Source organism: Bradyrhizobium sp. USDA3010 (genome assembly GCF_056429065.1).
Genome location: NZ_JBWJZD010000020.1, coordinates 57,169 through 155,417, shown reverse-complemented (window position 1 = coordinate 155,417; position 98,249 = coordinate 57,169). Strand labels below are relative to the sequence as shown.

The window sequence follows — 98,249 nt, the reverse complement described above, 5'->3', positions numbered from 1 at the left end:
ACCCGCTGGACAAGCACCTCTATGCCCAGCGTCACCTCGTCGAATGCTGCTTCTCAAAGCTCAAGCAGTTCCGCCGCGTTGCAACCCGCTTCGAAAAGACCGCTCGAAATTATCGCGCCGTCGTCACTCTCGCAGCCATCGTCCTTTGGATGCGGTAAGTGTCCACACGACCTAGCGGGCCTCATCGTTGTCGTCCTGGCGAAAGCCAGGACCCATCACCAGCGCATTTGATTGTGAACGAGATCGTGGCCCCAGCGTCGCGCAACGATGCGCATTTGGGGCAATGGGTCCTGGCTTTCGCCAGGACGACGGCGAGTACGTGGCGCTACCCGTGGACCCACCTTCGCGTTCCCGCGACCTGATTAGTCCGAGCTTTTTGCATTCTCGTTCCGCCCTCTCTTGAACAGAGGGCACAGGGAAGCCAGGTGCCGATCAACGATCCCGGCGAGACGAGCGAAACTCCCTGGGACCGTCCAGCAGATCATGCTTGCGGGCAGACTGATCGATCCGGCTGGCCGAATGATCTGTCATGGCGTTGATCGCCGTGCCGGCGAGGTTCTGCGCCCGCTGCCGTCGCTTCTCATCCTGGGATCGAACATCCCGTTCTTCGGCTCGCCGACGACAGAGTTCGTCAGAGATGCGTTCCTGGAGACATCCATCGCCTCGATAAGGTCGCTGCTTCATCTTGCACGCTCCCTCCAACAGGATTGCGGTACGGAGGACTAACTCTCTCGGGGGCCGCTGGTTCGCGGTGCCAATTGACTTAGTGCCGGGAATTTCGGCGCCAGCAATCTGGGCTTCTTCGGCGGAGCCGCAATCAATCCGTCCCGTATCGCCTGCTTGCGGGCAAGCTTGCGGGCTCGCCGCGCGGCCTCGGCTTTCTCCCGAATCTTTCTTTCCGAAGGCTTTTCGAACGAGCGGCGGCGCTTCATCTCTCTGAAGACGCCTTCGCGCTGCATCTTCTTCTTTAGAACGCGCAGTGCCTGGTCGATATTGTTGTCCCTGACAAGAACCTGCAACGGATCACCTCTCGCGGTAGAAGACACGTCAAGCGCACAAATACGAACGCCCGCTCTATCGGTGACAGAGCGGGCCGCACTGCCATTCCAGTACATCCGTGAAACGGCAGCCGATCAACAAGGTGACGAAAGCTTCAGCCGCGGTGCTGATAGCACTGCGCCTTCCCTTTCATCCGACGATGTCTTTGGAAAAGGGTCCCCTGGGACCGATCTACAAGGCTCAAGGCCAGTCGATACAATACAAGTATACACTTATCTCAGCTATGCAAGGTGCAATTGCCAGTTCCGGGATTTATCTCTCGCGCTTCAAGCGTTCGAGATCGCAGCCGGAAGACGGTCGCGGGCGCGTGAGCGGTTCCTTGAATCGATATCATTGTTGAGTAGCAAATTCGGACCCGCTGACGCAGAGTGCGGCGCTGCCGGGTGAATTCAGCGCGCCGGCACTCGAGAGCCTGGGCAGCTCCCACCGCAAAGAGGGAGCCGCAATTGGCAACCCGCTATTATTTCGACATCCGCAACGGCGAGGAACTCTATGCCGACAGGCAGGGTATCGAGCTGCGCGACGAGGAGACTGCTGCCCACGAAGCGATGCAGTCATTGCTCAGCATGGCGAAGGACAACCCGCCGTTGGACAAACACAGTTTGTTGGCGTTCGAGGTCCGCACGGACCAAGGGCCGCTGTTTCAGGTCAGTCTCAATCGGGGCATAACGCGGCACTAGGGGCGTCGGCGCGCAACGGAACGTCAACGGCGAAGGCGCCACGCGAAGGCTGCGTCAAGCACGGGCCCGTCGTCATCCCGCACTTCGACTGCGATCTGATCGAGATTCTGACTAGTGACGGAATCGCGAACCATGTCAGCCAAAGCTCGCGCGGCCTCTTCCTGAACCGCCGCGAGGTCGGACATCTCCAGGCCCTCCTCGTCGATTGCCAAGCCATCGCCATCACGAAGATCGAAATAGTAGCGGGTCATCGCTGTGACTAAGAAACCCGACCATCGATCGTTCCTGCGGCGGCACAGGGCAGCGACCACGCCCTGCCGATGCGAAATGTCGTGACAGCCCACGGGGCGCCCCAAATGGCCGGTAAATGTTCCCGAGATGTCAACGCCCCTGTCCTATCGTGGCGGACTGCATGAAGCGATCGTCAAGATGGAGCCTGTGACGGCTCCCCTATCATCGTCGCCCCCGGGCGGGCAGAAAGTTGGATGAGATCCGGACACAAGGGGTTAACGGAGCCACGCAAAGCGTACGTGCCCGACCGAGACGCCTCAAGCATGCGTACGCGCGCGGCCTAGTGGTCGGACAGGCTGCCGACGATCGATGCGCGGCGGGACAGTTCGATCCAGTTGCCGTCCGGATCGAGGATCATGGAAATCCGCGCGACCTCGCCAAGCGTCACCGGCGCGAGGCCCTCGCGCACGCCCTTGGCGCGCAGTCCGTCATGCACGGCGTCGATATCGGTGACCTGCAGCGTGATGTAGCGCCAGCCGCGCGCGCCCCGCACCGGATCGACGGTCGCGGCACGATCTTCCCTGAGCAGGATCAGGCTCTCGCCGAGGCGAAACGCCGGGCCGCCCGACCAGGATTGCTCGGCGAAGCCGAGAATGTCGCCGTAGAATTTGCGATGCGCGGCGAGGTCGCGCACGGCCATGGAAACGGCGATCTGGGTGATGCCGTCATGTCCGGGTGCCACCAGGCAAACGCTGTTGCCGTCGGGATCGGCCATGCGCTGCGGCGCTCCAACGCCGTCGCGCGCAACGATCAGCTCGCGATAGCCGCTGCTCGGTGCCGCATCCGGCAGCGGCCCGACATGATGGTTGAGCTTGATGACCGAACCATGCGCGTCGTGCCGGTACTGCTTCTGTCCGCGCCGGATCGGTTGCACATGATCGAAGCGAAGCCCGGCGTCCTGCTGCCAGAACCGCAGCATCGGCTCCAGATTGTTGGTGGAAAGGCCGATGTCGATCACGTTCTTTGCGAGTTGCATGTCCGGTCTCCCCAGCCGCCGTGCGCGCTCGCTGGGCCGGCTCAGCCGGGAAAGCGATCGCCGAACATCGGCAGTCCGCTGCGCGATTGTTCGCGCGTCGCCTCGTCCTGGATGACGTCCCAGTGCTCGGCGAGCACGTCACCCTCCATGCGCATGCCGCCGGTAGGCCATGACCGCTGAACCGGCCGTGCAGAATGACGAAATCGCCGCTCGCCGCGCCGACATGGTTCTCATAGCGCAGCGTCGCGGGCAAGCCCTTGACGAGATCAAATAGCCCGTCCCGGCCCGGCGCGATATACGCTCTCTGCTTGATGTAGCGCTACGACCAGAGCCGTTCGGCCGCGGCGCCGGCCTGATCCCTTCAATCCAGTGAGGACCGAAATGCCCGCAGGCCTCGTTCAGACCTTTCGCGCCTTTGCTTACAACAACGCCTGGGCCAATCATCGCCTGCTCACGGCATGCGGCGGCCTCGGCCAGACGGAGTTCGCCGCCGCGCGGACCGGATTTTTCCCGAGCCTGCAGGCGACGCTGAACCATATCCATGTCATCGATCTGTTCTACGTCGACGCGCTCGAAGGTGGCTGGCTCGGGCCGAAGGCGTGGGCGAACGAGGTGCCCTATCCGGCGGTCGCGGCGCTGCAACCAGCGCAACGCGCGATCGACCAGCGCCTGATCGCTCACTGCGATGCGCTGACGCCTGAACGGCTCGATGAGGTGGTCAAGGTCAATCGCGACAGCTCGGTGCAGACCGAGCGGCGCGACCGCCTTCTGATGCATTTGTTTCAGCACCAGATCCATCATCGCGGCCAGGCCCACGCCATGCTCTCCGAAACCACCGTCAAGCCGCCGCAGCTCGACGAATTCTTCGCCGCCGGCGAGGCCCCGCTGCGGGCGGCCGAGTTCAAGGACCTTGGCTGGAGCGAAGCCACCGTGTGGGGCGGCTGAACGCCAGGTTTCCGCCACCGCTAGGTCCGCGCGATCGGGTTCCCGATCCGGAACAAGGTCTTGAATCCGGCCCCCTCCACGCTCACCTGTCGATGAAACGTGGGGAACTTTCGAATGCCTTTTGCCAATCATCGGGGCCAGCGCATCCATTATACCGTCGAAGGATCCGGACCGCTGATCGTGCTGCAGCACGGACTGCTGCTCGACGCCGCGAGCTGGAAGCAATGCGGCGTGGTCGACGCGCTTTCCGACCGCTTCCGCGTCGTCTGCGTCGATTCGCTCGGGCACGGCTTGAGCGACAAGCCGGCCGATCCCGCACTCTACGACCAGGCGCAGCGTGCCGGCGACATCGTCGCGGTAATCGACGATCTCGGCGGCGAGCGCGCGCATGTGGTGGGGCATTCGATGGGCGGCTGGGTCGCCGTCGGCGTCGCCAGATTTTTCCCGACGCGATTGGCGTCGCTGGCGATCGGCGGCTGGGATTTCCTTACCGGATTGCCGCGCGGCAACGCCGGCCCGCTGACCTATGGCGCCTTCATCACCTTCGCCCGCCGCACGGTGCCGCAGCTCGCCGAATGGGTGACGCCGGATCTCGAAGGCGGCGTGCGCGCCTGCTTCGATGCGCTCGGTCAGGTCGATGGCGCCAAGGACGCCGTGCTGTCCTCGCGGGTGCCGGTGCTACTCTGGAACGGCCAGGACGACGGCCCGCATGCACCGATGGAGCGCTTTGCCGCGGAGAACGGCCTCTATGCGATGTCGGTGCCCGGCGATCACCTCGGCGCGCTGCTCGAGCACGGCGCCGCGATCGGCCGCGGCATCCGCTCGTTCGTCGGACGTGCGTAGAGAGCCGAGACGAGGTCGACTGGCAGCTAGGCCGGCTCCGGCATCTGCGCGAGCAGCTTGTCCAGCGTGATCGGGTAGTCGCGCACGCGCACGCCGGTAGCGTTATAGACCGCATTGGCGACCGCGGCTGCGACGCCGCAGATGCCGAGCTCGGCAACGCCCTTGGCCTTCATCGGCGACGACATCGGATCGGTCTCGTCGAGGAAGACCATGTCCTGATGCGGAATGTCGGCATGCACCGGCACCTCATAGGTCGCGAGGTCGTGCGTAATGAAAAGGCCATGACGCTTGTCGACCACCAGATCCTCCATCAGCGCGGCGCCAACTCCCATCGTCATCGCGCCGATCACCTGGCTGCGCGCCGCCTTCGGATTGAGGATGCGGCCCGCCGCGCACACCGCGAGCATTCGCCGCACGCGGATCTCGGCGGTGTCGGCGTCGACGCCGACCTCGACGAAATGCGCGCCGAAGGTCGATTGCTGATAGGTCTTGGCGAGATCGCCATACTCGATGGCATCCTCCGCCACAAGATCGCCATCGCCGACCGCCTGCGCCAGCGGCACGCTGCGATTGCCGGAACGGACCAGGCCGTCGGCGAACACCGCCTCTTCGGAATTGAAGCCGAGCTTCTGCGCGATCGTCTCGCGCAGCTTGACGCAGGCCGCATAGACGCCGGCCGTGGAATTGTTGCCGCCCCATTGCCCGCCGGAGCCGCACGACACCGGAAAGTCGGAATCGCCGAGCCGCACGACAACCTTGTCCAGCGGCACGCCCATCATCTCCGCCGCAGTTTGCGCGATGATGGTGTAGGAGCCGGTCCCGATATCGGTCATGTCGGTCTCGACCGTCACCGTTCCCTGCTGGTCGAGACGGACGCGTGCCGCCGATTTGGTCACGAGGTTGTTGCGGAACGCCGCCGCAACGCCCATGCCGACCAGCCAGCGCCCGTCGCGGACCTGGCCGGGTCTCGGATTGCGCTTGCTCCAACCGAAGCGCGCCGCGCCTTCGTTCAGGCACTGCACCAATTGGCGCTGCGAGAAGTGCCGCTGCGGATGCTCCGGATCGACCTGCGTGTCGTTGGTGATCCGCAGCGCGACCGGATCGACACTGAGCTTTTCGGCAAGCTCGTCGATCGCGATCTCGAGCGCCATCATGCCGGAGGCTTCCCCGGGCGCACGCATCGCGTTGCCCTCGGGCAGATCGAGCGCCGCCAGCCGCGTCGCCGTCATCCGGTTGGCGCCGGCATAGAGCAGGCGGGTCTGGCTCACCGCCATCTCGGGCTCGCCGTCCTTGACGTTGCCGGACCAGCTCTCATGACCAATCGCGGTGATCCTGCCGTCACGCTCGGCACCGAGACGGATGCGCTGGATCGTCGCCGGACGGTGGGTGGTGTTGTTGAACATCAACGGCCGCTGCAGCGCCACCTTGACCGGACGGCCGGCCGCGCGCGCGCCGAGCACGGCAAGCAGCACGTCGGCGCGCAGGAACAGCTTGCCGCCGAAACCGCCGCCGATATAGGGCGACACCAGACGGATGTTCTCCCTGGGGATGCCAAGCGTCTTGGCCATATCCTCCGCGCCCCAGGCGATCATCTGGTTGGAGGTCCAGACCGTGAGCCTGTCGCCGTCCCAGGCCGCGACCGAGGCATGCGGCTCCATCATCGCGTGGCTCTGATCGGGCGTCGTGTAGGTGGCGTCGAGCTGCACCGGCGCCGCGGCAAAGGCGGCGGCAAAATCGCCGACGGCGGTATCGGCGGGGCCGCCGAACGACGGGTTCGGGGTGATGGCCTTGTCGCGCTCCGCAGCCAAAGCGAACCTTCCGTCGCCATTGACGTAATCGACGCGAACCAGCTGCGCTGCGGCACGCGCCTGCTCGAAGGTTCCGGCGACCACGACGGCGACGGCCTGGTGATAATGCGCGATCTCGGGCCCGCCGAGCAGCGGCGCGCCGTTGCGCTCGCCTTTGCCGAGCTTGCCGGCGTTGTCGGCAGTGACGATGGCGAGCACGCCGGGCGCAGCGTTTGCCGCCGCGAGGTCGATCGCGGCGATTCGTCCTTTGCCGATCGCCGAGCCGATAACGTAGCCATAGGCCTGGTTCGCCACGACGTCGTGCCGCTCATAGGCGTAGGGCGCAGTGCCGGTGGTCTTCAGCGGCCCTTCGATCCGGCTGGTCGGATGGCCGATTACCTTGAGCTGGTCGATCGGATTGAAGGTCGCGGGATGTTCGAAACGCATGATCTCAAGCCCTCGTTAAGCCCTCGCCTCGCGCAGCACCGCCGCCAAGGTTCGTTCGGCGAGCGGCAGCTTGTAGGCATTGTCCCTGGTCGGCTTCGCATCGGCGAATAGCCGTGCTGTGACCGCCTTTGCGCCATCAGGCAATTCCGTCTCCGCCGCCTCGACCCGCCACGGCTTGGGCGCGACGCCGCCGAGCGCGACGCGGCCGGTGCCGTCGCGCTGCACGATCGCGGCAACCGAGACCAGCGCGAACGCATAGGAGGCACGGTCGCGGACCTTGCGATAAGCCTGCGTGCCGCCGATCGGCTTTGGCAGCGTCACCGCCGTGATCAATTCGCCCGGCTGCAGGACGGTCTCGATGTCCGGGCTATCGCCGGGCAAACGATGCAGGTCGGCGATTGGAATGCTGCGCGTGGTGCCGTCGGGCCGCACGGTCTCGACCACAGCCTCGAGCGCGCGCATCGCCACCGCCATGTCGCTCGGATGGGTCGCGATGCAGGCTTCGCTGGCGCCGACCACCGCGTGCTGGCGGCTGAAGCCGCCGATCGCGGCGCAGCCGCTGCCGGGCTTGCGCTTGTTGCAGGGCAGATTGGTGTCGTAGAAATACGGACAGCGCGTCCGCTGCAGCAGATTGCCCGCCGTCGTCGCCTTGTTGCGCAACTGGCCGGAAGCGCCCGCGAGGAGCGCACGCGACAGCACGCCATAGTCGCGCCGCACGCGCCGGTCCGCCGCCAGATCGGTGTTGCGCACCAGGGCGCCGATCCGCAAACCGCCGTCAGCGGTTTGCTCGATGCGGTCGAGCGCAAGGCCGTTGACGTCGATCAGATGGGCCGGCGTCTCGATCTCGAGCTTCATCAGGTCGAGCAGATTGGTGCCGCCGGCGATGAACTTTGCGTTCGCGGTGCCGGCGGCGGCTGCAGCCGCAGCGCCCGGCGAGCTGGCACGCTCATAGCTGAATGATCTCATGCGCTCCTCCCGGCGACCTCGCTGATCGCCTCGGCGATGTTGGAATAGGCGCCGCAGCGACAGATGTTGCCGCTCATGCGCTCCCGGAGTTCGGCATTGGTCAACCGCACCGGCGCATTCAAGTCGGCCGTGACATGGCTCGGGATGCCGGCCTTGACTTCTGCCAGCACGGCGACCGCCGAGCAGATCTGGCCGGGCGTGCAGTAGCCGCATTGATAGCCGTCGTGCTCGACGAACGCCGCCTGCATTGGATGCAGTGCGTCCGGCGTGCCGAGGCCTTCGATCGTCGTGATCTCGTCGCCCTGATGCATCACGGCAAGCGTCAGGCATGAATTGATCCGCCGCCCATCGACGATCACCGTGCACGCACCGCATTGGCCGTGGTCGCAGCCCTTCTTGGTACCGGTCAGGTGCAGGTGCTCGCGCAGCGCGTCCAGCAGCGTGGTCCGGGTATCGAGCTCGAGCCGATGGGTTTCGCCGTTCACCTCAAACGATACTTTTGTCATTCCAGGCGCTCCGTTCGGGGCAGATTGGGCGGCCGCAGAGGGCGGCGTCGTGACCGACGACGCTGCCAGCGAGGCGGCTCCGACAATCAACAGATGGCGCCGGGATAGTTCCAAACGTCCTGATATCTGCATGCCGCTCTCCTCCAGTCGGCCGAACGTGGAACCACGACAACGACGTGTCGGCTCGGCCTGTCAGCTGAGGGGAATGCCGCGGGCGGCGGAATGTTTCTCGCGGGAGGTTAAACTGCTCGCGAGCACCACGGCGGCTGCGGACGGGCTACGTGCGGCATTATGGTGCGACCGCCCCGACCGGCGGCATCGTCGTGCGCCTACGACCAACGTCTCCTGCCTAGAATCGCGAAATTCCGGTTAACTGCATTGCGCCGTTCTCATGCTCCCCCACGGGGAAAAGCAGAGCAGAACACGCTGCAGGCCTTGGGGCCGGCACGGGATCATGTAGGATAGCGGTCGCGACCTCCGCCGGCGACCCTGCCGGCCGACACTCGGACCGCTTACTCTGGGACTGCTTGATGAGCGCGCATGTAATAGTCACCGACGAAGCCGCCACACGCGTGATCCGGCTGCGCAGGCCCGAGAAGAAGAACGCGATCACCCAGGAGATGTTTCGCGCGATCAGCGATGCGATCGACAAGGCGCAGAACAATCCGAAGATCCGCTGCCTGATCATCACCGGCGGCTCCGGCGTGTTCACCGCGGGCAACGACATCGAGGACCTGCTCGCGCAGGGCACCTCGACCGGCGAGACGCCGCCCGCCTCCGACCTGGTCAAGTTCCTGTATTCACTGGCCCACAATGTGAAGCCGATCATCGCCGCCGTCGACGGCGTCGCGATGGGCATCGGCACCACAATGCTGTTTCACTGCGACTATGTGCTGGCGAGCAAGGCCGCGCTGTTCTCGACGCCGTTCTCCAATTTCGGCCTGGTGCCGGAAGGCGCCTCCAGCCTGCTGATGCCGCGCACGATGGGCCATCAGCGCGCCTTCGCGATGCTGGTGATGGGCCGCACCATGTCGGCCGACGACGCCCGCGTCGCCGGCTTCGTCAACACCGTGGTGGCGCCGGGGCATGCCGAGGTCGAGGCGCACAAGGTGGCGCGCGAGATCTGCGCGCTGCCGGCCGAGGCGGTGGCGATCTCGCGCCGCTTGATCCGGCTGCCGCCCGAGGACGTCACCCGCCGCATCGAGCAGGAGAACCATCTGTTCAGCGAGCGGATGCGCTCCAACGAGGCGGTCAGCGCCTTCAAGGCCTTCATGGCGCGCACGAAGGATTGAAACGAAGCATCGCAAAATTGTAGTGCCGTCACGCCATGATCGTGTGTTCCATGATCGTGCACGCCATGGACAGGTCATGAGACAGCCCCGCCTTACGCCCCTCGCCGCGCTCTGCGCACTCGGACTGGCCGCGGCAGGTCCCTGTCTGGCGCAGACCGCAGCGCCGGTGAACCTGCGCATTCTCGCGATCAACGATTTCCACGGCTATCTGCGGCCGCCACCGGGCGGCATCCGCATCACCGATCCCGCTGATGCGACCAGGAAGATCATGGTGCCCGCCGGCGGCGCCGAACGACTATCTCGTCAAACAGCTGCGTGAAGGCCACAAGAACAACATCTTCGTCGCGGCCGGTGACCTGATCGGCGCGAGCCCGTTCTTGTCGGCGATGTTTCACGACGAGCCGACCATCGAGTCGCTGTCGATGATGGGGCTTGCGATCTCGTCGGTCGGCAACCACGAATTCGACGAGGGCAAGGACGAGCTCCTGCGGATGCAGAATGGCGGCTGCCACCCGGTCGACAAGTGCCAGGGGCCGCATCCCTTCGTGGGGGCCAAATTCCGCTATCTGGCCGCCTCCACGATCGACAAGGCCTCCGGCAAGCCGGCGTTTCCGCCCTACGAGATCAAGGAATTCGACGGCATACCGGTCGCGTTCATCGGGCTGACGCTGAAGAACACTCCGAACCTGGTGTCGCCGGCCGGCGTCGGCAGCCTCGACTTCCGCGACGAGGCCGAGACCGTCAATGCGCTGGTCCCCGAGCTGAAGGCGAAGGGCGTCGAGGCGATCGTGGTCTTGATCCACGAAGGCGGCTTTCCGACCGGCGATTATCATGAATGCCCAGGCATCTCGGGGCCGATCGTCGATATCGTCAAGAAGTTCGATCACGCGGTCGACGTCGTGATCTCCGGCCACACCCACCAGGCCTATGTCTGCGAGATCGACGGGCGGCTCGTCACATCCGGCGACAAATACGGCACGCTGGTCACCGCGATCGATCTTCAGCTAGATCCGAACAGCCATGACGTGATCAGCGCCAAGGCCGACAACACCATCGTGAAGATCGGCGGCACAGCCAAGGACCCGGAGCAGAGCGCGCTCCTGGAATCCTACGACCGGCTGGCCGCGCCGATCGCCAACCGCGCGGCGGGCTCGGTGACGGAAACGCTGTCGCGCACGCCGGCCGAGACCGGCGAAAGCCCGCTCGGCGATATCGTCGCCGACGCGCAGCTGCTTGCCACCAGCTCGGAGCCGAATGGCGGCGCGGTGATCGCCTTCACCAATCCCGGCGGCGTGCGCACCGACATCGTCAAGCGCGAGGACGGCGCCGTCACCTATGCCGACATCTTCGCGAGCCAGCCGTTCCGCAACCAGCTGGTGACGATGACGCTGACCGGCAAGCAGCTCAAGGACGTGCTGGAGCAGCAATGGGCCGACCCGAAACGGCCGCGCGCGCTACAGGTCTCGAAAGGCTTTGCCTATGCGTGGGATGCGAGCAAGGGCGACGGCGCGCGCATTATCGCCGCGCGGATGTCGCTCGACGGCAAGCCGATCGACCCGGCCGCGAGCTATCGCGTCACCGTGAACAATTATCTCGCCGAGGGCGGTGACGGCTTCACGGTGTTCAAGGAAGGAACGGCGCAGCAGTTCGGCATCTACGATGTCGATGCGCTCTATGCCTACTTCAAGGCCAACAGCCCGGTCGGCCCAGCGGCCGGAAAGCGGATCGAGCGGATCAATTGAAGTGCGGGCATGGAACATCGGTGGGGCGGAGACAGGCCTTTCCGGCGGGCCGGTAACGGCCTAAATTAGGCGCTCCTCGCACGCGCCCCAAATGCGCCGGGAATTTGCATGACACTGCTTCTGACGCACACCGCCTGCCTCGAACACCTGACCCCACCCGGACATCCCGAACGCCCCGACCGGCTGCGCGCGGTTGCCGAGGTGCTCGGCGAAGACCGCTTCAGGGCGCTGGTGCGCGACCTAGCGCCGGAAGGCGACCTCGACAGCGTGCTGCTCTGTCACGGCGAGCACTATGTCGGCGAGCTGCGTCACATCGCGCCGACCTCCGGTATGATCTATATCGACGGCGACACCTCGATGTCGCCGGGCACCTGGGAGGCCGTGATGCGCGGCGTCGGCGGCGCGGTGGCGGCGACCGATGCGGTGATGACGGGCGCGCACCAGAACGCCTTCGTCGCGGTGCGCCCGCCCGGGCATCACGCCGAGAAGTCGACGCCGATGGGCTTCTGCTTCTTCGATAATGTCGCGATCGCCGCGCGTCACGCGCAGCGCAAATACGGCATCAAGCGTGCCGCGATCATCGATTTCGACGTCCATCACGGCAACGGCACGCAGGATATCTTCTGGGCCGATCCGACCGTGATGTACTGCTCGACGCATCAGATGCCGCTGTTCCCCGGCACCGGCGCTTCAGGCGAGCGCGGCGAGCACGACACCGTCGTCAACGCGCCGCTGGCGCCCGGCGACGGCGGCGCCAAATTCCGCTCCGCCTTCGAGAACCTGATCCTGCCGCAGCTCGAGAAGTTCTCCCCCGAGCTGGTCGTGATCTCGGCGGGCTTCGACGCGCATCACCGCGATCCGCTGGCCTCGATCAACCTGACCGGCGAGGATTTCGGCTGGGTCACGCGCAGGCTGATGGACCTCGCCGACAACAGCGCCGGCGGCCGCGTCGTCTCGGTGCTGGAGGGCGGCTACGACCTCGAGGGCCTGAAAGAGTCGGTGGCATCTCACGTCACCGCATTGATGGGCGGGTAAATCCCCGCCACAATACCCCCGCAAAAATTCGATTGATTCTGCGCCGGTGCAAGCATGGCCTGCGACAGGTCATGTTTGGACGACAAGACCCGATCACGGTCTGATCGGCGCACCGGGAACACATAATGGCCGAAAACGCTCAAGCCGACGTCAAGAAGCTCTCCTTTGAACGCGCGATCGAGGAACTCGAATCGATCGTCAAGCGCCTCGAGGACGGCAAGGTCCCGCTTGAGGAATCGGTCGCGATCTATGAGCGCGGCGAGGCGCTGAAGCGGCGCTGCGAGGAATTGCTGCGCCAGGCCGAAGCCCGCGTCGACAAGATCACCACCGACGCCTCTGGCCAGCCGACCGGCACCGAGCCGCTCGACGTGCAGTAGCGCCGATACACCGCAATCACGCGACACGATGTCCGCCACCGGCGGGCGATTGTTGCTGTGCATTTCCGTTGGTCGACCACGCCGTGGGGCAACCGCCGCGATCGGGTGCGGCTGCGAATCAGGCCGATCCGGACCCTCCCGGCTCCCCTTAAATTAGCAAAAATGGAACCCGTCCCCTAGCCAGGCATTGAAAAGTCTAGGCTTTTCAGGACAGCGCATAGGAACCCTGCACCCCCTATCGGGTTGGCTTTGACTACGGCTTTGGTGTAATGCTTCCAGTTCTATGGGCATTTGGGGGTGGCCGGCGGCCCGAATTATTCGGGCGGCATGCATCTCAAATGGTTCGACAAAACTGAACCGGGACGGGTGAAGAGCGACCAAGGTGATGCATATCACGTGGTCCAATCCGGAGTGAATCTAGGCTTACAACCAGGCAGGGCCTGCCGGGACGGCACCCAGTGTCTGGAATTCGCTGCGCGGTGAGCGCGCCAACCCATCTCGCGTCGGGCCGTTCGTTCCGACAGGCAAAAATTGGAAATTCGCTGTGACCACATTTAGTAAAACGCCGCTTCTTGACACTATTCACACGCCGGATGACCTGCGCAAGCTGAAGGTCGAGCAGGTGCGGCAGGTTGCCGACGAGCTCCGCCAGGAAACCATCGACGCCGTGTCGGTGACCGGCGGCCATTTCGGCGCCGGCCTCGGCGTGGTCGAACTGACCACCGCCATCCACTACATCTTCGACACCCCGCGCGACCGCCTGATCTGGGACGTCGGCCACCAGGCCTATCCGCACAAGATCCTGACCGGTCGCCGCGACCGCATCCGCACCCTGCGCACCGGTGGCGGCCTCTCCGGCTTCACCAAGCGCACCGAGAGCGACTACGATCCGTTCGGCGCCGCGCACTCCTCGACCTCGATCTCGGCCGGCCTCGGCATGGCCGTGGCGCGCGACCTCTCCGGCGGCAAGAACAACGTTATCGCCGTGATCGGTGACGGCGCGATGTCGGCGGGCATGGCCTATGAGGCCATGAACAACGCCGGCGCGATGAACTCGCGCCTGATCGTGATCCTCAACGACAACGACATGTCGATCGCCCCGCCGGTCGGCGCGATGAGCGCCTACCTGTCGCGCCTCTACTCCGGCAAGACCTACCGCTCGCTGCGCGAGGCGGCCAAGCAGATCAACAAGCGCCTGCCGAAGATCCTCGCCAACCGCGCCAACCGCGTCGAGGAATATTCCCGCGGCTTCATGATGGACGGCGGCACGCTGTTCGAGGAGCTCGGCTTCTATTATGTCGGCCCGATCGACGGCCACAATCTCGACCATCTGCTGCCGGTGCTGAAGAACGTCCGCGACATGGAGACCGGGCCGATCCTGGTTCACGTCGTGACCCAGAAGGGCAAGGGCTACGGCCCGGCCGAGGCTTCCGCCGACAAGTACCACGCCGTCGTCAAGTTCGACGTCGCGACCGGCACTCAGGCCAAGGCCAAGCCGAATGCGCCGGCCTACCAGAACGTGTTTGGCCAGAGCCTCGTCAAGGAAGCCCAGAAGGACGACAAGATCGTCGCCATCACCGCGGCGATGCCGTCGGGCACCGGCGTCGACATCTTCAACAAGGCGTTCCCGGACCGCACCTTCGACGTCGGCATCGCCGAGCAGCACGCGGTGACGTTCGCCGCCGGCCTCGCCACCGAAGGCTACAAGCCGTTCTGCGCGATCTATTCGACATTCCTGCAGCGCGGCTATGACCAGGTGGTCCATGACGTCGCGATCCAGAGCCTTCCGGTCCGCTTCGCGATCGACCGCGCCGGCCTGGTCGGCGCCGACGGCGCGACGCACGCCGGTTCGTTCGACAACGCCTATCTCGGCTGCCTGCCGAACTTCGTGATCATGGCGGCCTCCGACGAGGCGGAAATGGTGCACATGGTGGCGACCCAGGTTGCGATCAACGATCGTCCGAGCGCGCTGCGCTATCCGCGTGGCGAGGGCCGCGGCGTCGAGATGCCGGAAGTCGGCATTCCCCTGGAGATCGGCAAGGGCCGCATCGTCCGCGAGGGCAAGCAGGTCGCGCTGCTGTCGTTCGGCACCCGCCTCGCCGAGTGCGAGAAGGCCGCCGACGAGCTCGCTGCCCACGGTCTCTCCGCCACAATCGCCGATGCGCGCTTCATGAAGCCGCTCGACGAGGAGATGATCATGAAGCTCGCCCGCGACCACGAGATCCTGATCACCATCGAGGAAGGCTCGATCGGCGGCTTCGGCTCGCATGTCATGCAGTTCCTGTCCGACAACGCGATGCTCGACAGCGGCATGCTCAAGTTCCGCTCGATGATCCTGCCCGACGTGTTCCTCGACCACGACACGCCGGCGGCGATGTATGCCCGCGCCGGTCTCGACGCCAAGAGCATCGTTGCCAAGGTGTTCGAGACCCTCGGCAAGGACTACAAGACCGAGACCGTCAAGCTCGCGTAATCGCTTTGGGCGGCGCTCCCGGGAGCGGCGGCAAGTCCATGAAAATCTATCTGGCAGGTCCTGACGTGTTCCTGCCGGATGCCGTGGAGATCGGCCGCCGCAAGGCGGAGGTTTGCGCCTATCACGGGCTGACCGGCCTGTATCCGCTCGACAACAGCATCAATCCCACGGTCGCCGGCGCCTCGCTTACCATCTTCAAAAGCAACGAGGCGATGATGGAGTCGGCCGACGCCGTCATCGCCAATTTGACGCCGTTCCGCGGCCCCAGTGCCGACGCAGGCACCGTCTACGAACTCGGCTACATGGCGGGACGCGGCAAGCTGTGCCTCGCCTATTCGAACGATCCCACGTCCTACGCCAATCGCGTGGCGCGGCTGCAGCAGGTCGTGCCGGCATCCGACGGACGCCTGATCGACGCGGAGGGACTGACGGTGGAAGAGTTTGGCTTGCCGGACAATCTGATGATGATGCATGCGCTCGAGCTGCACGGCAGTCCGCTGGTGACGCCGAGGCAGCCTGCGGCCGACCTCTGGCACGACCTCACCTCCTTCGAGACCTGCGTGCGGCTCGCCGCCGCGCAGCTCCGGCAGGGCGCCAAGTGACCAAGCACGTGACCAAGGCAGGCAACAACGACAACAACGCATCCGCCGGCAAGCGCATCGACGTGCTGCTGGTCGAGCGCGGCCTGTTTGAAAGCCGGGCGCGGGCGCGCGCCGCGATCGACGCCGGCCTCGTCACCGCCGACGGCAAGCCAATCGCGAAGGCATCCGAGCTCGTCGCACCCGGCGCCGCACTCACGGCCGAACCGGCGCATCCCTATGTCTCGCGCGGCGGCGTCAAGCTCGCCGGCGCGCTCGAGCACTATCCGATCGACGTCGAGGGCCATGTCTGCCTCGATGTCGGCGCCTCGACCGGCGGCTTCACCGAAGTGCTGCTCGCCAATGGCGCAAGCCTCGTCTTCGCCGTCGATGTCGGCCACGGCCAGCTGCATCCCTCGCTGAAGGGGCATCCGAAGATCGTCTCCATGGAGGAGACCGACATCAGGAGTTTCGAGGGCAAACGCCTGCCGGCGCGGCCCGACGTCGTCGTGATCGACGTCAGCTTCATCTCGCTGAAGCTGGTGCTGCCGGTGGCGCTGTCGCTGGCGGCGGCGCCGATGCATCTGCTGGCGCTGATCAAGCCGCAATTCGAGGCGGCGCGCAAGCACGCCAAGCGCGGCGTCATCCGCAATGCGATGGTGCACCAGCAGATCTGCGACGATATCGCCGCCTTTGCCGCCTCGCTCGGCTGCACCGACATTCAGGTGTTCCCGTCATCGATCACCGGCGGCGACGGCAACATCGAATTCTTCCTCGGCGCCCGCCGTGGCTGAGCTCCTCACCATCGACCATGTCGGCCATCGCGGCGACGGCGTCGCGATCGACGGCGCGCAGTCGATCTTCGTGCCCTACACGCTGGCCGGCGAAACGGTCGAGGTCGACGACGTTCCGGGCAATCATCCCGACCGGCGGCGGCTGGTGCGGGTGACGCAGGAAAGCCCCGAGCGGATCGCGCCGTTCTGCCCGCATTTCGGCGTCTGCGGCGGCTGCGCGATCCAGCACTGGGATGACGCGCCCTACCGCGCCTGGAAGCGCAACATCGTGGTCGAGACGCTGGCGCAGGCAAAGGTCGCGGCCGAAGTCGCGCCGCTGCTCGACGCCCATGGCGCGGGCCGCCGCCGCATCACGCTGCACGGACGCATGGGGACCCATGAGGTGCTGAAGGTCGGCTTCGCTGCGGCCGGTTCGCACGATATCATCCCGGTCGACCGCTGTCCGATCCTCGATCCGGCACTCGACGGCGCGCTCGAGGCGGCCTGGGCCACAGCCGAGCCGCTGATCTCGATCGGCAAGCCGCTCGACATCCAGGTGACCGCGACCCTCAACGGCCTCGACATCGATGTACGCGGCTCCGGCGCGCTGCCGACCAGCCTGATCACCACCCTGTCGCGGGTCGCCGAGAAACACCGGCTGACACGCCTGACACGGCATGGCGAGCTGGTGCTGCAGCGCGGCTCGCCCGAGATTGCGATCGGAAAGGTGAAGGTCGTGCTGCCGCCGGGCTCGTTCCTGCAGGCGACCGTCAAGGGCGAGGAGACGCTTGCGGCGCTGGTTCGCGAGCATTGTGGACGCGCCAAGCACATCGCCGATCTGTTTTGCGGCGTCGGCCCGTTTGCGCTCCGCCTCGCCGAGAAGGCGCGGGTCACCGCCTTCGACAGCGACGCCGGCGCGATCGCGGCGCTGCAAAAGGCTGCGCAATCGACGCCGGGGCTGAAGCCGCTCAAGGCCGAGGCGCGCGACCTGTTCCGCCGCCCCCTGATGCCGCAGGAATTGCGCGACTACGACGCCATCGTGTTCGATCCGCCCCGGCAAGGCGCGCAGGCGCTCGTCACCCAGCTTGCGGCGAGCAAGGTGCCGGTGGTCGTCGCGGTGTCCTGCAACGCCGCAACGTTTGCGCGCGACGCAAAAATCCTGATCGATGGCGGCTACAAGATCGCCAGCGTCACCCCGGTCGATCAGTTCCGCCACACCCCACATGTCGAGCTGGTGGCGCGCTTCGCACGCTGAGACAACGCTGCAACTATCGCAGCCCGCGGCGGTCTCGCTATAATCCGCGTCGCATGCCCCACGATCCGCTGCTCGCACGTATCATTCCCGTCCTTGCCGACGTGCCGGGCGTCGCCGCCATCGTGCTCGGCGGCTCGCGGGCGCGCGGCACGGCGCATGACGCCTCCGACACCGATCTCGGCCTCTACTATCGGGATAATGCCGCTCCGGATATCGATCGGCTGCGCGCGGTGGTGACCGGCCTGGTCGATGATCCCACCGCTGCCCATGTGACGGCGGTCGGCGAATGGGGCCGGTGGATCGTCGGCGGCGCCTGGCTTGCGATCGGCGGCCACAAGGTCGACCTGCTCTACCGCAGCGTCGACCAGGTCACTGACGTCATCGACGCCTGCCGGAACGGTGAGATCAGCATGCATTACCAGCCGGGCCATCCGCACTGCTTCTGCTCGGCGATCTGGATGGGCGAGGTGGCGCTGTGCCGTGCCCTGCATGATCCCGACGGCCTCGTCGCCGCATTGAAGGCAAAGACCGCGCCCTACCCGCCCGCCCTGCGCGATGCGCTGGTGCGGCGCTTTCAATGGGAAGTCCTGTTCGCGATCGAGAATGCCGAGCTTGCGCTGCCGCGCGGCGACAGCACGCATATCGCCGGCTGCGCCTATCGCGCGCTGGCGTGTATCGCGCAGGTGCTGTTTGCACTGAACGGGCAGTATCTGATCAACGAAAAGGGCGCGCTGGCGCAGGCGGCGAATCTTCCGGTGACGGTTCGTGGCCTCGCCGGGCGCCTTGCCGAGGTGTGGCGGCAGATCGGCGCCACCGAGCACACCGCTGCGATGCAGACGCTCCGCGAAATCGAGAGCGACGTTCGAGATATTTGCTCGGGGGTTAGCGAACCACCGTAGGACGGGTAGAGCGCAGCGAAACCCGTCACATCTCGCGGCACGACGATGGGCTTCGCTTCGCTCTACCCATCCTACAAACTGAAGAACGACGTCGGAAGATTTGTAGGGCGGGTTAGCGCAGCGTAACCCGCCATGTCTTGCGCAAGAAGCGGTGGATTACGCCTTCGGCTAATCCACCCTACAAAGCTACAAGGCGACGCAAGCGAATTCCTCACCGCCCCCAGCGATCCTGCCAGATCTTCTCGCCGATCGTGCAACTGACCCGCGGCTCCTTCTCGGCGGTCCGCATGATCGGGCGCTCGGGGGTGCGGCCGGCGACCTCGAGCAGCAGCTTGGTGCGGATCGCTTCCTTGAACTTCTCGCGATCCTTGATCGACACCACGAAGGAGCCGGGCCCGCCAATCACACAGTCCTCATAATAGTAGTCGAGATTTTCGATATCCATCGTCGAGTAGGACGGCTCCTTCACCATGATCGGCAGGCCGTTGATGACGATGCCCTTGTCGAGCGCCGCATCGCGCGCAGGCGTGATCGGCGTGCCGTTGTTGTTGGGGCCGTCGCCGGAAATATCGATCACGCGGCGCAGGCCGCGATGCGGATTCTCGTCGAACATCGGGATCGCGAAATAGATCGCGCCCGAGATCGAGGTGCGCGAGGCGCGGCGCACCGGCGTCTTCATGATCTCGGCGGAGACCGCATCGGCGGATTCGGGGCCGTCGATCACCCGCCAGGGAATGATGACCTTCTGGTCGTTGGAGGCGGCCCATTCGAAATAGGTGATCGAGATCTTGCCGTTCGGGCCGGCCTTCAGCGCCTGCAGGAACTCCTTGGAAACGATCGCTTGCGCATAACCCTCGCGCTGGATCGCGAGCTCGTCCATGTCCATCGAATAGGAGACGTCGACCGCGATGATCAACTCGATGTCGACGCTCGGCGTGGATTCCTTTTCGGCCAGCCGGCCTGTCTGTGTTCCCGGGCCGGGCGCGGCAACACCGGCCACATCGCCGCTGGCTAACATGCCCGCGACAAGCACCGCTCCGATCGAGACATACCAGCGCATTGCGGCCCTCCCGTCGTGTCCCGTCATGGTGACACGCAAATCGGGCGGCGAAAAGCGCAGATATCATCTGTCCTTCACATTCAAGTTAGAGGCCTGCAAGTTAGAGGCCTGCAGTTCGACGCTTGCAGGCTGGACATCACTGCCACGCATGAGGCAACGCGCCGTGCCGCTGCCGCAATGACGCCGTGCAAATCGAACGGTTCCAACATGTGCGGGAAGACGGTATTCTTACGGGGCAATCGCGAGGGAGTGCGATGCCCGATACCGTTGTCAAGCCGAGAACCAAGACGAGAACCAAGGTCGAGCGGCCGCGCCTGCACAAGGTGATCCTGGTCAACGACGACTACACGCCGCGTGAATTCGTCGTCACCGTGCTGAAGGGTGAATTCCGCATGACCGACGACCAGGCCTACAAGGTGATGCTGACCGCGCATCAGCGCGGCGTCTGCGTGGTTGCTGTGTTTACCAGGGATATCGCCGAGACCAAGGCGACGCGCGCCACCGATGCCGGCCGCGCCAAGGGTTATCCGCTACTGTTCACCACCGAGCCCGAAGAATAGCGGCCATCACCGATCCGCAGGCCGCGCGAGCTGCGCCTGCTGGCTCAGCGCAATGTCGGCGACGACCGCCCCCATCACCAGCACACCGCCGATCAGGGCGCGCGGCGACGGCACCTCGGCAAACGCCAGCCACACCCAGAACGGCATCAGCGGCGTTTCAAGCGTTGCGATCAGCGACGCCTGCGCGGACGGCAGCAATCTGGAGCCGACCGTAAACAGGGTGAGACCGAGACCGACCTGGCACGCGCCGAACATCGCGAGCACGCCGAGATCGGCACCGGTGACCGCGCCGATGCCGAGCCCCAACGGCAGGCTGATGGCGCGCCGCGGCGGCGATCATCGGCGTCCCCTTGTGCCGCCGGATCACCACCGTCATCAGCGAAATCGCCAGCACCATTACGCAGGCAAGACCGATGCCCCTGTAATCCATGATGCCGCCGGCGCCGCTGACGGTGATCGCCACCCCCGCGAGCGCGACAAGGCTCGCCAGCAATGTGCCGGGCCGCGCCCGCTCACCGAGCCAAAGCCGGGCGATCGCGGCCGCCGCGAACGGCTGCATCGCGATGAGAATGGCGACATTGGCGACGCTGGTCAGTTGCAGCGCCGGAATGAACGTCACCATGCCGAAGGTCGAGAGGCCGGCCACCAGCCATCCGCTCAAAGGCATCACGACGAGATCGCGCGCGCCGCGCCAGCCCTGCGTCGCGACCAGGAACAGCGCGATCGCGCCGCCGCCGAACAGCCCGCGCCAGAACAGGATGGTCCAGGAATCGAAGTGCAGCAGCCGGGTGAAGAACGGCGCAGTGCTCCACGCCGCGGCAGCCGCCACGACCAGCGCGATCCCGGTGCGATGCTGGGCGTTCGTGTCAGTCACGTCGCACCGACACTAGCTCGCAGCGGCGACCGGCGCCTCGTCGAACAGGCCGTAGACCCGTTCGGCCTTGGCAAATCCCGCGATCGGAAACTCGCCGAGATCGCTCCAGCCGCCGTCGTGAATGCCGGCGAAGCGCTCGGAGGCCACGACCGTGCGGCCGAGACGGCCGGCGATCTTCTCGAGCCGCGCGGCGAGATTGACCGCAGGGCCGATGCAGGTGAAGTCGAGCCGGTTGCCGCCGCCGATATTGCCGTAGAGCACTCGCCCGAGATGCAGCGCGACGCCGAAGCGGAAGCGCTCGACCGCGTCGCCATTGGGGAATTGCAGCGCCTCGACGCCGGCGCGCGACTCGCGCGCAGCCTCCAGCACGCGCGAGCAGACCTGCGCCTCGTCGCCGAGATACTCGTCGACCGGAAACACCGCGAGCAGGCCGTCGCCCATGAATTTGAGCACCTCGCCGCCATGGTCGCGGATCGCGGTGACCTGGCAATCGAAGTAGAGGTTGAGGATCTCCACGACCGTCTCGGACGGCAAGCGGTCGGACAGCGCGGTGAAGCCGCGCAGGTCGGACAGCCAGATCGCCGCATCCATGGTGTCGGCGCTGCCGCGCCTGATCTGGCCGCCCAGGATGCGCTCGCCGGCCCGGTTGCCGACGTAAGTGTCGAGCAGCAGCGTCGCGGTGCGGCGCAGCGTGACGATCTCGATGTAACGCGACAGCGGGATGGTGATCGAGCGGATCGCATCGAGCTGCTCGTCGGTGAAGCCGCCCGGCTGCCTGGTGGTCCAGCTCGAGGCGTTCGGGGGGCCGGCGGTGTTGATCAGCGGCACCGCGATGTAGTCGGTGACGCCCTCCGCCTGCAGATCCACGACGACCGGAAAGCGGGTGCTGGCGGGGTCGTCGAGCCGCGCGCGCACTTCAACGCCCTGCTTGAGGACGATCGCCAGCGGGCTGACGGCAAATTCCGGGGCGTCCAGGATGTTGTGATCGACCGTGCCGGTCTCGACCTCGGCGCCAAGCCTCCAGATGAAATGGCGGCCGTAGATCTCGGGATGCAGCGTGCGTACGAAAACGCCGACGCGCCACAACGGCAGGCCGGCCCGCATCAGGCGTTCGCAGCATTCCGCCATCATCTGCGCCGGAGTCGGTGCCGAGCGCGCGCCGCCGATCATCCATGCGATGATGTCCCGAAGCTCCGACGCGTTCATGGCATTCCCCAGGCGAGCACCCGATCCGGTGATCTCCACTATACAGGGGATCAGCGCCCGGTCTGCCCGCGGTCGCGCAGAAAATGATCGGCCAGAACGCAGGCCATCATGGCCTCGCCCACCGGCACCGCGCGGATGCCGACGCAGGGGTCGTGGCGGCCCTTGGTCAGGATGTCGGTATCGGCGCCCTTGCGGTCGACGGTCCGGCGCGTGGTCAGGATCGAGGACGTCGGCTTGACCGCAAAGCGCACCACCACCGGCTGGCCGGTCGAGATGCCGCCGAGCACGCCGCCGGCATGGTTGGACAGGAAACGCGTTCCGTTGTTGCCGGTCCGCATCTCGTCGGCGTTCTCCTCGCCGGTGAGTTCGGCGGCGCCGAAGCCGGCGCCGATCTCGACGCCCTTGACGGCGTTGATGCTCATCATCGCGGAAGCCAGATCGCTGTCGAGTTTGGCGTAGATCGGCGCGCCGAGCCCGGCCGGCACGCCCTCGGCGACGACCTCGATGACGGCGCCGATCGAGGAGCCGCTCTTCCTGATGCCGTCGAGATAGCTTTCGAAGAACGCCGCCTTGTCCTTGTCGGGACAGAAGAACGGATTGTTGGCGATCTCGTCCCAGTCCCACTTCTCGCGGTCGATCTTGTGCGGGCCCATCTGCACCAGCGCGCCGCGCACCTTCACCTCGGGCAGGACTTTTCGCGCGATTGCGCCGGCCGCGACGCGGGTCGCGGTCTCGCGCGCAGAGGAACGCCCGCCGCCGCGATAGTCGCGCAGGCCGTATTTCGCCTCATAGGTAAAGTCGGCATGGCCGGGGCGGAACTTGTCCTTGATCTCGGAATAATCCTTCGAGCGCTGGTCGGTGTTCTCGATCAACAGCGCGATCGGCGTCCCGGTCGTGACCTGCACGCCGCTCTCCGGATGCGCCATCACGCCGGACAGGATCTTCACCGCATCCGGCTCCTGGCGCTGGGTGGTGAAGCGCGACTGGCCGGGCCGGCGGCGGTCGAGGTCGTGCTGGATCTCCTCCACCGTCAGAGGGATCATCGGCGGGCAGCCGTCCACCACACAGCCGATCGCGACCCCATGGCTCTCGCCGAAGGTCGTGACGCGGAACATATGGCCGAAAGTATTGAAGGACATGGCGTGTCGTAACGCGCAGGGTCGGCAGCGTCAAACGGGTTCATGACTCAGGGACGTGGCTGGCCGGGCGCTCTTAACTATATTTCCGCAGGCCCGCCGCGCTGAACACGTAGACCGCCCCCTGCTCGATGGTGAGGTCGGCGGCCGAGGCCGGGGTCTCGAAGCCGAGCGCCACCATCAGCGCCCGCGCCGTGCCGCCATGGGCGACGGCGACGGTGTCCGACGTCACCGAGCCGTACCACTCGGTCATCCGCGCCTGCACGTCGACATAGCTCTCGCCGCCCTCCGGCGACACCGTCCACTTCTCAGCCAGGCGGCGGGCATAGACGACGGGGTCGGCGGCCTGCGCCTGCGCCAACGTCGAGCCTTCCCACGACCCGTAGGCGATCTCGCGCAGCCGCGCGTCGAGGGCGTAGTCGCCCGGCGGCAGGCCAAGCTCGGTGCGCACCAGCTCCATGGTCGCGCGCGCCCGGAGCAGCGGACTTGCGACGAACGGCAGCGTCGTCTTGTCACGGCCGTCGCGCGCCAGGAGATCGGCGAGAATGCGGCCGGCATGGGCCGCCTGGGCGCGGCCGCGCTCGTTGAGAGCAATATCCTGCACGCCCTGAAGCCGGCCTTCGGCGTTCCATGAGGTCTCGCCGTGGCGGATGTAGTAGATCGTTGGCACCGGCATTCGCTTCGAATTTTTCTGGCCCGGAGGTACACCAGCACTTTGGCTGGCGACAAGCCCAAATCGGCCGCAGCCGAGGCGCTATGCGCGCAGCTCGGCGCAAACCGGAATAGCCACGCCGCTAGGGTGTTATGTTTAGCAAGGCGGCTATCGCCGCAACCATCGAAGACTGGGATGCATGACCGCGTTTCGTCAAAGTGTCGAAGCCATGATTCCAGCGCTCCGCCGCTATGCGCGCGCGCTGGTGCGTGACTCGGATATCGCCGATGATTTGGTGCAGGACACGCTGGTGCGCGCGCTGCGCTCGGAGCGGCTGTTTCTCGGCGGCGACGTCAGGAGCTGGCTGTACACGATCCTGACCAATCTGAACAAGAACCGCAGGCGCTCGCTGTCGCGTCGGCCGGCCTTCATGCCGCTGCTCGACAACAATGCCGACGCCAGCGGCACCGAGGCGGAGGGACGCGACATCGAGCGCGCACTGTCGACGCTGGTCGAGGAGCAGCGCTCGGTGCTGCTGCTCGTGATGCTCGAGGGCATGAGCTACCGGGAGGTCGCCGACATCCAGGGCGTGCCGATCGGCACGGTGATGTCCCGCCTCGCCCGCGCGCGCGCCCATGTGCGGGCCTCGATCGAGGGCCAGCGCCCGGCGCTGAGGCGGGTGAAATGATAGTGTGCGCGATGACAGGTGTTACACATGAACTTTTTTCGAACAAGATTTGGCAGAGACCATTGATATGACCGACCCGAATATCCCCGTCACCGAAGACGAGCTGCACGCTTACGTCGACAACGAGCTGCCGGCCGAACGCCGCGGCGATGTCGAGGCGTGGCTCGCCGCGCATCCTGACGACGCGGCGCGGGTGCAGTCATGGCGCGCGATGGCCGAGACATTGCATGCGCGCTACGACACGGTGCTCGACGAGGCGGTGCCGAAGCGGCTCGAGCTCGAGCGGCTGGTGCGCCAGCCGCGCCGCTGGGTCTATGGCGCGGTGGCGGCGACGCTGATGGCCTTCATCGCCGGCGGCGGCGTCGGCTGGATCGCGCGCGGCGCCGCGGCGACGCCGTCGGCCTTCCAGAGCTTCACGCTCGATGCGCTGGATGCGCATCGGCTCTACGTGGTCGAGGTCCGTCATCCCGTCGAGGTGCCCGGCAGCGAGCGCGACCATCTGCAGCAATGGCTGACCAAGCGCTGCGGCTGGGACGTCCGCGCGCCCGACCTGACCGGGCTGAAGCTGGTCGGCGGCCGCCTGCTGCCGGGGCCGAGCGGGCCGGCGTCGTTCCTGATGTACGAGAGCACGTCCGGCGAGCGCTTCACGGTCTACACCGCCAAGGCGAAAACCGAAGCGACCCAGATGCGCTATGCCGTCCAGGGCAGCGACGGCGCGCTGTTCTGGGCCGATCGCGGCGTCGCCTATGTCGTCAGCGGCGGCACCGACCGCACGCGCCTGACCCAGGTCGCGCAGGCCGTCTACGATCAGATGGAGAAGAACGGCGGCTGATTTCCCGTAGATTTACGGGGAGATCAGCCGCCGCCATTGTGCCGTTTCGAGCAAGTGAATCCAGCCTCACTCGGCGTCCCAATTCCGACATTGAAAATTTCGATTCGCGTCATGGACGCGTCTCATTGTCGTACCGGATGCTCACGCGAAGATGATCCGCGCCCGATCCGCCGATCGGCGCACGCGGCCTCGATTGGGGTTTTGTGTACCGCGCTGGTCCCCCTCTCGAGGCCGCACTCTTTTTCCGCAGTCCGATCTGCACGCCGCAGATCGAGACCTCGGACGGCCGGTCATCCATTGACGCCCTCGCAACGGCTGCGTCTACCCCGATAGAGTCCGGGGTAGCGCAGTTTCGCGTCTCTTGCGTCTTTTGGGGCGCGCTCTCGGCGGTCAGCCGAGATCGCTGCGCGGATTGTAGGGATTTCGCTCCCGCCACGTCTGCATCAATGCCTCAAGCTCGGCATCGTTCCCGTCGGGAAGGATGATGCGGGTCGTGACATAGAGGTCGCCGACGGCGCCCGCCTTCGACAGCCCCTTGCCCTTGAGGCGGAAGGTACGGCCGCTCGAGGTGTTCTTCGGGATCGACAATTCGACCGCGCTGCCGAGCGTCGGCACCCGGACCTTGCCGCCCAGCACCGCCTCGTAGAGGGTAATCGGCAGATCGATCCGGAGATCGTTGCCGTCGACCTTGAAGAACGGATGCGGCGCGATCGAGATCGTGATCAGGAGGTCACCGGGCGGGTGGCCTTGCGCGGTGTCGCCCTGCCCCTTCAGGCGGATCTGCTGGCCGGCGGTGACGCCGGGCGGAATCTTGACGTTGAGCTCACGGCCGGTCGGCAGGCGGACGCGCTTGTCGCCGCCCCTGACCGATTCCTCCAGCGACACCGTCATGGCGACCGAAAGATCGAGGTCGATGCCGACCCCGCCGCCTTCGAATTCAAACGGGCTGGCCCGCCCGCGCGCGCCACCGCCGCCACGCGCGGCGTTGCCGAACATGCTGTTGAGGATGTCCTCGAAGCTGCCGCCGCCCATGCCGCCGGGGCCGGGGCCGCTGCGGAAGCTGTACTCGAAGCCGCCGGGACCGGCACGGCCGCTGGCGCCGCCGCCAGGGAATCCCTGGAAGCGCGGCTTGCCATCGGCATCGATCTCGCCGCGGTCGAACTGCTTGCGCTTGTCCTCGTCGCCGATGATCTCGTTGGCCGTGTTGATCTCCGCAAAGCGGGCGGCCGCCTTCGGATCGTTCTTGTTGTTATCAGGGTGATGCTTCTTGGCGAGCTTGCGGTAGGCGCTCTTGATCGTCGCAGCGCTGGCGCTCCGCTGCACCCCCAAGACCTCATAGGGGTCGCGCATCCGTCACGTCTCCTTCACGGGAAAATCAGTCCTGGGAACCCATCGGGCCCACTTTGACCTTATGTGGGGACCCAGTGGCATTTTTGCAACTAGCTCGACGCCGGCATCGGCCGGGACTTTCAGGACTTGCTCCAAGGCTTCAGGCTATGAATTTGCCACCGGCCTTGTCCAGACTTACAGGCGGCGCCCTGCAGCCAGGTCTCGGTGGTTCCATTGACATAGCTGGCGAGAAAATCCCGGCACGTCTTGCCGTCCTCGCCCGAATAGGCCTGGGCCAGCGGCGTCACCGAGCCGCGCGCGCCGGTCTGGGGATTTTCCCAGGGCTGGCTGGAATCCTTGTCGCCCTTGGTCAGCACGTCGGAGGCGGCGTTGCGGGCAAAGGCGAGATCGCTATCGGTCGGCATCACTGCGCTGACCTGGGTCGGGTTGATCGAGCCGGTCACATCCTTGTCGTCCATCCTGGCGAAAGCATCGGTGCGCGACAGGCTGCAGCCGCTGGCACCGACGCCGATCAGGATCAAGGTCACCACCGCGCCCGCAGGGTGGATCGCCGATAGGCCAACGCGCCCCCATGCCCTATATAGGGCTAGAAACGCGCTCTCGGACGCGGGCGAATGCAAATCGGGACTCCTGACATGACCGACACGACCTCCATCAAACACCCGACACCGTTAACATCGGGTGATTTCACCGCGGCGGAGGAGCCGTTCGCCCTGTTCGGCGAATGGTTTGCGGAAGCGGTCAAGTCCGAGCCGAACGATCCGAACGCGATGGCACTCGCAACCGTCGATGCCGACGGGCTGCCCGACGTGCGGATGGTGCTGATGAAGGGCTTCGATGCCGACGGCTTCGTGTTCTACAGCCACATTGCCAGCGCCAAGGGCCGCGAATTGGCCGCAAACCCCAAGGCCGCTTTACTGTTTCACTGGAAATCGCTGCGCCGTCAGGTGCGCATCCGCGGGGCGGTGACGCCGGTGACGGACGCCGAAGCCGACGCCTATTTCGCCACCCGGCCGAAGCAGGCGCAGATCGGCGCCTGGGCCAGCAAGCAATCGCAGCCGCTGGAGAGCCGCTTCGCCTTCGAGCAGGCGATCGCCAAGGCCGGTGCGAAATACGTCATCGGCGAGGTGCCGCGTCCGCCGGGATGGAGCGGCTGGCGGATCACGCCGCAGCGCTTCGAGTTCTGGCACGACCGCCCGTATCGCCTGCACGACCGCATCGAATTCCGCCGCGACGGCGCCGGCAGCGCATGGTCGAAGGTGCGGCTCTATCCGTGATGTCGACAACTTAAAAGACGCCAACCTGAAAGACACCATGTCCCCTCCTTCCAACGCGCCGCGCCGTACCCTGCTCCTGACCGGTGCCAGCCGCGGCATCGGTCACGCCACCGCGATCCGGTTTGCCTCCGCCGGCTGGCGTGTCATCACCTGCTCACGGCATGCATTTCCGGAAGTCTGCCCCTGGGGCGCTGGACCGGAAGATCACATCGAGGTCGATTTCGGCGACCATGACGACACGGTTCGCGCGATCAGCGAGATCCGCAAACGGTTGGTGAACGACGAGTTGCACGCGCTGGTCAACAACGCCGCGATCTCGCCGAAGGGTGCGGCCGGCGCCCGGCTCGGGACCATGGACACCGATATCGAGACCTGGCTGCACGTGTTCCGCGTCAACTTCTTCGCGCCCATCATGCTGGCCCGCGGGCTGATCGACGAGCTCAGGCACGCCAAGGGCGCGGTGGTGAATGTCACCTCGATCGCCGGCTCGCGCGTGCATCCGTTCGCCGGCGTTGCCTATGCGACCTCGAAAGCCGCGCTGGCGTCACTGACGCGGGAAATGGCATCCGACTTCGGCCGCGTCGGCGTGCGCGTCAATTCGATCGCACCGGGCGAGATCGATACCTCGATCCTGTCGCCGGGCACCGAGAAGATCGTCGACCAGCAAATCCCGATGCATCGCCTCGGCACTCCGGACGAGGTCGCCAAGATCATCTACGTGCTGTGCACGGAAACCAGCTCCTACGTGAACGGCGCCGAGATCCACATCAACGGTGGCCAGCACGTCTGAGCTGTGGCTTGGATGTTAGTTCGGGGAAGGAAGCGAGAGGTTCGAGGCGATCCCGGCCGCCGCCGCGGCCGTCACGTTGGGATTGCTTCGATTGCAGGCGTAACGACGCAGACGAGGCTTCTGCCTCCAAAAGGCCTTAGCCTCTAGTCCGCATAAAACCGGCGAGACTTCTTCTCAATCGGCTGCAGCGCGATGTCGTTCAACGCGCTGGAGCAATCGTCTTCGTCCTCGCCATCAAGCAACGCAGCGCCACAGTAGCGGCAAAGTCTCGGCGAGATCGCCTGCACCTTGCCTGCTGCGCGGTCGTGTTGATAGCGCGCAAAGTCGATGACGTTACGCCGTGGCGTTATGATCTTCTCAACCATTGCTGTCCTCCGGCTTCGAGGCGGGCGTTATCGCAGACAAGTTTCGCCCAAACGTTCAGCGCAACGCTCAAATTTTAGCAGAGGAAATAAGGCAGAAAGCGCGTCCCAAAACGCGACGTGTGGAACCGGCGCTACAGCCACTTCTTCCACTTGAAGATCCAGTACGGCACAACAGCCGCGACCAGCATCAGCACCAGCGCGAACGGATAGCCGTGCGTCCATTCGAGTTCCGGCATGATCTTGAAATTCATGCCGTAGATCGAGGCGATCAGCGTCGGCGGCATCAGCACCACCGCCATCACCGAGAACAGCTTGATGATGTTGTTCTGTTCCAGATTGACCACGCCGAGCATGGCGTCGAGCACGAAGGTGATCTTGTTGGAGAGATAGGAAGCGTGGTCGGTCAGTGAGGCCACGTCACGCTGCATGGTCTTGAGCTGCTCGCGCATGTCCTTGGACCATTTCACGCCCTCCACGATCGCCGAAAGGAACGTGACGAGGCGGCCGATCGAGACCAGGCTTTCGCGGACCTTCGAGGTCAGGTCGCCCTTGCGGCCGATCGCGATCAGGATCTGCGAATATTGCTTGGCGTGGCCATGGCGCTGGCTCTCCGGCTCGAAGATGTCGTGGGAGACCTGGTCGATGTCGGCCCCGCAGCGCTCCAGAATGTCGGCGCAGCGGTCGATCACCGCATCCAGCAGTTCCATCAGCACCTGCTCGCCGGTGATGCCGGGGGAACAGGCCCGAGCCAGCTTGTTCTCGACCAGCGCGAACGGCTTCGGCAGGTCGTAGCGCACCGTGACCAGCCGATGGCCGGTCAGGATGAAGGTGACCGCCGTGGTGCGCGGCATATCGGTGTCGGATTGGCACATCAGCGTCGCGGTCATGTAGCGGGCGCTGTTCTCGATATAGAGCCGGCTGGAGATCTCGATCTCCTGCATGTCTTCCCGGGTCGGAACCGCGATCCCCGCAAGCTTCTCGACGGCACGATCCTCCTCGACGGTCGGGTTCACCAGGTCGACCCAGACCGCGCCCTCCGGCAGCGCGCCGAGGTCGGTGGCGGCGGCCTTCTTGAGGGAGAAATCGGAGGGAACGAACACCGACAGCATCACGGACTCCACGAAACAGGGCTGGCAAGACCCGTCGATCTAGCGCGATTCTGGCTGGCGCTTCATGACCGGGCGATTAACCGGACATCCACCTTTGTGGCCGCCAGGCGGCAGTGAATGTGACGTTGAAGCAGCTTCGATTGAACAACCGTTGCCTGTTTGCACAAAAACTGGCCGCACACCAGAAGACTTGCGGCAAAAAAGCCACAGACGACGTCCCGCGATGCGGGAAAGGCATCTAAACTCTGGGAATAATGGCACGTTTCGGCAATAATGCCCTTCATGGAATCGTGGCGTTTTGGGGCGTAATGTTGGCGCTTTCGGGCGCGGATTTTCGATTGGAATGTAATCATGTCGTCGTTCAAAGTTACCTTCGGGATCTTGGCCGCGGGCCTGATGTTGTCGGGCTGCATGCAGGCCACGACCTATGAGGCAACCAACACGGCCGCCTTCAAGCCGCGTGACAAGGAACTCCTGGCCAAGACCACCTACGTCAAGACGCCGGTGGCTGAACCGTTCCGCCGCGCCATCGTCGAGTACCACCGCAAGGAAGCCCCCGGCTCGATCGTGGTCGATTCCGACAACCATTACCTCTACTACGTGCTGAACGACGGCAAGGCGATCCGCTACGGCATCACCGTCGGCGAAGAAGCCATGGCCTGGTCGGGCATCGCCAAGGTCGGCAGCATGACCGAATGGCCGGCTTGGCATCCCACCCCCGGCGAAATCTCGCGCCTCGGCGTTCCGACCTTCGTGGCACCCGGCCCGGACAATCCGATGGGCTCGCGCGCGATGTATCTCTACTCGGGCGGCAAGGACACCCTGTTCCGCATCCACGGCACCAACCAGCCGGAATACATCGGCTCGTCGATCTCCTCGGGCTGCATCCGCATGACCAACGAGGACGTCATCGACCTCTACAACCGCGTTAAGCTTGGCACCATCGTCGTGGTGCTGGAGCCGAAGCACGGCGATTCGCCCTATAAGCCGCAGATGGCACTGCAGGGCGGCGGCGGCACGACCTACTGATCCCAATCACGTCGCAGCAATCGCGATCAAAGGCGCCGGCTTTGCCGGCGCTTTTTTGTTGGCTGCGGCTTGGTCTCGGCAGCGCCGTCGGGCGCGGCCGCATCATCTGATTTCGCCGCATCCGGCTCATCGGCCTTGCCGCGGTCGGCTTCGGATCGGTCCGGCTTCGATGAGTCCGGCTTGGATGCGTCCGATTTGGCCGCGACCTCGCGCGGCGGCGCCTCTTCGGGGCGCTCGGCCGGCAACAGCGGCGCCACACGCGGCAGCGGATCGTACACGTTCCACTGGCAGATCCGGTAATTGTTGCGGCGCTCCGTCAGGTCGAGATGGATGTGGTCCTCGTGGTACCAATCCGAGCCCGGACCGAGCACGGTGGAGAAGCGGCCGCAGACCGAATGCAGCACGGTCTCGCGCAGATCGCGCGGCACGCTGCGGTCGGTCAGCGAGATCGACTTGCCGTTGGCGAGACCGAAGGCGCGCACGTCGAGCGCATTGGCGCGGCCATGTTCGGAGAGTTGCGCGCCGGCAACGCGGTTGCGGCCGCGACACTCGAACGAGTCGAAATTGTCGAGATTGCTGATCCCGCCCCCGAGGCTCTGCGCCAGCGGCGCGATATCGGTGCGGACCCAGTCGGCGACCGCACTTGCCATCTTGCAGCGGAGGATCGCCGCGGGCTTGACCGCGACCTTGCGCTTATCCGGCAGCACGATGGCCTCGAGCCGCACCAGATCCTCGCCGCCGCAGCCGCCGGCGCCGTGGATATCCGGAATGCTCGGCGCGATCGCGATTTCCTCGGTCAGCGCCTGCCGGCAGGCCGAAAGCTGCGGCCTCGGCGGCTCGGCTGGCTTGGCTGCTTCGGCTGGCGTGGCCGTCGCGCCGGGCCTGGCCGCCTCAGCAGGCGCGGCCGGTGGCGGCGCCGCAGCCGCCGGCGGCTCGGGCTCCGCGGCCGCAGGCGCGTCAGCCGCTGCCGGCGCCTCCGCGGGGCGCGGCTTCGGCAGTGGCACCGCTGAGCGGCGGACCGCCTTGTGCGCCCTGTGCGGCCGGGTGCCGAACAGCTCGTCCCAGGGAAAGCCAGGCGCGCCGCGGGCGGCCTGCGCGGATCCCGCTTGCATGCCAAGGCACAACAGCGCGGCGACAGCGGTAACCATTGCCGCGCCCCCGCGACGAAACGCGCCATCAGGCCATTTTCGGCTTGCTTTCTCCGCGCTACAGTTCATGTCAGTTCCATGATTTTACTGCCGGCCGTCCAAGATGCCGGCAGATCATGCGTGAGGATCGAGGAGGGATTTGCGTATGCTTGGCTTGATGCAAGACTGGCCCCTGCTGTGCCACAAGATTATTGAGCACGCCGCCAAATATCACGGCACGCAGGAAGTCGTGACCCGGTCGGTCGAAGGCCCCATTCATCGCACCACCTACGCCCAAATCCACGCCCGCGCGCTGAAGGTCTCGCAGAGCCTGGAACGCGACGACATCAAGCTCGGCGACCGCGTCGCCACCATCGCCTGGAACACCTGGCGCCACCTCGAAGTCTGGTACGGCATCATGGGGATCGGCGCGATCTGCCATACGGTCAATCCACGCCTGTTTCCGGAACAGATCGCCTGGATCGTCAACCACGCCCAGGACCGCATCGTCATCACCGACCTCACCTTCGTTCCGGTGCTGGAGAAGATCGCCGGCCAGCTGCCGAGCGTCGAGCGCTACGTGGTGCTGACCGACAAGGCGCACATGCCGCAGACCACGCTGAAGAACGCGGTCGCCTATGAGGACTGGATCGCGGCATCCGATGGCAAGTTCGCGTGGAAGACCTTCGACGAGAACACCGCCGCGGCGATGTGCTACACCTCCGGCACGACGGGCGATCCCAAGGGTGTCCTCTATTCGCACCGGTCCAACGTGTTGCACGCGCTGATGGCCAACTCGAAGGACGCGCTCGGCACCTCCGCGTCGGACACAATGCTTCCGGTCGTGCCCTTGTTCCATGCCAACAGCTGGGGCATCGCGTTCTCCGCGCCATCGATGGGCACCAAGCTGGTGATGCCCGGCCCGAAGCTCGACGGTGCCTCGGTGTACGAACTGCTGTCGACCGAGAAGGTCACCCATACCGCGGGTGTCCCGACGGTGTGGCTGATGCTGCTGCAATACATGGCCGCCAACAATCTCAAGCTGCCTGATCTGCAGATGGTGATCTGCGGCGGCTCGGCGATGCCGCGCTCGATGATCAAGGCGTTCCTCGACATGGGCAGCCAGGTGCGCCACGCCTGGGGCATGACCGAGATGAGCCCGCTCGGCACGCTGGCCACGCTGAAGCCGCCGTTCAACGCGCGCAGCGGCGAGGAACGGCTCGACATCCTGCAGACCCAGGGCTATCCGCCATTCGGCGTCGAGATGAAGATCACCGACGATGCCGGCAAGGAGCTGCCGTGGGACGGCAAGACCTTCGGCCGTCTCAAGGTCTCCGGCCCCGCGATCGCGAGGGCCTACTTCCGGGTCGATGCCAACATCCTCGACGACGCAGGCTTCTTCGACACCGGCGACGTCTCGACGATGGACGAGCACGGCTACATGCGGATCACCGACCGCTCCAAGGACGTGATCAAGTCCGGCGGCGAATGGATCTCCTCGATCGATCTCGAGAACCTCGCGGTCGGCCATCCGGCGGTGGCGGAAGCGGCCGTGATCGGCGTCCATCACCCCAAATGGGATGAGCGGCCGCTGCTGATCGTGCAGCTCAAGCAGGGCGAGAGCGCCACGCGCGAGGACATCCTGAAGTTCATGGACGGCAAGATCGCCAAATGGTGGATGCCCGACGACGTCGTCTTCGTCGACGGCATTCCCCACACCGCGACCGGCAAGATCCTGAAGACGGCGCTGCGCGACCAGTTCAAGGATTACGCCTTCCCCACTGCTGCGTAGGCGAGGTGTCATCCTCCCCTGGAAGGGGAGGATCGGTTCGCATGAAGCGCAGCGAAATGCGAACCGAGGTGGGGTGACAGTCGCTCCACTGAGACAGGTGCCCGTGCTGAGGGATCACCCCACCCCGCCGCTCATTTCATTCGCGTCGACCCTCCCCCTCCCTCCAGGGGAGGGTAATCAACCCAAATCCCTTGAATTCGCCGCAGGTCCGTGGTCTCACACGACTGATCGCGGCGGCCGAGGTCGCCTACGGACATCTCAACCGGCAGATTTTTCGACGATGGCGCGCAGGTTTTCCGCTCCCTACCAGCAGGAGCCCGTGTCCGGTCTCGCCACCTGGTCGCGCAACCTCGCCATCTTCTCCGTCGTCGCGGTGGTGGTCTCGATCATCATCGTCCGGTTCGGGTTCCTGGAGGTCAAGCCGGCGCTGGCGACCTTCTTCGGCGCGCTGGGCCTGGCCGGCCTGTCGATCCTGCTCGGGCTGGCCGCCTTCGCCGCGATCTGGCAGAACGGCACCCGCGGCATGGGCCGGATCCTGCTCGCGTTCCTGATCGACGCCGCAATCCTCGGCTACCCGGCCTATCTCACCTATCAGTACCGCAAGCTGCCGCGGATCTACGACGTCACCACCGACGCGATCGACCCGCCGAAATTCGAGGCGCTGGCGCGGCTGCGCACCGGCGAAGGCACCAACCCGGCCGCCTATGCCGGCCTCTATTCGGCCGAGAAGCAGCGCGCGGCCTATCCCGATATCGAAACCGTCGAATTGGAAACCCCGGTCGACCGTGCCTATGAGATGACCTTGCGGCTGGTGAACCGCCGCAAATGGCTCGTCATCGACGCACGCGCGCCGCAGCCGCCGCGCCGGATCGGTCGCATCGAGGCGGTGGCGCGCACGCCGATCATGGGTTTCCGCGAGGACGTCTCGATCCGGGTCACGCCCGACGACGAGGACTCGCGCGTCGATATCCGCTCCGCCTCGCGCTATTTCGACGCCGATCTCGGCAGCAATGCCGTGCGGGTCAAGAAGCTGATCGAGGACCTCAACACCGCCGCCGACAACGAAAACGCCAAGCCGGCGAAGAAGGCGGCGCCGGTCGCGCCGAAGGCGCCGCCGGCGAAGACCGTGAAGAAGTGACGCGCTAGCGTCATTCCGGGCTCTCGCTTCGCTCGCCCCGGATTGACGGCCGGCTAGGCCATCCGGTACGTGCCGCCGATCACGGGATCGCCATCCGTCGCCACGATGCCGCGCGCGACCAGATCCTCCAGATGCGCCAGCACCGAATAGCCGGCGGCATTGGCGAGGCGCGGGTCGAGCCCGATATAGATCGCCCGCACCATGGTCGGGATATCGGCCTCACCCTTGCCGAGGCGATGCAGGATCGACGCCTCGCGCGCCCGGCGATGCCGCGCCAGGAAACGGACATAGCGCGGGCCTTCCGGAATCTCCGGGCCGTGGCCGGAGAAATAGAGCTGCTCGGGGCGCTGCCCCAGCTGCTCGAGCGAGGCCATGTAGTCGATCATCGAACCGTCCGGCGGCGCCACGATCGAGGTCGACCAGCCCATCACATGGTCGCCGACGAAATTGATGCTGCGCTCGGCCCACGCGAAAGCCAGATGATTGGCGGTGTGGCCAGGGGTCGCGACCGCCTCCAGCGCGAAGCCACTGCCCTCGATCACGTCACCGTGCTTGACCTCGATGTCGGGCCGGAAATCGCGGTCGGCGCCGGATTCCGGATTGTGCTTCTCGCTCTCGAAGCGCGGGCGCGAGGCGCGGTGCGGCCCCTCGGCATAGACCGGCGCGCCGGTCGCAGCCTTGATCCGCGGCGTGTTCGGCGAATGATCGCGATGGGTATGGGTGACCAGGATATGCGTCACGGTCTCGCCCTTGACCGCATCGAGCAGCGCCTTCGCATGCGCCTCATCGTCGGGACCAGGATCGATGATCGCGACCTTGCCCTGACCTACGATGTAGCTGACCGTGCCGGTGAAGGTGAACGGGCTCGGATTGTTGCAGAGGACGCGGCGGACGCCGGGCCGGACCTGTTCGACTACGCCGGGCTTCAGCGGAAAATCGCGGTTGAACGGGATGTCGTCGTTGTCGGCCATGGGATCCGATTCCTTGTGAGCCGTCATCCCCGGATGAGCGCTTCGCGCTCACTCGGGAGGTGCGAACTCTTGCGAGCCTCGAAGGATGTCGGGCACCACCTCTCGTCATCCTTCGAGGCGCGCCGAAGGGGCGCGCACCTCAGGATGACGCCTCCGGGATTTACGAGAACGCCTGGATGCCGGTGATCGCGCGGCCGAGGATCAGCGCGTGGACGTCGTGCGTGCCCTCATAGGTGTTGACCGTCTCGAGGTTCGCGGCGTGACGCATCACATGATACTCGATCTGGATGCCGTTGCCGCCGTGCATGTCGCGCGCCATGCGGGCGATGTCGAGCGACTTGCCGCAATTGTTGCGCTTGACGATCGAGATCATCTCGGGCGCCATCTTGCCCTCGTCCATCAGGCGGCCGACGCGCAACGAGGCCTGCAGGCCGAGCGCGATCTCGGTCTCCATGTCGGCGAGCTTCTTCTGCACCAGCTGGGTGGCGGCGAGCGGCCGGCCAAACTGCTTGCGGTCGAGCGTGTACTGGCGCGCGCGGTGCATGCAGTCCTCGGCGGCGCCGAGCGCGCCCCAGGAGATGCCATAGCGGGCGCGGTTGAGGCAGCCGAACGGGCCCTTGAGGCCGGAGACGTTGGGCAGCAGTGCGCTTTCCGGCACCACGACGTTGTCGAGCACGATCTCGCCGGTGATCGAGGCGCGCAGCGAGAGCTTGCCGCCGATCTTCGGCGCCGACAGGCCCTTCATGCCCTTCTCCAGGATGAAGCCCCGGATCTGGTTGTCATGCGCGGCCGACTTGGCCCACACCACGAACACGTCGGCGATCGGCGCATTCGAGATCCACATCTTGGCGCCGTTGAGCTTGTAGCCGTCGGCGACCTTCTCGGCGCGGGTCTTCATGCCGCCGGGATCGGAACCGGCATCCGGCTCGGTCAGGCCGAAGCAGCCGACCCATTCGCCGGTCGCGAGCTTGGGGAGATATTTCTTGCGCTGGTTCTCGTCGCCATAGGCGTAGATCGGGTACATCACCAGCGACGACTGCACCGAGTTCATCGAGCGATAGCCGCTATCGACGCGCTCGATCTCGCGCGCCACCAGGCCATAGGCCACGTAGCTCGCATTGGCGCAGCCATATTCCTCTGGCAGCGTCACGCCGATCAGGCCGAGCTCGCCCATCTCGTTGAAGATCTCGCGGTCGGTCTTCTCTTCCAGATAGGCCTTGGTGACCCGCGGCAGCAGCTTGTCCTGCGCATAGGCCCGCGCGGTGTCGCGGATCAGGCGCTCGTCTTCGGTGAGCTGGTCGTCGAGCAGGAACGGATCATCCCACTGGAAGCTGGCGGCAGCCGGCTTGTCCTTGGCCTGGGGGCGCACGCTCATGAAACATCCTTTCGCATCGTCTCTCGGAAATTGGCGGATAAATTAAAGCGCTATGCTGCGAAGCGCAATTGAATTGGGATCATTGTCATTCCGGGGCACGCGATAGCGTGAACCTCAGGGGCGCCATTGCGCCCCGGGGAATTTCGAGATTCCGGGTCTGGTCCTTCGGACCATCCCGGAATCACAATGGTCAGCACTCCAGCCTTTCGTTCGACACGATCTCGATGCCAAAACCGGACAAACCCTTGTAGTCGTGCACCGAAGAGGTCAGGTGCCGGATCGAGGTGATCCCGAGATCGCGCAGGATCTGCGCGCCGACGCCGACCTCGCGCCATTGCTTGTTGCGATCGGCCTCCGCCGATTTCTGCTCGCTCACCGGCTGGACCGGAACTCCGGCGGCACCGTCGCGCAGATAGACCAGCACGCCGCGGCCGGCTTCCTTGAAATGCCGCAACACGGCTTCCATCCGCGCCGGACCGGTGAAGAGGTCCGTCACGATATTGGGCTTGTGCAGCCGGGTCAGCACGTCCCGGCCATCGCCGATGCCGTTGTAGACGAAGGCGGCATGCATGATCTCGTCGAAGGGCGAGCGATAGGCATAGCCTTGCAGGGGGCCGATCGGGCTTTCGGTGGTGAAGGTCGCGACCCGCTCGATCAGCTTCTCGCGCGCCTGGCGATAGGCGATCATGTCCGCGATCGTGACATGCTTGAGCTTGTGGGCAGCGGCGAATTTCGCGACCTGCTCGCCCTTCATCACGGTTCCATCGTCGTTCATCAGTTCGCTGATGACGCCGACCGGCGGCAGGCCGGAGAGCCGGCACAGATCGACCGCGGCTTCGGTGTGACCGGAGCGCAGCAGCACGCCGCCATCGCGCGCGATCAGCGGGAAGATGTGGCCGGGGCGCGCGAAATCGTTGGCGCCGGCATTGGGATTGGCGAGCGCGCGGCAGCAGGAGGCGCGCTCATCGGCCGAGATGCCGGTGCCGCCGTCGGGCTTGTAGTCGATCGAGACGGTGAAGGCGGTGGTGTGGTTGGACTCGTTATGCGCCACCATCGGGTCGAGCCGCAGCCGGCGGGCGTCCTCGGTGGTGATCGGCGCGCACACGATGCCGGAGGTGTGGCGGATGATGAAGGCCATCTTTTCCGCCGTGCAGAACGACGCCGCGACGATCAAATCGCCCTCGCCTTCCCGATCGTCATCGTCGGTGACGACGACGAGTTCACCCTTCGCAAAGGCTTGCAGCACTTCCTGGATCGTATCGGCCATTGTCCTGACATCTCGCTTTATGCAGGCAGTGGATTAGCCGGGTTCCGATGTCAGCGCCAGTATCATTATGCAACCCGCCATGCGTCCGGCAGGCATACCAGGAGGCTCCACCTCTCCCAAGGGGAGAGGTCGGATTGCATCGCCAGACGCAATCCGGGCGAGGGGCTGCGCTCTCTCGTGGGATCTGAGCCCTCTCACCCGCGCTTTCAGCGCGACCTCTCCCCGATGGGGAGAGGCAAGAGAGAGCTCTACGGCAGCACCTCGCGCCGGTCGCTGAGCTGGGCGTCCAGCTCGGCGCGCTTGTCGTCGAGCAGGCCGGCATCGGCCGCCTCGATCACCGAATAGAGCTCGCCGGCGTCGCTGAGCCGGGTCACCGTGACGTAGTCGGCGCCGGCGGCGTAGAGATCGTCGACGCCGGTCAGGAGATCGGCGGTAGCAACAACCTTCGCGGTCGGATTCAGGGCGCGGACGTGGCGCACCAGCTTCTCATTGTCGGCGCCGACCAAGAGGAAATCCGGCACGCTCAGGATGATGATCTCGGCCTTGCCAATCCCGGCATGAACCAGCGTATCGACATTGCTGATGTCGCCATAGATCACATGCATGCCGCGGTCGGTCAGCGTGCGGAACACCAGCGGGTTGAAGTCGATGACGCTGATCTGCTCGAGCAGCGACTGGTTCTGCCGCTCGATCTGGCTGATCAGCGCGCTCGCGGCACGGAAAAAGCCGAGGATGACGATGCGCCGAATTTCGCCATGTCCCTCCGCCTCCTGCCCGGACGCGCCGCCGCCCTCGCGTCGATGGTCGAGATCACGCAACCCGATCCGCTTCAACGGACCGATCAGGCCGCGCACGATCTGGTCGCTGCGGGCCATCGCGAAGGTCGAGAGCACTGCCAGCACCACGAAGGCGAACGAGACCGCATTCGCGGTTTCGGTCCCGATATGGTTGGCGGCAACGCCGGTCTGGATCACCACCAGCGAGAACTCGGAAATCTGCGCCAGATTGATCGCCGGCAGCAGGCTGGCGCGCAGGCCCTGCTTCATCAGATAGAGCGGCGTGAACGTCGTGACCAGGCGGCTCGCCACCGTGAAGGCCGCGACGACCAGCGCAAGCCAGATCACCTGTAAGCCCGGGATTGGGATCGTCATGCCGAGCGCGACGAAGAACAGCGTGATGAAGAAATCCCTGAGCGTCGTGACCTTGGCGGTGACGTCGAGGGCGTAGGGAAAGGTAGAGATCGAGACGCCGGCGACCAGCGAGCCCATCTCGCGCGACAGATGCAACCGCTCGGCGATCTCGCCGATCAGGAAGCACCAAGCGAGCGCTCCGAGCAGCACCAGCTCGGGCCGGCGCGCGATCTGGTGGAACAGCCGCGGCAGCACGTAGCGGCTCAGCACCAGCGCGCTGGCGACCAGCACCGCAACGCGGGCGATCGACAGCAGCACGACGCTGATCTGCAGATTGTCCAGGCTCGGCTGCACCGCCAGGAACAGGATCGCAAAGATGTCCTGCAGCACCAGCACGCCGAGCGTGATGCGGCCCGGCAGCGTGTCCAGCTCGCGCTTCTCGTAGAGCACCTTGACGATGATCACGGTCGAGGACAGCGCGCAGGCGACGCAGAGATAGACCGCATCGAACTTGCCGCCGCCGATCGCAAGCCCGATCCCGGCAAAGAACGCCACGCCGATCAGGCAGCCGCCGATCAGCTCGCCGGCGCCGGCGAACAGGATGACCTTGCCGGCGCGGATGATCTTCTTGAGGTCGATTTCCAGCCCGATCATGAACAGCATGAAGATCAGGCCGAGCTCGGAGATGACGCTGATCGATTCCTGGGACTTGACCCAGCCCATGCCGAATGGACCAATGAAAAAGCCGGCGATAAGGTAGGCCAGTATCAGCGGTTGCCGGGAGAAATGGGCGAGCAACCCAATTCCCCAGGCAAACAGGATACAGAGCGTGATATCGCGAATGAGTTCATGCATGCGTCAAAGACTTCCTGTTGCCGCAACCTAGAGGGCCGGGCGTGAGGATCAACCGAGCAATGTGTCACATCCGCGCAGGCGGCATTTTTCTGGCAGTTTTGCTCTGCCTGCTCACCGTGCGCACGACGGAGGCGCTAGCACAATCCTCGGCAAGTATTGAACAAAATTTTGCGAACTCGCTGACGGCGGTGCCGTCGGAAGGCCTCACGGCCTCCGGTGCATTCTACGTGCCGGTCTATTCCAGCGTGTCGATGAGCCAGGGCAAGCTCAGGGCCGATTTCTCGGTGACGCTCAGCGTGCACAACGCCTCGGAGACGAAGCCGCTGGTGCTGAAGCGGATCGCCTATTTCGACACATCAGGCAAGATGGTGGAGAGCTACCTCAAATCGCCGGTCGCGCTTAAACCGTTTGCGACCGTCGAGGTCTCGATCGCCACGACCGATACCCGCGGCGGCACCGGCGCGAATTTCGTGGTCGATTGGGCAGCCGCCGGCGAGATCGCGGAACCGGCGGTCGAGGCCCTGATGGTCGGCAGCGTCGGCGCCGGCCACTACGCCTTCATCAGCCAGGGCCGCCCGATCCGGCTGACCGGCAGGAATTGACTTCATGGAAGGCCGCTTCCGGCGGGCCTTCTCAACGACAACAACACGGAGCGAAACGTCCATGTCCATCTCAGCCCAGTTCGACTTTGCACCGCTGCTTCCGGCCGGCCTGCCCGCGCCGGCCGCGCGCTGGACCGGGCTCGCCAAATACAGCTTCGTCGGCGGCAACAACGATCCCGACCAGGTCCCGGTCGATGGGCTGATCGAGGCGGTCAATGCCGTGCTGAAGCGCGAGGGCAGGAATCTCGCGACCTACAACCTCGCGCACGGGCCGCAGGGTTATCTGCCGCTGCGCCAGTTCCTGACCGAGAAGCTGAAGCGCGATGCCGGCATTGCCTGCACGCCGGACGAGATCATGATCGTCTCCGGCTCGCTGCAGGCGCTCGACCTCGTCAATCACACCTTGCTCGCCAAGGGCGATACGGTGCTGATCGAGCAGGAGACCTATCAGGGCTCGCTGAACCGGCTGGCTCGCCTCGGCGTCAACGCGGTCGGCATTCCCCTCGACGGCGACGGCATCCGGATCGATGCGCTGGCCGCAGCGCTCGCCGATCACAAGCGGCGCGGCATCACGCCGAAATACATCTACACCATTCCGACCGTGCAGAACCCGACCGGCTCGATCCTCCCCGAAGGCCGCCGCGCCGAGATGTTGAAACTGTCGAAAGAATACGGCGTGCCGATCTTCGAGGACGATTGCTATGCCGATCTGATCTGGAACGGCGAACGGCCGCCGGCGATCTATGCGATGAGCAAGCATGGCGGCGTGATCCATATCGGCTCGTTCTCGAAGTCGATCGCGCCGGCGCTGCGGGTCGGCTTCATCGTCGCGCCCTGGGCGATCATGTCGCGGATGCTGCCGCTGAAGACCGACGCCGGCTCCGGCGCGCTGGAGCAGATGGTGCTCTCGGAATATTGCGCGCCGCATTTCGCGACCCACGTGCCGCGGCTGACCAAAGGCCTGCGCGCCAAGCTCGACACGCTGATGGAGGCGCTGAACGAACAGTTCGGCACGTCGGCCGAATTCGAGGCGCCCAAGGGCGGCATCTTCCTCTGGGTCAAGCTGCCCGACCATGTCGACACCATGAAGCTCTATCAGGCGGCGCTCGCCGCCGGCGTCTCGATCAATCCGGGGCCGGAATGGTCGACCAGCAAGGCGCATTCCGGCAGCCGGCTCCGCCTCTGCTTCGCCAGCCCCTCGCACGAGCAGATCCGCGAGGGCGTCGCGGTGCTGGCCGAAGTGTGCCGCAAGGAGTTCGGCGTGCCGGCGCGCAGCAGCAATGTGGAGAAGCGCGGCTAGCGATCCGCTCGCGGCAAGATGGATTGCTTCGCTCCGCTCGCAATGACGGGATGATCTCCCTCCATGTCATTGCGAGGAGCGCAGCGACGAAGCAACCATGCCTCCCGCCTGCTTCTCACCTCACCGAAAAGGGCGCCTGATAGGGCCGGCCGAACGGCACGCCGTTGACCACGGTCTGCACCGGCTTCAGCTGCAGATTGCCGTCGCGTCTGTTGTTGCGGGTGTCGACGAAGGTGACCGGGCCTTCGATGAGGTCCATGATCGCGACATCGCCGGGCGCGCCGCGCTGCAACGTGCCGATCTTCGGGGTGCGGTTGATGATCCGCGCCGGCACCGAGGTCGCCATCGCGACCACCTGCTCCAGCGAGGAGCCCATCGCCAGGAACTTGCTCATCACGTTCGGCAGGAACGGGATGCCGGGCGAATTGCCGGAGAAGACGTGGATATCGGAGGAAATCGTGTCGGGCGTGCAGCCGGCAGGGATTGCGATCTCGGCCACCGTGAAATCGAAGCTGCCGCCGCCATGGCCGACATCGAACAGCACGCCGCGCTGCTTGGCCGCGAGCGCCGCCGGCAGCAGCTTGCCGTCCTGCACGATGTTGGTGAAGGCGCCGGACATGTTCGGCGCGCCGGAATAGGCGTGGGTGAGGATATCGCCCGGCCGCAGCAGGTCGAGGATGTCGGACATCAACTCCCTGGTCTCGACGCCGCCGATATGCACCATCATCCGCGCCGGCCAGCCGCACATCTCGCAGGCCTGGATGCCGCGCTTCAGCGGCTCGATGCCATGCTTGAAGATGACGTTCTCCGACATCCGCACCTTGACCCCGATCAGGAAGTCCGGGTTCTCGGCGAGCGCCATCGCGCAGGCTTCGACCTGGGCGTTGTCGATGTTGTAGAGCTCGGCCACCGGGAAGGCCGACAGGCCGTTGTTGGCGATATGGACGAAGGCGTAGATCCGCGTGCGCGACTGCGCGACGATAAAGCGCCGCAGCGCCGCGAGATTGTTGACGCCGGCATCGCCGGCCGAGACGACCGTCGTGGTGCCCTGGAACTGCACCAGCTCGTCGGCGGGAATGCCGATTGCCGAGCCGTAGGGATAGACGTGGCAGTGCAGGTCGACGAGGCCCGGCATCACGAGCTTGCCCGATGCGTCGATGGTCTTGGCGGCGCGCGCGGCCGGGATCTCGTCCTCGATCGCCTCGATCAGGCCCCAGCGGATGCCGAGGTCACGCTTGCCGCGCAGCGACTGGCTGGGATCGATCACGTCGCCGCTCTTGATCACGAGATCGAACTTGTCGTCCGGCCCCATCGCCGCAGCGGCCGGTCCTGCGATGACAGCAGCAGCGGCCGATCCTGTACCCTTGAGAAAATCCCGGCGTGAAAATTCGCTCACGGCAACGTCCCCCCGAACATTGATTTTTGTGGCGCGATGATGCGTCGGACGCCGGGGTTAGGCAAGGCCGCCGAAAGAGGCGCTAACGCTCACGCATCGGTTGTGCAGTGAACGCGCGGCGAGCGTTGCACTGGGACAGTTGCTGAACAGGCGTTCAGAAAACTCCCCCGGTTCCCGAGGAACGTTTCGATGCCTGCACGGTTTCCTCCACGCATCATTTGAGGAGGATGAGATGAAAAAGTTTGGATTTGTTCTTGCGGCGATTGGTACGCTTGCAGTGGCCGTTCCGTCGATCGCGAGCGCCGAGACCGTCGTGATCAAGCGCGGCCATCACCACTGGGATCGCGGCTGGGGCGCGCGCGCCGAGATGCGCCATGACCGTGGCTGGCATCGCGGCTGGCATCACGACCATGACCGCAGCGTCGTGATCAGGCGCGATCGTTACTGAAGAAGTGCGAAAAGGCCGACACAACGGAAAATGGCTCCTCGCGGAGCCATTTTCTTTTTCTTCGTCCATCTCGGGGGCCGACGCGTTTCAGTCCCACGCCGGGGCAAAGCCCGGATTGACGCAGCGCATGTCCTTGCGCAGCGCGGCGATCGCCTTGCGGTCGTGGTCGTCGAGCTTGACCTTCAGCGCGTCGAGATTGGCCCTTTGGCTCTCGGCACGCGAGGCTTTCGGGATCGCCGCAACGCCATCCTGGTCGAGCAGCCATTTCAGCGCCACCTGCGCTGCGGTCGCATCATGCTTGCTGCCGATTTTCGCCAGCGTCTCGTCGGTGGCGAAACGGCCCTGCGCCAGCGGGCAATAGGCCACCAGCGGGATCGATTTCGCCGCGAGATATTTCCGCACCGGCGTCTGGTCCAGCATCGCGTGATATTCGATCTGGTTGCAGGCGATCGGCGCCTTGATGTCCTCGACCACGGTCTTGAGCAGCGCGGTGGTGAAATTGGCGACGCCGATCGCGCGGGTGCGGCCTTCCTCCTTCAGCTGCATCAGCGTCTCGAAGACGGCAGGCAGCTTCATGCTCCGCGACGGCCAGTGCACCAGATAGAGGTCGACGTGATCAAGGCGCAGCTTCTTCAGGCTGGCGTCGAACGCTTTGCGGATCGCATCCGGCGCCAGGTTCTCATGCCAGACCTTGGTGGTCACATGCAGGTTCTTGCGCGCGACCTTCGAATCCGCGATCGCGGCCCCGATCGCCTCCTCATTGCCGTACATCTCGGCGCTGTCGATATGGCGGTAACCGAGCCCGAGCGCGCTCTCGACCGCCGCGCGGCAGGCATCGCCCTGCATGCGGAAGGTGCCGAGCCCGAGCTGCGGCAGGCTGATGCCCTGTGTCTGCAGATTGTCCATGGATAGCTCCTGACGCGTGGGCCGCCGATGTCATCGACGACGTCACGCCAGCAAATCGTCTGAAAGGAATGAAATTGGCAGGACTGCCGATACCAGTTTGCCCGCAAACCGGGCCTTCGGGCAAGCCGCCCGCAATCAAGATGTCGCGACGGCTTTCGCGAGCCTAGATATGTTGCGCCATGATCAGGCCGGGCCGCGCGTCCGGCCGCGGCTCGATGTCGACCGACCAGAGATCGTGGTTGTCGACGTCCTTCAGCGTCACTCTCATCACGCCGGTCCTGCCGTCGATGTCGACGCGGCCGAAGAATTGGAGGCCGAAACACGGCGCGAGATTGTCGCCCTGCTCGGCCGAGCAGCCGTTCTGGTACATCGCCTTCGGGCCAAAGGTGTTGTCGAGCTCGCCCGGCGACCAGGTGCCGGCGTGCAGTGGGCCGGAGACGAACTCCCAGAACGGCTCGAACTCCTGGAACACTGCGCGGTTCGGATCATAATGATGCGCGGCGGTGTAGTGCATGTCGGCGGTGAGCCACACCGTGTTGCGGATGCCGGCGCGCTTCATGAAGGACAGGAGATCGGCGATCTCGTACTCGCGCCGCTCCGGCGGCCCGTCGCCGAGCGCGACGGCGTCCAGGCTGACGAGGCCGATCGGCAGATCCGCCGCGATCACCTTCCAGACAGCATCCGACGCCACCAGCTCCCGCTTCAGCCAGGCGAGCTGATCCTGACCAAGGATGAACGCCTGGTCCGGATCGCCCTGCTTATTCCAGCTGGAATCGCGGTAGGAGCGCATGTCGATGATGAAGACGTCGAGCAGCGGCCCGTAGGCGATCTTGCGATAGACCCGGCCGTCGCGCTCCGGCATCAGCCGCATCGGCATGAATTCGTGGAAGGCGCGGCGCGCCCGCGCCACCAGGCGCGAATTGCCGTCCGCATCATAGCCGGTTGCGTCGGCGGTGCCGATTGGCGACCAGTCGTCGGCCACCTCATGGTCGTCCCACTGCGCGAACATCGGCACCTCGGCGTGGAAGGCGCGGAAGTTGTCGTCGAACCAGTTGTATTTGTAGTTGCCGCGAAACTCGTCGAGGCTGTGGGCGACGACCGACTTCTCCTCGGTGACGATGTTGCGCCAGACCTCGCCGTTCGGCAGCATCTGCTCCGACGGCACCGTGCAATCGGCATAGATGTGATCGCCGGAATGGATGAAGAAATCCGGGTGCTCGTTCAACATGGTGCGATAGCTGCGCAGGCCGCCGCGCGCGGGGTCGATGCCCCAGCCCTGCCCCACGACGTCGCCGGACCAGACGAACGAGACCGAGCGGCGGTCGACCGGCGCGGTGCGGAAATGCCCGACGCGGCTTTCGCCCACAATGCCGTCGCGATCCTCGAAGCTGATGCGATAGAACAGGTCCTGCCCCGGCGGCAGGCCATCGAGCAGCAGCTTTGCGGTGAAGTCGCGCTCGGGCAGCGCGTCGGCGGACGCGGTGCGCAGGATGGTGGCGAAGCTTTCGACCGCGGCGCATTCGATCTGCATCCGCGCGGCGCGATCGGCGCGGGCCCAGATCACAGCGGAATCGCTGGCGACGTCGCCGGACTGGATGCCCGCGATCGCAGGCCGATCCGCGGCGCGGCTCAGATAGGGCTTTGCCAGCGCGCCCAATCCCGCCAGCGCGGCCGTCGACGCCGAGCGCACCAGAAGCTGACGCCTTGTGAGGCCTCGCCCCCTCGCGGAGATCGCTGTCGGCATCGAATAACCTTCGTCGAATCGCAACGAAGGTTTTGCCTGCGCTGTTTGACTCCGCCCTTACGGTTTCTTGACTCTGCGCCGACGGTTTTGCGACGGCGGGATGACTCGGGGGATATGGAGATCGGAACAGCACAGGAACGCCGAGCACTCGATGCTAATCCCGTCATCCTGAGGCGCGAGCAGAGCGAGCCTCGAAGGATGAATCGGCCAAAGACGGGCCGTCGATCCTTCGAGACGCGCGCAAGAGCGCGCTCCTCAGGATGACGGGTTTGGGATTGGCGCACTTCGAGAGAGCACAGGCGCGGCGGGCACTCTCACCGCTGCCAGTTGCAGATGCCGCCGGTGCGGCACGGCCAGGTCTGGATCCTGGTGTCGCGGGCTTCCGCATCGAGCGGGTTCGAATGGCGCCGCGCGAGCTTGGCGCGGGCGGGAACCTGCGCCACTGCGCGCTTGCGTTCATGCGGTGCCGTTACCCTGCTTGTCCGCACGGCCTTTTGCCGCTCGACTTTCGGCTGCTCGACCTTCGGTGCGACATTGGCGCGCTGATCAGGTCCGTGGTCGGTCTTCGCCTCGACCGGAACCGGCTCGAACTGCGCCGGCGGGCCAAGCGGCTTCGGCGAGAGCACGGCCCGCGAGAGATCGAGGCTGAAGAACTCGCTTGGGCGGTAGTCGTCAGCCAACGCCACGCCACCCAACGCCAGGCACGCGGTGCAAACAGTTGCAACAAAAGCGCTTTTCAGGACCATCAAAGGGCCTCCTGAAATCACTCGAACAGAACAGCCATCATGTAGGAGCCCGGCCGCGCGAATCCAGCCACGGCTTACGGGGCAGGGTTACCGGTCAACCAAGGCGGTCGTGGAAAGTTCCGCTGCCAGCCACCTGGCGCGCCGTTCCGATGGTATCGGAACGGGTTTCTAGCTTCTTGTTTTGACGCGTTTTCTTCACGCGAACCGGTAGCCACTTCGCTCGAATACGCTCCAGCCTACTCCGCCGCCTGTGCCAGCGGCTGGCCGATCGCACGCTCCAGCCGCGCGCATTCGGTGCGGTAGCGGGCGACGTTGCCTTCCTTGATGTGGCCGTAGCCGCGCACGAGGTCCGCGGTCTTCGCCAGCGCCACCAGGCGCGGCAAATCGAGCGGCTTCTTGCCGTCGAGGTGACGCAGGATCATCGCCGCATACTCCACCGGCAGCGCGCGCTCCATCTTGCGCTCGGCGGTGTAGCCGAAGATGTCGAATGCTGTGCCGCGCAGGCCCTTCAGCCCCGACAGCAGGCCGAACGCCTTGAAGATCCACGGCCCGAACTCGCGCTTCTGCAAGCGCCCGGTGACGGGATCGCGCTGCGCCAGCAGCGGCGGTGCCAGCAAGACCTTCAGACCGGAATTGCCCTCGAACTGCTCCCTCAAGGCCTTGCTGAACTCGCCGTCGGAATAGAGCCGCGCGACCTCATATTCGTCCTTGTAGGCCATCAGCTTGAACAGGCCCTTTGCAAAGGCCTCGGTCAGGTCATGCGAGCCCGGCGCTGCCGCAGCTTCGGCGGAGCGGACGCGCGCGACGTCGTCGAGATAGCGCTTCGCGTAAGCCGCGTCCTGATAGTCGGTGAGGAACTTGGCGCGGAACGCAATCGCCTCATCGAGCGTCTTCTTCGCCGGCGCGGCGCCTGCGCTCTTGAAGCGCGCGGCGCTGACCACGCGCTGCAGATCATGCGCGGCGAGCCGGCCCCACGAGAACGCGGTCTTGTTCATCTCGATCGCGGCGCCGTTGAGCTCGATCGCCTTCAGGATGGCCTCGAGCGACAGCGGGATCGCACCACGCTGGAACGCGAAGCCGAGCATGAAGGCGTTGGTCGCGATGCTGTCGCCCATCAGCGCGGTCGCAAGCCCGGTGGCATCGAGGATGTCGAGATCATCAGGTCTCACCGCGCCGTTCAGCGCGTCGCGCATCGAGCTGGCTTCAAAGTCGATATCGGGATCGATCACGAAGCTCGCGGTCGGCAACAGATCGGCGTTGACGACGGCGCGGGTGACGCCGCGCTCGGCGCGGCTCAGCGCCGGCACGCTGGTGGCGACGACGAGATCGCAACCGAGGATCAGATTGGCATTGCCGGGCGCGATGCGGACCGTGGTCAGCATGTCGGACGCCGGCGCCAGCCGGACATGGCTCATGACCGCGCCGTTCTTCTGCGACAGGCCGGTGAAGTCGAGCGTCGAGCAGGCGAGCCCCTCGACATGGGCGGCCATGCCGAGCAGCGCGCCGATGGTGATGACGCCGGTGCCACCGATGCCGGTGATCAGGATGTTGTAGGGGTTGCTGAGTGCGGCCGCGGGCGGTGCCGGCAGGTCCGCGAACAGCGCCTTGGGATCGGCGGCGGTGCGGTCGGTCTTGCGCAGCTTGGGATCCTGCACCATCACGAAGCTCGGGCAGAAGCCCTCGATGCAGGAGAAATCCTTGTTGCAGTTCGACTGGTCGATGCGGCGCTTGCGGCCGAGCTCGGTCTCCAGCGGCTGCACCGAGACGCAGTTCGACGCGACCGAGCAGTCGCCGCAGCCTTCGCAGACGCGCTCATTGATGAAGACGCGCTTGGCCGGATCGGGAAACAGCCCGCGCTTGCGGCGGCGGCGCTTCTCGGCGGCGCAGGTCTGGTCGTAGATCAGGACGGTGAGTCCCTCGATCTCGCGCAACGTGCGCTGCACGGCATCGAGCTCGCGGCGATGATGGATGGTGGCGCCGGACGGGAAGTAATTGGCGGGATATTTGTCCGGATCGTCGGAGACGATCGCGAGCCGCTTGGTGCCCTCGGCCGCGACCTGGTGCGCGATCTGCGCCACCGTGAAGCCACCTTCGGCCGGCTGGCCGCCGGTCATTGCGACCGCGTCGTTGTAGAGGATCTTGTAGGTGATGTTGACGCCGGCCGCGGCCGCCGCGCGCAGCGCCAGCAAGCCCGAATGCGTATAGGTGCCGTCGCCGAGATTCTGGAACACATGCTGTTCGCTGGTGAACGGCGCCTGCCCGATCCAGCTCACGCCCTCCGCGCCCATATGCGAGATGGTCTGGGTGTTGCGGTTCGGCACCGACAGCGCCATGCCGTGACAGCCGATGCCGGCCATGGCGCGGCTGCCCTCCGGAATCTTGGTCGATGAGTTGTGCGGGCAGCCCGAGCAGAAATACGGCGTGCGTTGCAGCTTCGCGGTGCCCGTGCCCTCGGCCGGGCGATCGAACGCCTCGAGTTTTGCCAGGCGCTGCTCCAGCAGCGGACTGCGGTGGCCGAGCTTGCGCAGCCGCGCCACCACGGCGGCGGCAACCATGGTCGGCGTCAGCTCGCCCTCGCTCGGCAGCAGCGGCGCGCCGCTCTCGTCGCGCTTGCCGACCACGGACGGACGCCTGGACGCGTCCATGTTGTAGAGGATGCGGACCAGCTGGTCCTCGATGAAGCCGCGCTTCTCCTCGACGACCAGCACGTCCTGCAGGCCTTCGGCGAAGTCGCGCGCGCCGCGCGCTTCAAGCGGCCAGGTCAACGCCACCTTGTAGATGCGCAGGCCCAGCGCCTGGGCCTCGGCATCGGTGATGCCGAGATCGGCGAGCGCCTGGCGCAGATCGAGATAGGCCTTGCCGGTCGCCATGATGCCGAGCCGTGCCGGCTTGGAATCCAGCACAATGCGGTCGAACCGGTTGGCGCGGGCGAAGGCCGCGACCGCCTCCATCTTGGGTCCGTGCAGCCTGCGCTCGGCCTCCAGCGGCGGATCCGGCCAGCGGATCGAGAGCCCGCCCGGCGGCATCTCGAAATCGTCGGGCATGATGATCTTGATGCGATCGGGATCGCTGACGATCGAGGCCGAGCTTTCGACCGTCTCCGAGATCGCCTTGAAGCCGACCCAGCAGCCGGAATAGCGCGACAGCGCAAAGCCGAGGATGCCGAGGTCGAGATAGTCCTGCAGCGTCGCCGGATTGACCACCGGCATGAGCGCCGAGGCGAACACCTGTTCGCTCTGGTGTGCGAGCGTCGAGGACTGGCAGCCATGGTCGTCGCCGGCGAGCGCGATCACGCCGCCATTCGGCGAGGTGCCGGCGGAATTGGCGTGCTTGAGCGCGTCGAGCGAGCGGTCGACGCCGGGGCCCTTGCCGTACCAGATGCCGAACACGCCATCGACCTTGGCACCGGGGAACATGCCGACCTGCTGGCTGCCCCACACCGCGGTCGCCGCCAGGTCCTCGTTGAGGCCGGGAACGAAGGCGATGTCATGCTCCCTGAGGAACGATTTCGCCCGCCACAGCGCGTGGTCGTACATGCCGAGCGGCGAGCCGCGGTAACCGGAGATGAAACCCGCAGTGTTCAGCCCGTGCGCGCGGTCGCGTTCGCGCTGCAACATCGGCAATCGGACCAGAGCCTGGGTACCGGAAAGGAAGATTCGTTTCGTATCCAACCGGTACTTGTCGTCCAGTCCAACTTCCATCAACGCCATCAGTTTCAGGCTCCCCGCCGATCAGGTCACGCCGGTCCGAACCGGTCTCATTCTCTTGCCCATGATCATGCATCAGCATGCACTGATTTTGTTATGCATGAACAGCCCTGTTCCATGGCCGCAGCACATATCTCATGTTGCGCATGCGAGGCCTTCTTGCTCTGCGAGGCTTGCCGAACCCCGGCATCTTTGAAACGGTGGCGCGCGAAGGGAGACCAAGGATGATTAAAGTCGAATCCGCATTCACGACGGAAATCGTGGAGAACGGCAATCTGCTGATGGGTCCCTGGCGCAGCCCGAAGCAGATGCTGCAGGCCCAGACCTACGACTCCCATGCCTCGATTCACGACGATGCGACCGCGCAGAAGCTCGGCTTCCGCGGCGGCACGATCGAGGGACCGACCCATTTCAGCCAGTTCGCGCCGCTGTGCGAGCGGATCTGGGGCCGGGCCTGGTTCATGACCGGGTGCCTGTCCGCGCATTACCGCAATCCGGTGTTCGAGGGCGAAGAGGTGCAGGCCCAGATCGAGAAGCCGAAACCGGGCCAGACCGTTTGCACCATCGGGATGATCAAGCGCGACGGCACCGAGATCCTGCGCGGCACCGCCTCGATCGACGGCGATGGCACGGAGACGGCGCTCGCCCGCAGGCTCGGCGAATTGAAGCCGCTGACCGACCCGGTGATCCTCGCCGATATCAAGGTCGGCATGAAGACGCCCCGGCAGGCGATCAAGATGGATTTCGACCAGAACATGGGCGATCTCTATCCGTTCTCGCTGGCCGACAAGCTCAAGGTGATCACCGAGCCGTCGGATTATTATTCGCTGGAGTACAATCCCTGGGGCCGCGCCATCATCCCGATGGAGATGCTGAGCGTGCTGTTCCAGTACCGCGCCCGCGAGGACCGCTTGCCGGTCCGCGGCCCCGCCGTCGGGCTGTTCGCGGATCAGGAGATCCGGCTTGTGCGCGGGCCGCTGTTCCCGGGCGAGACCTATTGGGTCGAGCGCGAGGTCGTGGCGCTCTCGGGCAGCAAGCGCACCGAGAGCATGTGGGTGCGCTCGACCGTGTTCGATGCCGACAACGCGGTGGTCGCGACCATGCTGCTCAACGGCGCCAGCATGAAGGACTCCTACGCCAACTACGAGCGCGAGCACAAAGCGCTTTACGGCTGAAGCGACAGCCGCCTGTTCCGCAAGCCGCCGAAGCAAGGACAACAACAATGGCCCGCCTGCCCTATCTCGAAGCTGACCAGGTCGCTCCCGAATATCGCGACATGCTCAAGCGCAACACCAATCTGCACAAGCTCTTGGTGAACTCGCCGGACATGGCGCGCGCCTTCAACGGCATCGGCGGCTATATCCGCTTCAAGAGCAAGCTCGACCCGCGGCTGCGCGAGCTCGCGATCCTGCAGGTCGGCTGGCTCGAGAAGTCGGAATACGAGTTCACCCACCATGTGAAGATCGGCAAGGAGTTCGGCGTCACCGACGAGGACATCAAGGGCCTGATCGCCGAGACCGAGGGCAAGCCGTCAAAGCTCGAACCGCTGGCGAAAGCAATCCTCAAGGGTGCCCGCGAGATGGTGCGCGAGCTCGCGATGTCGGAGGCGACCTTCGCCGAGATCAAGAGAGAGCTGTCCGATGAGCACATGACCGATCTGGTGCTGACGATCGCGTTCTACTGCGCGGTGGTGCGGGTGCTCGCCACCATGCAGATCGACAACGAACCAGCCTACAAAGAGGTACTGCAGCAGTACCCGATCCCAGGAGTGAAGTGACATGCGCCTGCAAGATCGCGTCGCCATCGTCGTCGGCGCCGGCCAGAGCCCCGGCGAAGGCATCGGCAACGGACGCGCCACCGCGCTGACCTTCGCGCGCGAAGGCGCCAAGGTGCTGTGCGTCGATCACAACCTGGCATCGGCGCAGGAAACCGTCGATATGATCACGGCCAAGGGCGGCACCGCCGTCGCCTTCAACGCCGACGTCACCAAGAATGCCGACATCAAGGCGATGGTGGCGGATGCGCATGGCCGCTGGGCCAGCGTCGATATCCTGCACAACAATGTCGGTGTCAGCCTCTCCGGCGGCGATGCCGAACTGCTCGACATCACCGAGGAAGCGTTCGACCGCTGCGTGGCGATCAACCTGAAGAGCTGCATCCTCGCCGCCAAGCACGTGATCCCGATCATGCGCAAGCAGCAGCGCGGCTCGATCATCAACATCTCGTCGATGGCCGCAATCACGACCTATCCTTATGTCGCCTACAAGGCGACCAAGTCGGCGATGATCGCCTTCACCGAACAGCTCGCCTACCAGAATGCGCAATATGGCATTCGCGCCAACGTGATCTTGCCCGGATTGATGAACACGCCGATGGCGGTGGACACGCGCGCCCGCGAATTCAAGAAGAGCCGCGCGGAAGTCGAGGCCGAGCGAGACAGCAAGGTGCCGCTGCGTCACAAGATGGGCACCGGCTGGGACGTCGCCAATGCCGCGCTGTTCCTCGCCTCGGATGAGGCCAATTTCGTGACCGGTGTGACGTTGCCGGTCGATGGCGGCGCAAGCGTGCGGCGCGGTTAACCCGGTTAATCCAGCTGATTAGCCCGGTTAATCGAGGTGATTAACCTGGTTAATCGAGACGATTAACCTGTGTGACGACGTGCGGTTAATCACTGTGACAGCATCACGTGGCAATGCGCCACAATGATTCGAAAAACTTGAAGCATTCCAATGACACGGCGATGTGACGGCGTGTCCACATAAATCGAAATCCTGACTCGTTGTGGTCGCACGAAATTCATCTGCGCTCTGTATCTCGCACGCCAAGAACTTCTGGAGTGCCTGGACCAATGAGCGAAGAATTCGAACTCAGACCCGATCAGTGGGATGCGTTGAAAGCGTTGCGGGCTCCCGCAGCAAACCCTTCAAGGCTGAACCGGTTCGCCGTCGAAAGCCTGATCACGCTCGGTTATGTCGCGGTGCGTGGAGATTCGTTTGAACTGACGCCCGCGGGCCGCAAGGTGCTGGTCCGCGGTTCGTCACAATTGCTGCTCGATATCGCAGCCTGATCCCCTTCAAACTGACACCAACGAGAGCTTCAGTCTTGATTCGATCAAAACCGAAGCTCTCGTTTGTTGTTTTGACGCTTTCTTCAAGCGAAGCGGTATCCACTTCGCTCGAAAACGCTCTGCACGCGCGGCATCATGCCGCGTGTGCTTTTCCAGGAATGGTCGCCTCGCCGTGCTGCGTCAGCGGCTTCATGCCGGTGACCGTGCGCAGCAGCACATAGAATACCGGCGTCAGGAACAGGCCGAACACGGTGACGCCGATCATGCCGGAGAACACCGCGACGCCCATCGCGCGCCGCATCTCCGAGCCCGCACCGGTCGACAGCACCAGCGGCAGCACGCCCATGATGAACGCCATCGACGTCATCAGGATCGGCCGCAGCCGCAACCGGCTCGCCTCGATCGCGGCGCGGATCGGCGAGCGCCCGGCGAATTCGAGCTCGCGCGCGAATTCGACGATCAGGATGGCGTTCTTGGCCGACAATCCGACCAGCACGATCAGTCCGATCTGGGTGAAGACGTTGTTGTCGCCCTTCGACAGCCAGACGCCGAACATCGCCGCCAATAGGCCCATCGGCACGATCATGATGATCGAGAGCGGCAGCGCCAGGCTCTCATAGAGCGCGGCGAGCACCAGGAACACCAGGAGGATCGCGAGCGGAAACACCCAGAGTCCGGAATTGCCGGCGATGAACTCCTGATAGGTCAGGTCGGTCCATTCGAAGGCAAAGCCCGGCGGCAGCGTTTCAGCCGCGATCCGTGTCGCCGCCTCCTGCGCCTGGCCGGACGAAAAGCCCGGCGCCGCAGCGGCGTTGATGTCCGACGACAGGAAGCCGTTGTAGCGGATCGCGCGTTCCGGACCCGCACTCTGGCGGACCTTCAACAGCGCCGACAGCGGCACCATGTCACCGGACGACGAGCGCACCTTCAACTGCCTGATGTCGTCGGCACGCGCGCGGAACGGCGCGTCCGCTTGAACATAGACCGAATAGGTGCGGCCGAATTTGTTGAAGTCGTTGACATAGTAGGAGCCGAGATAGATCTGCAGCGTGTTGAAGACCTCCGTGACCGGCACGCCGAGCTGCAGCGCCTTGGTGCGGTCGATGTCGGCGAACAGCTGCGGCACGTTGACCTGGAAGCTCGAGAACACGCCGGCGATCTCCGGCGCCTTCTGCATCGCCGTCATGAACGCCTTGGTGGCATCGTTCAGCGCCTCGTAGCCGAGGCCGGCGCGGTCCTCGATCTGCAGCTTGAAACCGCCGATGGTGCCGAGGCCGTTGACCGGCGGCGGCGGGAACATCGCGATGAAGGCATCCTGGATGCCGGCATATTTCTTGTTGAGCGCCGCCGCGATTGCCGGACCGCTGAGCGACGGATCCTTGCGCTCGTCGAACGGCTTCAAGGTCGAGAACACGATACCGGCGTTGGAGGAGTTGGTGAAGCCGGAGATCGACAGGCCGGGAAACGCCACCGAGCTCTCGACACCCGGCTGGGTCAACGCGATGTCGCTCATCTTGCGGATCACTTCCTCGGTGCGGTCGAGCGTGGCGCCGTCCGGCAGCCGGGCAAAGCCGACCAGATACTGCTTGTCCTGGCCCGGCACGAAGCCGCTCGGCACCTGCTTGAACAGCACGCCGGTCAGGCCGATCAGCAGCACATAGAGGCCGATCACCACGGCTTTGCCATAGATCACCTTGGTGACGGTACGGCCGTAGTTCTCCGAGGACTTCGTGAAGACCTTGTTGAAACCGCGGAAGAACCAGCCCAGCGACTTTTCCATGCCCCGGGTCAGCCAATCCTTCGGCTCGTCATGCCCCTTCAAGAGCAGCGCCGACAGCGCCGGCGACAGCGTCAGCGAATTGATCGCCGAGATCACGGTCGAGATCGCAATCGTCAGCGCGAACTGCTTGTAGAACTGTCCGGTGAGGCCGGAGATGAAGGCCAGCGGCACGAACACCGCGATCAAGACCAGCGCGATGGCGATGATCGGGCCGGACACTTCGCGCATCGCCTGGTTGGTGGCATCGCGCGGCGACAGGCCGGATTCGATATTGCGCTCGACGTTCTCGACCACGACGATGGCGTCGTCGACCACGATGCCGATCGCCAGCACCAGGCCGAACAGGCTGAGCGCGTTGATCGAGAAGCCGAACACATGCATCACCGCGAAGGTGCCGACGATCGACACCGGAACCGCGATCAAGGGAATGATCGAGGCGCGCCAGGTCTGCAGGAACAGGATCACGACCAGCACGACGAGCGCGATCGCCTCGAGCAGCGTGTGGATGACGGCCTCGATCGAGGAGCGCACGAACTGCGTCGGATCGTAGACGATCTGGTACGACACGCCTTCCGGCATGTTCTTCTTGATCTCGGCCATCGTGGCGCGGACGTGGTCGGAGATCTCCAGCGCGTTCGAACCGGGCGCCTGGAAGATCGGGATCGCGACCGCCTGCTTGTTGTCGAGCAGCGAGCGCAGGCCGTATTCGGAGGCGCCGAGCTCGATCCGCGCGACGTCGCGCAGCCGCACCACCTCGCCGGCGGAGCCGGTCTTCACCACGATGTCGCCGAACTGTTCCTCGGTCGACAGCCGTCCCTCCGCGTTGACGGAGAGCTGGAGGTCGAGGCCCTTGACGCTGGGCGAGGAGCCGACCACGCCGGCCGCAGCCTCGACGTTCTGCGCCTGGATCGCGCGCACGACGTCGCTTGCGGTCAGCGCATGTTCGGCGGCCTTCTGTGGGTCGACCCAGACCCGCATCGAATAGTCGCCGGCGCCATAAAGCTGGACGTCGCCGACGCCGTCGATCCGCGCCAGCCGGTCCTTGACGTTGAGCACTGCGTAGTTGCGCAGATACGTCATGTCATAGCGGTTGTTGGGCGACAGCAGATGCACGACCATGGTGAGGTCGGGCGAGCTCTTCTTGGTGATGATGCCGAGCTGGCGCACCACGGCCGGCAGGCGCGGCTCGGCCTGTTGCACGCGGTTCTGCACCAGCTGGGTCGCCTTGTCGGGGTCGGTGCCGAGACGGAAGGTCACCGTCAGCGTCATCGCACCGTCGGTGGTCGCCTGGCTCGACATATAGAGCATGCCCTCGACGCCGTTGATCTGCTCCTCGATCGGCGTCGCGACCGTCTCGGCGATCACCTTCGGATTGGCGCCGGGATAGGTCGCCCGCACCACGACCGACGGCGGCACCACATCGGGGTATTCCGAGATCGGCATCGCCAGCAGCGAGATCAGGCCGGCCAGGAAGATCAGGATCGACAGCACGCCGGCGAAGATCGGCCGGTCGATGAAGAATTTTGAGAGATTCATGGCTCCGCCCCCGCGTGCAGCGCCTAGCGCTGCACGACGTGCTGGTTGGTTTCAGTGGATGCCTGCTGCGTGCCACGGGCGCCCATCTCGGCGACTTCCATCTTCAGAAGTGCACCGGGACGCACGCGCTGCAGGCCGTTGACAACGATGCGGTCGCCGGACTTCAGGCCCGCGGTGACGATCCGCAGGCCATCGACCGCGCCACCGAGCGAGACGGAGCGGTACACGGCGCGGCTGTCGTCGCCGACCAGCATGACGAACTTCTTGTCCTGGTCGGTGCCGACGGCACGTTCGTCGATCAGCACCAGCGTCTGCTGCTTGGGCTGGCCCATGCGCACGCGGGCAAACTGCCCCGGGATCAGCCGGCCGTCTTCGTTCTTGAACACGGCGCGGACGCGGATGGTGCCGCTCTGCCCGTTGACCTGGTTGTCGATCAGCTGGATGTGCCCCTTGGCGCTGAGGCCGCCCGACGTCACCATGTCGACCGGGATCTGATCGAGATTGCCGCGCTTGCCGGACGCGTCCGCGATCGAGTTCAGCGCGCGCAGCACGACCTCCTCATCCGCATCGAAGCTCGCATAGATCGGATTGACCGAGACCAGCGAGGTCAGGACCGGCGAAGATGTCCCTGCCGCGACGAGATTGCCGACCGTGACCTCGATCCGGCCGACCCGGCCGTCGACCGGCGCGCGGACCTCGGTGTAATCGAGATTGAGCTTTGCAGTCTGCAGCGCGGCTTCGGCGGCCTTGACGTTGGCGATCGCCTCGCGATTGGTGTTGTCGCGCTGGTCGAAATCGCGCTTGGTCACGATGTTGTTGCCGACCAGTTGCGCGCCGCGCTCGACCTCGTTTGCGGCAAAGATCGCGCGGGCCTTCGCGGCCTCGAGCTGGGCCTGGGCCCGGTCGACTTCGGCCGCGTAAGGCGCGGGATCGATCTTGAACAGGATGTCGCCGGCCTTCACCAGCGCGCCCTCGGTGAAGTTGGTCGACAGGATCGCGCCCGCCACCCGCGGCCGAAGCTGGACGCGGTCGACGGCCTCGAGCCGGCCCGAGAAGTCATCGAACAGGGTGGTCGGCCGCGGCTGGATCACGGAGACGGTCACCGGCACCGCCGGTTCAGTGGCGGCGGCCGCGGTCGCCTGCGCTGCGTGGAAATAACGGCCGGTCGCGATCGAACCGGCCACCGCGAGGCCGCCGAGGATCACGACACCGCCGACGATTCGTCGGAAACGGCCGGAACGGGGATTTTGGGTTGACGAGGGCATTCACGCGCTCCAGATATCTGTAGTGTTCGCTACAGATGTGGAGCTGGACGCCGGTGCGCAAGATACTTATGTATCGAGCACTATGAATTTATTATCTCATTCGTGGGGAAATGGGAAGCCGCGGAAAAACATCACGTGCAACAAGAGGATAAGTCAGGGACAATCCGTCACAGAAACGGCACCCGGCTTACGGAGCAACAAAAAATGGGAATGGGACGCCCTCGCGCCTTCGACGCGGACGCCGCTTTGGACCGGGCCATGGACGTATTCTGGCGGCACGGTTACGAGGGCACCACGATCGCGCAACTCACCGAGGCGATGAATATCAATCCGCCGAGCCTCTACGCCGCCTTTGGCAGCAAGGAGGGCCTGCTGAAGGCCGCGCTCGACCGCTACTCCGAAAAGCGCGACGCCTGGATGGAGAAGGTTCTGGGCGCTTCCACCGCCCGAGAGGTCGCCGAACGATTTCTGATGGAGCACGCGGACGCCCAGACCGACCCCGCCAACCCGCCCGGCTGTCTGCTGGTCCAGGGCGGCCTCGCCTGCGGCACCGGCTCGGAAAACGTTCCATTCGAACTGGCGGCGCGCCGCACCCGCACCGAAGACCAGTTGCGCGAGCGCTTTGTCCGCGCCAAGGCCGAACGCGACCTGGGCGAAAGCGCCGATCCGGCCATGCTTGCCCGCTATCTCTCCGCGGTCACATCGGGCATGTGCGTGATGGCCTCCTCGGGCGCCGACCGCAACGCGCTGCGCGAGATCGCGGCGGTCTCGCTGAAGGCGTTCGATGAGCAGGCGAAGACGTAGTCGTAACAGGAGCTTCGGCGCGTCGGAAGTCACCTCGCCCCGCTTGCGGGGAGAGGTCGAATTCGAGCGAAGCTCGAATTCGGGTGAGGGGGAGCCGCCGCATGCACAACTTTCAGCATTATCGCGGGACGACCCCTCACCCCGACCCTCTAAGAGCGAGCTTCGCTCGTCTCGCCCCCGCAAGAGCGGGGCGAGGAAGATGAGATGTCACCACATCGTCTGTCGCGCCCGCTCCGGCCATTCGCGATCGTACTTTTCGCCGCCGACCGTGTGCTCGCTCATCTCGGCGAGGATCTGGCCCGGCGTCGGCAGGGCCTTCGGATCGACCCGCTTATCCGGATTCCAGAGGTCGGAACGCACGATCGCGCGGGCACACTGGAAGTAGATCTCGTCCACATTCATCACGATCACCGTCCGCGGCGCCTTGCCTTCCATCTTGAAGGAGGCCAGGAGCTCCGGCTCGGCGGTGACATAGGCGCGGCCGTTGACGCGCAGCGTGCTGCCCGAGCCCGGGATCAGGAACAGCAGCCCGACGCGAGGATCCCGAATGATGTTGCGCAGCGAATCGCAGCGATTGTTGCCGCGGCGATCCGGCATCATCAGCGTCTTCGAATCATGGATGCGTACGAAGCCCGGGAGGTCGCCGCGCGGCGAGCAATCGAGCCCCTCGGGTCCCGAGGTCGCAAGCGACACGAACGGCGATTTCTCGATGAGCACACGATAGAGCGGCGTTACGTGATTGGCGACCTTCACGGTCGACGCGTCGTTCGGGAAGCCGTAGATCGCCTCAAGCTGCTCGATCGTAGAGATCACCGACATTCGTGCTGTTCCCCTCGTTTGTCTTTTTGACGCGTTTTGTTCACGCGGACTGGTATCCACTTCGCTCGAATACGCTCTACTCGTCCCAACGCTCGCCCTTGATGATGCGGACAAGCTGTCGCGCGTGATATTCGGCGGTGCCGGAATTGACGATGGTGAAATCAGGTGTCGACGTGCTTTCGTCGACGGTGCGGGCGAGCCGTTGCGCGAGAAGGCCGTCGCTGCTGCGTGCCCGCATCGCGAGCCGCGCCGCCAGCACATCCGGCGGCGCCGTAACCGACACCACGACGGCTTTGGCGTAGTGGCGGCGCGCCGCCGCGATCACCGTGCGGGAGACGTTCGCGATCACGGTGCGCCCGGCGCGGATCTCGTCATTGATCGCGCGCGACAGCGCATAGCGATGGCCGTGCGCTTCCCAGTGCATGGCGTAATTGCCGGCGGCGACCGCACGCTGGAAGGCTTCCGCGCTGACCTCTTCATTGTCTTCCGAGGCCGAGGCCTGGCGGGTGATCAGGCGGCGAGGAAATACGACGCCTCGATCGTCGGCGCAGGCCGCCTTCGCCAGCCCCAGCAGCGTATCCTTGCCGGCGCCGCTCGGGCCAACCACCAGGATCAACCGGCCCGGACCGATCGTGGTGGCGTGCTGCTGCGCGGCGACGGCAGGGATTTCGCTCATGCGACCCTGGCTCCTTCGCGCCAGACGCTGCGCACGACCGGCAGATCGCGCGCAACATGCACGCGGATCAGATCGGCGCGCCTGCCGACCGCGATCTCGCCGCGATCGGCGAGGCCGACCGCCTCGGCGGGTGTCTTGGTCACGGTGCGGACAGCGGAGGCGAGATCGATCGCCGGCACATGCCGCGGCAGTTGCAGGGCGGCCATCAAGAGGCTGGAGGGGATGTAGTCCGACGACAGGATGTCGAGCATGCCCTCATTGGCGAGATCGACGGCGGCGATGTTGCCGGAGTGTGACCCGCCGCGCACCACGTTCGGCGCGCCCATCAGGATGTCGATGCCGGCGGCATGCAGCCCGCGCGCGGCTTCCATCGTGGTCGGGAATTCCGCGACCGCGACCTTGTCGTTGACGGCGTCGACCACGTTTTCATCCGTGGTGTCGTCGTGGCTCGCCAGCGGAATCCTGTACTGATGCGCCAGCGCGACGATCGCGCGGGTGTTCGCCACGGCATATTCCTTCTGATAGGCGAAGCGCCGTGCGAACAGCACGTCGAGCTGGGCATCGGTCATGCCGCCGCCCTTGCCGCGGTAGTAATCGCGCAGCTTCACCTCATCGCGAAACTGGCGCTGGCCCGGCGTATGATCCATCAGCGACATCAGCCGCACGTCGGGCCGGTCGATCAGCTCCTTGGCCTCGGCGACGACGTCAGGCATCGGCACCTCGCAGCGCAGATGCAGGAAGTGATCGGCACGCAGCAGGTCCTCCTCGCGTGCGGCCGAGATCGCCGCCGCCAATACGCCGGCGCGGCCGTCGACATCCTCGGCGCCGTCCTCGCGCCAGACCCGCAGCGAGTCCAATACGGTGGTGATGCCCGAGGTCGCGAGCTGCCCGTCATAGGAGATCACGGCGGCGACCGGATTCCAGAACACCTTCGGCCGCGGCACGTAGTGCATTTCGAGATGGTCGGTGTGCAGCTCGATCAGCCCGGGCATCAGGAGATCGCCGCCGGCGTCCTCGGCTGCCTCGGGCGCCCTGCCCTCGCCGAATTCGGCGATCTTGCCGTCAGCGATCGCAACCCAGCCCTGCTCGATCACGCGATCGGCGAGGACCAGCCGGGCGTTGCCGATGATGGTGTCTTGCTTGGCGGTCATTTCAAACGGTCCTTCAGGCAGCGGCGGCGAACGAGGTCACATCGACGATACGGTCGGCAATCAGACGGCGGATTTCGTCGTCATGGACAATCGCGACCATCGCGACGCCCTTGGTCTTTTTCTCCGCAATCAGCTCAACCACCACTGCGCGATTCGCCGCATCGAGCGAAGCGGTCGGCTCGTCCAGCAGCAGGATCGGGAGGTCCGAGATGAAGCCGCGCGCGATGTTGACGCGCTGCTGCTCGCCGCCGGAGAAGGTCGAGGGCGGCAAGGTCCACAGCCGCTCCGGAATGTTGAGCCGGCGCAACAATTTCCCGGCGCGATCGCGGGCCTCCTCGCGCGCCACGCCGTTGACGATCAGCGGCTCGGCGACTACGTCGATCGTCGCCACCCGCGGCACCGCGCGCAGGAACTGGCTGACATAACCGATGGTCGAGCGGCGGATGCTCAGCACCTGGCGCGGCTCGGCGGTCGCGAGGTCGACCACCGTGCCGCGGTGGCGAATGCCGATCCGGCCGCTGTCGCAGCGATAGTTGCCGAAGATCATCTTCAGGATCGAGGATTTGCCGGCGCCCGACGGCCCCGACAGCACCACGCACTCACCCGGATCGGCGTGGAACGAGACGCCCCGCACCACCGGCAGCTCGACGCCGCCTTGCAGATGCATGGTGAAGGTCTTCTCGGCATTGGCAAGTTCGATCATCGCGGTCATTGGCAAGCTCATGGCGGAAGTATCGAGGAAACGAGCAGCTGCGTATAGGGCTCGCGGGGATCATCGAGCACTTGGTCGGTGAGACCGGTCTCGATGACGCGGCCGCCTTTCATCACCATCACGCGATGCGACAGCAGGCGCGCGACCGCGAGATCGTGGGTCACGACGATGGCGGCAAGGCCGAGCTCGCTGACGAGATTGCGCATCAGGTCGAGCAGGCGCGCCTGCACCGAGACGTCGAGGCCGCCGGTCGGCTCGTCCATGAACACCAGCCGCGGCTCGGTGACGAGGTTGCGCGCGATCTGCAGCCGCTGCCGCATACCGCCAGAATAGGTCTTCGGCGCGTCGTCGATGCGGCCGACGTCGATCTCGACCCGATCGAGCCAGGTCGACGCGGTGTCGCGGATCCGGCCGTAGTGATTCCAGCCGACCGCCATCAGCCGCTCGCCGACATTGGCGCCGGCCGACACGCCCATGCGCAGGCCCTGCGCCGGGTCCTGATGCACAAAGCCCCAGTCGGTGCGGAACAGGAAGCGCCGCTCCGCCTCGCCGAGTTCGGCGAGATCGCGCAGCATGCCGTCGCGCATCCGGTAGGACACCCGCCCCGCGCTCGGCGCGAGTTGGGCGGAGAGCAGCTGCAGCAGGGTCGACTTGCCTGAACCGGACTCGCCGACAATCGCCAGCACCTCACCGGGATAGAGCGCGAAGGAGACATCGCGGCAGGCCGGGAGCCGGCCGTAATTCTTGGCAAGCCCCTCGGCCACCAGCAGCGGCTGATCGTTGTCGAGGCTCGAATGCTCAGACATGCGCCTTCTCCTTGTGCGGCGCCGCGCTCTCGGTGCCGCGATGGCCGGCGGCCTGGCGCTGCTCGCAGAAGTCGGTGTCGGAGCAGACGAACATCCGCCCGCCCTTGTCGTCGGTGACGATCTCGTCGAGATAGGAATCATCGGCGCCGCACAGCGCGCAAGGCGCGTCGAAGCGGTAGCGCGTGAACGGATGATCCTCAAAATCCAGCGAGACCACGGTGGTGTAGGGCGGGATCGCGTAGATGCGCTTCTCGCGCCCGGCGCCGAACAGCTGCAGCGCCGCGCAATTGTCCATCTTCGGATTGTCGAATTTCGGCGTCGGCGACGGGTCCATCACGTACCGGGCATTCACCTTCACCGGATAGGCGTAGGCGGTCGCGATATGGCCGAAGCGCGCGATATCCTCGTAGAGCTTGACATGCATCAGCCCGTATTCGGCGAGCGCGTGCATCCGCCGCGTCTCGGTCTCGCGCGGCTCGAGGAAGCGCAACGGCTCGGGGATCGGCACCTGATAGACCAGCACCTGTCCGGCATGCAGCGACGCCTCGGGAATGCGGTGTCGGGTCTGGATCACGGTCGCGTCCGTCGTCGAGGTCGTGGTCGCGACACCCGCGGTCTTGCCGAAGAACTTGCGGATCGAGATCGCGTTGGTGGTGTCGTCCGAACCCTGGTCGATCACCTTCAGCACGTCGTTAGGCCCGAGGACCGCCGCCGTCACCTGCACGCCGCCGGTGCCCCAGCCATAGGGCATCGGCATCTCGCGGCTCGCGAACGGCACCTGATAGCCGGGGATCGCGATCGCCTTCAGGATCGCGCGGCGGATCATCCGCTTGGTCTGCTCGTCGAGATAGGCGAAATTGTACGTCGGCGCGTTCATTCCGCGGCCTCCTGCAGTTCGACGGCTTCGTTGGCTTCCGCAAACTCCTTCCGCAGCTTGCGCAGCAGGCCGAGCTCGGACTGGAAGTCGACGTAGTGCGGCAGCTTGAGATGCTCGACGAAGCCGGTCGACTGGACATTGTCGGAGTGCGACATCACGAATTCCTCGTCCTGCGCCGGCGCCGCCGCCTCCTCGCCGAGCTCGCGTGCGCGGAGCGCGCGGTCGACCAGCGCCATCGACATGGTCTTACGCTCGCTCTGTCCGAAGGCGAGGCCATAGCCGCGGGTGAAGCACGGCGCCTCGGTGGTCGAGCCCTTGAACTGGTTGACCATCTGGCACTCGGTGAGCTCGATCGAGCCGAGCGGCACCGCGAAGCCGACGTCTTCGGCTGAGAATTCGACCTCGACCTCGCCGAAGCGGATCTCGCCGGCGAAGGGATGATTGCGGCCGTAGCCGCGCTGCGTCGAATAGCCGAGCGCGAGCAGGAAGCCCTCGTCGCCGCGCGCCAGATTCTGCAGCCGCAGATCGCGATCGGCCGGGAAGTTCAGCGGCTCGCGCGTGAGGTCACCGACCGGCGCGTTGCTATCTGCCTGCGGCGACGATTCGATCAAACCGTCGCGGCCGAGAATGTCGGTGACCCGCGGCGTTGCCGCCTGCGAGGCTTCCGCGGTCATCGGCTGTTCCGGCACAAAACCTTCCGCAAACTGCGGATCGAGCAGGCGATGGGTGTAGTCGAAGGTCGGCCCCAGGATCTGGCCGCCCGGAACGTCCTTGAAGGTCGAGGAGATGCGCCGTCGCACCTGCATCTCGCCCGTGTTGACCGGTTCGGTGGCCCCGAAGCGCGGCAGCGTGGCGCGGAAGGCGCGAACCAGGAAGATCGCCTCGATCATGTCGCCGCGCGCCTGCTTGATCGCGAGCGCCGCAAGCTCGCGATCGTAGAGCGAGCCTTCGGTCATCACGCGGTCGACGCCGAGCGCGAGCTGCTCGGAGATCTGCGCCAGCGTCACCTCGGGCACATCGCGGTCGCCGCGCCGCTCATGCGCCAGCAGCCGATGAGCGTTCTCGATGGCGCGCTCGCCTCCCTTGACGGCTACATACATCGCTCACACTCCGCTTGCGATCAGCCGCGTGGTGCGCGGGATCGCGACAATCTTGTCGTCATGGACCAGCACGACGTCGATGCCGCGCGGGAACAGCGCTTCATTGATCGACAGCCGCTGGAACAGGTCGCGCGGCTTGATCATCGCCTGCAGCACCGTGCTGCCGTCGATGCCGGGCCCCTTCAGCTCGAAGGCCGGGCCCTGCGTCAGGCTGTCGACCTGCAGGATCAGCGTGGTCGACCGGTCAGGATATTCGCTGCTGCCGAACGCGAAACGCTCCAGCGCGGGCAGGTTTGCTGCATCGCCGATCAGCGCAAAGCTTGCGATCGCGGAACCCGCAACCACCGGCGCGCTGGCGTGAAACTTCAGCCAGCGGGCGACGTCCGGCGTCGCCGACATCGCGGCATCGAGCCAGATCGGCGTGTCGTGATCGAACAGTGTCAGCGCGATCGCGGCCGCGCCGCGCATCATGCCGGCGGGCGTTCCGACGCTTGCCGCGACGCGCTGCACGCTGCCCGGGCGCGCCATCGCATCCATCACGGAGCGGAACGTAGATTGCGCCGACAGCACCTTGTCGGCAAACCCTGCGGGCATTTCGGCAATCGTCGTCATTGCATCATCCCTCACCGCGCACCATCGTGTAGAAATCAACCCGCGTCGCCGCGGTCTCCGCAGCCTTGCGGGCGCGTTCGGCATTCATCGCGACACGCAGCGGCGCGATCACCTTGGCCTCCACCTCGCCGGACAGCTTCGCCGATTGCACCATGGCGTCGCACAGCGCGATCATCTGCGCCTTGTGCGCATCGCGGCCGAGCGTGTAGCCGAAGCCCACCTCGCCGGTCGCAAGCCGCACCGCCGCGCGCGACACCGTCGCCTCGCCGAGGTTGAACGGCGCACCGTCACCGCCGATCCGCCCGCGCAGCATCACGAGGCCGTTCTCCGGCTCGCGCAGGTTTTCATGCGTCGGCACTGCGATCGCCGCCAGCCTGCCTGCAATGTCGGCCGCGGCGGAGTGCGCCAACACTATCATCGCGGCCTTGCGCTGGGCCTGTTTGCTGTCTGGTCCGGTCGAATTCATGTGCAACCTTTGGACAACCTTGCTTGCATCAAGTTGTCTATGATAATAGACAACTTGATAGCCGAGCGCCATGACTGTTTCGTGACAAACCGAAGATTTCTGGTATCACCGCGCCATGAGCATGCAGGAAAGTTCCGGCGTCGCCTTGTGGCGGCAGGTCGCTGACGGCATCGAGCGCGGCATCGCCGACGGCCGCTTTGCTGCGGGCGAAAAGCTGCCCGGCGAGATGGAGATCGCCGAGACTTACCGCGTCAACCGCCACACCGTGCGGCGGGCGCTCGCCGCATTGGCGGAGCGCGGCCTGGTGCGCGCCGAGCGCGGTAGCGGCACCTATGTCGAAGCCCAGCGCCTCGCCTATCCGCTGCGTTCACGCACGCGATTCTCGGAGATCGTCGGCGCCGGCGGCCACGAGCCGCGCGGCCAGCTGATCGATGCAGGCAGCGACGTCGCCAACCGCGAGATCGCGCGCGAGCTCGGCCTGAAGATCGGCGCGCCGCTGATCCGCATCGAGGCGGTGCGGCTCGCCGACCGGACGCCGATCTGCGTTTCCACCACATGGCTGTCGGCCGAGCGCTTTCCCGATGCCGGCAGCGTGTTCGCCGACGTTCGCTCGATGACGAAACTGCTCGGGCATTACGGCGTGAAGGACTACCACCGCGCCTCGACCCGGATCACCGCGGCGATTGCCGATGCGACCGACGCCGCACGGCTCGATCTGCCGCTGGGCCGGCCGGTGCTGGTGGTCGACGCGACCGATGTCGATATGCTGGACCGCCCGCTGGTGACCAAGCGCTCGCGCTTCGCCGCCGAGCGCGTGGAGTTCCTGGTCGAGAATAGCTGACCCTTCCCCCTCGCCCCGCTCTTGCGGGGAGACGGTTGGGGTGAGGGGCTGTCTCGACGAATCCGGAAGCTGTGAGTCCGGGGAGAGTCCCCCTCACCTGGAATTTGCGCTACGCGAAAATTCCGGCCTCTCCCCGCACGCGGGGAGAGGCGAAGGAGAGGCTACACCACCGCCCTTTGGCCGATGATGGCAAAGCGCAGCTTGCTCGAGATGAAATCGATCGCGGCGACCGCGATCAGGATCATCAGGATCAGGAACGACACCTTCTGCCATTCCAGCACGCGGATCTGCTCGGCGAGTTGCAGGCCGATGCCGCCGGCGCCGACGATGCCGATGATGGTGGCCGACCGCGTGTTCGATTCGATGAAGTAGAGCACCTGGCCGGCGATCACAGGCAATACCTGGGGCAACAGTCCGAAGCGGATTTCGTGCAGCGCGTTGCCGCCGGAGGCGCGGATGCCCTCGACCTGCTTGCGGTCCGCCGCCTCGATCGCCTCCGAGAACAGCTTTCCGAACGCGCCGAAGTCGGAGACCATGATCGCCAGCACGCCGGCGAACGGGCCGAGACCGACGACGTTGATCCAGACCAGCGCCCAGATCAGCGTATCGACGCCGCGGATCGAATCCAGGAAGCGGCGCACCGGAAAGCGGATCAGGTTCGAGGGGATGATGTTGCGCGCCGCCAAGAGGCTGACCGGCAGCGCCAGCAGCGCCGCAAGCGTGGTGCCGAGCAGCGCGATCGACAGCGTCTCGCCGAGCGCCTGCATATAGAGCGGGAACGATGCGCCGGGATTCGGCGGGATCATCATCATGGTGATCCAGCCGAGTTGGCTCATTCCCGAGATCAGCCTGGACGGCGAGAAGTCGAGATCGACCAGGCCGTATGCAAAGATCGCGAGCGCTGCCACGATCGTGGCCGGCATCGCCAGCCGCGCCGATGCGGGGCGTTCGAACACGCCGGGGTATTTCGCACGCAAGTCCGCGGTGTCCGGCTTCGGCAGCTGGCTCATCGCCGGGTCTCCTTGCCGAACAGCCGGCCGCGCAGCCAGCCGGTCGAGATGTCGATGATGAAGACGGTGACGATGATGGTGACGAGGATCGCGCTGACGTCGGAATAGTAGAATTTGCGGATCGCGACCACGAGCTCCTGCCCGATGCCGCCGGCGCCCACGAAGCCCATCACCGACGCCTCGCGGACATTGATCTCGAAGCGCAGCAGCGCATAGCTGGCATAGCCCGCCGAGACCTGCGGCAGGATGGCAAAGCGCATGCAGGACAGCCAGCTCGCGCCGGCGGAGCGGATGCCCTCGACCGGCTTCATGTCGGCATTCTCGACGATCTCAGCGAACAGCTTGCCGAGCGCGCCGGTGGTGTGGATCGCGATCGCCAGCACGCCGGCCATCGGCCCGAGGCCGAACGCGATCACGAAGATCAGCGCGAACACGATGCCGGGCACGGTGCGGGCGAATTCGAGCAGGCGACGGACGGTAAAGCGCACCCATGGTCCCGGCGAGGTGTTCTGGGCCGCGAAGAAGTTCAGCGCAAAGGCGAACACAGCACCGGTCAAGGTGCCGACATAGCTGATCAGGAGGGTCTCACCGAGCAGCCGCAACCATTTCTTCAGGCCCCAGAACCATTCCACCGGATCGGTCCAGACCCGGGCACCGGAATCCAGCGTCAGGATGCGGTCGAAATAGCTGACGAAGTTGCCGAAATAGGTAAAGAACGTGTGCAGGTTCACGTCGGCGCCGAGTGCCGCGATAAACAGCGCCGCGCAGAACACCGCGGCCGCCACCGTCGCCTTCAGCCGCTTGCGCGCGACCGCCTTGCGATAGGCATCGTTCAGCGTCGCCAATTGCTGCGCGGGAAGGATGGAAATGGCGGTCGCCATCGATGCGGGCCAGTCTGCTCGAGGGGTGAACGAAAAGGGCCGGGTTGTCGAAACCCGGCCCAGTTCAGCAGCGACGTGCGATCAGGAACCTTTCTTGCGCAGAGCGTCGACGAACTTGATCAGCTCGATGGTCTTGTCGTAGTCGGCGTTGGTGACCGGCTGCCACGGACGGTTCTTGCCGTCCGACAGCTTCTTGAAGGCTTCCGGATCCTTCGTCGGCATGTCGAGGAAGGCCTGCTTGATCTTCGCCTTCATGTCGTCGGGAAGGCTCTCGAGATAGGCGTAGGGCGAGTTGATGATCAGGTCGGACTTCACGATGATGCGGAAGTCTTCCTTCTTCAGCGGCGTGCCGTCACTCGACTTCACCATGTTCTTGGCCAGCATGCGGGTCAGGTTGGAATCGTCGTCGGCATTCCACCAGTTGGCGGCGACGTCGACGGTACCCTGCGCCAGCGCCAGCACGGCGTTCTCGTGGCTGCCGGTGAAGACGACCTTGGAGAAATAGGTCTCCGGATCGATCCCCATCTGGTTCAGCTTGAAACGCGGCATGTTGTTGCCGGAGGTCGAGTTGGGATCGACCAGGCCGATATTCTTGCCCTTGAGGTCTTCGACCTTCTGGTACGGGCTCTTGGCGAGCACGTAGAACACCGAATAATAGCCCTTCGAACCGTCGGCATTGACGTCGATCACGAACGCGTCGGTCTTGACGCCGGTGAGGCGGGCGCGGGCGAACGACGCCGGGCCGTAGTAGCCGATGTGGATGTTGCCGGCGCGCTGGCCCTCGATGACGGCCGCGTAGTCGTTGGCGACGCGCAGGGTCACCTTGATGCCGAGTTCCTTCGACAGATATTCGGTAAGCGGACCGTAGCGTTCGGTGACGCCGGAGCCATTCTCGGCGGGAATCACCGCGAAGGTGATCTCCGGATACTTGGTCTTCCAGTCCTCGGCCGAAGCCGATCCTGCGAATGCCAGCGCGGCGGCGCCGGCCAGAATGATGCGACGAGTGATCATGTTACCCCTCTTTGGTAGTTACGCCTGTTCGCCGGGCGAAATGCCCGGTTGCCCTGTTTTTCGAAAATGCGCCGCTCAGGCCGCGGCTGCGGTGCCGAGCGCCGAAGCAGTTGCGCCATCGGGCACGGGCAGCGGTGCCCCGCCCATGACGTCATTGGCCTCGAGGTCGTAGAGCTCGCGGGCAATATGGTCGGTCAGCGCTGCGGGGGCGCCGTCGAACACCACGCGACCCGCCGCCATGCCGATCAGGCGATCGCAATAGGTTCGCGCCAGGTCGAGCGAGTGCAGATTACAGAGCACCGTGATGCCGAAATGCTTGTTGATGCGCAGCAGCGCGTCCATCACGATCTTGGTGTTGCGCGGATCGAGCGAGGCGATCGGCTCGTCGGCAAGAATGATGTCGGGCTCCTGCACCAGCGCGCGGGCAATCGCGACCCGTTGCTGCTGGCCGCCGGAGAGCTGGTCGGCGCGCTGCGCTGCGAGCTGGGCGATGTCGAACTGCTCGAGCGCGGACAGCGCAAGCGCCCTGTCCTGCTCCGGCCAGACCTGCGCCAGCGAACGCCAGGACGGGATCTGGGCAAGCCGGCCCATCAGCACGTTGGTCAGCACGTCGAGACGGCCGACCAGGTTGAACTGCTGGAAGATCATCGCCGAGCGCGCCCGCCACTGCCGCAGCGCCTTGCCGCGCAGCGCGGTCACATCAGTGCCTTCGAACAGGATGCGGCCGGAGGTCGGATCGGCGAGACGGTTGATCATCCGCAGCAATGTCGACTTGCCGGCACCGGAGCGGCCGATCACGCCGACAAAGCTCCCCGGCGCGATCGAAAAAGACGCGTTATCGACTGCGGCTTTTGTGCCGAACCGGCACGTCAAACCTTCCACCACCAGCATGTAATGCTCCAACCGCGTCGCGTTGAGCCATCGCTATCCCCGGTGTTTAACAGTTATGTGACGTGACGTTGCAGTGCGGCCATCGTCCACACCCCTCCCCTGCCGTTCGTTTGACGTCATCGTAACGTCATGATGTTGTCATCAAGCGTCCCGATGACGAGCCCGCATCTCCCCGGAAGCCAAAGATTTACAAGATTTGCGGAGGCCCTGATGGCCGGAAAAACACTCTCGGTTGTGCCGACGATCGACCCGACTGCGTCGGTGCGCGAGAGCAAGCTCGGCAAATATACCGAGGTCGGGGCGCGCACGATCCTGCTTGAAGTCAGCATGGATGACTATTCCTACGTCGTGAACGACAGCCAGATCACCTACACTTCGATCGGCAAGTTCTGCTCGATCGCGGCGATGACCCGGATCAATCCCGGCAACCACCCGATGCATCGCGCGACGCAGGCGCATTTCACCTACCGCGCCAGCGCTTATTTTCCCGGAGAGAGCGACGACATCGACTTCTTCAACTGGCGACGTGCGCATCACGTGCATATCGGCCATGACGTCTGGATCGGTCACGGTGCGATCCTGCTGCCGGGCCGGAACGTCGGAACCGGCGCAGTGGTTGCCGCCGGCGCGATCGTGACCAAGGATGTCCCCGCCTACACCATCGTTGCCGGTAATCCGGCGCGTCCGGTCAAGCGGCGCTTCTCCGAGACAACAGCGGATCGCCTCACAGCGCTCGCGTGGTGGGACTGGGATCACGAAACACTTCGTCGTGTCCTGCCCGACTTTCGCACGCTCGCTGTCGAGGAATTTCTCGACAAGTACGAGACCGAGGCCGTATCCCAATCATAGAATCAATAACGGAGCCCCGTATCGTGACGGACATTTTCATCGAAGGCGGACGCACGCTGGTTGACGGCGCCTTGGTCGAGACCTCGCTGCGGACCTCAGGCCGCGACATCGGCGCGCTCGACGCCGAACAGGGCCGCGCCGCGCTTCACATCAATGCCGGCGGCCTGCTGGTGCTGCCCGGCATCATCGATCTGCACGGCGATGCGTTCGAGCGGCAGATGATGCCGCGCCCCGGCGTCGATTTCCCGACCGACGTGGCGCTGATCGACAGCGACCGGCAGGCGATCGCCAACGGCATCACCACCGTCTTCCATGGCACGACCTGGTCGTGGGAGCCCGGTCTGCGCAGCGCGGAGAACGCGCGCAAGCTGCTCGATGCGATCGAGGCGCTGCGGCCGCAGCTCGCCGCCGATACGCGCTTCCACCTGCGTCACGAGACCCACAATCTCGAGGCCGAAGCCGAGATCATTGAATGGCTCACCGAAGGCCGCATCGACCTGTTCGCCTTCAACGACCACAGCAACGTCAAGCCGAAGAAGCGCAACCAGCTGGCCGAACGCACCGGGCTCTCGCTCGAAGCCGTCAACGACATGCTCGATCGGATCGTGGCGCGCCGTCCCGAGGTACCCGCTTCGATCGCGCGCCTGGCTACAGCGGCGCGCGCGGCGAACACTCGGATGCTCTCGCATGACGACAACAGCCCGGCGATGCGCCAGGAGTTTCGCGCGCTCGGTGCCACGATCGCCGAATTCCCCGTCAATGAGGAGACCGCGCGCGATGCCGCCGCCGCGGGCGACTTCATCGTGTTCGGCGCGCCCAATGTGGTGCGCGGCGGCAGCCACACCGGCTGGACCAAGGCATCCGACATGATCGCACAGGGCCTCTGCTCGGTGCTGGCGTCGGACTACTATTATCCGGCGCAGCTGCTCGCCGCGTTCCGCCTCGCCGCCGATGGCATCCTGCCGCTTGCCAAGGCCTGGGACCTGATCTCGTCGGCGCCGGCACGCGCGGCAGGGCTTGCCGATCGCGGCGTGATCGCTGCGGGCCGCCGCGCCGACATCGTCGTCGTCGACGACAAGGTGCCGCTGCGGCCGCGCATCGTCGCCGTGATCGCGGCTGGACGGCTGGTGCATCTGGCTGATGCGAACTGCCTCGTTCACTCGCTCGCCCCGCGCAAAACGGTTGCGGCAGCATAGTCAGGACCTATTCTGCTGCCATGGCCAACACTCCGCGCTACGCGATCTATTATGCGCCGTCGCCCGACAGCGCCCTGCACCGCTTCGGTTCGGCGCTGCTCGGCTACGATGCCGTGTCAGGCGACGACCTGCCGTTTCCCGATGGCGTTGCGCCCGACTGGCGCGAGGTGACGGAGGATCCGCGCAAATACGGCTTTCACGCCACGCTGAAGGCACCCACTGCGCTTGCCGATGGCAGGAACGAGGCCGAGCTCCTCGATGCCTGCGCTGCGTTCGCCGGCCGCGCGCGGCGCATTCCGGTGATCGAACCTGTTGTCGATGCTATCAGCGGCTTCATCGCCGTGATCCCGGCGAGCCGCTCCGATGATCTGCAACAGCTCGCCGCCGATTGCGTCACCGAGTTCGACGCCTTCCGTGCGCCGCTGACGCCGCAAGATCGCGCGCGGCGCAAGCCCGAGCGGCTCACGCAGCGGCAGCGCGACTATCTCGATCGCTGGGGCTATCCTTACGTCATGGAGGAATTCCGCTTCCACATGACCCTGACCGGACGGCTGAGCGAGGAGCGGCGCGGCTCGATCGTGGCACGCCTGCGCGAGCGGTTCGCGGCGATCGACCTTGCGACGCTCGCGATCGACCGCATCGCGCTGTTCAAGCAAGCGGATCCAGCTTCTCGCTTCCACATCATCGGCAGCTGGCCGTTGCGCGCGAGAGCGTTTTCGAGCGAAGTGGACACCGGTTCGCGTGAAGAAAACGCGTCAAAATGAGAGAGCTTCGGTACCGATTGAATCAGAACCGAAGCGCTAATCGGGCTTCGCGAGTTCGGCCAGCAGCCACTTCTTGAATGTCTGCAGCGCGCGATTGCGCTGCGCACCCGGCGGATGAACCAGCCAATAGCTGCCGGTCACATGCCCGACCGGCAGGAGCCGGCGGATCGTACCGCGCCGCTCATTTTCCCCGATGAAGGGTTCCAGCGCGAGCGCGACGCCCGCGCCGCGTTCGGCAGCTTGCAGCGCGGCCACAAAGCTGTCGACCGAGATCGCGCGCGTGGCGGGCGGCACAGGCTCGCCGGCATGCCTGAACCAGAGCGGCCAGGCTGCGGGGAATGTCGTCACATGGATCAGGGCGGCGCGGCCGAGGTCGCCTGCGGTGCGCAGCTTCAACCGCCGCGCCAGCGCCGGCGCACCGACCGGAACGGTCCTCACCTCCATCAGGCGATTTGCGACGACGCCTTCGGGCTTGTCGGGGCCGAAGCTGACGCCGGCGTCGAAGGTCTCGGTGTCGAAATCGACATTGCGGTTCGAGGTCTCGATCGCGAGATCGATCCCGGAATGCTGGGTGAGGAACGAAGATAACCGCGGGATCAGCCAGGCCGACGCGAATTGCGGCAGCACCTTCAACCGCAGCCGGTGTTGGCCAGCCGCCTCGACTGCCGACTCCGCCTGCGCCAGCAGCGCGAAGGCGCGACCGGTCGCAGCGGCCAGCTTCTCGCCGGCATGAGTCGGCCGAACAACCCGATGGGCGCGGTGAAACAGCGCAACGCCGAGATGGACTTCCAGATTGCGGATACGGTGGCTGATCGCCGAGGCGCTGACGTTGAGCACGCCGGCGGCCTCCTTGAAGCTGCCGAGCCTGACCGCGACATCGAACGCCTGCAGTGCCAGCAAATGCGCCGGCCGAAGGCTCGCTGCGGCGAGGTCGTCCCTCCCCTGCGACGGTGGCCGGCGCCCCGGCCTTGGATAGTTCCTGCTCATCAGCCGATCCTAACGGCCGGCCGCCGTCGATGTCGCGCGAAAAGTAAGTTCGGATGAATGTGATTCATCCGAACCTGGCTCGTTTCGCTTGTCCAGTGCAGGGCAATAGGGAATCCTATCGCTCGAAACGGACCGGCGGCAAGCCCGGCCAACCGAGCGGGAGGACGGCGATGACGGCACAGCTCGCGGACGAAGCATCCATCGTCGACCGCATCCTCAGGCATATCGACGCCAAATCGACCGATCTCAGCGACGGCGTCTGGCATGAACCCGTGGCGCATTATCTGTCGCAGGATCGCTTCGCGGCCGAGATCGAACATGTGTTCCGTCGCACGCTGACGCCGTTCTGCCCGTCGGCTGCGCTCGCCGAGATCGGCGCCTATGTCGCGCGCGACGCGGCGATGACGCCCGTTGTCGCGATCCGCGGCGCGGACGGCATCGCGCGCGCCTTCCGCAATGCGTGCCGCCACCGCGGCGTGCAGCTGGTCGACGGCGCCGGCTGCCGGAAGGCGCTGACCTGCCGTTATCACGGCTGGACCTATGGCCTCGACGGCCGGCTCCGCGGCATCCCCGATGATTACGGCTTTCCCGGCCTCGACAAGAGCACGCACGGCCTCGTGCCGGTCACCTGCATCGAGCGCGCCGGCCTGGTGTTCGTCTCGCAGGACGATCCCGCTGCAACGTCAGACGCCGGCGGCATGCCGACGCTGTTCGGTGACGACTGGAAGCTCTACGCGACCACGGCGCAGGAGGTCGAGGCCAACTGGAAGATCGTCGCTGAAGGGTTCCTCGAAGGCTACCACATCCGATCGACGCATCAGGATACGTTCTATCCGCTGCAATACGACAATCTCAACGTGATCGAAGCCTTCGGCCGCAACAGCCGGATCAGCTTCCCCTATCGGCGCATCGAGAAGCTGCGCAATGTGCCGCCGGGCGAGCGCAGCACGACCGGCATGCTGACGCATGTTTATCACCTGTTTCCGAACGTGATGCTGTCGACATTCCCGACCAACCGGTTGATGACGGTGCTCGAGCCGCTCGCCGCGGACCGCACCCGGCTCGTCACCTACACGCTGTCGAACCAGATCGCCGCGGAAGATGGCCGCGCCGCGGTCGCCCAGGGACGCGACTTCGTCACCGCTGGCGCGGCCGAAGATCGCGAGATGGCCTGCGCCGCGCAGCGCGGGCTCGCAACGCGGGCAAATGCTCACTTCACCTTCGGCCTGTTCGAGGGTGCGATCAGGCATTTTCACCAGAACCTGGCTGCGATCATCGAGAGCCGCACTGGCGCCCGCTGATCCGCTCCGACACTGCGGACCGAGGACCGAGCATGCTGGACCACCCGACCGTCAAATACCGAACCGAGCAGGCCATCGCGATCGTGACCATCGATCGCTTTGACGAGGCGCGCAACGCGGTCAATCCGGAGACCGCCCAGGGCCTGGCACAGGCCTTTCGTAGCTTCGATCGCGACCCGTCGCTGTCGGTCGCGATCCTGACCGGCGCGGGCGGCGCGTTCTGCGCCGGGTTCGACCTGAAGCGCACCGCGGCCGGTCATCGCGGCCACCGTGTCGAGAACGGCGACGGCCCGATGGGCCCGACGCGGATGAAGTTGTCGAAGCCGGTGATCGCCGCAGTCGAGGGACCCGCCGTGGCAGGCGGGCTCGAGCTTGCGATCTGGTGCGATCTCCGGGTCGCCGCGCGCGATGCCACCTTTGGGGTCTATTGTCGGCGCTTCGGCGTGCCGTTGATGGATCTCGGCACCGTGCGCCTGCCGCGGCTGATCGGGCACAGCCGCGCGATGGACATGATCCTCACCGGACGCGGTGTCTCCGGCGAAGAAGCCGGACGGATCGGGCTCGCCAACCGCGTGGTCGCACCCGGTACGGCGCTCGCCGAGGCGCACAGCCTCGCCCATGATCTGTGCCGCCTGCCGCAGGCGGCGTTGCGCAGCGACCGGCTCTCCGCGATCGAGCAATGGGAGCTCGGCTGGGACCAGGCCACGCTGAACGAATTCCGTCTCGGGCTTGCGACGGTTGCGAGCGGCGAGACCGAGGCCGGCGCACGCCGCTTCGCGGCCGGCAAGGGCCGGCACGGCGATTTCGCCGACATTGCCTGAGAAATCGATCGCGACGGCGGCGGCGGACGCTACTCGTCCACCCGGGTGCGGGCGATGATCTCGGCGGCGCCCTTCGCGAGCAGCTCCATCCCGACGGCGCGACCGAGTTCGCGCGGCCGGTCCGCCGGTCCGCGCCGCGTCACCTCGATGAAGCCGGCGCCGGCCTCGTCGAGCACGGAGGCGCGCAGCGTCATCTCGCGTCCGGCGAGCATGGCGTGGCCGGCGATCGGCGAATTGCAATGGCCGTTGAGCACCCACAGCACCTCGCGCTCGGCCTCGGCGGCGAGCCGCGACTGCACGTTATCGATCCCGGCAAGCCGCGCCCGCGTCGCCCAGTCGCCCTCGACGCATTCGACCGCGACAATGCCCTGACCGACCGCCGGAAGCATCTCGTCGACGGAGAAATCATGCGCGATGCGCGCGGTCATGCCGATGCGCTCGAGGCCGGAACGCGCCATCACCAGCGCATCCGCCGGCCCCACCTCGCCGCCATCGGGCAGCCGCTGCTTGGCACCGCGATCGAGTTTTGCAATTCGCGTGTCGGCGGCACCGCGGAAATGAATGACCGTCGCCTCCGGAAACAGCCTCCGCAGATAGGCGGCGCGGCGCACGGCATTGGTGCCGATCATGAAGCCCTTGCCGCGCGAGGCGCGAAACGCATCCAGCGTCAGACCCGGCCGCAACACGAGACTGTCATTGGCGGCATCGCGCGCCAGCATCGCGGCGAGGACGAGACCCGGCGTCTCCTCATTGCCCGGCACGTCCTTCAGCGAATGCATCGCAGCCTGCAGCGTGCCTGATCGCATGGCTTCGCGGATCTCGGCGACGAAGGCGCCGCCCTTGCCGCCGTGACGCAACAGCTTGCTGGTCTGGTCCTGGTCGCCGCGGGTCTCGAACTTGACGATCTCGACGGCAAGGTCGCCCGCCGAGGCGCGCAGCAGCCGCGCGACCTCATCCGTCTGTGCGAGCGCCATCGCGCTCTTTCGCGTCCCGATCCGCAAAACCTGTCCCGACACGAAAGCTCCGCTGCGCGTGATCATCAACGGCTGGGGATTAGAACAAAAGGCCAGTTAAAACAATGGTTTTTGCCCCGACCCGGCCACGCTCAGGGAATCTCCTCAACGAGCGCCACGCCGGCCTCGCGCATCGCCGCGGTGGCGGAAGCAAGCGAGCCGCCGAGATCGATGGCGCGGCAGCCCGGCAGCACGACCGCGGTCTCGAAGCCAAGCCGCCGCGCATCGAGCGCCGAATACTGCACGCAGAAATCCGTCGCGAGCCCGGCCATCACGACGCGCTTGAGGCCGCGCTCGCGCAGATAACCGGCGAGCCCGGTCGGCGTTGTCCGGTCGTTCTCGAAGAACGCCGAATAGGAATCGATCGCGGCCCGGAACCCCTTGCGGATCACGAGCTCGGCCCGGTCGGTTACGAGGTCGGGATGAAACGCGGCGCCCGCCGTGCCCTGGATGCAATGATCCGGCCACAGCGTCTGCGGCCCATAGGGCATGGTGACCGAGGAGAACGCCGCCGCGGCCGGATGCGAGCTCGCAAACGAGCTGTGGCCCGCCGGGTGCCAATCCTGGGTCAGCACGACATGGTCGAAGCGCCCGGCGAGCCGGTTGACGACAGGCACGACGGCATCGCCGTCGGCCACTGCCAGCGCGCCGCCCGGGCAGAAATCGTTCTGCACGTCGATGATCAGCAAGAGATCGTCGGGCCCGATCTTCATCACGTTCCGATCCGCAACGACGCACGCAGCTTGCGCAGGCAGGCGATCACCGACAGCGCCGTGATGCGGCCGGTCTTGGGGTTCTCCGAGGGGATGTTCTCGATCATCATCGAGAACCGCGCGGAATCGGAATCGACCTCGATCCGGTGGGTGTTGCGTGTCACCGTCGGATCGGCCCAGATCTCGACCCTTGTGCGATCGGGCCCGATGCCGGCGAGCGACAACGCCACCGCGACGTTGAGATTGGCCGGAAAGCCCTTCGCGGCGTCGCGCGCGCTGCCCTCGAAGACGCGCAGCGGCTCGGTGATGTCATCGATCCGGATGTTGTTCTCGACCAGATGCGGCGCGCCGATGAGGCCCGCGACCGGCTTCCGCGTCACCAGCCTTGCCGAATGGATGGTCCCGACCGCAGCCGCAGTCACGGCATCGAGCCCGATCAGCGCGCCGGTCGGCACGATGATCTGGCCGCCATGCGCCCTGGCGAGGTCGACCAGGTCCTCGTTCTGCAACAGCGCGCCGACGCTGAGCACGACCGCGGTCTTGCCGCGCTCGACCACCGGCGCCACGATCGCGCGCACCAGCTTGCTCGGCGCACACTCGACCACGATGTCGGCGAGCTCGGCAAGCTCATCGATCGGCACCAGCTTCGGCGCAGACTTGAGCTCGGCGATCCAGCCGCGGTGCTTGTCCGGACTGTTCGCCGACACCGCAACCAGCGTCAGGCCCTCGATGCCCCGATCGAGCGCCTTGACGACATCGGTGCCGATCGCGCCGAGGCCTGCGACCGCAACCCGCATCTTTGCCTTGCTGTCAGCCATCATTTCCCGCCGGCAAGCATCTTGACCAGGCGATAGAGGTACTCCTCGCCCTCATAGAACGATTTGACGAGCACGCGCTCGTCCTTGCCATGATTCCGGTTGTCATCGACATCGGATCCGAGCCCGGAATGACCATAGGTCGGAATCCCGGCGTTGCGCAGATAGCTGCCGTCGGTGGCGCCGGTGCTCATCACGGGGACGATTTCGGCATTCGGCCAGAACTCCTTCGACAGCTTCTCGACCGATCCCATGATCTCTTCGTTCAAGGGCGACGGCGGGCTCAACACGGCTTTTCCGGTCGGGGTCACTTCGATCTGCTTGTCGGCGAGCACGCGCTCGATCATCGCCTGAACGCCTTCGACCGGCTCGCCGGGCAGAATCCGGCAATTCACCTTGGCGGTTGCCAGCTGCGGCAGCGCATTGATGGCGTGGCCACCTTCCAGCATGGTCGCGACGCAGGTGGTGCGGAGCTGCGCGTTGTAGCCGGGATTCTCCGACAAACGCGCCAGCGCCGCCGGGTCAGGCTGCGGTGCCAGGATCGCCTTGATATCGTCGGCATGCGACTTGTCGACCTCGGCGGTCTTGGTGAAATAGATTCGCGTGGTCTCGTTGAGATTCATCGGGAAGTCGTAGTTGGAGAGCCGCACCAGGCCTTCGGCGAGCCGATAGATCGCATTGTCCTTGCGCGGCAGCGAGCTATGGCCACCGCGATCCTTCACGGTGAGCTGGTAGCCGATCGAGACCTTCTCGCTGGTCTGCACGCTGTTGCGGATCGCCTTGCCGTTCTTCAGGCCGACGCCGCCGCCTTCGTTGAGCGCGAACTCGGCGTCGATCAGGTCGCGGTGGTTCTTGATCAGCCACTGCATGCCGAGACCGTTGGCATCGAGGATCTCCTCGTCGGTCTCGAGCGCGACGATGATGTCGCGGTCGGGCTTGTAGCCCTCCTTCTTGTAGCGGATCAGATTGGTGATGAAGGCCGACGCCATGTATTTGTCGTCGCTCGAGCCACGGCCGTAGAAGTAGCCGTCCTGCTCGGTGAGCTTGAACGGATCGACCGACCAGTCCTCGCGGAGGGCGGGGACGACGTCGATATGGGCGACCAGCAGGATCGGCTTGCGCGCACCGGAGCCGTGCAGCCGTGCCACCAGATTGCCCTTGTGCGGGGCGGGCGAGAACACGTGGACGTCGCCCTCGGGAAAGCCCGCCGCGCGCAGCCGCGCGCCCATCGCCTCTGCCGCCTTCTGGGTATCGCCGGTCGCGGTGGTCGTGTTGATCTCGACCAGTTCCTGGTAGATGCCGCGGGCAAATTGCTGCTGCTCGGTCAGTCCCTGCGCGCTGGCGCCGGACGCGAGCAGGAGCGGAACGAACGCTGCCGCGATCTGCAGCGCTCGAACCATGTTTCGGGGCTTGTGCGACATCGTGCTCTCCCAGAATTCCACCACCTGATTGGAGATGAATTCAGACAGGCGGCACGCGCTTTGGCAAGACGGCGAGCCCTTCAATTTCCGCGCGCATGCTCCGCGCTTTCGCGCACGCTATTTGGAGTCCTTATTTGGCCTCCTTGGCCGCAATCACCTCGATCTCGACCAGGAAGCCGGGATTGGCGAGCGCGGCGACGCCGACCACCGAGCGCGCCGGCAGGTTCGGCTGGCTGCCGCCGAAGAACTGGGTGTAGCCCTCCATGAAAGCCTTGAAGTCCATCGGCGCAGCCGCATTGTGCACCAGGAACACCTGCATCTTGACGACGTCGCCCATGCCGAGCCCCTGGCCTTCCAGAACGGCCTTGATGCGGTTGAGCACGCCGACGGTCTGGGTCTTGGTGTCGCCATAGGCCTGCGGGCTCGACGGATCGGCATCCTTGTTGGCGACCGGCGGCACCTGGCCGCTGACATAGACCGTCGTGGTGTTGCCGGTGACCGTCACCGCCTGCGCGATCGGAAAGGTCGAGTTGGGAATCGGATGCCTGACCACGTCAGCCGAGGCAGCGGTCGCCATCGCCGACAGCGCGGCGCCCAGTGCGATACCGATGAATTTCATCGAACTCTCTCCAAAGTGGTTAGCGGCGGGCGTCCTGGACGTCCTTGGTCGTCACCGCGTCCTGGTAGGTGTTGCCGAAGTGCGTCCGCAGATAGTTCACAACAGCGGCGACTTGACCATCGGTCATCATGTCGCCGAACGCCGGCATGCCACGGCGGCCGTTGACGACGAGGTAGATCGGATAGCTGCCGGTCTCGAGATTCTTGTTGCCGGCGAGCGAGGGATAGGTGCCGGCGCCGCTCGCGCCCGTCGCATCCGGCATGTGGCAGCCCTGGCAGACACTGCCGAACAGCTCCTCCCCGGTCATCTCCACGAAACGGTAGCCCGAAGAGAAGGTGCGCTTGGTCACCCCGCTGTCCTGCCCGAGGGCCGCGGTCGCGGACAGCAGTGCAAGCGCCGCGATAACCGATGTTCCTGTCCGCACCATCATGTCTTCACCACGCGTTCGTGCAATCGGGTAATGGCGTCGAGCGCGGACAGGATGGCGCCCTCCTGCCAGGCCGGCAACTGCGAAGCGTGCTCGCCCGCCAGCGCGATGCGGCCGTCGATCTGGCAGAGATTGCGGTAATGCTGCGCCCGCCCGGCTTCGGTCCATTCACCGGCGCAGCCGAGCGTGAACGGCACGCGATGCCACGCCACCGCGACGCCGTTCTCGAACTCGCTTTTGTACTGCGGGTGGATCTTGGCGCCGAACTCGACCGCGCTGGCGACCCGCTCGGCCGGCGTCATCGCCGTGAACTCGAAGGAATTGGCGCCCTCGTACAAATAGGCGCCGAGCAGGACGCCGCGGCCGCCGCGGTTGAAACCATAGTTCGGATAGCCGATGTTCCGGATCGGCAGGTCGGTGTAGCTGATGCCGCCATAGATCGCCTCATCCTCTTCCCAGAACCGCCGCTTGAACTGCAGCCCGACTTTCACCGAGGCGGCGTAGGGCAAGGACTCGATCGCATTCTTCATCGGCCCGCTGACGTCGAGCGGCAGCTGGCTCAGGATCGGCAGCGGAATGGTGCAGATGCACCAGTCGGCGGTCGCCTGCTGCACCGCGGACGGACTAGTGGTGTCGACATAGCTCACGGTGACGCCGGAGCCGTTCTGCTGGATCTGCGTCACCTTGGCGTTATAGCGGATGAGATCGCCGACCTCGCGCGCGAACGCCTTGCCGATCATGTCCATGCCGCCGACCGGCTGGAACATCGTGGTCTGGAAATCGTAGCGCGCATAGCTCTGCAAATAGCGCCACATCCGCGACCGCAAGAGCTCCTGCAGCGAGACCGGGTCGCTCGGCAGCGGATCACCCATCAAGCCACCGCCGGGATCGCGTGCATAACCGCGGAACTCGGCCGAGCCCAGGTTGGCATTGTACTTGTAGTCGCGATCCAGCGCGCCCCAGTCGCGCAGCGACTGCAGCAGGATCTCCTGATCTTCCTTGCTGACGAACTCGTCGAGCCGGCCCTGCTGGCTGACTTTCGCGAGCAGCTCCGACACTCCGCCCTGGAAGTCCGCCTTGATGCTGCGAAAGCGTTGCGGCTTGCCGTCGAACGCACGCGTCGCGTGCAGATAGGCATTGTGGTTGAGCTGGATGAAGGGTTCCAGCGTCACGTTGAGCCGGCGGCAGTAATCGAGCAGCGCGCGGTGATGATAGGGAATCCGCCACGGGCCGGGATTGAGATAGAGCCCCTGCTCGAACTGGCAGGTCTGCTTGAAGCCGCCGAGCTCGGTAAAACTGTCACCGCCGCGGATCGACCAGTTGCGGCCGCCGGCGCGGTTGTTGAATTCGAGGATCTGGACCTTGTAGCCGGCCTTGCGTAGCTCCAGCGCCGCCGTCATGCCGGCAAGCCCCGCGCCGAGAATCAGCACCGAAGCGCCCTTCACGTCGCCCGCGAGCTTGAGCGGCCCCTTGTAGGCGGACTCGGATGCGAAGCCGAGGCTCGTCATCGCCTGATACATCGCCGAACTGCCGGCGATGGTCCCGATCAGCGCCAGCAAATCCCGCCGCCTGATCACAGATTGGTTCTGCACCCGCGTTCACCCAGCCGATGATTTCGATGGCGAAGGGAAACGGTTGACGCGACCCGTGTCAAGAAAGGGCACGCGCTTACACATCCGCCCACACGCGCTTTTGATGCATCACGCGACCGATACATCACACTACGCGTTCGAGTTGCACACGCCGGCAATCCATTTCATAGTCTAATCCAACCACCGGCGGCCGGTCGAAATGCCAGGTCAGGCCGTTGCGAAGCACGCCACGGCGGCCGAGCTCGCTTTCGAGCACCGGATAGGCATCGTGCACGGTGTAGAGCTGTACCGCGGTGGTGTCGCGCCAGGAGGCACCGAACGCGCTCATCCGGCGTTCCATCTCGTTAGCCACGAATTTCGCCTTCGCCAGAATGCCGGCCGGGCTGGTGTCGCCGAGCGCGACAGTATGATCGCGATAATTGGCCTTGCCCTCGACCGACTCGCCGCTGCCGGCGACGACGAAGCTCGTCGGTGCATCCTTCGCCGCCGGCACCGTGTAGCAGAAGGCGTGGAACGACGGCTCGGCGGGCGGATCGAGCTTTGGACAGACGTTGCTACGGGCCACCGGATTGACGCCGTCGCGCATCACGCCCCAGGCGATCAACGTCTTGATGTAGATCTCGTTGAACGCCTTGAACCCGTCCTCGGTGAACGGCGCCGGCGAACGCAGTTCGCAGGCAGCGAACGCCGTCAACGGGCGGCCCGCGTCCCTGATGATCTCGGCTATCCGTTCAAAACCCGCGGTCAAGGGTACCGGTTCGGAGAACCTGACCCGCTCGATGGCATAACCGGGCAGCGCACCGACGCCGCAGGAATACTGACTGACGCCGGGCATGAAGCGGTAGCCGCCGTCGGAAGCCTCGATGGTGTTGGTCATGGTGCCTCTCGATATGAGCGCCGTGCTACGGCCGCCACGATTACATTCCGCTTGATTTCATCACAGCTGTCGTCCCTGCGAAAGCAGGGACCCATACTCTGCGGCGGATGTTGCTAAGGGGACTCGTCGTTCCAGCGGCGCGCAACAATAACCATTCGTGGTTGTGGGTCCCTGCTTTCGCAGGACGGCATCGAATGCAGAAGAGGGCGCAGGGAGAGCGAAGGGGCTTGCGCCGTCGGGCAACTCAGTGGGCGCGCGTGAGGGACGCACCGGCGGCCGGGGTCCCTCCCCCCTTGCGGGAGAGGTTTAGGGAGAGGGGTGCCACACGACGGGCTCTCTCCGAATTCGTCACAGCGATGAGTGAACGCGATTGCGCGGTTGGTGCCCTGATCGTTCAGCTCGCCCCGGGGCCACCCCTCTCCCCACCCTCTCCCGCAAGGGGAGAGGGAGCCTGAGAGACGTGCTCACCTCACAGCATTCTGCGGCGTCTCCCGCCCTAATGCGGCTTGGCAAGGTAGGGGCAGCCGCCTTCATCGAGCGGACGGAAGGCCTGGTCGCCCGGCACCGTCGCGAGATATTCGTAGAGATCCCACTTGCTCTTGGACTCTTCCGGCTTCTTGATGCGCATCAGATACATGTCGTGCACCATGCGGCCGTCCTCGCGCACCACGCCGTTCTGGGCAAAGAAATCATTGACCGGAGTCTTGCGCATCTGCGCGATCACGGTCTCCGAATCCACCGAGTTGGTCGCCGTGACCGCCTTGAAATAATGCCGCAGCGCCGAGTTGACGCCGGCCTGGTAGGCCGTCGGCATCGCGCCATGCCGCTTGAAGAACTCCTGGGCGAAGACGCGGGTCTCGGGCGTGCGATCCCAATAGAAGGAATCGGTGAACAGCAGATCGTGCGCGTGCGCGAGGCCAAGCGCGGGCACGTCGGTGAGCGTCACCTGCAGCGCGACGAGCTGCATGCTGGCGCGGATGTTGAACTCGTCGGCCTGCGACACCGCGTTGCGGAAGTCGGAGCCGGCATTGGCGAGCGCCAGGATTTTTGCGCCGGAGGATTGGGCCTGCAGCAGGAAGGATGAGAAATCGGCGGTGTCGAACGGATGCCGAACCGCGCCGAGCACCTTGCCGCCGGCCGATGTCACGGCCTTGCTCGCGTCGCGCTCCAGCGCCTGGCCGAACGCGTAATCCGCCGTGAGGAAGAACCAGGGCGTGCCGCCGCGCGCTACCACGGCCTTCGCCGTCGCGTTCGAGGAGGCATAGGTGTCGTAGGTCCACTGCACGCTGGTCGGCGAACACTGCTTGCCGGTGAGGTCGGACGAGCCAGAGCCCGAGATCAGAAACAGCTTCTTGCGTTCGCGCGTCACGGTCTGGATCGCGAGCGCCACCGCGGAATTGACGCCTTCGGCGATCACGTCGACACCCTTGTTGTCGATCCAGTTGCGCACGATGCCGGTTGCCACATCGGGCTTGTTCTGGTGATCGGCCGAAATGATCTCGATCTTGCGTCCGGCGACCGTGCCGCCGATTTCCTCCGCGGCCATTTGCGCCGCGATCACCGATCCCGGGCCATTGCCGTCGGAATATTGCCCGCTCATGTCGGTGATGATGCCGACCCGCAGGACACCATCCTCCGCGCGGGCAGCGCCGGCCGCAAGAGAGAGACACGCGGCGGCAATTGCGACCAGGACAGGCGAGCGTTTCGTGATGGACATTTCGTTCCCAAGGGTTCGGATGGTTCGAATGATCTCCTGAAGCAATCAGGGATCGCCGACAACCCCGTGGCCGGCATGGCGCCCTGCGATTCCGCGCGAGAATTCCGGGAGGGGGAACATGGCCGGGGCGCCGACACGAGCGCGTCGCCGATCATGCGAACGCCGCGACGAGATCTCGCCGCGGCGTTCCTTACAGTGCTGGGTGGTTTTCGAAATCGCCTCAGCGCCGCTCCCACAATTGTCTTGCCAGGATGCCGACCTTGCGCTCGATCGCCTCGGCCGCATCGAGACACATGTCCTCGCGATAGCGCGAGCCGACGATCTGGACGCCGACCGGCAATCCCTCATGCAGGCCGGCCGGCACCACGGCCGCCGGCAGCCCCAGCACGTTCATCGACGAAATGAAGCGCAAATCGTTCCAGAACAACTCCTTGACGCGCTGGTCGCCGCCGAGATCGGCATTGACCTCCGGCGTCTGGCGCACCGAGGTCGGCATCAGCACCAGCGGATACTGCTCGAGGAACATCATCCAGTTCCTGATGTGGCGCGACCGCTCGGCAATCGCCTTCATGTAGCCGGTCTGGTCGAGCGGGTTGGCCAGCGCCATGAAGCCGTGGAACGTCTTCTGGAAGTCGGCGCTGGAGGTCGCCAGCATCTGGTCTTGCTGCAGGATGCGGGTTTCCGTCATGATCAGGTCGCACCAGAGCTGCCAGACCTTGTTGAGATCGGGCACCTCGACCTCGCTGACGGCGTAGCCCGCGTCGGCCAGATAATCGGCCGCCTTGCGCTGAAGCGCGATCACGCCGCGATCGGTCGCCATGTCTTCGGGGATCTTTGCGACCGCGACCTTGACCGGTGCGGCCGGCTTCGGCCCCGTCAGTGGCGCCGGCACGTACCAGGGATCGCGCGGGTCGCGCTGCGCCATCACCTCGAGGCCGAGGCGCACGTCGGCAACGTGGCGCGCCAGCGGTCCTTGCGACGACATGAACTGCGCCATCAGCGGCCGTTCTGCCGTGGCGCTGGGATTGAACGCCGGAATCCTGCCCTGGGTCGGCTTGATGGTGGCAATGCCGTTGCAGTGCGCCGGCCAGCGCAACGAGCCGCCGATGTCGTTGCCATGCGCGATGGTGCCGATGCCGGCCGCGATCGACGCGCCGGCGCCGCCCGAGGATCCGCCGCAGGTCACGTCCGCGTTCCAGGGATTGCGCGTCAAGCCGTGCAGCGGGTTGTCGGTGAAGCCGCGCAGCGAGAATTCCGGCGTGTTGGTCAGGCCGATGATGATTGCGCCGGCCTTCTTGAGATTGGCCGTCACCGGCGAGTCGCCCGGCGCGATATTGTCCTTGAAGGCGACCACGCCGTTCGAATTGGCCTGGCCCGCGACGTCGATGTTGATCTTGATCGTGACCGGCACGCCGTGCAGCGGTCCGACGGCGCCGCCCTTCCCTTTGCTCGCCGCCAGCGCCTCGTCCGCCGCCTTAGCCGCCTTCAGCGCAGCGTCACCGAGATCGATGACGACGGCGTTGAGCGCCGGATTGGCCGCGTGCATGCGATCGAGATGGGCGCGAACCACCTGCTCGGAGGTCACTTCGTTGTTCCTGATCGCCGCGGCCGTCTCGACGGCGGACCATTGCCAGATCGGTGCATTCGTCACGCGGTGTTCTCCCGTTATGTTGAGTGCTTTGTTGTTGGTTCAGTCGCGCGGATCGATCGGCGTCAGCGTCGACGCACGCGCCTCGATCACCTCGGCGACGGCGAGACAGACATCCTCGCGGAAACGGCCGGCGATCACCTGGACGCCGACCGGCACGCCGCCGGCGGTCCCCGTCGGCACCACGACCGACGGAAAGCCGAGCGCGGGGACGGCGAGCAGCGGCCGCTGCGCATCGAGCAGCGCACGCACCACCGTTGCGTCCTCCTGATCCTGATCGAAGCGGAACGGCAGTTGCGCCGAGACCGGCAGGATGATGACCGGGCAACGTTCCTGGAACAGCTGCCAGGCCCGCACGATGGCCAGCCGCTGCTCGAAGCAGGCCAGCACCTGATCGCCATCGAGCTCCGGCGCATACGCAATATGGCCGTCCAGATTGTAGCGGGCCCTCACGTCGCCGAACTTGCGGATCATCGGCGCGAGCACGCGCCGCTCCTCATTGATGACGAGCCGGTGCCAGAGATCGGCGGCCTCCGCGAGCCGCGGCGGCACGGTCTCCTCCACGGCAAAGCCGACCTCGGCGAGCCAGTGTCCGGCGGCACGCACCGCTGTGCTGACCTCCGGCGCCTCGTCACCGAACGGCGCCGCCGCGATCGCAACGCCGACCGGACGCTTGAGCGGCGCACCTTGCAAGGGCACCGGCAGCCATGTGCCGTCGCGCGCGTCCGGCTGCGCCATCGCGGCAAGGGCTGTGCGCAGATCGGCGACCGAGCGCGCGAGCGGCCCCTGCACCGACATCATCTGCGCCGTGATCGGACGATCTGAAGTCGCCGACGGATTGAACGAAGGAATCCGTCCCGGCGTCGGACGCAGGCCGGCGACGCCGCAGGCATAGGCGGGATAGCGGATCGAGCCGCCGAAATCATTGCCGTGCGCGATCGCGCCCATGCCGGAGGCCACGGCCGATGCGGCGCCACCGCTGGAGCCGCCCGGCGTCAGCCGCCGGCTCCACGGATTATAGGTCGCGCCATGCAGATCGTTGTTGGTGAACCAGCGGTGCGAGAAGGCCGGCGTGTTGGTGCGGCCGACAATGACGGCGCCGGCCTTGCGGAAATTCGCGACCACCGGGCTGTCCTCGGTCGCGATGACGTCGCGGAAGGCGACGACGCCGTTGGTGGTGGCATGGCCGCGCTGATCGACATTGACCTTGATCGTGACCGGCACGCCGTGCAGCATGCCGAGCGCCGCGCCGGATTTCACCGCTTCATCCGCAGCATCTGCCGTGGCCAGCGCTTCATCGGCGAGCACCTCAACGATGGCGTTCAATGCCGGATTGACCTGCGCGATCCGGTAGAGGCTGGATTGCACGGCCTCCCGGCTCGAGATCACACGCGTCGCGATCGCGCGCGCCAGATCGACGGCCGACCAGCTCCACAATTCATTTTCGCGCCGCGTGACCATTGTTGTTTCCTCCAACGCGTGATGCAGCAGTCAACCGATGCGGTTCAGTCGAGCCGCAACGGCTGGTGAAAGACGGGCAGATCCATGCGGCGGTCTTCCGCGGGGACGACCACGGCTTCGGCGCTCAGCACATGGTCGAGCATCACGCGCCGGGCGCGCGCGGCATTGCCGGAGCGGAACGCAGCCATCAGGCGCTTGTGAAACTCGATATTCTCGCAGGTGAAGCTCGAGGCGAATTCCTGCACCCCGAGCTTGCCGATCAAATGCCGGATCGCCTCGTTGACGAAGCGGGCGACCAGGCCGAGCAGCGGATTGGGACAGGCCTCGATCAGGATGTCGTGGAAATCGATCTCGGCGTGGCGGTGGTGCTCCCAGTCCGCGATGCCGCCGGGATGATGCTCCTGAACCGCGATCGCCTTGTCGAGCGCCGCGAAATGCTCCGCGGTGAGGTGGCCGACCACGCTGAAGGCGAGCTCCGGCTCGATCAGGCGACGGATCTGGTAGATCTGCGCGGTGCTGATCGACTGGAAATAGAAGTAGTTGCTGAGCAGGCCGACGATCCGGTTGATCGACACCGGCGCCACCCGCGCGCCGCCGCCGGGACCGGTGGTGTTCTGCACCAGCCCCTGCACTTCCAATGATTTGAGGGCCTCGCGGATGGTCGAGCGGCTGCAGCCGAACATCTCGATCAGCTCAACCTCCTGCGGCAGCCGGTTGTTCGGCTGCAAGCCGGCCTGGAAGATGTGGCTGCGGATCAGATCGGCGACCGCGTCCGAGCGCTTGCGCTTGATCGAGGCGCGCCGCGACGGGTCCAGGGAGGGTAGAGCCAATTTATCCATTTTATGATCATAAATAGGATCGAGACGGCTTGGCAAGGGGCTTGATCGCCCCCAAGCCGTCATGCCCGGCACAACGGCAAACCGAACATTCAGGAATTGGCGAGGACGATCGCTCAGTTGGTTCCGCGCTGTGCCTCGAGGCCGCGGCTGTAGCGCGACATCGCAAAGCAGAACATGAAATAGATCACGCCGACGAAGACGTAGACCTCGACGCTGAAGGACTGCCAGGCCGGATCGACGATCGCGGTCTTGGCGGTCGTCAGGAGATCGAAGATGCCGATGATCAGCACCAGGCTGGTGTCCTTGAAGAAGGCGATGAAGGTGTTGACCAGCGGCGGGATGACGTGGCGGATCGCCTGCGGCAACACGATCAGCGCGTTCTTTTCCCAGTACGACAGCCCGAGCGCGTCGGCGGCCTCATATTGTCCGCGCGGCACCGCCTGCAAGCCGCCGCGCACGACTTCCGCAAGGTAGGCGCCGGCATAGAGGATGAAGGCGATCTGCGCGCGCAGCAATTTGTCGATATTGACGCCGTCCGGCATGAACAGCGGAAACATCACGCTCGCCATGAACAGCAGACTGATCAGCGGCACGCCGCGGACCAGCTCGACATAGAGCACGCAGAGCGAGCGGATTGCCGGTAATCTCGAACGGCGGCCGAGCGCCACCAATATTCCGAGCGGGAAGCCGAACGCCAATCCGAACGTCGCGAGGATCAAGGTCACCGGCAGCCCGCCCCAGCGGTCCTGCGTGACAAAGGTGAGCCCAAGGAAACCGCCCCACATCAGGCATCCGATTGCGATCAAGGCTGCGGCCCACAGCAGGAACAGCTCCTTGCGCCAGAAGCTGCGACGGCTCGAGACCGCGAACAACGCGATGAAGATCAGGACCGCGAGCGCCGGCCGCCACTGCTCGTCGAACGGATAGGTGCCGAACAGGATGAAGCGGTACTTCTCGGGGACGACGGCCCAGCAGGCGCCGACGCCGCGCAGCGCGCGGCAGGCGCTGCTGTCGTTGCCGGAGACGATCCAGACCGCGTTGGCAATACCCCATTGCCAGAGACTGATGCACGCCTTGCCGAGCACGAACAGCAGCAGCAAGGTCATGATGCTGGACGGGATCGAGGCGAACAAATTGGCGCGCAGCCACGCGGTAAGATGACCGCCAAGCGCCCGTGGTGCGGGCCGCGGCCCGATCGGCAACGGATCCTGCGGAAGGTGCGCGACCGAGCTCATCTCAGCGCTCCACCAGCGCGATCCGCGCATTGTACCAGTTCATGAACAGGCTGATACCGAGGCTGATGGTGAGGAACACCATCATGATCAGCGCGATCGACTCGATCGCCTGCCCGGTCTGGTTCAGCGTGGTGTTGGCGATCGAGACGATGTCCTGGTAGCCGACCGCGACCGCAAGCGAGGAATTTTTCGTCAGGTTCAGATACTGGCTGGTCATCGGCGGGATGATGACGCGCAGCGCCTGCGGCAGCACGATCTGCTGCAAGACGAAGCTGCGCTTCAGCCCGAGCGCCTTGGCGGCGTCCCACTGGCCGCGCGGCACCGCCTGGATGCCGCTGCGCACGATCTCGGCGATGAACGCCGAGGTGTAGGTGACGAGCGCGATCAGCAGCGCAAAATATTCCGGCGCCAGGGTCAGCCCGCCGACGAAGTTGAAGCCGCGCAGCTCCGGCAGCATGATGCTCCAGCTCGCCCCCAGGAGCCACGACACCAGCGCAGGCAGCGCGACCACGAGGCCGAGCGCGTAAGGCCAGGCCGGCCGCGCCTTGCCGTCGAGCATCTGCCGCGCGATCAGGCGGCGCCTGACGAGATGGAGCACGACGAGGCCTGCGACCAGCGCAAGGATCGTCCACCAATTGGCTTCCTGCAACGGAACCGATGGCAAGATGAGCCCGCGGTTGGAGAGGAACACGCCCTCGACCGGCTTCCACGCCTGGCGCGCCGCCGGCAGGCCCTGCATCAGCACGTACCAGAACAACAGCTGCAGCAGCAGCGGCAAGTCGCGCAGCACCTCGACATAGACAGCGGCGAGCCGCGCCAACAGCCAGTTCGACGACAGCCGCGCGATGCCGACCAGCGCGCCGATCACGGTCGCCAGCACGATGCCGATGACAGCGACGCGCAGCGTGTTGACGATGCCGACGATGAACGCGCGCAGGTAGGTGTTCTTCGGCGAGTAGTCGATCCAGGAATCCGCGATCGGCATGCCGGCTTCGCGGCCGAGGAAGGCGAAGCCGGTCGAGATGCGCCGCACCGAGAGATTATGGATCGCGTTCGACCACAGCCAGGCGACGATGGCGACCGCGATGGCGACCACCAGGACCTGCCAGAACAGGCCGGCGACGCGGGGATCGCTGAGCGAAAGCCGCCAGGACCGACTTGGAGCCCGGGCGGGAGAGCGTTTCGGCGTCGATGTCGTCACAGCACAAGGATCCCAGTGAGAAGCGATCTTCTGCCATGCGCAAGAGCGTATTCGGGGCTGCGCACTTCATATGTTGCACCAAATTGATATTCGTGCAACATATGTTTCATGGCCCAGGCTCAGCCGAAACCATCGCCCCTGAACGAATTGTGCAGCGCATTGCCATCGCTGCCGATGCGTTTGCAGGAGGTCGGGCGTTTTGTCGCAGCCAATGATTACGACGCCACCACCCGCTCGATGCGCGAGCTCGCCTCGGTCGCCGGCGCCGATCCTGCATCCTTCACCCGTCTTGCCAAGGCGCTCGGCTATTCCGGCTGGGACGAATTGCGCGCCGCACTCACCGAGGCGCGACGCCCGGCGCAGGGCTCGCCGTTCTCCGGCCGTGCCAAGGGCCGCCGCGCCGGGCCGAATGCCGATGTCAAATTGGTGCACGACAAGCTCGAGGCTGAAGCCGCGGGGCTGGCGCGGATTTCCGCGAGCGCGATCGCCGACGCCGCGCGTGCGCTGCACGCCGCTGATCGGATCTGGATCACCGGCTTTCGCAGCTGCCGCAGCGTTGCGGAACTCCTGACCTATCAGCTTCGCCTGTTCCGCCCCGATGCCGTGCAGCTGGTCGGCGGTTCCGGCCCGTTCGATCTCGACCATGGCGCCTTCCGCTCAGGCGACGCCGTGGTCGTGATCGGCTTTGCGCCCTACACATTGGTCAGCGTCGAGACCGCGCGTGCGGCGCACCAAGCGCGCGCCACGCTGATCGCGATCGCCGACACGATCAGCGCGCCGATGGCCGAGGGCGCCGATCATCTCTTGCTGTTCGAGGCCGCCTCCTCGCCCGGCTTCTTCCCGAGCCTCACCGGCGCAATTGCGGTGGCGCAGTCGCTGGCCGCCGTCGCCTTCACGCTGGGCGGCGCGGGTGCGAAGCGGAAGCTGGAGGAGACCGAGGGCCGGCTAACCGAGATGTCACAATACTTTGTCGAGAAAGGATGAGCGTCATGGCAGTCCCCTTGGCCGCCAACAAGAGCCGCGTGATGCATCGCAGCCTGCGCGAGACCCCGCCGAAAGCGGTCGGCGGCGACGGCGTCTGGCTGATCGCGGAGGATGGCCATCGCATTCTCGACTCCTCCGGCGGCGCCGCGGTGTCCTGCCTCGGGCATCAGCATCCGCGTATTCTTGCTGCGATCGCAAAGCAGGCGTCCAAGCTTGCTTATGCGCATACCGGCTTCTTCTCGTCGGAACCCGCGGAAGAGCTCGCCGAGCGGCTGGTCGGCCACGAGCCCGGCGGCCTCGGCTACGTCTATTTCGTCAGCGGCGGGTCGGAGGCGATCGAGGCCTCGATCAAGCTGGCGCGGCAATATTTCGTCGAGCGCGGCGAGCCGAAGCGCGCCCGCTTCATCGCGCGCCGCCAGAGCTATCACGGCAACACGCTGGGCGCGCTGTCGGCCGGCGGCAATGCCTGGCGGCGCGAACCCTATGCGCCGCTGCTGTCGCCGGCGTTCAGCCATGTCACCCCCGCTTTCGCCTATCACGAGAAGCGCGACGATGAATCGGAGGCCGCCTTCGTGGCGCGGCTCGCCGCCGAGCTCGAGGCGGAATTCCGGCGGCTCGGCCCCGAGAACGTTGCTGCCTTCATCGCCGAGCCCGTGGTCGGCGCCACCGCCGGCTGCGTGCCGGCGCCGGAGGGCTACTTCAAGGCGGTCCGCGAGATCTGCAACCGTCACGGCGCGCTCCTGATCCTCGACGAGGTGATGTGCGGCATGGGCCGCACCGGAACGCTGCATGCGTGGGAGCAGGAAGGCATTTCGCCCGACATCCAGGCGGTCGCCAAGGGACTCGGCGGCGGCTACCAGCCGATCGGTGCGATGCTCGCGAGCGGTGCCATCGTCGACACCGTGCGCAACGGCTCCGGCGCGTTCCAGCACGGCCATACTTATCTGGCACATCCGCTCGCCTGCGCCGCCGCGCTCGAGGTGCAGAAGGTGATCGCCGAGGAGAAGCTGCTCGACCAGGTCAAGGCGCGCGGCCGCCAGCTCGAGCAGCGGCTCACCGAGCGCTTCGGCAATCACCGCCATGTCGGCGACATCCGAGGCCGTGGCCTGTTCTGGGGCATCGAGCTGGTTGCCGACCGCGGCACGCGGCAGCCGTTCGATCCCAAGCTGAAGCTGCATCAACGGATCAAGTCCACAGCGTTTGCCGGCGGGCTCGGCTGCTATCCGTCGGGCGGCACCGCCGACGGCCAGCGCGGCGACCATGTGCTGCTCGCCCCGCCCTATATCGCAACTTCCGGCGACATCGACATGATCGTCGAAAGGCTCGGCGCCGCGGTAGACAGCGCGCTCAAGGACATTGGTCATTAGGAGGAGGTGTAAAATGTACAGGGGATTGATCACTACAGCTGTTCTCATCGCAGGCATCGCGGGCGCAAGCGCGGCGACGCTTGACACCATCAAGCAGCGCGGCACGCTGGTGTGCGGCGTGTCGACCGGCTTTGCCGGCTTCTCGGCGCCGGACTCACAGGGCAACTTCAAGGGCCTCGATGTCGACTATTGCCGCGCGCTTGCCGCCGGCGTGCTCGGCGATCCCGCCAAGGTGCGCTACGTTGCGCTGACCGCGCAGAACCGCTTCACCGCGCTGCAGTCCGGCGAGATCGACGTGCTCTACCGCAACTCGACGCAGACCTATCTGCGCGGCACCACGCTCGGCCTGCGCCAGGGCCCGGTCAATTTCTACGACGGCCAAGGTTTTGTGGTGAAGAAGGACCTCGGCGTGAAGGAGCTGAAGGATCTCAAGGGCGCGACCGTCTGCGTCGCGCAGGGCACCACGCATGAGGTGACGCTCGGCGATTACGGCCGCGCCAACGGCATCGACTGGAAGCCGCTGGTGTTCGACCGCCCCGACACCATGTACCAGACCTTCTTCGGCGGCCGCTGCGATGCCATGACCCAGGACGCGTCGGCGCTCGCGGGCGCGGTCGCGACCGCCGCGCCAAAGGCGGAAGATTACGTCGTGCTGCCGCAGACCATCAGCAAGGAGCCGCTCGGCCCGTTCACCCGCAACGGCGACGAGGTCTGGAGCGACATCATCACCTGGCTGCATTACGGCCTGGTTGAAGCCGAAGAACTCGGCGTCACGCAGGCCAATGTCGACGAGATGACGAAGTCGCAGGTCCCGGCGATCCAGCGCCTGCTCGGCGCGTCCGGCGATCTCGGCAGCCGGCTCGGCCTCGACAACAAATGGATGGTCGCGGCGATCAAGGCCGGCGGCAATTACGGCGAGATCTTCGAGCGCAATGTCGGCAAGGCGAGCCCCTTGAAGCTCGAGCGCGGCCTCAACGGCACCTGGAGCAAGGGCGGGTTGATGTACGCGATCCCGTTCAAATAACGCTTCTTGCCTCGCCCCGATTGCGGGGAAAGAGTCCCTCACCCCAACCCTCTCCCCGCGAAGAGCGGGGAGAGGGAGAACAAGAAACATCGATGCGCATAACCCTGATTCACGCCTTGAAGCACTCGATCGTCCCGATCGAAGCCTCGTTCGCGCGCCACTGGCCGGAGGCGCGGCTGATGAACCTGCTCGACGACAGCCTTTCGGCCGATCTTGCGCGCGACGGCAAGCTCAGCGAGCGCATGACTGAGCGTTTCCTCACGATGGGCCGCTACGCCGTCAGCACCGGCGCCGACGGCATTCTCTTCACCTGCTCGGCGTTCGGCCCATGCATCGAGGCGGTCGCGCGCGCGCATGCGCCGATGCCGGTGCTGAAGCCGAACGAGGCGATGATCGAGCAGGCGGTCGCCAAGGGGAAGCGCATCGGCCTGCTCTCGACCTTCCCGCCGACGCTGGTGTCGATGCCGCCGGAATTTCCAGCGTCGGTCACGCTGGTGCCAAAACTCGCCGAGGGCGCGCTGGCGGCGCTCGATCGCGGCGACCGCGCCGAGCACGACCGCATCGTGGTCGAGGCGGCCAGGGATTTGCGCGACTGCGATCTGATCGCGCTCGCGCAATACAGCATGGCGCCGGCGGCCGAGCGCGTCGCTGAAGTCACCGGGTGCGAGGTGCTGACGACACCCGACAGCGCGGTCAAGAAGCTGAAGGCGATGGTCG

At 65.5% G+C, this 98,249-nt stretch carries 96 protein-coding genes and 1 pseudogene (1 of these 97 running past the window's edge); 39 read left to right on the top strand and 58 right to left on the bottom strand.

Translation table 11 applies throughout. From position 1 onward, the window contains the following. The coding region (locus AC066Y_RS27150) for a transposase (protein WP_478276541.1) at window positions 1–158 on the top strand (158 nt) is incomplete at its 5' end. Window positions 159–432: 274 nt separating this feature from the next. Here the strand turns inward: AC066Y_RS27150 and AC066Y_RS27145 are convergent. After that, window positions 433–684, bottom strand: coding sequence for a hypothetical protein (locus AC066Y_RS27145; RefSeq protein ID WP_478276531.1), 252 nt, complete (start codon window positions 682–684; stop codon window positions 433–435). A gap of 38 nt (window positions 685–722) precedes the next feature. Beyond that, window positions 723–1,019 (bottom strand): 30S ribosomal protein S21, encoded by a 297-nt coding sequence (gene rpsU, locus AC066Y_RS27140; RefSeq protein WP_092124744.1) that lies wholly within the window; start codon window positions 1,017–1,019, stop codon window positions 723–725. Between the two features lie 486 nt (window positions 1,020–1,505). Between rpsU and AC066Y_RS27135 the strand changes: the two genes are divergently transcribed. Next, window positions 1,506–1,739 carry a DUF6894 family protein gene (locus AC066Y_RS27135; RefSeq protein WP_478276530.1) on the top strand — a complete coding sequence of 78 codons (234 nt, stop codon included), beginning with the start codon at window positions 1,506–1,508 and terminating at the stop codon, window positions 1,737–1,739. 23 nt (window positions 1,740–1,762) lie between these two features. Here the strand turns inward: AC066Y_RS27135 and AC066Y_RS27130 are convergent, their stop codons facing one another. Continuing rightward, a complete protein-coding gene (locus AC066Y_RS27130; RefSeq protein WP_478276529.1) occupies window positions 1,763–1,990 on the bottom strand; it encodes a DUF6894 family protein in 228 nt (75 codons plus the stop codon). 320 nt (window positions 1,991–2,310) lie between these two features. Next, window positions 2,311–3,006: a VOC family protein gene (locus tag AC066Y_RS27125; protein WP_478276528.1), complete on the bottom strand. Its 696-nt coding sequence runs from the start codon at window positions 3,004–3,006 to the stop codon at window positions 2,311–2,313. 381 nt (window positions 3,007–3,387) lie between these two features. Between AC066Y_RS27125 and AC066Y_RS27120 the strand changes: the two genes are divergently transcribed. Both AC066Y_RS27120 and AC066Y_RS27115 read left to right on the top strand, forming a co-directional pair. After that, window positions 3,388–3,951: a DinB family protein gene (locus AC066Y_RS27120; RefSeq protein ID WP_478276527.1), complete on the top strand. Its 564-nt coding sequence runs from the start codon at window positions 3,388–3,390 to the stop codon at window positions 3,949–3,951. Window positions 3,952–4,065: 114 nt separating this feature from the next. Next, window positions 4,066–4,794, top strand: coding sequence for an alpha/beta fold hydrolase (locus tag AC066Y_RS27115; RefSeq protein ID WP_478276526.1), 729 nt, complete (start codon window positions 4,066–4,068; stop codon window positions 4,792–4,794). Window positions 4,795–4,820: 26 nt separating this feature from the next. On the opposite strand, the gene paoC is transcribed toward AC066Y_RS27115, so the two are convergent. Genes paoC through paoA form a run of 3 tightly spaced genes read right to left on the bottom strand, consistent with a single transcriptional unit; the run spans window position 4,821 to window position 8,632 of the window. Next, window positions 4,821–7,028, bottom strand: a complete 2,208-nt coding sequence (gene paoC / locus AC066Y_RS27110; protein ID WP_478276525.1) for an aldehyde oxidoreductase molybdenum-binding subunit PaoC — start codon at window positions 7,026–7,028, stop codon at window positions 4,821–4,823. A gap of 15 nt (window positions 7,029–7,043) precedes the next feature. After that, window positions 7,044–7,994 (bottom strand): FAD binding domain-containing protein, encoded by a 951-nt coding sequence (locus tag AC066Y_RS27105; RefSeq protein WP_478276524.1) that lies wholly within the window; start codon window positions 7,992–7,994, stop codon window positions 7,044–7,046. Continuing rightward, window positions 7,991–8,632 (bottom strand): aldehyde dehydrogenase iron-sulfur subunit PaoA, encoded by a 642-nt coding sequence (gene paoA, locus AC066Y_RS27100; protein WP_478276523.1) that lies wholly within the window; start codon window positions 8,630–8,632, stop codon window positions 7,991–7,993. The genes AC066Y_RS27105 and paoA overlap by 4 nt, the downstream gene beginning before the upstream one ends. 398 nt (window positions 8,633–9,030) lie before the next feature. Between paoA and AC066Y_RS27095 the strand changes: the two genes are divergently transcribed. From AC066Y_RS27095 to AC066Y_RS27055, 9 genes and pseudogenes are all read left to right on the top strand, one after another. Continuing rightward, window positions 9,031–9,792 (top strand): crotonase/enoyl-CoA hydratase family protein, encoded by a 762-nt coding sequence (locus tag AC066Y_RS27095; protein ID WP_478276522.1) that lies wholly within the window; start codon window positions 9,031–9,033, stop codon window positions 9,790–9,792. Window positions 9,793–9,868: 76 nt separating this feature from the next. Continuing rightward, window positions 9,869–11,534 (top strand): annotated as a pseudogene (locus AC066Y_RS27090) (bifunctional metallophosphatase/5'-nucleotidase). A gap of 108 nt (window positions 11,535–11,642) precedes the next feature. Beyond that, window positions 11,643–12,569 carry a histone deacetylase family protein gene (locus AC066Y_RS27085; protein ID WP_478276521.1) on the top strand — a complete coding sequence of 309 codons (927 nt, stop codon included), beginning with the start codon at window positions 11,643–11,645 and terminating at the stop codon, window positions 12,567–12,569. Between the two features lie 125 nt (window positions 12,570–12,694). Then, window positions 12,695–12,946, top strand: a complete 252-nt coding sequence (locus AC066Y_RS27080) for an exodeoxyribonuclease VII small subunit (protein ID WP_092124735.1) — start codon at window positions 12,695–12,697, stop codon at window positions 12,944–12,946. A gap of 544 nt (window positions 12,947–13,490) precedes the next feature. Beyond that, window positions 13,491–15,419, top strand: a complete 1,929-nt coding sequence (dxs, locus tag AC066Y_RS27075; protein ID WP_478276520.1) for a 1-deoxy-D-xylulose-5-phosphate synthase — start codon at window positions 13,491–13,493, stop codon at window positions 15,417–15,419. A gap of 38 nt (window positions 15,420–15,457) precedes the next feature. Continuing rightward, on the top strand, window positions 15,458–16,021 hold the full coding sequence (locus AC066Y_RS27070; protein ID WP_478276519.1) for a nucleoside 2-deoxyribosyltransferase: 564 nt from the start codon (window positions 15,458–15,460) through the stop codon (window positions 16,019–16,021). After that, on the top strand, window positions 16,018–16,791 hold the full coding sequence (locus tag AC066Y_RS27065; RefSeq protein WP_478276518.1) for a TlyA family RNA methyltransferase: 774 nt from the start codon (window positions 16,018–16,020) through the stop codon (window positions 16,789–16,791). The genes AC066Y_RS27070 and AC066Y_RS27065 overlap by 4 nt, the downstream gene beginning before the upstream one ends. Beyond that, complete coding sequence (locus AC066Y_RS27060; protein ID WP_478276517.1) at window positions 16,784–18,025, top strand: class I SAM-dependent RNA methyltransferase; 1,242 nt, start codon at window positions 16,784–16,786, stop codon at window positions 18,023–18,025. The genes AC066Y_RS27065 and AC066Y_RS27060 overlap by 8 nt, the downstream gene beginning before the upstream one ends. A gap of 53 nt (window positions 18,026–18,078) precedes the next feature. Further along, on the top strand, window positions 18,079–18,924 hold the full coding sequence (locus AC066Y_RS27055; protein ID WP_478276516.1) for a nucleotidyltransferase domain-containing protein: 846 nt from the start codon (window positions 18,079–18,081) through the stop codon (window positions 18,922–18,924). 211 nt (window positions 18,925–19,135) lie between these two features. On the opposite strand, the gene AC066Y_RS27050 is transcribed toward AC066Y_RS27055, so the two are convergent. Continuing rightward, on the bottom strand, window positions 19,136–19,984 hold the full coding sequence (locus AC066Y_RS27050; protein ID WP_478276515.1) for a DUF1194 domain-containing protein: 849 nt from the start codon (window positions 19,982–19,984) through the stop codon (window positions 19,136–19,138). Between the two features lie 254 nt (window positions 19,985–20,238). Between AC066Y_RS27050 and clpS the strand changes: the two genes are divergently transcribed. Beyond that, on the top strand, window positions 20,239–20,544 hold the full coding sequence (clpS, locus tag AC066Y_RS27045) for an ATP-dependent Clp protease adapter ClpS (RefSeq protein WP_478276514.1): 306 nt from the start codon (window positions 20,239–20,241) through the stop codon (window positions 20,542–20,544). A 6-nt stretch (window positions 20,545–20,550) separates the two neighbouring features. On the opposite strand, the gene AC066Y_RS27040 is transcribed toward clpS, so the two are convergent. The 5 genes from AC066Y_RS27040 to AC066Y_RS27020 form a co-directional block, all read right to left on the bottom strand. Then, window positions 20,551–20,691 carry a hypothetical protein gene (locus AC066Y_RS27040; RefSeq protein ID WP_478276513.1) on the bottom strand — a complete coding sequence of 47 codons (141 nt, stop codon included), beginning with the start codon at window positions 20,689–20,691 and terminating at the stop codon, window positions 20,551–20,553. 10 nt (window positions 20,692–20,701) lie between these two features. Further along, entirely contained in the window at window positions 20,702–21,418 is a 717-nt protein-coding gene (locus AC066Y_RS27035) for a DMT family transporter (protein WP_478276512.1), read from the bottom strand. 12 nt (window positions 21,419–21,430) lie between these two features. Beyond that, window positions 21,431–22,624, bottom strand: coding sequence for an adenylate/guanylate cyclase domain-containing protein (locus AC066Y_RS27030; RefSeq protein ID WP_478276511.1), 1,194 nt, complete (start codon window positions 22,622–22,624; stop codon window positions 21,431–21,433). A 50-nt stretch (window positions 22,625–22,674) separates the two neighbouring features. Then, complete coding sequence (gene aroC / locus AC066Y_RS27025; RefSeq protein ID WP_024580648.1) at window positions 22,675–23,763, bottom strand: chorismate synthase; 1,089 nt, start codon at window positions 23,761–23,763, stop codon at window positions 22,675–22,677. A gap of 73 nt (window positions 23,764–23,836) precedes the next feature. After that, a complete protein-coding gene (locus tag AC066Y_RS27020; protein ID WP_478276510.1) occupies window positions 23,837–24,436 on the bottom strand; it encodes a histidine phosphatase family protein in 600 nt (199 codons plus the stop codon). 175 nt (window positions 24,437–24,611) lie between these two features. Between AC066Y_RS27020 and AC066Y_RS27015 the strand changes: the two genes are divergently transcribed. Both AC066Y_RS27015 and AC066Y_RS27010 read left to right on the top strand, forming a co-directional pair. Next, the gene (locus AC066Y_RS27015) at window positions 24,612–25,100 is read left to right on the top strand and encodes a sigma-70 family RNA polymerase sigma factor (RefSeq protein ID WP_478276509.1); all 489 of its coding nucleotides are present in this window, start codon (window positions 24,612–24,614) and stop codon (window positions 25,098–25,100) included. 67 nt (window positions 25,101–25,167) lie between these two features. Next, window positions 25,168–25,932 carry an anti-sigma factor family protein gene (locus AC066Y_RS27010; protein WP_173641401.1) on the top strand — a complete coding sequence of 255 codons (765 nt, stop codon included), beginning with the start codon at window positions 25,168–25,170 and terminating at the stop codon, window positions 25,930–25,932. 390 nt (window positions 25,933–26,322) lie between these two features. On the opposite strand, the gene AC066Y_RS27005 is transcribed toward AC066Y_RS27010, so the two are convergent. Both AC066Y_RS27005 and AC066Y_RS27000 read right to left on the bottom strand, forming a co-directional pair. Then, window positions 26,323–27,282 (bottom strand): DnaJ C-terminal domain-containing protein, encoded by a 960-nt coding sequence (locus AC066Y_RS27005; protein WP_478276508.1) that lies wholly within the window; start codon window positions 27,280–27,282, stop codon window positions 26,323–26,325. A 119-nt stretch (window positions 27,283–27,401) separates the two neighbouring features. Beyond that, window positions 27,402–27,809: an RT0821/Lpp0805 family surface protein gene (locus AC066Y_RS27000; protein ID WP_478276507.1), complete on the bottom strand. Its 408-nt coding sequence runs from the start codon at window positions 27,807–27,809 to the stop codon at window positions 27,402–27,404. A 108-nt stretch (window positions 27,810–27,917) separates the two neighbouring features. On the opposite strand from AC066Y_RS27000, the gene pdxH reads away from it, so the two are divergent. Together pdxH and AC066Y_RS26990 are read left to right on the top strand one after the other, a co-directional pair. Beyond that, window positions 27,918–28,559 carry a pyridoxamine 5'-phosphate oxidase gene (gene pdxH, locus AC066Y_RS26995; protein ID WP_456758102.1) on the top strand — a complete coding sequence of 214 codons (642 nt, stop codon included), beginning with the start codon at window positions 27,918–27,920 and terminating at the stop codon, window positions 28,557–28,559. 37 nt (window positions 28,560–28,596) lie between these two features. Further along, window positions 28,597–29,349, top strand: coding sequence for an SDR family NAD(P)-dependent oxidoreductase (locus tag AC066Y_RS26990; RefSeq protein WP_173641397.1), 753 nt, complete (start codon window positions 28,597–28,599; stop codon window positions 29,347–29,349). Between the two features lie 143 nt (window positions 29,350–29,492). Here the strand turns inward: AC066Y_RS26990 and AC066Y_RS26985 are convergent, their stop codons facing one another. The 3 genes from AC066Y_RS26985 to AC066Y_RS26975 all read right to left on the bottom strand — a co-directional run bounded on the left by AC066Y_RS26985 (window position 29,493) and on the right by AC066Y_RS26975 (window position 31,188). Then, complete coding sequence (locus AC066Y_RS26985) at window positions 29,493–29,714, bottom strand: hypothetical protein (protein WP_456758104.1); 222 nt, start codon at window positions 29,712–29,714, stop codon at window positions 29,493–29,495. A gap of 131 nt (window positions 29,715–29,845) precedes the next feature. After that, window positions 29,846–30,823 carry a magnesium transporter CorA family protein gene (locus AC066Y_RS26980; protein ID WP_478276506.1) on the bottom strand — a complete coding sequence of 326 codons (978 nt, stop codon included), beginning with the start codon at window positions 30,821–30,823 and terminating at the stop codon, window positions 29,846–29,848. A 62-nt stretch (window positions 30,824–30,885) separates the two neighbouring features. After that, window positions 30,886–31,188, bottom strand: coding sequence for a hypothetical protein (locus tag AC066Y_RS26975; RefSeq protein WP_478276505.1), 303 nt, complete (start codon window positions 31,186–31,188; stop codon window positions 30,886–30,888). On the opposite strand from AC066Y_RS26975, the gene AC066Y_RS26970 reads away from it, so the two are divergent. Then, window positions 31,175–31,852 (top strand): L,D-transpeptidase, encoded by a 678-nt coding sequence (locus AC066Y_RS26970; protein ID WP_478276504.1) that lies wholly within the window; start codon window positions 31,175–31,177, stop codon window positions 31,850–31,852. The two genes, AC066Y_RS26975 and AC066Y_RS26970, sit on opposite strands and share 14 nt — an antisense overlap. 26 nt (window positions 31,853–31,878) lie before the next feature. Here AC066Y_RS26970 and AC066Y_RS26965 read toward each other — a convergent pair whose 3' ends face one another. Continuing rightward, window positions 31,879–33,069, bottom strand: a complete 1,191-nt coding sequence (locus AC066Y_RS26965) for an extensin family protein (protein ID WP_478276503.1) — start codon at window positions 33,067–33,069, stop codon at window positions 31,879–31,881. A gap of 76 nt (window positions 33,070–33,145) precedes the next feature. On the opposite strand from AC066Y_RS26965, the gene AC066Y_RS26960 reads away from it, so the two are divergent. Beyond that, entirely contained in the window at window positions 33,146–34,771 is a 1,626-nt protein-coding gene (locus AC066Y_RS26960) for a fatty-acid--CoA ligase (protein ID WP_478276502.1), read from the top strand. A 280-nt stretch (window positions 34,772–35,051) separates the two neighbouring features. Then, on the top strand, window positions 35,052–35,909 hold the full coding sequence (locus AC066Y_RS26955; protein WP_478276501.1) for a DUF1499 domain-containing protein: 858 nt from the start codon (window positions 35,052–35,054) through the stop codon (window positions 35,907–35,909). 53 nt (window positions 35,910–35,962) lie between these two features. Here the strand turns inward: AC066Y_RS26955 and AC066Y_RS26950 are convergent, their stop codons facing one another. The 4 genes from AC066Y_RS26950 to AC066Y_RS26935 form a co-directional block, all read right to left on the bottom strand. Beyond that, window positions 35,963–36,880 (bottom strand): MBL fold metallo-hydrolase, encoded by a 918-nt coding sequence (locus tag AC066Y_RS26950; protein ID WP_478276500.1) that lies wholly within the window; start codon window positions 36,878–36,880, stop codon window positions 35,963–35,965. A 160-nt stretch (window positions 36,881–37,040) separates the two neighbouring features. Then, the gene (locus AC066Y_RS26945) at window positions 37,041–38,255 is read right to left on the bottom strand and encodes an acyl-CoA dehydrogenase (RefSeq protein WP_173641390.1); all 1,215 of its coding nucleotides are present in this window, start codon (window positions 38,253–38,255) and stop codon (window positions 37,041–37,043) included. A 190-nt stretch (window positions 38,256–38,445) separates the two neighbouring features. Beyond that, window positions 38,446–39,522 carry a 3,4-dihydroxy-2-butanone-4-phosphate synthase gene (gene ribB, locus AC066Y_RS26940; protein WP_092124713.1) on the bottom strand — a complete coding sequence of 359 codons (1,077 nt, stop codon included), beginning with the start codon at window positions 39,520–39,522 and terminating at the stop codon, window positions 38,446–38,448. Between the two features lie 248 nt (window positions 39,523–39,770). Next, entirely contained in the window at window positions 39,771–41,507 is a 1,737-nt protein-coding gene (locus tag AC066Y_RS26935) for a cation:proton antiporter domain-containing protein (RefSeq protein ID WP_478276499.1), read from the bottom strand. A gap of 59 nt (window positions 41,508–41,566) precedes the next feature. On the opposite strand from AC066Y_RS26935, the gene AC066Y_RS26930 reads away from it, so the two are divergent. Further along, window positions 41,567–42,109 (top strand): DUF3124 domain-containing protein, encoded by a 543-nt coding sequence (locus tag AC066Y_RS26930; RefSeq protein WP_478276498.1) that lies wholly within the window; start codon window positions 41,567–41,569, stop codon window positions 42,107–42,109. A gap of 67 nt (window positions 42,110–42,176) precedes the next feature. Continuing rightward, the gene (locus AC066Y_RS26925) at window positions 42,177–43,409 is read left to right on the top strand and encodes an aminotransferase-like domain-containing protein (RefSeq protein ID WP_478276540.1); all 1,233 of its coding nucleotides are present in this window, start codon (window positions 42,177–42,179) and stop codon (window positions 43,407–43,409) included. 115 nt (window positions 43,410–43,524) lie between these two features. Here AC066Y_RS26925 and AC066Y_RS26920 read toward each other — a convergent pair whose 3' ends face one another. Next, a complete protein-coding gene (locus AC066Y_RS26920; RefSeq protein ID WP_478276497.1) occupies window positions 43,525–44,805 on the bottom strand; it encodes an amidohydrolase family protein in 1,281 nt (426 codons plus the stop codon). A gap of 232 nt (window positions 44,806–45,037) precedes the next feature. Between AC066Y_RS26920 and AC066Y_RS26915 the strand changes: the two genes are divergently transcribed. Next, on the top strand, window positions 45,038–45,253 hold the full coding sequence (locus AC066Y_RS26915; RefSeq protein WP_478276496.1) for a hypothetical protein: 216 nt from the start codon (window positions 45,038–45,040) through the stop codon (window positions 45,251–45,253). A gap of 87 nt (window positions 45,254–45,340) precedes the next feature. On the opposite strand, the gene AC066Y_RS26910 is transcribed toward AC066Y_RS26915, so the two are convergent. From AC066Y_RS26910 to AC066Y_RS26895, 4 genes are all read right to left on the bottom strand, one after another. After that, window positions 45,341–46,159 (bottom strand): aldo/keto reductase, encoded by an 819-nt coding sequence (locus AC066Y_RS26910; RefSeq protein ID WP_478276495.1) that lies wholly within the window; start codon window positions 46,157–46,159, stop codon window positions 45,341–45,343. Window positions 46,160–46,322: 163 nt separating this feature from the next. Beyond that, on the bottom strand, window positions 46,323–47,903 hold the full coding sequence (locus AC066Y_RS26905) for an alkaline phosphatase D family protein (protein WP_478276494.1): 1,581 nt from the start codon (window positions 47,901–47,903) through the stop codon (window positions 46,323–46,325). 314 nt (window positions 47,904–48,217) lie between these two features. Continuing rightward, window positions 48,218–48,649, bottom strand: a complete 432-nt coding sequence (locus AC066Y_RS26900; RefSeq protein ID WP_478276493.1) for a hypothetical protein — start codon at window positions 48,647–48,649, stop codon at window positions 48,218–48,220. A gap of 236 nt (window positions 48,650–48,885) precedes the next feature. Then, entirely contained in the window at window positions 48,886–52,359 is a 3,474-nt protein-coding gene (locus tag AC066Y_RS26895) for an indolepyruvate ferredoxin oxidoreductase family protein (RefSeq protein ID WP_478276492.1), read from the bottom strand. 221 nt (window positions 52,360–52,580) lie between these two features. Here AC066Y_RS26895 and AC066Y_RS26890 point away from each other — a divergent pair, with 221 nt between their 5' ends. The 4 genes from AC066Y_RS26890 to AC066Y_RS26875 all read left to right on the top strand — a co-directional run bounded on the left by AC066Y_RS26890 (window position 52,581) and on the right by AC066Y_RS26875 (window position 55,423). After that, window positions 52,581–53,531 (top strand): hypothetical protein, encoded by a 951-nt coding sequence (locus AC066Y_RS26890; protein WP_478276491.1) that lies wholly within the window; start codon window positions 52,581–52,583, stop codon window positions 53,529–53,531. Between the two features lie 47 nt (window positions 53,532–53,578). Continuing rightward, window positions 53,579–54,133: a carboxymuconolactone decarboxylase family protein gene (locus AC066Y_RS26885; protein WP_478276490.1), complete on the top strand. Its 555-nt coding sequence runs from the start codon at window positions 53,579–53,581 to the stop codon at window positions 54,131–54,133. Window position 54,134: 1 nt separating this feature from the next. Continuing rightward, window positions 54,135–54,935 (top strand): SDR family NAD(P)-dependent oxidoreductase, encoded by an 801-nt coding sequence (locus tag AC066Y_RS26880; protein WP_478276489.1) that lies wholly within the window; start codon window positions 54,135–54,137, stop codon window positions 54,933–54,935. Between the two features lie 269 nt (window positions 54,936–55,204). Beyond that, window positions 55,205–55,423: a hypothetical protein gene (locus tag AC066Y_RS26875; RefSeq protein WP_076828992.1), complete on the top strand. Its 219-nt coding sequence runs from the start codon at window positions 55,205–55,207 to the stop codon at window positions 55,421–55,423. A 133-nt stretch (window positions 55,424–55,556) separates the two neighbouring features. Here the strand turns inward: AC066Y_RS26875 and AC066Y_RS26870 are convergent, their stop codons facing one another. Together AC066Y_RS26870 and AC066Y_RS26865 are read right to left on the bottom strand one after the other, a co-directional pair. Then, entirely contained in the window at window positions 55,557–58,739 is a 3,183-nt protein-coding gene (locus tag AC066Y_RS26870) for an efflux RND transporter permease subunit (protein WP_298365286.1), read from the bottom strand. Between the two features lie 23 nt (window positions 58,740–58,762). Beyond that, entirely contained in the window at window positions 58,763–60,004 is a 1,242-nt protein-coding gene (locus AC066Y_RS26865; RefSeq protein WP_478276488.1) for an efflux RND transporter periplasmic adaptor subunit, read from the bottom strand. A gap of 204 nt (window positions 60,005–60,208) precedes the next feature. Here AC066Y_RS26865 and AC066Y_RS26860 point away from each other — a divergent pair, with 204 nt between their 5' ends. Beyond that, window positions 60,209–60,808, top strand: coding sequence for a TetR/AcrR family transcriptional regulator (locus tag AC066Y_RS26860; RefSeq protein ID WP_478276539.1), 600 nt, complete (start codon window positions 60,209–60,211; stop codon window positions 60,806–60,808). A 207-nt stretch (window positions 60,809–61,015) separates the two neighbouring features. Here the strand turns inward: AC066Y_RS26860 and AC066Y_RS26855 are convergent, their stop codons facing one another. The 9 genes from AC066Y_RS26855 to phnG form a co-directional block, all read right to left on the bottom strand. Continuing rightward, window positions 61,016–61,627 (bottom strand): pyridoxamine 5'-phosphate oxidase family protein, encoded by a 612-nt coding sequence (locus AC066Y_RS26855; RefSeq protein WP_478276487.1) that lies wholly within the window; start codon window positions 61,625–61,627, stop codon window positions 61,016–61,018. A 76-nt stretch (window positions 61,628–61,703) separates the two neighbouring features. Then, window positions 61,704–62,303: a phosphonate metabolism protein/1,5-bisphosphokinase (PRPP-forming) PhnN gene (gene phnN, locus AC066Y_RS26850; protein WP_478276486.1), complete on the bottom strand. Its 600-nt coding sequence runs from the start codon at window positions 62,301–62,303 to the stop codon at window positions 61,704–61,706. Further along, window positions 62,300–63,454, bottom strand: coding sequence for an alpha-D-ribose 1-methylphosphonate 5-triphosphate diphosphatase (locus tag AC066Y_RS26845; protein ID WP_478276485.1), 1,155 nt, complete (start codon window positions 63,452–63,454; stop codon window positions 62,300–62,302). The genes phnN and AC066Y_RS26845 overlap by 4 nt, the downstream gene beginning before the upstream one ends. 13 nt (window positions 63,455–63,467) lie before the next feature. Beyond that, window positions 63,468–64,166: a phosphonate C-P lyase system protein PhnL gene (gene phnL, locus AC066Y_RS26840; protein WP_478276484.1), complete on the bottom strand. Its 699-nt coding sequence runs from the start codon at window positions 64,164–64,166 to the stop codon at window positions 63,468–63,470. Between the two features lie 8 nt (window positions 64,167–64,174). After that, window positions 64,175–64,972 (bottom strand): phosphonate C-P lyase system protein PhnK, encoded by a 798-nt coding sequence (gene phnK, locus AC066Y_RS26835; RefSeq protein ID WP_478276483.1) that lies wholly within the window; start codon window positions 64,970–64,972, stop codon window positions 64,175–64,177. Next, the gene (locus tag AC066Y_RS26830) at window positions 64,965–65,849 is read right to left on the bottom strand and encodes an alpha-D-ribose 1-methylphosphonate 5-phosphate C-P-lyase PhnJ (RefSeq protein ID WP_478276482.1); all 885 of its coding nucleotides are present in this window, start codon (window positions 65,847–65,849) and stop codon (window positions 64,965–64,967) included. Before AC066Y_RS26830 ends, phnK begins: the two co-directional genes overlap by 8 nt. Continuing rightward, window positions 65,846–66,949 carry a carbon-phosphorus lyase complex subunit gene (locus AC066Y_RS26825; protein ID WP_478276481.1) on the bottom strand — a complete coding sequence of 368 codons (1,104 nt, stop codon included), beginning with the start codon at window positions 66,947–66,949 and terminating at the stop codon, window positions 65,846–65,848. Before AC066Y_RS26825 ends, AC066Y_RS26830 begins: the two co-directional genes overlap by 4 nt. Window positions 66,950–66,952: 3 nt before the next feature. Further along, on the bottom strand, window positions 66,953–67,561 hold the full coding sequence (phnH, locus tag AC066Y_RS26820; protein WP_478276480.1) for a phosphonate C-P lyase system protein PhnH: 609 nt from the start codon (window positions 67,559–67,561) through the stop codon (window positions 66,953–66,955). A gap of 4 nt (window positions 67,562–67,565) precedes the next feature. After that, complete coding sequence (gene phnG, locus AC066Y_RS26815) at window positions 67,566–68,027, bottom strand: phosphonate C-P lyase system protein PhnG (protein ID WP_478276479.1); 462 nt, start codon at window positions 68,025–68,027, stop codon at window positions 67,566–67,568. Window positions 68,028–68,142: 115 nt separating this feature from the next. On the opposite strand from phnG, the gene phnF reads away from it, so the two are divergent. Next, complete coding sequence (gene phnF / locus AC066Y_RS26810; protein ID WP_092124688.1) at window positions 68,143–68,868, top strand: phosphonate metabolism transcriptional regulator PhnF; 726 nt, start codon at window positions 68,143–68,145, stop codon at window positions 68,866–68,868. Between the two features lie 161 nt (window positions 68,869–69,029). Here the strand turns inward: phnF and phnE (AC066Y_RS26805) are convergent, their stop codons facing one another. From phnE (AC066Y_RS26805) to phnC, 4 genes are all read right to left on the bottom strand, one after another. Next, window positions 69,030–69,878, bottom strand: a complete 849-nt coding sequence (gene phnE, locus AC066Y_RS26805) for a phosphonate ABC transporter, permease protein PhnE (protein ID WP_478276478.1) — start codon at window positions 69,876–69,878, stop codon at window positions 69,030–69,032. Next, complete coding sequence (gene phnE, locus AC066Y_RS26800) at window positions 69,875–70,759, bottom strand: phosphonate ABC transporter, permease protein PhnE (RefSeq protein ID WP_478276477.1); 885 nt, start codon at window positions 70,757–70,759, stop codon at window positions 69,875–69,877. Before phnE (AC066Y_RS26800) ends, phnE (AC066Y_RS26805) begins: the two co-directional genes overlap by 4 nt. Before the next feature lie 81 nt (window positions 70,760–70,840). Continuing rightward, on the bottom strand, window positions 70,841–71,770 hold the full coding sequence (gene phnD / locus AC066Y_RS26795; protein ID WP_092124685.1) for a phosphonate ABC transporter substrate-binding protein: 930 nt from the start codon (window positions 71,768–71,770) through the stop codon (window positions 70,841–70,843). A gap of 75 nt (window positions 71,771–71,845) precedes the next feature. Next, the gene (phnC, locus tag AC066Y_RS26790; RefSeq protein ID WP_478276476.1) at window positions 71,846–72,661 is read right to left on the bottom strand and encodes a phosphonate ABC transporter ATP-binding protein; all 816 of its coding nucleotides are present in this window, start codon (window positions 72,659–72,661) and stop codon (window positions 71,846–71,848) included. Window positions 72,662–72,871: 210 nt separating this feature from the next. On the opposite strand from phnC, the gene AC066Y_RS26785 reads away from it, so the two are divergent. From AC066Y_RS26785 to AC066Y_RS26775, 3 genes are read left to right on the top strand one after another with little or no spacing between them, the layout of a single operon-like run. Then, complete coding sequence (locus AC066Y_RS26785) at window positions 72,872–73,510, top strand: LbetaH domain-containing protein (protein WP_478276475.1); 639 nt, start codon at window positions 72,872–72,874, stop codon at window positions 73,508–73,510. 23 nt (window positions 73,511–73,533) lie between these two features. After that, window positions 73,534–74,706 (top strand): alpha-D-ribose 1-methylphosphonate 5-triphosphate diphosphatase, encoded by a 1,173-nt coding sequence (locus tag AC066Y_RS26780; protein WP_478276474.1) that lies wholly within the window; start codon window positions 73,534–73,536, stop codon window positions 74,704–74,706. Window positions 74,707–74,726: 20 nt separating this feature from the next. Then, on the top strand, window positions 74,727–75,470 hold the full coding sequence (locus AC066Y_RS26775; protein WP_478276473.1) for a DUF1045 domain-containing protein: 744 nt from the start codon (window positions 74,727–74,729) through the stop codon (window positions 75,468–75,470). A 36-nt stretch (window positions 75,471–75,506) separates the two neighbouring features. Here the strand turns inward: AC066Y_RS26775 and AC066Y_RS26770 are convergent, their stop codons facing one another. After that, complete coding sequence (locus tag AC066Y_RS26770; RefSeq protein WP_478276472.1) at window positions 75,507–76,457, bottom strand: LysR substrate-binding domain-containing protein; 951 nt, start codon at window positions 76,455–76,457, stop codon at window positions 75,507–75,509. 170 nt (window positions 76,458–76,627) lie between these two features. Here AC066Y_RS26770 and AC066Y_RS26765 point away from each other — a divergent pair, with 170 nt between their 5' ends. Both AC066Y_RS26765 and AC066Y_RS26760 read left to right on the top strand, forming a co-directional pair. Continuing rightward, window positions 76,628–77,758, top strand: a complete 1,131-nt coding sequence (locus tag AC066Y_RS26765; RefSeq protein WP_478276471.1) for an aromatic ring-hydroxylating oxygenase subunit alpha — start codon at window positions 76,628–76,630, stop codon at window positions 77,756–77,758. 32 nt (window positions 77,759–77,790) lie between these two features. Then, on the top strand, window positions 77,791–78,579 hold the full coding sequence (locus AC066Y_RS26760; protein ID WP_478276470.1) for a crotonase/enoyl-CoA hydratase family protein: 789 nt from the start codon (window positions 77,791–77,793) through the stop codon (window positions 78,577–78,579). A 29-nt stretch (window positions 78,580–78,608) separates the two neighbouring features. Here the strand turns inward: AC066Y_RS26760 and hemC are convergent, their stop codons facing one another. From hemC to AC066Y_RS26690, 14 genes are all read right to left on the bottom strand, one after another. Continuing rightward, window positions 78,609–79,619, bottom strand: coding sequence for a hydroxymethylbilane synthase (gene hemC, locus AC066Y_RS26755; protein WP_478276469.1), 1,011 nt, complete (start codon window positions 79,617–79,619; stop codon window positions 78,609–78,611). Window positions 79,620–79,684: 65 nt separating this feature from the next. Next, entirely contained in the window at window positions 79,685–80,305 is a 621-nt protein-coding gene (gene pncA, locus AC066Y_RS26750) for a bifunctional nicotinamidase/pyrazinamidase (protein WP_478276538.1), read from the bottom strand. Beyond that, a complete protein-coding gene (locus AC066Y_RS26745; RefSeq protein ID WP_478276468.1) occupies window positions 80,305–81,123 on the bottom strand; it encodes an aspartate dehydrogenase in 819 nt (272 codons plus the stop codon). Before AC066Y_RS26745 ends, pncA begins: the two co-directional genes overlap by 1 nt. Then, entirely contained in the window at window positions 81,123–82,541 is a 1,419-nt protein-coding gene (locus AC066Y_RS26740) for a M20/M25/M40 family metallo-hydrolase (protein ID WP_478276467.1), read from the bottom strand. The genes AC066Y_RS26745 and AC066Y_RS26740 overlap by 1 nt, the downstream gene beginning before the upstream one ends. Before the next feature lie 130 nt (window positions 82,542–82,671). Next, window positions 82,672–83,160 carry a Rid family hydrolase gene (locus tag AC066Y_RS26735; protein ID WP_478276466.1) on the bottom strand — a complete coding sequence of 163 codons (489 nt, stop codon included), beginning with the start codon at window positions 83,158–83,160 and terminating at the stop codon, window positions 82,672–82,674. Between the two features lie 19 nt (window positions 83,161–83,179). Further along, window positions 83,180–83,590 carry a c-type cytochrome gene (locus AC066Y_RS26730; RefSeq protein WP_456657098.1) on the bottom strand — a complete coding sequence of 137 codons (411 nt, stop codon included), beginning with the start codon at window positions 83,588–83,590 and terminating at the stop codon, window positions 83,180–83,182. Next, complete coding sequence (locus AC066Y_RS26725) at window positions 83,587–85,179, bottom strand: flavin monoamine oxidase family protein (RefSeq protein ID WP_478276465.1); 1,593 nt, start codon at window positions 85,177–85,179, stop codon at window positions 83,587–83,589. Before AC066Y_RS26725 ends, AC066Y_RS26730 begins: the two co-directional genes overlap by 4 nt. A gap of 124 nt (window positions 85,180–85,303) precedes the next feature. Then, window positions 85,304–86,056: a 2-amino-5-chloromuconate deaminase CnbZ gene (cnbZ, locus tag AC066Y_RS26720; RefSeq protein ID WP_478276464.1), complete on the bottom strand. Its 753-nt coding sequence runs from the start codon at window positions 86,054–86,056 to the stop codon at window positions 85,304–85,306. 496 nt (window positions 86,057–86,552) lie between these two features. Next, window positions 86,553–87,773 carry an ABC transporter substrate-binding protein gene (locus AC066Y_RS26715; RefSeq protein WP_478276463.1) on the bottom strand — a complete coding sequence of 407 codons (1,221 nt, stop codon included), beginning with the start codon at window positions 87,771–87,773 and terminating at the stop codon, window positions 86,553–86,555. A gap of 220 nt (window positions 87,774–87,993) precedes the next feature. Further along, on the bottom strand, window positions 87,994–89,442 hold the full coding sequence (locus AC066Y_RS26710) for an amidase family protein (protein ID WP_478276537.1): 1,449 nt from the start codon (window positions 89,440–89,442) through the stop codon (window positions 87,994–87,996). Window positions 89,443–89,463: 21 nt separating this feature from the next. Then, a complete protein-coding gene (locus AC066Y_RS26705; protein WP_478276462.1) occupies window positions 89,464–90,882 on the bottom strand; it encodes an amidase family protein in 1,419 nt (472 codons plus the stop codon). Between the two features lie 44 nt (window positions 90,883–90,926). After that, on the bottom strand, window positions 90,927–91,721 hold the full coding sequence (locus AC066Y_RS26700; protein ID WP_478276461.1) for a FadR/GntR family transcriptional regulator: 795 nt from the start codon (window positions 91,719–91,721) through the stop codon (window positions 90,927–90,929). A gap of 113 nt (window positions 91,722–91,834) precedes the next feature. Continuing rightward, complete coding sequence (locus tag AC066Y_RS26695) at window positions 91,835–92,956, bottom strand: amino acid ABC transporter permease (protein ID WP_478276460.1); 1,122 nt, start codon at window positions 92,954–92,956, stop codon at window positions 91,835–91,837. Between the two features lies 1 nt (window position 92,957). Continuing rightward, on the bottom strand, window positions 92,958–94,070 hold the full coding sequence (locus AC066Y_RS26690; RefSeq protein WP_478276536.1) for an amino acid ABC transporter permease: 1,113 nt from the start codon (window positions 94,068–94,070) through the stop codon (window positions 92,958–92,960). A 195-nt stretch (window positions 94,071–94,265) separates the two neighbouring features. Between AC066Y_RS26690 and AC066Y_RS26685 the strand changes: the two genes are divergently transcribed. From AC066Y_RS26685 to AC066Y_RS26670, 4 genes are all read left to right on the top strand, one after another. Continuing rightward, complete coding sequence (locus tag AC066Y_RS26685; protein ID WP_478276459.1) at window positions 94,266–95,141, top strand: MurR/RpiR family transcriptional regulator; 876 nt, start codon at window positions 94,266–94,268, stop codon at window positions 95,139–95,141. 17 nt (window positions 95,142–95,158) lie between these two features. Beyond that, a complete protein-coding gene (locus tag AC066Y_RS26680; RefSeq protein WP_478276535.1) occupies window positions 95,159–96,508 on the top strand; it encodes an aspartate aminotransferase family protein in 1,350 nt (449 codons plus the stop codon). 13 nt (window positions 96,509–96,521) lie between these two features. Beyond that, entirely contained in the window at window positions 96,522–97,532 is a 1,011-nt protein-coding gene (locus AC066Y_RS26675) for an amino acid ABC transporter substrate-binding protein (RefSeq protein WP_478276458.1), read from the top strand. A gap of 92 nt (window positions 97,533–97,624) precedes the next feature. Next, on the top strand, window positions 97,625–98,249 hold the 5' portion of the coding sequence (locus AC066Y_RS26670; RefSeq protein ID WP_478276457.1) for an aspartate/glutamate racemase family protein. Its footprint extends 8 nt past the window's final position; only the first 625 of its 633 coding nucleotides appear in the window; the start codon lies at window positions 97,625–97,627; its stop codon lies beyond the right edge, outside the window.

Excerpts from the sequence above, each read along its gene's own strand:
- AC066Y_RS27145 (WP_478276531.1), bottom strand. The coding sequence starts at position 684 with ATGAAGCAGCGACCTTATCGAGGCGATGGATGTCTCCAGGAACGCATC.
- AC066Y_RS27130 (WP_478276529.1), bottom strand. The coding sequence starts at position 1,990 with ATGACCCGCTACTATTTCGATCTTCGTGATGGCGATGGCTTGGCAATC.
- AC066Y_RS27125 (WP_478276528.1), bottom strand. The coding sequence starts at position 3,006 with ATGCAACTCGCAAAGAACGTGATCGACATCGGCCTTTCCACCAACAAT.
- AC066Y_RS27120 (WP_478276527.1), top strand. The coding sequence starts at position 3,388 with ATGCCCGCAGGCCTCGTTCAGACCTTTCGCGCCTTTGCTTACAACAAC.
- AC066Y_RS27115 (WP_478276526.1), top strand. The coding sequence starts at position 4,066 with ATGCCTTTTGCCAATCATCGGGGCCAGCGCATCCATTATACCGTCGAA.
- paoC (WP_478276525.1), bottom strand. The coding sequence starts at position 7,028 with ATGCGTTTCGAACATCCCGCGACCTTCAATCCGATCGACCAGCTCAAG.
- AC066Y_RS27105 (WP_478276524.1), bottom strand. The coding sequence starts at position 7,994 with ATGAGATCATTCAGCTATGAGCGTGCCAGCTCGCCGGGCGCTGCGGCT.
- paoA (WP_478276523.1), bottom strand. The coding sequence starts at position 8,632 with ATGCAGATATCAGGACGTTTGGAACTATCCCGGCGCCATCTGTTGATT.
- AC066Y_RS27095 (WP_478276522.1), top strand. The coding sequence starts at position 9,031 with ATGAGCGCGCATGTAATAGTCACCGACGAAGCCGCCACACGCGTGATC.
- AC066Y_RS27085 (WP_478276521.1), top strand. The coding sequence starts at position 11,643 with ATGACACTGCTTCTGACGCACACCGCCTGCCTCGAACACCTGACCCCA.
- AC066Y_RS27080 (WP_092124735.1), top strand. The coding sequence starts at position 12,695 with ATGGCCGAAAACGCTCAAGCCGACGTCAAGAAGCTCTCCTTTGAACGC.
- AC066Y_RS27070 (WP_478276519.1), top strand. The coding sequence starts at position 15,458 with ATGAAAATCTATCTGGCAGGTCCTGACGTGTTCCTGCCGGATGCCGTG.
- AC066Y_RS27055 (WP_478276516.1), top strand. The coding sequence starts at position 18,079 with ATGCCCCACGATCCGCTGCTCGCACGTATCATTCCCGTCCTTGCCGAC.
- AC066Y_RS27050 (WP_478276515.1), bottom strand. The coding sequence starts at position 19,984 with ATGCGCTGGTATGTCTCGATCGGAGCGGTGCTTGTCGCGGGCATGTTA.
- clpS (WP_478276514.1), top strand. The coding sequence starts at position 20,239 with ATGCCCGATACCGTTGTCAAGCCGAGAACCAAGACGAGAACCAAGGTC.
- AC066Y_RS27040 (WP_478276513.1), bottom strand. The coding sequence starts at position 20,691 with ATGCCGTTCTGGGTGTGGCTGGCGTTTGCCGAGGTGCCGTCGCCGCGC.
- AC066Y_RS27030 (WP_478276511.1), bottom strand. The coding sequence starts at position 22,624 with ATGAACGCGTCGGAGCTTCGGGACATCATCGCATGGATGATCGGCGGC.
- aroC (WP_024580648.1), bottom strand. The coding sequence starts at position 23,763 with ATGTCCTTCAATACTTTCGGCCATATGTTCCGCGTCACGACCTTCGGC.
- AC066Y_RS27020 (WP_478276510.1), bottom strand. The coding sequence starts at position 24,436 with ATGCCGGTGCCAACGATCTACTACATCCGCCACGGCGAGACCTCATGG.
- AC066Y_RS27015 (WP_478276509.1), top strand. The coding sequence starts at position 24,612 with ATGACCGCGTTTCGTCAAAGTGTCGAAGCCATGATTCCAGCGCTCCGC.
- AC066Y_RS27010 (WP_173641401.1), top strand. The coding sequence starts at position 25,168 with ATGACCGACCCGAATATCCCCGTCACCGAAGACGAGCTGCACGCTTAC.
- AC066Y_RS27005 (WP_478276508.1), bottom strand. The coding sequence starts at position 27,282 with ATGCGCGACCCCTATGAGGTCTTGGGGGTGCAGCGGAGCGCCAGCGCT.
- pdxH (WP_456758102.1), top strand. The coding sequence starts at position 27,918 with ATGACCGACACGACCTCCATCAAACACCCGACACCGTTAACATCGGGT.
- AC066Y_RS26990 (WP_173641397.1), top strand. The coding sequence starts at position 28,597 with ATGTCCCCTCCTTCCAACGCGCCGCGCCGTACCCTGCTCCTGACCGGT.
- AC066Y_RS26985 (WP_456758104.1), bottom strand. The coding sequence starts at position 29,714 with ATGGTTGAGAAGATCATAACGCCACGGCGTAACGTCATCGACTTTGCG.
- AC066Y_RS26980 (WP_478276506.1), bottom strand. The coding sequence starts at position 30,823 with ATGCTGTCGGTGTTCGTTCCCTCCGATTTCTCCCTCAAGAAGGCCGCC.
- AC066Y_RS26970 (WP_478276504.1), top strand. The coding sequence starts at position 31,175 with ATGTCGTCGTTCAAAGTTACCTTCGGGATCTTGGCCGCGGGCCTGATG.
- AC066Y_RS26965 (WP_478276503.1), bottom strand. The coding sequence starts at position 33,069 with ATGAACTGTAGCGCGGAGAAAGCAAGCCGAAAATGGCCTGATGGCGCG.
- AC066Y_RS26960 (WP_478276502.1), top strand. The coding sequence starts at position 33,146 with ATGCTTGGCTTGATGCAAGACTGGCCCCTGCTGTGCCACAAGATTATT.
- AC066Y_RS26955 (WP_478276501.1), top strand. The coding sequence starts at position 35,052 with ATGGCGCGCAGGTTTTCCGCTCCCTACCAGCAGGAGCCCGTGTCCGGT.
- AC066Y_RS26950 (WP_478276500.1), bottom strand. The coding sequence starts at position 36,880 with ATGGCCGACAACGACGACATCCCGTTCAACCGCGATTTTCCGCTGAAG.
- AC066Y_RS26945 (WP_173641390.1), bottom strand. The coding sequence starts at position 38,255 with ATGAGCGTGCGCCCCCAGGCCAAGGACAAGCCGGCTGCCGCCAGCTTC.
- ribB (WP_092124713.1), bottom strand. The coding sequence starts at position 39,522 with ATGGCCGATACGATCCAGGAAGTGCTGCAAGCCTTTGCGAAGGGTGAA.
- AC066Y_RS26935 (WP_478276499.1), bottom strand. The coding sequence starts at position 41,507 with ATGCATGAACTCATTCGCGATATCACGCTCTGTATCCTGTTTGCCTGG.
- AC066Y_RS26930 (WP_478276498.1), top strand. The coding sequence starts at position 41,567 with ATGTGTCACATCCGCGCAGGCGGCATTTTTCTGGCAGTTTTGCTCTGC.
- AC066Y_RS26915 (WP_478276496.1), top strand. The coding sequence starts at position 45,038 with ATGAAAAAGTTTGGATTTGTTCTTGCGGCGATTGGTACGCTTGCAGTG.
- AC066Y_RS26910 (WP_478276495.1), bottom strand. The coding sequence starts at position 46,159 with ATGGACAATCTGCAGACACAGGGCATCAGCCTGCCGCAGCTCGGGCTC.
- AC066Y_RS26905 (WP_478276494.1), bottom strand. The coding sequence starts at position 47,903 with ATGCCGACAGCGATCTCCGCGAGGGGGCGAGGCCTCACAAGGCGTCAG.
- AC066Y_RS26900 (WP_478276493.1), bottom strand. The coding sequence starts at position 48,649 with ATGGTCCTGAAAAGCGCTTTTGTTGCAACTGTTTGCACCGCGTGCCTG.
- AC066Y_RS26895 (WP_478276492.1), bottom strand. The coding sequence starts at position 52,359 with ATGGCGTTGATGGAAGTTGGACTGGACGACAAGTACCGGTTGGATACG.
- AC066Y_RS26890 (WP_478276491.1), top strand. The coding sequence starts at position 52,581 with ATGATTAAAGTCGAATCCGCATTCACGACGGAAATCGTGGAGAACGGC.
- AC066Y_RS26885 (WP_478276490.1), top strand. The coding sequence starts at position 53,579 with ATGGCCCGCCTGCCCTATCTCGAAGCTGACCAGGTCGCTCCCGAATAT.
- AC066Y_RS26880 (WP_478276489.1), top strand. The coding sequence starts at position 54,135 with ATGCGCCTGCAAGATCGCGTCGCCATCGTCGTCGGCGCCGGCCAGAGC.
- AC066Y_RS26875 (WP_076828992.1), top strand. The coding sequence starts at position 55,205 with ATGAGCGAAGAATTCGAACTCAGACCCGATCAGTGGGATGCGTTGAAA.
- AC066Y_RS26870 (WP_298365286.1), bottom strand. The coding sequence starts at position 58,739 with ATGAATCTCTCAAAATTCTTCATCGACCGGCCGATCTTCGCCGGCGTG.
- AC066Y_RS26865 (WP_478276488.1), bottom strand. The coding sequence starts at position 60,004 with ATGCCCTCGTCAACCCAAAATCCCCGTTCCGGCCGTTTCCGACGAATC.
- AC066Y_RS26860 (WP_478276539.1), top strand. The coding sequence starts at position 60,209 with ATGGGAATGGGACGCCCTCGCGCCTTCGACGCGGACGCCGCTTTGGAC.
- AC066Y_RS26855 (WP_478276487.1), bottom strand. The coding sequence starts at position 61,627 with ATGTCGGTGATCTCTACGATCGAGCAGCTTGAGGCGATCTACGGCTTC.
- phnN (WP_478276486.1), bottom strand. The coding sequence starts at position 62,303 with ATGAGCGAAATCCCTGCCGTCGCCGCGCAGCAGCACGCCACCACGATC.
- AC066Y_RS26845 (WP_478276485.1), bottom strand. The coding sequence starts at position 63,454 with ATGACCGCCAAGCAAGACACCATCATCGGCAACGCCCGGCTGGTCCTC.
- phnL (WP_478276484.1), bottom strand. The coding sequence starts at position 64,166 with ATGACCGCGATGATCGAACTTGCCAATGCCGAGAAGACCTTCACCATG.
- phnK (WP_478276483.1), bottom strand. The coding sequence starts at position 64,972 with ATGTCTGAGCATTCGAGCCTCGACAACGATCAGCCGCTGCTGGTGGCC.
- AC066Y_RS26830 (WP_478276482.1), bottom strand. The coding sequence starts at position 65,849 with ATGAACGCGCCGACGTACAATTTCGCCTATCTCGACGAGCAGACCAAG.
- AC066Y_RS26825 (WP_478276481.1), bottom strand. The coding sequence starts at position 66,949 with ATGTATGTAGCCGTCAAGGGAGGCGAGCGCGCCATCGAGAACGCTCAT.
- phnH (WP_478276480.1), bottom strand. The coding sequence starts at position 67,561 with ATGACGACGATTGCCGAAATGCCCGCAGGGTTTGCCGACAAGGTGCTG.
- phnG (WP_478276479.1), bottom strand. The coding sequence starts at position 68,027 with ATGAATTCGACCGGACCAGACAGCAAACAGGCCCAGCGCAAGGCCGCG.
- phnF (WP_092124688.1), top strand. The coding sequence starts at position 68,143 with ATGAGCATGCAGGAAAGTTCCGGCGTCGCCTTGTGGCGGCAGGTCGCT.
- phnE (WP_478276478.1), bottom strand. The coding sequence starts at position 69,878 with ATGAGCCAGCTGCCGAAGCCGGACACCGCGGACTTGCGTGCGAAATAC.
- phnE (WP_478276477.1), bottom strand. The coding sequence starts at position 70,759 with ATGGCGACCGCCATTTCCATCCTTCCCGCGCAGCAATTGGCGACGCTG.
- phnD (WP_092124685.1), bottom strand. The coding sequence starts at position 71,770 with ATGATCACTCGTCGCATCATTCTGGCCGGCGCCGCCGCGCTGGCATTC.
- phnC (WP_478276476.1), bottom strand. The coding sequence starts at position 72,661 with ATGCTGGTGGTGGAAGGTTTGACGTGCCGGTTCGGCACAAAAGCCGCA.
- AC066Y_RS26785 (WP_478276475.1), top strand. The coding sequence starts at position 72,872 with ATGGCCGGAAAAACACTCTCGGTTGTGCCGACGATCGACCCGACTGCG.
- AC066Y_RS26775 (WP_478276473.1), top strand. The coding sequence starts at position 74,727 with ATGGCCAACACTCCGCGCTACGCGATCTATTATGCGCCGTCGCCCGAC.
- AC066Y_RS26770 (WP_478276472.1), bottom strand. The coding sequence starts at position 76,457 with ATGAGCAGGAACTATCCAAGGCCGGGGCGCCGGCCACCGTCGCAGGGG.
- AC066Y_RS26765 (WP_478276471.1), top strand. The coding sequence starts at position 76,628 with ATGACGGCACAGCTCGCGGACGAAGCATCCATCGTCGACCGCATCCTC.
- AC066Y_RS26760 (WP_478276470.1), top strand. The coding sequence starts at position 77,791 with ATGCTGGACCACCCGACCGTCAAATACCGAACCGAGCAGGCCATCGCG.
- hemC (WP_478276469.1), bottom strand. The coding sequence starts at position 79,619 with ATGATCACGCGCAGCGGAGCTTTCGTGTCGGGACAGGTTTTGCGGATC.
- pncA (WP_478276538.1), bottom strand. The coding sequence starts at position 80,305 with ATGAAGATCGGGCCCGACGATCTCTTGCTGATCATCGACGTGCAGAAC.
- AC066Y_RS26745 (WP_478276468.1), bottom strand. The coding sequence starts at position 81,123 with ATGGCTGACAGCAAGGCAAAGATGCGGGTTGCGGTCGCAGGCCTCGGC.
- AC066Y_RS26740 (WP_478276467.1), bottom strand. The coding sequence starts at position 82,541 with ATGTCGCACAAGCCCCGAAACATGGTTCGAGCGCTGCAGATCGCGGCA.
- AC066Y_RS26735 (WP_478276466.1), bottom strand. The coding sequence starts at position 83,160 with ATGAAATTCATCGGTATCGCACTGGGCGCCGCGCTGTCGGCGATGGCG.
- AC066Y_RS26730 (WP_456657098.1), bottom strand. The coding sequence starts at position 83,590 with ATGATGGTGCGGACAGGAACATCGGTTATCGCGGCGCTTGCACTGCTG.
- cnbZ (WP_478276464.1), bottom strand. The coding sequence starts at position 86,056 with ATGACCAACACCATCGAGGCTTCCGACGGCGGCTACCGCTTCATGCCC.
- AC066Y_RS26715 (WP_478276463.1), bottom strand. The coding sequence starts at position 87,773 with ATGTCCATCACGAAACGCTCGCCTGTCCTGGTCGCAATTGCCGCCGCG.
- AC066Y_RS26705 (WP_478276462.1), bottom strand. The coding sequence starts at position 90,882 with ATGGTCACGCGGCGCGAAAATGAATTGTGGAGCTGGTCGGCCGTCGAT.
- AC066Y_RS26700 (WP_478276461.1), bottom strand. The coding sequence starts at position 91,721 with ATGGATAAATTGGCTCTACCCTCCCTGGACCCGTCGCGGCGCGCCTCG.
- AC066Y_RS26695 (WP_478276460.1), bottom strand. The coding sequence starts at position 92,956 with ATGAGCTCGGTCGCGCACCTTCCGCAGGATCCGTTGCCGATCGGGCCG.
- AC066Y_RS26685 (WP_478276459.1), top strand. The coding sequence starts at position 94,266 with ATGGCCCAGGCTCAGCCGAAACCATCGCCCCTGAACGAATTGTGCAGC.
- AC066Y_RS26675 (WP_478276458.1), top strand. The coding sequence starts at position 96,522 with ATGTACAGGGGATTGATCACTACAGCTGTTCTCATCGCAGGCATCGCG.